The sequence below is a fragment of the Paenibacillus wynnii genome, from assembly GCF_030812855.1.
Taxonomy (GTDB): domain Bacteria; phylum Bacillota; class Bacilli; order Paenibacillales; family Paenibacillaceae; genus Paenibacillus_AQ; species Paenibacillus_AQ wynnii_A.
Window position 1 is genome coordinate 1 of record NZ_JAUSTK010000024.1, and the last position, 81,672, is coordinate 81,672.

General features: G+C 43.2%; 90 protein-coding genes, 3 pseudogenes and 2 riboswitches. Of the genes and pseudogenes, 62 read left to right on the forward strand and 31 right to left on the reverse strand.

The window, feature by feature from the left end:
- Positions 1 to 102 precede the first annotated feature (102 nt).
- From J2T20_RS19080 to J2T20_RS19170, 20 genes and pseudogenes are all read left to right on the forward strand, one after another.
- The gene (locus J2T20_RS19080; protein WP_307590926.1) at positions 103 to 618 is read left to right on the forward strand and encodes a DinB family protein; all 516 of its coding nucleotides are present in this window, start codon (positions 103 to 105) and stop codon (positions 616 to 618) included.
- A gap of 30 nt (positions 619 to 648) precedes the next feature.
- Entirely contained in the window at positions 649 to 1,113 is a 465-nt protein-coding gene (locus tag J2T20_RS19085; RefSeq protein ID WP_307590927.1) for a GNAT family N-acetyltransferase, read from the forward strand.
- Between the two features lie 24 nt (positions 1,114 to 1,137).
- Entirely contained in the window at positions 1,138 to 1,659 is a 522-nt protein-coding gene (locus J2T20_RS19090) for a GNAT family N-acetyltransferase (RefSeq protein WP_307590928.1), read from the forward strand.
- Positions 1,660 to 2,007: 348 nt separating this feature from the next.
- Positions 2,008 to 2,172 carry a hypothetical protein gene (locus tag J2T20_RS19095; protein ID WP_307590929.1) on the forward strand — a complete coding sequence of 55 codons (165 nt, stop codon included), beginning with the start codon at positions 2,008 to 2,010 and terminating at the stop codon, positions 2,170 to 2,172.
- A gap of 50 nt (positions 2,173 to 2,222) precedes the next feature.
- Positions 2,223 to 2,741 (forward strand): hypothetical protein, encoded by a 519-nt coding sequence (locus J2T20_RS19100; RefSeq protein ID WP_307590930.1) that lies wholly within the window; start codon positions 2,223 to 2,225, stop codon positions 2,739 to 2,741.
- Positions 2,742 to 2,849: 108 nt separating this feature from the next.
- Positions 2,850 to 2,954, forward strand: a pseudogene (locus J2T20_RS25835) (methyltransferase domain-containing protein); the annotation flags it as partial.
- Positions 2,955 to 3,068: 114 nt separating this feature from the next.
- Complete coding sequence (locus J2T20_RS19105; RefSeq protein WP_307590931.1) at positions 3,069 to 3,311, forward strand: hypothetical protein; 243 nt, start codon at positions 3,069 to 3,071, stop codon at positions 3,309 to 3,311.
- Between the two features lie 233 nt (positions 3,312 to 3,544).
- Positions 3,545 to 4,045, forward strand: coding sequence for a hypothetical protein (locus J2T20_RS19110; RefSeq protein WP_307590932.1), 501 nt, complete (start codon positions 3,545 to 3,547; stop codon positions 4,043 to 4,045).
- A 32-nt stretch (positions 4,046 to 4,077) separates the two neighbouring features.
- Positions 4,078 to 4,704 carry a chloramphenicol phosphotransferase CPT family protein gene (locus J2T20_RS19115; protein WP_307590933.1) on the forward strand — a complete coding sequence of 209 codons (627 nt, stop codon included), beginning with the start codon at positions 4,078 to 4,080 and terminating at the stop codon, positions 4,702 to 4,704.
- Positions 4,701 to 5,231, forward strand: a complete 531-nt coding sequence (locus J2T20_RS19120; protein WP_307590934.1) for a DNA topology modulation protein — start codon at positions 4,701 to 4,703, stop codon at positions 5,229 to 5,231. The genes J2T20_RS19115 and J2T20_RS19120 overlap by 4 nt, the downstream gene beginning before the upstream one ends.
- Positions 5,228 to 5,731 (forward strand): GNAT family N-acetyltransferase, encoded by a 504-nt coding sequence (locus J2T20_RS19125; RefSeq protein WP_307590935.1) that lies wholly within the window; start codon positions 5,228 to 5,230, stop codon positions 5,729 to 5,731. Before J2T20_RS19120 ends, J2T20_RS19125 begins: the two co-directional genes overlap by 4 nt.
- 39 nt (positions 5,732 to 5,770) lie before the next feature.
- Positions 5,771 to 6,664 (forward strand): alpha/beta fold hydrolase, encoded by an 894-nt coding sequence (locus J2T20_RS19130; protein WP_307590936.1) that lies wholly within the window; start codon positions 5,771 to 5,773, stop codon positions 6,662 to 6,664.
- Between the two features lie 42 nt (positions 6,665 to 6,706).
- Positions 6,707 to 6,928, forward strand: a complete 222-nt coding sequence (locus tag J2T20_RS19135) for an NUDIX domain-containing protein (RefSeq protein WP_307590937.1) — start codon at positions 6,707 to 6,709, stop codon at positions 6,926 to 6,928.
- A gap of 778 nt (positions 6,929 to 7,706) precedes the next feature.
- A complete protein-coding gene (locus J2T20_RS19140) occupies positions 7,707 to 8,279 on the forward strand; it encodes a histidine phosphatase family protein (protein ID WP_307590938.1) in 573 nt (190 codons plus the stop codon).
- Between the two features lie 136 nt (positions 8,280 to 8,415).
- On the forward strand, positions 8,416 to 8,622 hold the full coding sequence (locus tag J2T20_RS19145; protein WP_307590939.1) for a hypothetical protein: 207 nt from the start codon (positions 8,416 to 8,418) through the stop codon (positions 8,620 to 8,622).
- A 32-nt stretch (positions 8,623 to 8,654) separates the two neighbouring features.
- Positions 8,655 to 8,912, forward strand: a complete 258-nt coding sequence (locus J2T20_RS19150) for a DUF2164 domain-containing protein (protein WP_307590940.1) — start codon at positions 8,655 to 8,657, stop codon at positions 8,910 to 8,912.
- Between the two features lie 4 nt (positions 8,913 to 8,916).
- On the forward strand, positions 8,917 to 9,366 hold the full coding sequence (locus J2T20_RS19155; RefSeq protein ID WP_307590941.1) for a hypothetical protein: 450 nt from the start codon (positions 8,917 to 8,919) through the stop codon (positions 9,364 to 9,366).
- Complete coding sequence (locus J2T20_RS19160; RefSeq protein WP_307590942.1) at positions 9,363 to 9,749, forward strand: DUF2500 domain-containing protein; 387 nt, start codon at positions 9,363 to 9,365, stop codon at positions 9,747 to 9,749. The genes J2T20_RS19155 and J2T20_RS19160 overlap by 4 nt, the downstream gene beginning before the upstream one ends.
- 33 nt (positions 9,750 to 9,782) lie before the next feature.
- Positions 9,783 to 10,280: a signal peptidase I gene (lepB, locus tag J2T20_RS19165; RefSeq protein ID WP_307590943.1), complete on the forward strand. Its 498-nt coding sequence runs from the start codon at positions 9,783 to 9,785 to the stop codon at positions 10,278 to 10,280.
- 299 nt (positions 10,281 to 10,579) lie between these two features.
- The gene (locus J2T20_RS19170) at positions 10,580 to 11,377 is read left to right on the forward strand and encodes a class I SAM-dependent methyltransferase (RefSeq protein WP_307590944.1); all 798 of its coding nucleotides are present in this window, start codon (positions 10,580 to 10,582) and stop codon (positions 11,375 to 11,377) included.
- A gap of 83 nt (positions 11,378 to 11,460) precedes the next feature.
- Here the strand turns inward: J2T20_RS19170 and thiE are convergent, their stop codons facing one another.
- Genes thiE through J2T20_RS19200 form a run of 6 tightly spaced genes read right to left on the reverse strand, consistent with a single transcriptional unit; the run spans position 11,461 to position 16,341 of the window.
- Positions 11,461 to 12,147: a thiamine phosphate synthase gene (thiE, locus tag J2T20_RS19175; protein WP_307590945.1), complete on the reverse strand. Its 687-nt coding sequence runs from the start codon at positions 12,145 to 12,147 to the stop codon at positions 11,461 to 11,463.
- Positions 12,134 to 12,958: a bifunctional hydroxymethylpyrimidine kinase/phosphomethylpyrimidine kinase gene (gene thiD / locus J2T20_RS19180; protein WP_307590946.1), complete on the reverse strand. Its 825-nt coding sequence runs from the start codon at positions 12,956 to 12,958 to the stop codon at positions 12,134 to 12,136. Before thiD ends, thiE begins: the two co-directional genes overlap by 14 nt.
- A gap of 25 nt (positions 12,959 to 12,983) precedes the next feature.
- Positions 12,984 to 13,784 carry a hydroxyethylthiazole kinase gene (gene thiM / locus J2T20_RS19185; RefSeq protein ID WP_307591012.1) on the reverse strand — a complete coding sequence of 267 codons (801 nt, stop codon included), beginning with the start codon at positions 13,782 to 13,784 and terminating at the stop codon, positions 12,984 to 12,986.
- A 19-nt stretch (positions 13,785 to 13,803) separates the two neighbouring features.
- On the reverse strand, positions 13,804 to 14,802 hold the full coding sequence (locus tag J2T20_RS19190; RefSeq protein ID WP_307590947.1) for an ABC transporter substrate-binding protein: 999 nt from the start codon (positions 14,800 to 14,802) through the stop codon (positions 13,804 to 13,806).
- Entirely contained in the window at positions 14,799 to 15,578 is a 780-nt protein-coding gene (locus tag J2T20_RS19195) for an ABC transporter permease (RefSeq protein ID WP_307590948.1), read from the reverse strand. The genes J2T20_RS19190 and J2T20_RS19195 overlap by 4 nt, the downstream gene beginning before the upstream one ends.
- The gene (locus tag J2T20_RS19200) at positions 15,559 to 16,341 is read right to left on the reverse strand and encodes an ABC transporter ATP-binding protein (RefSeq protein WP_307590949.1); all 783 of its coding nucleotides are present in this window, start codon (positions 16,339 to 16,341) and stop codon (positions 15,559 to 15,561) included. The genes J2T20_RS19195 and J2T20_RS19200 overlap by 20 nt, the downstream gene beginning before the upstream one ends.
- 86 nt (positions 16,342 to 16,427) lie before the next feature.
- Positions 16,428 to 16,531: riboswitch (TPP riboswitch) on the reverse strand.
- 373 nt (positions 16,532 to 16,904) lie between these two features.
- Here J2T20_RS19200 and J2T20_RS19205 point away from each other — a divergent pair.
- Genes J2T20_RS19205 through J2T20_RS19215 form a run of 3 tightly spaced genes read left to right on the forward strand, consistent with a single transcriptional unit; the run spans position 16,905 to position 19,207 of the window.
- A complete protein-coding gene (locus tag J2T20_RS19205) occupies positions 16,905 to 17,744 on the forward strand; it encodes an amino acid ABC transporter substrate-binding protein (RefSeq protein WP_307590950.1) in 840 nt (279 codons plus the stop codon).
- Positions 17,745 to 17,771: 27 nt separating this feature from the next.
- Complete coding sequence (locus tag J2T20_RS19210; RefSeq protein WP_307590951.1) at positions 17,772 to 18,440, forward strand: amino acid ABC transporter permease; 669 nt, start codon at positions 17,772 to 17,774, stop codon at positions 18,438 to 18,440.
- 14 nt (positions 18,441 to 18,454) lie between these two features.
- A complete protein-coding gene (locus J2T20_RS19215; RefSeq protein WP_307590952.1) occupies positions 18,455 to 19,207 on the forward strand; it encodes an amino acid ABC transporter ATP-binding protein in 753 nt (250 codons plus the stop codon).
- Positions 19,208 to 19,297: 90 nt separating this feature from the next.
- On the opposite strand, the gene J2T20_RS19220 is transcribed toward J2T20_RS19215, so the two are convergent.
- Positions 19,298 to 19,966, reverse strand: coding sequence for an S-layer homology domain-containing protein (locus J2T20_RS19220; protein WP_307590953.1), 669 nt, complete (start codon positions 19,964 to 19,966; stop codon positions 19,298 to 19,300).
- A gap of 180 nt (positions 19,967 to 20,146) precedes the next feature.
- Between J2T20_RS19220 and J2T20_RS19225 the strand changes: the two genes are divergently transcribed.
- On the forward strand, positions 20,147 to 20,620 hold the full coding sequence (locus tag J2T20_RS19225) for a Fur family transcriptional regulator (RefSeq protein ID WP_307590954.1): 474 nt from the start codon (positions 20,147 to 20,149) through the stop codon (positions 20,618 to 20,620).
- A gap of 86 nt (positions 20,621 to 20,706) precedes the next feature.
- Here the strand turns inward: J2T20_RS19225 and J2T20_RS19230 are convergent, their stop codons facing one another.
- Together J2T20_RS19230 and J2T20_RS19235 are read right to left on the reverse strand one after the other, a co-directional pair.
- Positions 20,707 to 21,387, reverse strand: a complete 681-nt coding sequence (locus tag J2T20_RS19230) for a TIGR00266 family protein (protein ID WP_307590955.1) — start codon at positions 21,385 to 21,387, stop codon at positions 20,707 to 20,709.
- A 433-nt stretch (positions 21,388 to 21,820) separates the two neighbouring features.
- Positions 21,821 to 22,639 carry a helix-turn-helix domain-containing protein gene (locus J2T20_RS19235; RefSeq protein ID WP_307590956.1) on the reverse strand — a complete coding sequence of 273 codons (819 nt, stop codon included), beginning with the start codon at positions 22,637 to 22,639 and terminating at the stop codon, positions 21,821 to 21,823.
- 196 nt (positions 22,640 to 22,835) lie between these two features.
- On the opposite strand from J2T20_RS19235, the gene J2T20_RS19240 reads away from it, so the two are divergent.
- The 4 genes from J2T20_RS19240 (at position 22,836) to J2T20_RS19255 (ending at position 26,969) form a co-directional block, all read left to right on the forward strand.
- A complete protein-coding gene (locus J2T20_RS19240; RefSeq protein ID WP_307590957.1) occupies positions 22,836 to 23,942 on the forward strand; it encodes a Gfo/Idh/MocA family protein in 1,107 nt (368 codons plus the stop codon).
- A 176-nt stretch (positions 23,943 to 24,118) separates the two neighbouring features.
- Positions 24,119 to 24,886: a sugar phosphate isomerase/epimerase family protein gene (locus tag J2T20_RS19245; protein WP_307590958.1), complete on the forward strand. Its 768-nt coding sequence runs from the start codon at positions 24,119 to 24,121 to the stop codon at positions 24,884 to 24,886.
- On the forward strand, positions 24,879 to 25,976 hold the full coding sequence (locus J2T20_RS19250) for a Gfo/Idh/MocA family protein (RefSeq protein ID WP_307590959.1): 1,098 nt from the start codon (positions 24,879 to 24,881) through the stop codon (positions 25,974 to 25,976). The genes J2T20_RS19245 and J2T20_RS19250 overlap by 8 nt, the downstream gene beginning before the upstream one ends.
- 24 nt (positions 25,977 to 26,000) lie before the next feature.
- On the forward strand, positions 26,001 to 26,969 hold the full coding sequence (locus J2T20_RS19255; protein WP_307590960.1) for a sugar phosphate isomerase/epimerase family protein: 969 nt from the start codon (positions 26,001 to 26,003) through the stop codon (positions 26,967 to 26,969).
- Between the two features lie 83 nt (positions 26,970 to 27,052).
- Here the strand turns inward: J2T20_RS19255 and fabV are convergent, their stop codons facing one another.
- Positions 27,053 to 28,243, reverse strand: coding sequence for an enoyl-ACP reductase FabV (fabV, locus tag J2T20_RS19260; RefSeq protein ID WP_307591013.1), 1,191 nt, complete (start codon positions 28,241 to 28,243; stop codon positions 27,053 to 27,055).
- A 139-nt stretch (positions 28,244 to 28,382) separates the two neighbouring features.
- Here fabV and J2T20_RS19265 point away from each other — a divergent pair, with 139 nt between their 5' ends.
- The 3 genes from J2T20_RS19265 (at position 28,383) to J2T20_RS19275 (ending at position 32,135) form a co-directional block, all read left to right on the forward strand.
- A complete protein-coding gene (locus J2T20_RS19265; protein WP_307590961.1) occupies positions 28,383 to 29,345 on the forward strand; it encodes a phosphotransferase family protein in 963 nt (320 codons plus the stop codon).
- A gap of 109 nt (positions 29,346 to 29,454) precedes the next feature.
- Complete coding sequence (locus tag J2T20_RS19270) at positions 29,455 to 30,519, forward strand: ABC transporter ATP-binding protein (protein WP_307590962.1); 1,065 nt, start codon at positions 29,455 to 29,457, stop codon at positions 30,517 to 30,519.
- 170 nt (positions 30,520 to 30,689) lie between these two features.
- Positions 30,690 to 32,135 carry a glycoside hydrolase family 43 protein gene (locus J2T20_RS19275; RefSeq protein WP_307590963.1) on the forward strand — a complete coding sequence of 482 codons (1,446 nt, stop codon included), beginning with the start codon at positions 30,690 to 30,692 and terminating at the stop codon, positions 32,133 to 32,135.
- 516 nt (positions 32,136 to 32,651) lie between these two features.
- Here the strand turns inward: J2T20_RS19275 and fabF are convergent.
- On the reverse strand, positions 32,652 to 33,890 hold the full coding sequence (gene fabF / locus J2T20_RS19280; protein WP_307590964.1) for a beta-ketoacyl-ACP synthase II: 1,239 nt from the start codon (positions 33,888 to 33,890) through the stop codon (positions 32,652 to 32,654).
- A 142-nt stretch (positions 33,891 to 34,032) separates the two neighbouring features.
- Here fabF and J2T20_RS19285 point away from each other — a divergent pair, with 142 nt between their 5' ends.
- A complete protein-coding gene (locus J2T20_RS19285) occupies positions 34,033 to 34,878 on the forward strand; it encodes a helix-turn-helix transcriptional regulator (RefSeq protein ID WP_307590965.1) in 846 nt (281 codons plus the stop codon).
- A 102-nt stretch (positions 34,879 to 34,980) separates the two neighbouring features.
- Entirely contained in the window at positions 34,981 to 35,406 is a 426-nt protein-coding gene (locus J2T20_RS19290; RefSeq protein WP_307590966.1) for a hypothetical protein, read from the forward strand.
- Positions 35,407 to 35,566: 160 nt separating this feature from the next.
- Here the strand turns inward: J2T20_RS19290 and J2T20_RS19295 are convergent, their stop codons facing one another.
- Both J2T20_RS19295 and J2T20_RS19300 read right to left on the reverse strand, forming a co-directional pair.
- Entirely contained in the window at positions 35,567 to 36,226 is a 660-nt protein-coding gene (locus J2T20_RS19295; RefSeq protein ID WP_307590967.1) for a DNA alkylation repair protein, read from the reverse strand.
- A 50-nt stretch (positions 36,227 to 36,276) separates the two neighbouring features.
- The gene (locus J2T20_RS19300) at positions 36,277 to 37,416 is read right to left on the reverse strand and encodes an MFS transporter (RefSeq protein WP_307590968.1); all 1,140 of its coding nucleotides are present in this window, start codon (positions 37,414 to 37,416) and stop codon (positions 36,277 to 36,279) included.
- A 138-nt stretch (positions 37,417 to 37,554) separates the two neighbouring features.
- Between J2T20_RS19300 and J2T20_RS19305 the strand changes: the two genes are divergently transcribed.
- Positions 37,555 to 38,313, forward strand: a complete 759-nt coding sequence (locus tag J2T20_RS19305; protein ID WP_307590969.1) for an exodeoxyribonuclease III — start codon at positions 37,555 to 37,557, stop codon at positions 38,311 to 38,313.
- Here the strand turns inward: J2T20_RS19305 and J2T20_RS19310 are convergent.
- Positions 38,310 to 39,344 (reverse strand): alpha/beta fold hydrolase, encoded by a 1,035-nt coding sequence (locus tag J2T20_RS19310; protein WP_307590970.1) that lies wholly within the window; start codon positions 39,342 to 39,344, stop codon positions 38,310 to 38,312. The genes J2T20_RS19305 and J2T20_RS19310 overlap by 4 nt on opposite strands.
- Positions 39,345 to 39,440: 96 nt before the next feature.
- Here J2T20_RS19310 and J2T20_RS19315 point away from each other — a divergent pair, with 96 nt between their 5' ends.
- On the forward strand, positions 39,441 to 39,809 hold the full coding sequence (locus J2T20_RS19315) for an iron chaperone (RefSeq protein ID WP_307590971.1): 369 nt from the start codon (positions 39,441 to 39,443) through the stop codon (positions 39,807 to 39,809).
- A 52-nt stretch (positions 39,810 to 39,861) separates the two neighbouring features.
- On the opposite strand, the gene J2T20_RS19320 is transcribed toward J2T20_RS19315, so the two are convergent.
- A complete protein-coding gene (locus J2T20_RS19320; protein WP_307590972.1) occupies positions 39,862 to 41,316 on the reverse strand; it encodes a serine hydrolase domain-containing protein in 1,455 nt (484 codons plus the stop codon).
- Positions 41,317 to 41,504: 188 nt separating this feature from the next.
- On the opposite strand from J2T20_RS19320, the gene J2T20_RS19325 reads away from it, so the two are divergent.
- From J2T20_RS19325 to J2T20_RS19340, 4 genes are all read left to right on the forward strand, one after another.
- Complete coding sequence (locus J2T20_RS19325) at positions 41,505 to 41,852, forward strand: hypothetical protein (RefSeq protein ID WP_307590973.1); 348 nt, start codon at positions 41,505 to 41,507, stop codon at positions 41,850 to 41,852.
- Between the two features lie 234 nt (positions 41,853 to 42,086).
- Positions 42,087 to 43,319 carry an aminopeptidase gene (locus J2T20_RS19330; protein ID WP_307590974.1) on the forward strand — a complete coding sequence of 411 codons (1,233 nt, stop codon included), beginning with the start codon at positions 42,087 to 42,089 and terminating at the stop codon, positions 43,317 to 43,319.
- 123 nt (positions 43,320 to 43,442) lie between these two features.
- Positions 43,443 to 44,408, forward strand: coding sequence for an alpha/beta fold hydrolase (locus tag J2T20_RS19335; RefSeq protein ID WP_307590975.1), 966 nt, complete (start codon positions 43,443 to 43,445; stop codon positions 44,406 to 44,408).
- Between the two features lie 66 nt (positions 44,409 to 44,474).
- On the forward strand, positions 44,475 to 46,046 hold the full coding sequence (locus J2T20_RS19340; protein WP_307590976.1) for an ABC-F family ATP-binding cassette domain-containing protein: 1,572 nt from the start codon (positions 44,475 to 44,477) through the stop codon (positions 46,044 to 46,046).
- A gap of 41 nt (positions 46,047 to 46,087) precedes the next feature.
- On the opposite strand, the gene J2T20_RS19345 is transcribed toward J2T20_RS19340, so the two are convergent.
- A complete protein-coding gene (locus J2T20_RS19345; RefSeq protein WP_307590977.1) occupies positions 46,088 to 46,279 on the reverse strand; it encodes a hypothetical protein in 192 nt (63 codons plus the stop codon).
- Positions 46,280 to 46,295: 16 nt separating this feature from the next.
- The gene (locus tag J2T20_RS19350) at positions 46,296 to 46,664 is read right to left on the reverse strand and encodes a hypothetical protein (RefSeq protein ID WP_307590978.1); all 369 of its coding nucleotides are present in this window, start codon (positions 46,662 to 46,664) and stop codon (positions 46,296 to 46,298) included.
- 148 nt (positions 46,665 to 46,812) lie between these two features.
- On the opposite strand from J2T20_RS19350, the gene J2T20_RS19355 reads away from it, so the two are divergent.
- The 8 genes and pseudogenes from J2T20_RS19355 to J2T20_RS19390 all read left to right on the forward strand — a co-directional run bounded on the left by J2T20_RS19355 (position 46,813) and on the right by J2T20_RS19390 (position 52,434).
- Positions 46,813 to 46,980, forward strand: coding sequence for a hypothetical protein (locus J2T20_RS19355; protein WP_307590979.1), 168 nt, complete (start codon positions 46,813 to 46,815; stop codon positions 46,978 to 46,980).
- 89 nt (positions 46,981 to 47,069) lie between these two features.
- Positions 47,070 to 47,810, forward strand: a complete 741-nt coding sequence (locus tag J2T20_RS19360) for a response regulator transcription factor (protein WP_307590980.1) — start codon at positions 47,070 to 47,072, stop codon at positions 47,808 to 47,810.
- Positions 47,807 to 48,880, forward strand: a complete 1,074-nt coding sequence (locus J2T20_RS19365; RefSeq protein ID WP_307590981.1) for a sensor histidine kinase — start codon at positions 47,807 to 47,809, stop codon at positions 48,878 to 48,880. Before J2T20_RS19360 ends, J2T20_RS19365 begins: the two co-directional genes overlap by 4 nt.
- A 47-nt stretch (positions 48,881 to 48,927) precedes the next feature.
- Positions 48,928 to 50,159 (forward strand): annotated as a pseudogene (locus J2T20_RS19370) (molybdopterin-dependent oxidoreductase).
- Positions 50,160 to 50,396: 237 nt separating this feature from the next.
- The gene (locus J2T20_RS19375; RefSeq protein ID WP_307590983.1) at positions 50,397 to 50,843 is read left to right on the forward strand and encodes a hypothetical protein; all 447 of its coding nucleotides are present in this window, start codon (positions 50,397 to 50,399) and stop codon (positions 50,841 to 50,843) included.
- A gap of 1 nt (position 50,844) precedes the next feature.
- Positions 50,845 to 51,066, forward strand: coding sequence for a helix-turn-helix transcriptional regulator (locus tag J2T20_RS19380; protein WP_036655193.1), 222 nt, complete (start codon positions 50,845 to 50,847; stop codon positions 51,064 to 51,066).
- Between the two features lies 1 nt (position 51,067).
- Positions 51,068 to 52,045, forward strand: a complete 978-nt coding sequence (locus J2T20_RS19385; protein ID WP_307590984.1) for an NAD(P)-dependent alcohol dehydrogenase — start codon at positions 51,068 to 51,070, stop codon at positions 52,043 to 52,045.
- A gap of 206 nt (positions 52,046 to 52,251) precedes the next feature.
- Positions 52,252 to 52,434 carry a hypothetical protein gene (locus J2T20_RS19390; RefSeq protein WP_307590985.1) on the forward strand — a complete coding sequence of 61 codons (183 nt, stop codon included), beginning with the start codon at positions 52,252 to 52,254 and terminating at the stop codon, positions 52,432 to 52,434.
- Positions 52,435 to 52,469: 35 nt separating this feature from the next.
- Here J2T20_RS19390 and J2T20_RS19395 read toward each other — a convergent pair whose 3' ends face one another.
- Both J2T20_RS19395 and J2T20_RS19400 read right to left on the reverse strand, forming a co-directional pair.
- Positions 52,470 to 53,288 (reverse strand): CPBP family intramembrane glutamic endopeptidase, encoded by an 819-nt coding sequence (locus tag J2T20_RS19395; RefSeq protein WP_307590986.1) that lies wholly within the window; start codon positions 53,286 to 53,288, stop codon positions 52,470 to 52,472.
- Positions 53,285 to 53,839 carry a PadR family transcriptional regulator gene (locus J2T20_RS19400; protein WP_307590987.1) on the reverse strand — a complete coding sequence of 185 codons (555 nt, stop codon included), beginning with the start codon at positions 53,837 to 53,839 and terminating at the stop codon, positions 53,285 to 53,287. The genes J2T20_RS19395 and J2T20_RS19400 overlap by 4 nt, the downstream gene beginning before the upstream one ends.
- Before the next feature lie 212 nt (positions 53,840 to 54,051).
- On the opposite strand from J2T20_RS19400, the gene J2T20_RS19405 reads away from it, so the two are divergent.
- A complete protein-coding gene (locus J2T20_RS19405) occupies positions 54,052 to 55,581 on the forward strand; it encodes a flavocytochrome c (RefSeq protein ID WP_307590988.1) in 1,530 nt (509 codons plus the stop codon).
- Between the two features lie 50 nt (positions 55,582 to 55,631).
- Here J2T20_RS19405 and J2T20_RS19410 read toward each other — a convergent pair whose 3' ends face one another.
- A complete protein-coding gene (locus J2T20_RS19410) occupies positions 55,632 to 56,006 on the reverse strand; it encodes a PilZ domain-containing protein (protein WP_307590989.1) in 375 nt (124 codons plus the stop codon).
- Between the two features lie 230 nt (positions 56,007 to 56,236).
- On the opposite strand from J2T20_RS19410, the gene J2T20_RS19415 reads away from it, so the two are divergent.
- Positions 56,237 to 57,823: an ABC transporter substrate-binding protein gene (locus tag J2T20_RS19415; RefSeq protein ID WP_307590990.1), complete on the forward strand. Its 1,587-nt coding sequence runs from the start codon at positions 56,237 to 56,239 to the stop codon at positions 57,821 to 57,823.
- Positions 57,824 to 58,175: 352 nt separating this feature from the next.
- On the opposite strand, the gene J2T20_RS19420 is transcribed toward J2T20_RS19415, so the two are convergent.
- Genes J2T20_RS19420 through nikA form a run of 6 tightly spaced genes read right to left on the reverse strand, consistent with a single transcriptional unit; the run spans position 58,176 to position 64,459 of the window.
- Positions 58,176 to 59,504 carry an MATE family efflux transporter gene (locus J2T20_RS19420; RefSeq protein WP_307590991.1) on the reverse strand — a complete coding sequence of 443 codons (1,329 nt, stop codon included), beginning with the start codon at positions 59,502 to 59,504 and terminating at the stop codon, positions 58,176 to 58,178.
- Entirely contained in the window at positions 59,501 to 60,292 is a 792-nt protein-coding gene (locus J2T20_RS19425; protein WP_307590992.1) for an ABC transporter ATP-binding protein, read from the reverse strand. The genes J2T20_RS19420 and J2T20_RS19425 overlap by 4 nt, the downstream gene beginning before the upstream one ends.
- Positions 60,293 to 60,297: 5 nt before the next feature.
- Positions 60,298 to 61,122 carry an ABC transporter ATP-binding protein gene (locus J2T20_RS19430; protein ID WP_307590993.1) on the reverse strand — a complete coding sequence of 275 codons (825 nt, stop codon included), beginning with the start codon at positions 61,120 to 61,122 and terminating at the stop codon, positions 60,298 to 60,300.
- Between the two features lie 4 nt (positions 61,123 to 61,126).
- A complete protein-coding gene (gene nikC, locus J2T20_RS19435) occupies positions 61,127 to 61,981 on the reverse strand; it encodes a nickel transporter permease (protein WP_307590994.1) in 855 nt (284 codons plus the stop codon).
- A gap of 2 nt (positions 61,982 to 61,983) precedes the next feature.
- Positions 61,984 to 62,922 carry a nickel ABC transporter permease gene (gene nikB, locus J2T20_RS19440; RefSeq protein WP_307590995.1) on the reverse strand — a complete coding sequence of 313 codons (939 nt, stop codon included), beginning with the start codon at positions 62,920 to 62,922 and terminating at the stop codon, positions 61,984 to 61,986.
- A gap of 1 nt (position 62,923) precedes the next feature.
- Positions 62,924 to 64,459, reverse strand: coding sequence for a nickel ABC transporter substrate-binding protein (nikA, locus tag J2T20_RS19445; protein WP_307590996.1), 1,536 nt, complete (start codon positions 64,457 to 64,459; stop codon positions 62,924 to 62,926).
- Positions 64,460 to 64,926: 467 nt separating this feature from the next.
- Positions 64,927 to 65,037: riboswitch (purine riboswitch) on the forward strand.
- 83 nt (positions 65,038 to 65,120) lie between these two features.
- Here nikA and J2T20_RS19450 point away from each other — a divergent pair.
- Both J2T20_RS19450 and J2T20_RS19455 read left to right on the forward strand, forming a co-directional pair.
- The gene (locus J2T20_RS19450) at positions 65,121 to 66,068 is read left to right on the forward strand and encodes an EamA family transporter (RefSeq protein WP_307591014.1); all 948 of its coding nucleotides are present in this window, start codon (positions 65,121 to 65,123) and stop codon (positions 66,066 to 66,068) included.
- 554 nt (positions 66,069 to 66,622) lie between these two features.
- The gene (locus tag J2T20_RS19455) at positions 66,623 to 67,396 is read left to right on the forward strand and encodes a hypothetical protein (RefSeq protein WP_307590997.1); all 774 of its coding nucleotides are present in this window, start codon (positions 66,623 to 66,625) and stop codon (positions 67,394 to 67,396) included.
- A 740-nt stretch (positions 67,397 to 68,136) separates the two neighbouring features.
- On the opposite strand, the pseudogene J2T20_RS19460 reads toward J2T20_RS19455, so the two are convergent.
- Positions 68,137 to 68,325, reverse strand: a pseudogene (locus J2T20_RS19460) (preprotein translocase subunit SecA); the annotation flags it as partial.
- A 519-nt stretch (positions 68,326 to 68,844) separates the two neighbouring features.
- Between J2T20_RS19460 and J2T20_RS19465 the strand changes: the two are divergent.
- The 3 genes from J2T20_RS19465 to J2T20_RS19475 all read left to right on the forward strand — a co-directional run bounded on the left by J2T20_RS19465 (position 68,845) and on the right by J2T20_RS19475 (position 71,491).
- Positions 68,845 to 69,993: an alpha/beta hydrolase gene (locus J2T20_RS19465; protein WP_307590998.1), complete on the forward strand. Its 1,149-nt coding sequence runs from the start codon at positions 68,845 to 68,847 to the stop codon at positions 69,991 to 69,993.
- A 543-nt stretch (positions 69,994 to 70,536) separates the two neighbouring features.
- Positions 70,537 to 71,253, forward strand: coding sequence for a sensor domain-containing protein (locus J2T20_RS19470; protein WP_307590999.1), 717 nt, complete (start codon positions 70,537 to 70,539; stop codon positions 71,251 to 71,253).
- Positions 71,234 to 71,491 (forward strand): nucleotidyltransferase domain-containing protein, encoded by a 258-nt coding sequence (locus tag J2T20_RS19475; RefSeq protein ID WP_373457833.1) that lies wholly within the window; start codon positions 71,234 to 71,236, stop codon positions 71,489 to 71,491. The genes J2T20_RS19470 and J2T20_RS19475 overlap by 20 nt, the downstream gene beginning before the upstream one ends.
- Positions 71,492 to 72,108: 617 nt before the next feature.
- Here the strand turns inward: J2T20_RS19475 and J2T20_RS19480 are convergent.
- Positions 72,109 to 72,792: a DinB family protein gene (locus J2T20_RS19480; RefSeq protein WP_307591000.1), complete on the reverse strand. Its 684-nt coding sequence runs from the start codon at positions 72,790 to 72,792 to the stop codon at positions 72,109 to 72,111.
- A gap of 189 nt (positions 72,793 to 72,981) precedes the next feature.
- Here J2T20_RS19480 and J2T20_RS19485 point away from each other — a divergent pair, with 189 nt between their 5' ends.
- On the forward strand, positions 72,982 to 73,227 hold the full coding sequence (locus J2T20_RS19485) for a hypothetical protein (protein ID WP_307591001.1): 246 nt from the start codon (positions 72,982 to 72,984) through the stop codon (positions 73,225 to 73,227).
- Positions 73,228 to 73,502: 275 nt separating this feature from the next.
- Here the strand turns inward: J2T20_RS19485 and J2T20_RS19490 are convergent, their stop codons facing one another.
- Positions 73,503 to 74,339, reverse strand: coding sequence for a sulfurtransferase (locus tag J2T20_RS19490; RefSeq protein WP_307591002.1), 837 nt, complete (start codon positions 74,337 to 74,339; stop codon positions 73,503 to 73,505).
- Positions 74,340 to 74,540: 201 nt separating this feature from the next.
- Here J2T20_RS19490 and J2T20_RS19495 point away from each other — a divergent pair, with 201 nt between their 5' ends.
- Genes J2T20_RS19495 through J2T20_RS19515 form a run of 5 tightly spaced genes read left to right on the forward strand, consistent with a single transcriptional unit; the run spans position 74,541 to position 78,062 of the window.
- Complete coding sequence (locus J2T20_RS19495) at positions 74,541 to 75,497, forward strand: ABC transporter ATP-binding protein (protein ID WP_307591003.1); 957 nt, start codon at positions 74,541 to 74,543, stop codon at positions 75,495 to 75,497.
- Positions 75,490 to 76,236: an ABC transporter permease gene (locus J2T20_RS19500; protein ID WP_307591004.1), complete on the forward strand. Its 747-nt coding sequence runs from the start codon at positions 75,490 to 75,492 to the stop codon at positions 76,234 to 76,236. Before J2T20_RS19495 ends, J2T20_RS19500 begins: the two co-directional genes overlap by 8 nt.
- A 2-nt stretch (positions 76,237 to 76,238) precedes the next feature.
- Positions 76,239 to 76,613: a GntR family transcriptional regulator gene (locus J2T20_RS19505; RefSeq protein WP_307591005.1), complete on the forward strand. Its 375-nt coding sequence runs from the start codon at positions 76,239 to 76,241 to the stop codon at positions 76,611 to 76,613.
- 13 nt (positions 76,614 to 76,626) lie between these two features.
- A complete protein-coding gene (locus J2T20_RS19510; RefSeq protein WP_307591006.1) occupies positions 76,627 to 77,328 on the forward strand; it encodes an ABC transporter ATP-binding protein in 702 nt (233 codons plus the stop codon).
- Positions 77,322 to 78,062, forward strand: coding sequence for a hypothetical protein (locus J2T20_RS19515; RefSeq protein WP_307591007.1), 741 nt, complete (start codon positions 77,322 to 77,324; stop codon positions 78,060 to 78,062). Before J2T20_RS19510 ends, J2T20_RS19515 begins: the two co-directional genes overlap by 7 nt.
- A gap of 70 nt (positions 78,063 to 78,132) precedes the next feature.
- Here the strand turns inward: J2T20_RS19515 and J2T20_RS19520 are convergent, their stop codons facing one another.
- A complete protein-coding gene (locus tag J2T20_RS19520; RefSeq protein WP_307591008.1) occupies positions 78,133 to 78,501 on the reverse strand; it encodes a PilZ domain-containing protein in 369 nt (122 codons plus the stop codon).
- A 123-nt stretch (positions 78,502 to 78,624) separates the two neighbouring features.
- On the opposite strand from J2T20_RS19520, the gene J2T20_RS19525 reads away from it, so the two are divergent.
- Positions 78,625 to 79,230, forward strand: coding sequence for a pentapeptide repeat-containing protein (locus J2T20_RS19525; RefSeq protein ID WP_307591009.1), 606 nt, complete (start codon positions 78,625 to 78,627; stop codon positions 79,228 to 79,230).
- Between the two features lie 84 nt (positions 79,231 to 79,314).
- Here J2T20_RS19525 and J2T20_RS19530 read toward each other — a convergent pair whose 3' ends face one another.
- Entirely contained in the window at positions 79,315 to 79,599 is a 285-nt protein-coding gene (locus J2T20_RS19530) for a hypothetical protein (protein ID WP_307591010.1), read from the reverse strand.
- A gap of 184 nt (positions 79,600 to 79,783) precedes the next feature.
- Here J2T20_RS19530 and J2T20_RS19535 point away from each other — a divergent pair, with 184 nt between their 5' ends.
- A complete protein-coding gene (locus J2T20_RS19535; RefSeq protein WP_307591011.1) occupies positions 79,784 to 81,415 on the forward strand; it encodes a sensor domain-containing diguanylate cyclase in 1,632 nt (543 codons plus the stop codon).
- Positions 81,416 to 81,672: the final 257 nt, after the last annotated feature.

Below are 81,672 nucleotides of genomic sequence, written 5' to 3' on the forward strand. Positions count from 1 at the left end.
ACATCGTCATTACCACCTATTAAAGTTATTTACTAGGCAGTATCGACAACTCCTCTAGTAAACAGACATCGGGCATTCACTACAGCGAGGAAGCTGATAAACATGGAAAAGATATATCTCATTACTGATATTCCAGGATATACACCACAAATCAGCCGTTTGATATCTATGATGAATTATGCTAGATATACAACAATAGAATCCACTAAAGATTTAACCATAGATCAACTGGATTTCTTGTTAGATCCTCAGTGCAATTCGATTGGTTCATTATTATTACACTTTGCAGCAGTAGAATACGCTTATCAAATACAGACATTTGAAAGAAGAGAATTATCTGAAGATGAATTGCTTGAATGGGGACCCGCATTAAAATTAGGAGATGAAGGACGAGAAATCATTAAAGGAAATGATTTGAATTATTACATAGATCGAATGAATAGTGTAAGACTTAGAACTTTAGAATTATTCAAAGAAGTGGATGATGATTGGTTAAATAAAGAAGAGGAATTTTGGTATAACAAACCAGCAAATTATTATTTTATGTGGTATCACGTATTTGAAGATGAAATTAACCATAGAGGGCAAATCAGAATGATTAGAAAGAGATTAGGCTGAAAATATGGAAATAAATAGAGGTGAAATCAAATGCCAGTAAATTATTATCATATCGATCACACTGGACTTGAGGTAGTTGAACCGCTATGGAATGAACTAGTAGATCATCATGGGAATATTTCGAGAAATATGAATCACCCATTCAGTAGAATTACTTTTCATGAACGATCAAAAGAATTGTTATCTAAAGTAGAACATGGGCAACTACAAATCATATTAGCAATTGATGATACTACAAATAAACACATAGGATACTGTATCAGTTCTATAACAAAAAAGGGAGAAGCTGAAATTGATTCGATTTATGTTTCAGAAGATTATCGTAGTAATGGAATAGGTGCTTCATTAATTAACCAGTCAATCGAATGGATAGAGAATCAAAAAGCCGAAAGTATATCCATATCGGTTATATATGGGAATGAAAGAGCTATACGGTTCTATGAGAAGTATGGGTTTTATCTAAGATCATATATATTGAAGAACAGAATGAGATAATTTCGAAGAGAGGTGAGTTTCATCTTGTACTTTGAGTCGGAAAGATTAATTATCAGAGAATTTGTAACTGAAGATATTGAGAGTGTTCATCTGTATACTTCTGATCCTTTAGTGGTAGAACACATGTTTTGGGGACCGAGTTCGGAAGAAGAAACTAGAGACTTTATTAACTTAACGATGGAAATGCAAAGACAAGATCCTCGTCGAGGCTTTGAATTTGCAGTGGTTCTGAAAGCCACGAATCAATTAATAGGTGGTTGTGGAATTCACATGAGCGGAGTGGGCCAGGGAGAACTGGGTTATTGTTATAATCGGCTCTATTGGGGACAAGGATTTGCTACTGAAGCTGCTCGTGTTTTGCTTGAATTTGGTTTTCAGAACCTTGGTCTTCACAGAATATATGCTACCTGTCGCCCGTATAACATTGGATCCGCTAAAGTTATGCAAAAGATTGGTATGGAGTATGAGGGACATTTCAGGGAACATATGTGGCATAAGGGGAAATGGAAGGACTCATACCAGTATTCGATAATTAGAGCTGAGTAAAACCGCTAGATACAAACATAAAGTTATATGTAACACAATATTATATATCCTAATTATGGAATTTGTTGTAGAATGGTGGAGGATTCTAATCAGCCCTAAGGCATAGGGCACAAACAGGGTGAGTATATGAAAAAGATCTTCATGGTACTGATTGCTCTCGTTGTATTTGTTGGAACTTCATCTTCGGCTATGGCTCATTCTTAAACACGCACTTATCATAAAACACCAATCCAACTTATAAACCCAGCTTGAGATCATTCGAAGGCTGGGTTTATTGATATTAAATACTCCAAGGAGGAGTGCAGAGATGCAGTTAGGTTGTACTTAACATGGATAGGTGGGCCCAATTTGGATGTGGAAATAAGAGATCTTAGAGGTGATTATGAACGCATTAAATCATTAAATATCGGAAAAGTTTCTGATGTGTTGTACATAAATATTGTCCAGCCCTACTATTGTTTTATGCTTGAGGATCCTGATGGCAACCTACTAGAGATTACAGGAGAGTATTGAGCGTAAGCTATAAATCAATGAGTAGTTTTTTTAAAAGGAGATGGATTCAGATGAACGCAGACACTACACTGGAATATTTCCGTACGGTTTCGATGCATCGAATGGTCGATCATTATCTTCCTAAGTTCATAACATGTCTGGAAAGCTTAGATACCCGGATCATTTGGGCCTGTAGGGATGATGAGGTGGGTATGAACAGTATTGGTGGGATTACTTTTCATGTTATCGAACAAGTTAAAAGACACTCATTAAGATTATCTAATCCGGCTTTGACGTACGCTAAGGGAATTGAAGATTATTTCCCTAGTATGAATGAGGAGAAAGATCAACTCATTTCAGAACTTAAATTAACCTTTAGTCACTTTCAGGCTACGTTGGAGTCGGTCGAGCAAGATCACATCGATTTATATAATCTGTATCATTTGGTTGAACACACGAGCTACCACTTAGGTCAGATCATAGACAGGGCTCAGAGACTGACAGGTGTTAAATATCAATTTGTACAGAATGGAATTAATGAGAAAGAATTAAGATCCTTAGTTGAAAGTAAAGGAGCTCCTACTAAATGATGAATCCAATGACTCGTGATAAAGCTCTGAAATATGCAAAATATCGATTGCCCTACTCAACAGAGACAAGATATAGAATACATAGCTGGGGTAGCTTAGGACACAAAATTGCTTGATTATTCGGTTGATTTAATTGTAGCAGCAAATGCATATCATAGGTTTCCCCCTGAGAGTACTATTGAAGAATTTAAAAGAATACTAAAACCGAGCGGTAGTTTAGCTATTTTCTCTTATCATGATGACTTTAATTTTCTGCGAGATACAATTCAACTATTTAATAACGAACAATACAAGAACCGATTAGCTGCGACAAGGCATTTGGAGCCCGTGAATTATTTTTATGGAGATTCTACACCCAGTAGGTTTCTATTTAATCAAGAGCATCACGAGAGTTGGGATGAATACTGGGGAGCGGTGATCTCCAATATGGAATCACCAGATGAAAGTGAAGATTGGTTCGTTGCCTTTCAGGATGCACATAAACAACGGTTTAATGATATCGCTAAAGACGGTGTAATCTCGATAAAATACAGTACAGAGGTTTGGTTAGGTCAACCCAAATACAAGTAAGGAGGCTAAATGAATGATTTATGTTTGATTATGTATATTCTTCTCCACAAGAAAGAGCTGTTCAAACAACTGAAATAGTGACAGGTATCCAAGGCGTTGAAGAGATCCATAGCATTATTAAAAGGGTATCAGAATTTATGCATGAGCTTGAGGATAAAACTGTTAAGAGGGATGTAAATATTTTAGTATCGGGGCATAGATGTACCACAGGACCTATAGAAAGGAAGGATTGAATGCGGATTCCTATTAATCAAGAGGATCTACTTAAAGATAACCTTAGTTGGTTATGCATTGAACCCGTATTAATTTCAGTCCGCGGTAAGACGTTAACCACTAAATCTGAGGTATATAATCAATTAAATGAGGGCCAAAGAGCATTATATTTGTTCTATGCTTTTCATAACCATGTTCAATCGAATGTTGAATTGTATTGGTTCGCTGCTTACTTTATGAATGAACTCAAGGCTTGGAAAGGTTTGAAAGATGGAATCGCTTTTTTCAAGGATAACGAAATGTTGATGCTTATGGAGCAATTGGAAACTATCATCGAGAATAAAAACAAAGACGTTAACGGCATATGGAGAGAGGCATTCCCATCTGATTTAGAAAAGGATATGAACTTATCCGATTCAATAAATCAGATATACAGTGAATACCAAGTTAGTGTGCTGCTAACCATTCAAGCGATGAACTCGTACATTAGAAACAACAAAGATGACTTTATTAAGTTGTAAAATGAACACAACTTTCAAAGGTAGGTGTATTTATGTTCACCCATGAGCCAAAAGGCTATAAAGTGCGTAAAGGAACCGTTATTTTTATTAATGGCACATCAAGTTCAGGGAAAACCAGCATTTCAAAGGAATTAATAAAAATACTTAAAGAAGATTTCATGTATCTTTCAGTGGATCATGCTATATCTGGCGTGAATGATATGTTGATGAATATGTTTGGTGAGCACATCACAAGAGAAGATATTAGAAGGATTGAAGATGAAGAAATCATAGAAAAACCAGTAATTTCGCTATTTCATCATTACATTTTAGCGTTTGCAATGGCCGGCAAAAATATAATAGTTGATCATGTATTAGTTGATCCTAAATGGTTGGAAGAATGTGTTCAGTTATTATCCGATACCCGTACATTCTTGATCGGGGTTCACTGTCCAATTAATGAATTGGAACGTCGGGAACAGGAAAGAGGAGACAGGCCTATAGGTTTAGCTAGCGCACAATATACAATTGTACATGAGAATATCCAGTATGACCTAGAAGTAAATACGCATATGAATTCAGTATCGGAATGTGCAAATACCATTAGAGATTTTATTAAAACTAACGAACCAAGAGTTCTCCAAACTTTCTATACAGAAGCAAAGGAGCCCAGTCAATGAATCGAGTACTTGTTCTAGGTTCAGCAGGGTCGGGGAAATCAACACTTTCTCAGCAACTGGGTGGGATATTTAAGCTCCCGGTTATTCATTTAGACAAGTATTACTGGAAGCCTAATTGGGAACCTACCCCGAATGAAGAGTGGGACAAACGGGTCGAATATTTTACGATGCAAGAGCATTGGATCATTGATGGTAATTACTCAAGAACTTTAGATAAAAGACTTGAGAGGGCTGATTTGATCATTTTTTTAGATATGTCGAGATGGCTTTGTCTCTATCGAATACTAAAAAGAAGAATTATGTATCATAAGAAAACTAGACCCGACATGAATGAGGAATGCCCCGAAAAATTTGATTTTGAGTTCATAAAATGGGTTTGGAATTATAGGAAACGAAGTAGAGTGAATACACTAAATAAGCTTGCAAAAGTGAAAGATGAAAAAGAAATAATCATCGTAAAAAACCGAAAACAGGCAGCAGAATTGATCCTTAGACTAGATCGAAGCAAGGGAGAGTTGATTATATGATTAGATTATGTGTAAGTGACGATACCGAAGTGATAAATCAAATTATTAATGATGCAGCAAGGGCCTATGAAGGTGTTATTCCTGAAGATCGGTATCATGAACCTTATATGAGTATGGACGAATTAGAACGTGAAATTAATGCAGGTGTAGTATTTTGGGGATATACGGATGCTATGAATCAGCTTATAGGTGTCATGGGTACTCAGCCCAAGGGAGAGGTCTCCCTAATAAGACATGCTTATGTGCGTACGAATGAAAGAAATAGTGGGATTGGAAGTAAATTGCTAAATCATATCGTCACTATAACTGAGAAACCAATTTTAATCGGAACGTGGCAATCAGCAGTGTGGGCCATAAAATTTTATGAGAAGAATGGCTTTACACTTACAACGGTAGCAGAAAAAGAGCGACTACTACAAAAATATTGGAGCATACCTGAAAGACAGATTGAGACTTCAGTGGTATTAGGTGATCGTAAATGGGCTGCTAATAAGCTATAGCTAGTTACTGATAGATCGGTAGAATGGAGCGTTGCTATTTTGAAACAATCAAAAGAAAAGTGTTATCAAGATTATTGCGATACTTACGATGCATGTCTTTCTTTATGGCCTGTTCCACTTAAAACGATTAATGTATCAACAACTTATGGGGAAACACATGTAATCATTAGTGGTTCTGAAAATAAGCCCCCATTAATTCTCTTACATGGTCTGGGTTTTAGTTCAACTATGTGGTATCCCAATATTGAAGGACTGAGTGCAGAATTTTGTACCTATTGTATTGATATAATTGGGGATGCCAACAAAAGTCTTTCCAGTAGAAAGCCCACGGATAGAAGTGAATATTCGGAATGGTTACTAGAAGTTATCCAAGGGCTTCATTTAGAGAAACCCAATATTGCAGGATTGTCATATGGAGGTTTTATATCCCTTAATTTCGCGCACCATTTTCCTGAATATGTTAACAAGGTTATTTTACTTTGTCCTGCTGCAACTTTTAAACCCTTTAGGTTGCAATTTTTTCTAAGAATCTTCTCCCTATTGTTATTTTCGAAAGGAAAGGTCCTGCAGAAATTTATGAATTGGATGTTTGGGGGTAGGTATCATTTAGACCCTTTATTTATTCAACAATTTGAAGCAGGGATAAATCTAAGACGCGCATTGAGAATAAAAAGAAAAAAGGAGAAATCGAGGTCATCATGGCCAAGTGTTCTACCTAATGATGAATTACAAGGAATAAAGACTAGTGTTTTATTACTTGTTGGAGATAAAGAAGCGATATATGATCCGAGAAAAGTACTCGCAAGGGCAACGAAATATATCCCAAGAATTCAGGCTGAATTAATACCGAATGTAGGACATGGAATGTCAATGGAACAACCTGAAATAATAAACACTTACATAATTAATTTTTTAATACCTAACTTGAAATAAATCATCAAGAAATCAAGAGGACCCCATAAAGGCAAATGGGATTTGCCAGGTGGAACTATAGAATTTTGGGAAGAGCCTTATGAAACACTTCAAAGAGAGTTTTTAGAAGAAACAGGGATAGCTGATATTGAAGGAACTCTCAAAATCGCAAAATCTTATACCATCATATACCCCTACAAAGAGGATCAGTTAGAGGAAATGCATCATATCAGAATTATATATAATGTGAGGTCACTTCATAAGAATTATGAGCTCGATGGATAAGCTTAGATGAACTGCACAAGTTCGAGGTAACACATTTTGTTGAGAAAATATTTAATTATATAAGATGAGATCGGGTTAAGAACGCTATGCGGACTCCAGATCCCTTATTGTCTATAAATTGCTCTATAAGTAAGTTATGCGGACACAGATGCCGTTATTTATGAATACGGGGCTATTTATAGCCGAATTCTTGTAAATAAGGCCTTCTGAGTCCGCATAGATAAGGAATGTAGGTAAATGGAGTAAATAGCGTCCGCTGAGTCCGTAAGGCTTACGCATTCATCTTGAGCAGGTATCTACGCGTGTTCGTACATCTAGAGGGAGGGTGTTAGGAATACTGATTCTGAATCTCTCCAGCGTGTTCGTATATCTTGAGAGGAGTGAGTGGCTATTATGCGGAAAAGGCAATGGGTGACGAAGGGGGATTTAAAGTCTTACGAAGATAGCGGCCGGAAGTCCAAACATTCACCACAGTGCGACGAATCCCTTATTCTAAAAATCTTAAGTTCAACCTATATAGATAATAACGAGGTGTAGCTTTGAAAATACGGGAAATTGTTACGGGCATCATCATTTCTTTATTAATGCCTTTTGTTCTGTTCGTGATTCAAAAGCTCGTAAATGCTAGTCATAGTGAACCAAATGATTTTCAATATAATACTAACTATTTTGTAGTACTTCACTTGAATGGGTTGGGATATTTTTTGTGTTTCTTAGTTTCACTTCTCATTTATTTCTTAGGTCTACTTTTATATAAAACCTGGGGGCGGAAGACTCTATGAAAACCTATATCTATTTTATCAGGCATGCTATTTCTCCATTTACTTTGGATAACGAGCAGTATCGGGGATTATCCGAACAGGGAAAGTTGGATTCACGCCAGGTTGCTGATCTACTGAAGAACGAAGGGATTGATGTTATTGTTTCGAGTACATTTGCTCGTGCAATCGACACGGTTAGACCTTTAGCTGATATTTTAGGTAAAGAGATTGTTCAATATGAAGAATTAGCGGAAAGGGCAATTGCGAGTATAAAGAACGAAATAGCAGAAGTCGATTTATTGAGGGGAATAGAAAGGTCGTTTGTAGATATTGATTATTGTATGTTAGAAGGAGAAACAACAAGACAAGCCCAGCAAAGATCAATACCCATCATTAACAAACTTATCATTGAGAATAAAGGGAAAAAGATTGCGATCGGAACTCATGGGAATATTATGACGATCATATTGAATTATTTTGAGAAAAACTATGGATATGAATTTTGGGCTCAGACCTCAAAGCCGGATATTTATAAGTTGGAATTTGAAGAGATGGATTTGAAGCATGTTGAAAGACTATGGAAATCTTAACTGTGGCTGTTACTAACACACTCCCAAAGAAACGAACGTGGTAAAGATATCAAATGTTCCGCAGTAAATAAAGGATATCCCTTATTATGGGATAAGTGGTATATTTGTTGTAAGGCATTTTAACACAGGGGGGACCATGAAGAAGAAAACGCAATTCTTTTTGATCATAGCCGGTTTGTTTCTTTTCTATGTGTTGTTTTTCCCGATGCCGTCTCCTGAAATAGCTGTTAGAAAATATCTGATAATCACATACCCAGTGGTTGCATTTACCGGTAAAGTGGACGAAGGCAAAGTGAAGAATGACCCTAAGTATGGGGATTTATACATTGTAGATGAAGTGTGACTTGGTTTCCGAAATCAAGGAGGAGATGAATAATGATTTTATTAAAACTGCCTAAAGAGATTAAGGATGAGATGATTAACAACGTGAAGAATTATTTTGAAGAAGAAAGATCCGAAACGATAGGTGATTTAGGTGCTGAACAATTTATTGATTTTATGATAAAAGAGCTCGGACCTCACATTTACAACAAGGCAATAACAGATGCCCGCTTGCTGATTCAAGAAAAAACCAATCAAATCGAAGACGAACTTTATTCCTTGGAAAAACCGGTTTTTAACCGCAAAGGGTAACTCGATGGGAAAGCTAAAAATCAAATCTCTAAATAATAGGAAATTAGTATTTTTACTAATCATTGGATTTCTAATTTTAATATTCACAGGATTAATTAAATGGCTACCAACCCAATCTGAACGAACACCTGATCAGGTAATCCATGATTTTATGACAGCTATTATAGAGAGAGATATAAATACAGGGGTCTCATTAATGTTTCAAGGCTGTACTAAAACAGCAGATGAAAAAATAAAAGATTTTAAAAATAACTTAACGGAACACCCTATTCACTCTTACCAAATCCTATCTAGTAAAAAAATAAAGAATGATAATGTTCAGTATTTAGTTAGGCTAAATGGCGAAACAAATCTTGAATATAATGTATTTAGAGTTAAAGGAAAGTGGTTATTATCCTATGAGCGGCTTGGAGAGAATCCTAACCAATTCATTCGCAAAGGCTGTGAAAAATGATTAATCCCAATCAAAATAATGGTTTTTTTGATTTTATTAGTGAGCTGCCGTTATTCTTCATCTTATTTGGAGGAATAATATTTACCTTAGTCTTTGGAACGTTCGCGTATGTCATCATAAAGGGATTGAGTAGCTACTTCTCCAATAATGCTGCTGAAATTACAAGACAGAGAAGTAAAATTGTAGACAAGAGATCTGAAGTTTGGGGAGGGTCCGGGGATTCGAGTGCTAATACTAGCCACTTTATTACTTTTGAGTTCGAAGATCATACCCGTAAAGAGTTGCAAGTACGTTCTGACCAATATGGGTTGATTACTGTTGGTGACCAAGGAGAACTGATCTATCAAGGCACCAGATTCAAAGAATTTATAAGACAGTATTAACAAGAATCCCATGTGAAATGGAGCTTTATTTTAATGAAGAATACACTGAAACAATATTTACCCAGCATAATCATTGCCGTGATATTATCACTTTTCATCAGAACCTATGTGGCAGAAGCCATGAAAGTACCCACAGGGTCCATGATACCCACTATTGAAATCAATGATCGCCTATTTGTAGAAAAGTTAATGTGGATGACTAAGCTTAAGCATAGCGATATTGTTGTTTTTCATTCTCCGGTGGAACCTAAAAAATATGTGAAGAGATTAATAGGTCTCCCTGGGGATGTTGTAGAGGTTAAGGACGGGCTATTATATCGAAATCAAGAGCTTGTAGATGAACCCTATATCAAAGACAAAATGAATTATAACTATGGGCCCGTAACCGTTCCTGATGACCAGTACTTCTTTTTAGGTGACAATCGTAACGAAAGCTTCGACTCTCACTTATGGCCCAATCCTTTTGTAAAAAAAGATAAAATAATCGGCAAAGTATGGTTTGAAATTCCTACACATTTATTTGCAAAATAGATTACTTGAAGAAATATATAAGTTGAACAAAAGAAAATAACAAAAAGCGAAAAGGAACGAAAGGGAAATTTGGAACTGTAGGAGCGATAGCGACCGCCCGAAAGCTTTCCGTAGGAAAGCTAGCTTCGAAAGCATAAGCTGTATCCGGATTTCAACCGCTAAATAGCGAGTTAAATCAAAGAAATCTGGATACAACAGCGGCCGGAAGTCCAAATCTTCACGGTAGTGACGCCTGAGCCTTAAGTTAATATCTTAAGTTCATCTCTTATATAGAACCTTTTTTGAGAGGAAACTTACCCATGAGCAATATTGTTGATTTCTACAGTACATACGATGAAGATTCCCGATTGCAATCCAATAATGCTAGAAGATTAGAGTTCATTACTACGACAACCATTCTAAATGAGTATATGAAGCCGTCGGATCGAGTGCTCGAAGTAGGTGCAGGGACAGGAGTATATTCCATGTATTATGCCGAACGAGGGTATGAAGTCACAGCTACTGATTTAACCCCGAAGCATATTCAAATCATTGAATCCAAGCTTAAAAATAGTGCTCCTCTTCGGATGAATGCAAAAGTTGCAGATGCTACTAATTTGTCCGAATTTACAAGTGAAACCTTTGATGTGGTTCTGTGCCTCGGTCCTATGTATCACTTGATTGATCGTGAGGCCCAAGAAAAATGCATTTCCGAATGTTTGCGCGTTTTGAAGCCCGGTGGCATACTTGCGATTGCCTATATAACCAAGTATTCGGTATTTCCTTACCTCGTAAAAGGTGATCGAAAGTTCTTGGATGAAAGTTGGGTGGACCGAATTCTGGATAAAGGATTTACGTCATCTAATGAAGAGGATTGCTTTTGGACGGATGCTTATTTCCATGCCCCTGAGGAGCTAGAGCAAATGATGTTCAGTACGCCTACAGAAAAACTTACGCATGCAGCTTCAGATGGAATAAGCCCATTAATCAGTCCTATTGTGGATGGATTATCACCTGAAGAATTCGAGGTTTGGACTAAATATCATCTTAGAACATGCAAAGAGCCTTCTATATTGGGAACGAGTAGTCATGCTTTATATGTGTGTACAAAAAAATAGCCACACGTTTATTACCCGGGTAAGCGCATAGAATGCTAAGAATTGTATTTTCTCGACAACATAGCTTGACTCGGAGGAAGACCTTATGCTTCCAGTCGACGAAGTTCGAGAATATGTTCTCGAACAACCCGCACAAAATTTCCCACCGTCCCGCTTATATCATCTGCCGCTGCAATAGCAGAAATCACTGAAATGCCATCCGCACCAGCAGTAATGACAGGGATGGCATTCGTCAGTGTAATCCCCCCAATCCCGACCAACGGAATCGTCAATCCATTTTCACGCAGTTCTTCAATGATCTTAGTCCCTTGAACCTCTTTGGCATCATCCTTCGATGTAGTTGGATATATTGGTCCGATCCCGAGGTAATCAGCTCCGTCAGCAATAGCTTGTTGCGCTTCCTTCAATGTATGGGCAGAGACGCCTACAATCTTATTCTCACCGATTTGCTCCCGAATAGAACGAGCCGGCTGATCGTCCTGTCCCACATGAATGCCGTCAGCGTCCAGGGCAATGGCTAAGTCGATATCATCATTGACGATAAAAGGGACGCTGTTCAATCGGCAAATTTGCTGCAGCCTTTTAGCCAGATCAAATCGGGCTTCGCCTATCAGCGACTCGGGGCCTTTTTCACGGAACTGAAACATCGTTATCCCCCCGGCAATCGCCTCAGATAATACCTCTTCAGGTGTCTTGCGACAATTCATGCTGCCCATAATGAAATACACCTTCAACGATTCGCTTAGGATAGTGCTGTTATATCGTGTCATGACGCTCACCCCGTACTCGATTTTGATAGGAAAAATGGTTTGTTGGCCCGTGCCCGGCTCCAATGCCCAGTTCATCTTCAATAGCTGCTTGAATGAAGGCTTTGGCCGTACGAACCGCCTCTAGTACCGTTTTTCCCCGGGCAAGCTCAGCTGTAACTGCTGCCGAGAAGGTACACCCAGTACCATGCGTATGACGAGTCTCAACCCGCTTGCTCTCCAAGTAATGGAACTCTTGCCCATCGAATAATATATCGATTACGCCTTCACTGCTGGAATCATGCCCCCCTTTCATTACCACGTAACGTGATCCCATTGCTGAGATTCTCCGGGCTGCTTCTTCGCGGTCATTTAAATTAGAAATGGTTAACCCTGTTAATATTTCTGCTTCAGGTATATTTGGTGTGGTTACTAAAGCCAGTGGCAGGAGGGATGTGATCAAGGATTGTACAGCTTCCTGCTGTAACAGCTTGGAACCTCCTTTGGCGACCATGACCGGGTCTACTACAAGATTTGTCCACCCGTAACCTTTTACTTTTTCCGCTACGACACGAATGATATCAGCACTAAACAGCATCCCTGTCTTAACCGCAGCCGGTTGCAGATCTTCACCGATTGAAGTAAGCTGTTGGGCCACAGCTTCCTTCTCTATAGGAAAGACACCCTGTACACCTAACGTATTCTGAGCCGTTACTGCTGTTAGAGCTGACATTCCATATACGCCTAGTTCCTGAAAGGTCTTGAGATCCGCTTGAATGCCTGCACCTCCGCCGCTGTCAGAGCCCGCTATAGTTAAGGCTTTAAATATCTTCATGGTTCGTTCTCCTTATTGAGTGAAATTAAGCGAGCTTCTTAATCTGGGACATTTCCTTGAATATCTCAGGCGAGACAAGCGCCAATTGATTCAGGAACTCCACCTGGAAGCTACCGGGTCCTTGATGGGCCGTCATTCGTGCAGCTATTTCAGCGGCAATTCCGTAGAAAGAAACCGCCTCGACCGAAGCTTCTAGGAAGTTCCCATTACTTACAGCCAGAAAAGCGCCGACCACTGACGTGAGTAAGCAGCCTGTGCCCGTAACCTTTGTTAGTATGGGATGTCCATTGCTAACGATATATGTACTATTTCCATCAGAAATGACGTCTTCTTTTCCCGTAATAATGACTGTGCAATCGAGCTTTCGTGCAGCTTTTTCAGCCAAAGCTACTACGTCGCCTTCACCTTCACCGGCATCTACACCTTTACTGGACCAGCTCTCGCCAACTACGTTCGCAACTTCAGCTACATTCCCCCGAAGGGCAGCAAGTTGAATTTGACTAGTCAACGCTTGGGTAACGTCTGTGCGGTAAGCCGTTGCACCTGCGCCTACGGGGTCAAGTACCACAGGAACTCCGTGTGCATTGGCTGATTGTCCGGCCAGCAGCATAGATTGAATCGTATGGTCATTAAGAGTGCCGATGTTAAGGACAACAGCACCGGACATTTTAGCTACATCCTGTACTTCCTCATGCGCATCAGCCATAAATGGGGATGCCCCCAGAGCAAGCAGGCCGTTAGCCGTAAAGTTGGTTACTACAATGTTAGTAATGTTGTGAACAAGCGGATTTTGCAGGCGTACCTTGGCTAGATAAGTCATTTTAATTCCTCCCTGGGTTATGTTGTTATAAGTTAATAAAAGCTTCTTCGGTTTTCACATCTGTATTGAGAAGCTGGTTCTCATAAAGCCATTGGTGAACATTCTCCCAAGATTCCGGGTCCTGATAACCAAAAGTCTGATCACCCGCATCCATAAGCGGCAATAGGATTTGCAAGCTTTGTTGCTCAATGTCCTTATCCAGTGGTGAGGTTGCATCCTCATGCTTGAGCAGGATCGAGAGGGCTTCATCCGGGTGGTCTTGCACATACTGCTGGCCTTTGGTGATGGCTGTCATGAATTTTTTCAAATACGTTTTGTTGTTCTGCAGCCCTTGTTCACTGGCGACAAGCACCAGTTCATAATAATCCGGGACTCCATAATCAGTCAGATGGATCGAAGTCACCGGATGACCCTCTTTGGCCAAGATCAGCGCCTCGTGATTAATAAACCCGCCCATAATTGCCTCTACTTTACCTGTGGAAATGGCCGGGATTAGATCAAATCCAACATCGATCAAATTTGTACTCTTGGGATCTCCGCCATCATTCTTTATCATTGTCTTCACCATTGCTTCATATAAAGGGATGGAGGAATAGCCTATATTTTTACCCGATAAATCTTGAGGACGCTGTACTGCACCATCGGCAGGAACCAACAGATGATTAAGAGGATGTCTGACAATGGCAGCGATGGATTGCACCGGGATCTGCTCAGCGCGGGCCATAAGTACCTGAGGTTGATAGCTGAGTGCCAGATCGATTTGATTGGCCGCGACTAGCTTCAGACCGTCATTGCCGTCCGCAGGCATACGGATTTCTACATCCAACCCTTCTTCAGCAAAAAATCCTTGGCTCTCCGCTGCATAAAATAAGGAATGTACGGCATTAGGATACCAGTCGAGCATAAGTGTAAGTTGGTGCAAAGGCTGCTCGGATTTCCCCGTTGAACAACCGCTTAGAATTAGAAAGACACAGAGTAGTAAAAGGGAGACAGAAACTCTTAATTTGGTATAGGTGTACTTCATGATCTGGAGGAACCTCTTTTCATAAATAGAATTTTCTCAAGCAGGACTAGAATTAAAAAAAGGACAAGGCCAAGTGCAGACAGTAAGAACACGGCAGCGAACATCTCATCACTTTGCAGGTTCCCGGCCATACGGCGGCTGAAATAACCAAGGCCCTTGCTGCCCCCGAGCCATTCGCCAATCGTTGCTCCGATCACACAATATACGATGGATAGTTTCAAGCCGGAAAAAAAGGAAGGCAGCGCCAGTGGGATCTGGATCTTTGTAAGCAGGTGCCGTCGGCTTGCGCCCATCGTTAATAATAGTTCTCTGTAGCCTTCGGCCCCCTTGCGTAATCCATCAAAGCTACCCACCACTACTGGAAAGAATGCAGTTAAGAAGACAACGGCAACCTTGCCTGCCAGCGAGTAACCGAACCAAAATATGAAGATGGGCGAGAGTGCGATTAACGGGATCGTCTGACTGATGATAATGAAAGGATATAGTGCTTTTTCCAGCCTGCGGGACAAATGCATTCCAGTACCTAACAACGAGCCTAAGACAACAGAAAGGATGAATCCTATGAATACTTCCTGAAGAGTAGCCGGCAGATGCTGCCCAAATAACAACCGCTGATTCTCTACAAGAGCAATCCAAATGGACGTAGGAGCTGGAAGGATAAACGATGGAATCCATTCCAGACGCACAACGGTCTCCCAACACACCAGTAGGAAGAGGAGAAGGAGGAGGGCAAGACCATAATCTCTAAGATAACGTTTAAGAAGAGTGAGTATCATAAAGTCGTTTCTCCAAATCCTCCCGCAGCTTCAGAAACCGCGGATCATAATTCATAGCAGAGTGTCTGGGTCTCGGTAAATCAACGATAAATTCCTGCATTGGAGCTTTTGATTGACTGCCGGACATTAGGTAGATTCGATCGCTAAGCAGAATCGCTTCCTCCAGATCATGCGTAATGAATAGAACCGTCTTCGCAAGTCCATCCCATAACCCGGTAAGCCACTTGTGCATTTCCCGTTTAGTTATAGCGTCAAGAGCGCCAAAGGGTTCATCCAACAGCATAAGATCCGCTCCGGTTACAAGCGTTCTTAGAAAAGCGATCCGCTGCCTCATACCACCCGATAATTCATTCGGGTAAGCTTGTTCCACTTCTGCAAGACCAAAGCGCTCCAGCATCTCGCGTATCAGTGAGATCGTTTCCGCTTTTGAGCGGTTCTGAGTTACTTCCCACGGCAGAAGACAGTTGTCCAATACCGACCTCCAGGGCAGTAAAAGGTCTTGTTGAGGCATGTAGGCAATGTTCCCTAGTCGGGTATTTGCAGAGGAGGTAGCATCTTGCCAGATGATATCACCGCTAGTGGGTTCCGACAGTCCTGCAATAATCTTGAAAAGAGTGCTTTTTCCACAACCGCTGGCACCGATGACGGAGACAAACTCTCCATGCTTAACGTTCATAGACAATCCTGATAGAACCGGGTACTTCTGCTGAGGATCAAAAGAGTAGGACAAATCATTGATTGAGATCATTGTGTTCGTAGACAAACCCCCTTCCAAACAAATAAGGCCCATCCATCTCCAAAGGAAATGAATGGGCCCAAAATTCTCGTCTGCATAGGTATGCATCACTTGAAAGTCCGGTTCCACTTCCCTCCGCTGGTATGATCCAGATCAGGTTCCAAGGGTCCGGAGGTTTAACTCCATCTCAGTCAAGTAGACTCCCCTAGTGAAATAAATAGGTCAATATTGAATTCTTAAGTGCTTTTAAATATACCATATCTTATCGATATGTAAAGAGTTGGGAGAGACTTAAGCCTTAACTATATTAAGATTTGCGGAGTCCTGTGACAAACAGCGTAATTATCCCTTTTAAAATCTGTTCTTTGGTATCTCCGTGAAAACTCTAACTTCCAAGAGGACAATTCGCCAATTTGGGGTAAGATAAACAGGGTTGATAAATGGTGACTAAAAGCATAGAACTCTCTATCATCATAATTCCGATGATTATTATCGGAAAAAGTATTGACGGAGATAACATGACAGTGTACTATTCAATTTACCGGGTTGTACAACACACATACAGAGAAGGATTAGAGAGGGGATTTACAATGAAAAAGATTAGTATAATGATTCTATTGGCACTGACCGTGGTATTTGTAGCGGCATGCGGGAATAATGCCAATAACAATACGGCTGCTGAACCAACAGCGGCAACGAATGAGGGTACTGCACCTGCTGCTGATCAGAATAGTCTTGAGGCTGTTAAAGCCAGCGGCAAGCTGCGTATCGGTACAGAAGGTACATATGCTCCATTTACCTTCCATGATGCAGCTGGTAAACTTACAGGCTTTGACGTTGAAATTGCTGAGGAAGTTTCCAAGCGTTTGGGTGTGGAACCTGAGTTTTTCGAAACTCAATGGGACGGAATCTTCGCCGGGATGGATGCTAAACGTTTCGATGTTATCTTTAATGAAGTTTCTATTACGGATGAACGCAAAGCTAAATATGACTTCTCCGAATCTTACATCGTTTCCAAAGCCGTGCTGATTGTTAGCGAAGATAATGAAGACATTAAGTCCTTTGCGGACCTGAAGGGTAAGAAGGCTGGCCAATCACTAACCAGTAACCTTTCCAAGATTGCAACTGACAATGGTGCTGAGATCGTAGGTACTGAAGGTTTCAATCAGGCAATTGACCTACTGACCTCTGGACGTATTGATGCAACAGTAAACGACGGATTGTCTTACCTGGACTTGAAAAAGCAAAAGCCGGATGTAAAAATTAAAGTGGTAGATGAAATCGCTGAAGGTTCACAAAGTGCAGCTGTCTTCTTGAAGGGTAATGACGAATTAGTCAAAGCCGTGAGTGATGCCATCACTGAAATGAAGAGCGACGGAACATACCTGAAAATTTCCGAGAAATATTTTGGAGCTGACGTTTCCAAATAATTCATGCCAAAAAAGGATGTCTGAATAATGGATGACCGTAAAATACAGATATTAATCGATACATTGCTACCCCTGCTAAAAGCCGGGGTGGCTTTTACAATTCCACTCACTCTCGTTTCATTTGCAATTGGATTATTGCTAGCTGTATTAACTGCACTGGTTCGCCTTTCCTCTTGGAGAATTCCGAAACTGATTGCCGGTTTCTATGTATGGGTCATTCGAGGAACCCCCTTATTGGTTCAGCTATTTATTATTTTTTATGGTTTACCTGCCGTTGGAATAATACTGCAACCATTTACTGCGGCCGTAATTGGATTCTCGCTTAGTGTAGGAGCCTATTCATCAGAAATAGTACGTGCTGCTATAATTTCCATACATAAAGGCCAATGGGAAGCTGCCTTTTCGGTTGGCATGACCCGTGGACAGGCATTGCGTCGCGTTATCCTGCCACAAGCTACGCGAGTATCCATTCCGCCTCTCGCCAACTCCTTTATTAGTCTGGTTAAGGACACCTCGCTTGCAGCAACCATCACTTATGTAGAAATGTTCAGAACTTCACAGCAGGTTGTCGCAACGACCTATGAACCACTTCTGATATACAGTGAAGTGGGAGTAATCTACCTGCTATTCAGCACCGTTCTGTCCACTCTGCAAAACTACCTGGAGAAGCGGTTTGACCGATACTCTGCGAGTTAAAGGAGAAGATAAACTTGATTGAGATACATGATTTGCATAAATCATTTGGATCCCTTGAGGTATTGAAAGGTATTAATCTGAAGCTTGAGCATGGCAAGGTACTTGTTATTATTGGTCCTTCTGGTTCCGGTAAAACCACTTTGCTGCGCTGTTTCAACTTGCTGGAGGTTCCCAACCGGGGGAGTATTGTCCTCGGGGATACGAAGCTCGATTTTACAAATGTTAAAAAGGTTCCACAAAAAAGTGTTTTGGAGCTGCGCAGAAAAACAGGGATGGTCTTTCAATCCTACAACCTATTCCCACATATGACCGTACTCGGCAACGTTATGGAGGGACAGATCACAGTCCAGAAGTTGCCTAAAGAGGATGCACGGAAACGCGCTCTGGCATTGCTGGAGAAGGTAGGGCTTTCTGAAAAAGCAGATTCATATCCGCATCAGTTGTCAGGCGGACAGCAGCAGCGGGTAGGTATTGCCCGAGCGATGGCTGTTGAACCGGAGGTACTGCTGTTCGATGAGCCTACATCAGCCCTTGATCCTGAATTGGTCGGTGAAGTGCTGAAGGTTATTAAGCAGCTGGCTGCTGAAGGGATGACTATGGTTATCGTCACCCATGAGATGAAGTTTGCTGCGGATGTCGCCGATACGATTATCCTGATGGATAATGGTCATATCTTGGAGCAAGGAACTCCTCAGGAAGTATTGGTACATCCAAAAAGCCCTCGCGCTCTGCAGTTTCTAAACAGACTAAGCGGTGAAGCTGAATAAACTTTATCTTTTAGTTAATAATGAAAAAACTCCGAGAGCCACTTTTACCCGTGGTCTTCGGAGTTTTTACTATCTGTAGTACTACGGCTATTATTGCACCGGAGCGGGATGAGCTTTTAAATATTCAAGGGCGTTGTACAACATTATAGCAGCTTCGGCACGGGTAAGCTCACTTTTCGGGTTAAACTTCCTGTTGGCATCCAAGGTACTAATATTGTATTTCAAAGAACGCTGAACACTTCCTTGATACGAAGGATCTAATTGACTATCGTCTGAGATTTCAACTGGCACGATATTGATCATAGGCAGATTTCCAGCTTTTTCAACACCTTGTACTAATAATGCAGTGAAAAGCTCCTTGGTCATGGTCTTGGACGGATCAATATCTTTAGGAATGTCTACACCATTGTAGTGAGCATTAATGAAAGCCTCGGCATACCACGCATTGTCTTTTACTTTTTTGAAGATCTCGCTCGCTATCGGGGCTTTGTTGAAATCTATGGCTGCCAGGCTTAATTGAAGTCCGCCTGAGATGAATTGAATTCCTTGGCCTGCGGTCATTAGATTCTTGGGTAGAAACTGTGTATTCGTTACCCCCTTGATTAATCCCTGATCCTTCAGAGAAATGATTTTTTCGGTTCCAGTAACATTACCGAGATCGTTGAAGCTGCCACCAGCGGCGGAGATTTGGCCTCCAAGTGTGAAGGAGAGAATCGATAAGGTTGTTATCGCTGTTACTGCACTTTTTTTAATGTTCATATCTTATTCACCTCATAGTAGGATTGGGCACGTTAAGATGGCCTCTATTTTCTTCTTTAACGAAGTTGTAAGGACTAATGTTGCAGGTAGGCAGCCTCTTTTCATTTGGGTGTTATTTTGTTATGCTTATTTCGTAACGATTACTAATTATCACTGGATACAAGAAGGCAGGAGATGCTTATGAATCCCATAGAACATATAGCTCAACAGTTTGCAGCACAAAACTATAAATTAACATCACAACGAGAAGCTATTGTTCAGGTATTGCTGGACAATGAGAAGGACCATTTAAGTGTGGAAGAAGTCTATATGATCGTCAAACATAGCTATCCTCATCTTGGATTGGCAACAGTGTATCGAACATTGGAACTGTTAACGGAGCTTCATATCGTTGAGAAAATGAACTTTGGCGACGGAGTTGCGCGATATGACTTGCGTGGTGATGAGCAGGCTCATATGCATCATCATTTGATTTGTAATGTATGCGGGAAGCTGGAAGAGATTAAAGATGATTGGTTGGTGGATTTGGAGAGCCGTCTGGAGCGGGAATACGGGTTCACGGTGACGGATCACCGTTTGGATTTCAAAGGCTCGTATAACTCCTGTAAATCAACGGGCTGTAAAAAGGATAAGGAATGCAAGGCAGTATCTTAAGCAGCGGAGTTGTAACCTAGAGTCGTATATAAAAAGGGTGACACGTGAATTCCGTGTCACCCTTTTTAGCCTTATGTTACAGTAACTTAGCTTCGAGTAGGCACAAATGATCTGATCCATGTTCCGAAGTTGCCTGGGTTACGGCTTTGTACCAGTACAACACCTTCACCGCGGAAGCGGCAGACAATGGCCTCACCGCTAGTTAAACTGTTCAGCCAGCCTGAGGCTGCCTTTTCAATTTTGTAATCCATATAATCCGGCCACGCTACAAGATGTCCATTATCAATAATCATTTCTTCTCCAGCTTCCAGGTTGATCGCATGAATGGCTCCGAAGGAGGAGAGGAAGACTGTGCCGCTGCCGCTGATCTCCACGATGAAGAATCCTTCGCCGGATAGGAAACCTCTGGCCAAATTCTGCATCTTGGTATTTACCTGAATCCCCTGAGTACCCGCGAGAAATCCATCTTTTTGAACATAAAGCTTATAAGATCCGTCTAATTCAACTGCCTGAACATCCCCCAATGATCCCGGCGACAGCAGCACTTCACTTGATCCTCGCGTAGCCGTAAGTTCCTGGAAGAAAAACTTTTCTCCACTGAGCATTCTGCCAAGTCCCCGCATTAAACCGCCATCCACTGTACCCCTTAATTCAACATTAGGTGACATAGCCACCATAGCGCCCATTTCGGCTTTGATGCTTTCACCAGAGTTCAATTTCACCTTCAGCATGGCAAAGGCACCTTCATACAAAACTTCATATTGCATGTTTTTTCCTCCGAATCTATTTTTAGAAAGATAGGATTATCATTTAATGTAAGTATACTGGATTCATAGCCTAGCAGATAGTATGTCTAGTTTCAGATGTTTGGGGAGTAAATGGTGTCTTTTTACTGGCTGTGGGAACCTCTTTTTTATGTTAAGATGAGAGTAGATCGACTGAAAGAAAAACCTACATTTGAATAGGAGAGTGAAATTAATGGCACGTACAAAAACAAAGAAAGTTCTACTAAAAGCCGAGCGGTCCGGAACTTGGTGCTCAGCGAACAATCGAAGATCCAATGGAGATTATGGTGCGATATCACAGCATGTCCGTATTACACCGAGTAAGAAGCAGCAACTGAATAAGATTAAACACAAGGAGCGAATCACGTATGATGGCGCTCCTTTTTTGTGGGGATTTTTTGACTTGCGTTGCTATTTATATCCTCTCTCTGCTGAATACTCGAAATTCCTTGGGTGACATGCCAAATCGATTCCGGAATATCCGGTGAAAATAGGTGTAATTGGCAAAACCGCAAGTCTCTGCTACATGCTCGAGGGGCATTGGGCTGAAAGTAATTCGTTCTCTGGCCATTTCAAGCCGTACATCATTTACGTATTTGACAATACTGGTTCCGAAGGAATCTTTAAAAAGGTGAACCGCTCTCGAGACGGAAATATCCACATGGGCAGCCACATCCTCCAAACGGAATGGAAAAGCAGCGTGCTCCTCAACATATTGCTTCATCCGCGATGCCAAATAGCTTTTGGGAGATATCGCCGGTTTATCGGATATGATTCGATCAATTTCCATACATAGTATTTGCAGGTAACATCCTGAAATTTCGGGAGAGAAGTCGGATAATCTCCGCTGCTCAAGCACAAGCTGACGGAATAGGCCTAAAAACCCGTCACTCAGAGGTATGCTAATGCGAGATGGGCGTGAGGTACGGCTCCACCACTCTTCCACCCATTCACCTCCGCAAAAGATGTGATAATCACCACTTTCGATACGGGGTTTGCCTACAGGGTAGCTTTCCTTATCAATAATTAAATAATACGGATCGTTAGGGGCAAACAGCATAAGATCTCCGCTTTCAACGGGAGAAATAACTCCATCAATCAAAGCTCTGCTTCGCCCTTCCGTCTGAAGACGGAGGAGATAGTTTTTAATTCCTTCACTCTGTGACATATGAAATGGCTTGCGGTGAAAGGAAAATCCGGCAGACAAAACATGACAGGCAGCTGCTTGTGACATGGTTCCTCCTAGGTTTTTAAAATAATAGCCAAATTGTTCATGTATGTATCATATTATTCATTTTATTATATGTTCATTAAGATTACCATGTAAATAGCTTCTAAAGTAGCACTTCAGCCAAATTGGTCTATTCGGAAGCATTCTCTCCATAAATTGTAACCTTTAAAATAAACCAGAAAAAGGATGAGTCGACTCCATGAAAACTACAAAAAAATCGGTAGTCATTATTGGATATGGCGGTATGGGAAGTTATCACGGTAAGTTGATCCAAGGCAATGAAAGACTGGAAGTAGTGGGTGCGTATGACGTTATTTCGGAACGCCAAGCGGCTGCTACGGAGGACGGTTACCACGCTTATGAGAGTTATGAGGCTGTGTTGAATGATCCTAAAGTTGATGTGCTAGTCATTGCCACACCAAATGATATCCACAAAGATCTTGCTATTCGTGCAATGAGAGCTGGAAAGCACATCGTTTGCGAGAAGCCGGTGACCCTATGCAGAGCGGATTTCGAAGAAATGATGTCTGTAGCTGATGAGACGGGTCGCGTATTAATGGTCCATCAGAACAGACGTTGGGATGAGGATTTCCTAATTATCAAAAGCTTGTACGATCAACACACAATCGGTGATCTGTTCCAGATCGAATCCCGAGTACACGGAGCTAATGGTATTCCGGGTGACTGGCGTCGTATAGAGGCCTACGGGGGAGGTATGCTTTTGGACTGGGGTGTACATTTATTAGATCAGTTAATCGTCATGATCGATAGCAAAATCACCAGTGTAACCGGTCGTTTAAGCTTTATTTTAGGCGATGAGGTTGATGATGGGTTCGAGGCATTTCTGCAATTTGAGAACGGTGTAACGGCTGTTGTTGAGGTGGGAACCACGAATTTCATTACGCTTCCACGATGGTATGTTAAAGGTCTTGAGGGTTCTGCTATCATTGAAGATTGGTCTTTAAAAGGTAGAATGGTGATGAGAAACAATGAGGTCGAGAGAATCGAGCCGAAACCTATTCAAGCAGGTGTAGGATTAACCAAAACGATGGCTCCTCCTTCTGAAGGGTCGACAATCACGGAAGCATTGCCTGCAGCTTATGAACACCCATCCAGTTTCTATGATAACTTCGCTGCAGTCATACAAGGATCAGCAGAACCTATTGTCAAGAATGCAGAAGTGTTACGGGTATTAAACCTAATTGAGGCTGTATTTGAAGCCGGCCGAACTCGTGAAGTCGTAAAAGATTTTGATATTTATGAATCAAAACCCGAAAGTGCGGTTCCTTCATTTCCTGTATGTTAATGTAAATTAAAAGTGAGTACTCTGAAAAGATGATCAGATTGTTCATGTTAAAATCATATTATTCATTTTATTTTATACGCTTTCATATTACCATGTAAATTAGGTTAATTTTTTAGTATTTTTAGCTGACAGCTCTTTTGTTCAGGAACCATTACACTAATTGGAGTGATTGAGTAATGTTGAAGATTGGTTTGCAATTATACACACTTAGAGCAGAGCTTGAGCAGGACTTTGAAGGAACGCTGCGTAAGGTAGCCGATATGGGTTACAGTGGCGTGGAATTTTATCATTTCTTCGGACGTAGTGCAGAGGAAGTTAAGCAGTTGTTGGAAGAAACCGGAATGGTTGCTATCGGAGCACATCGCCCTTATGATGCCTTGCTGAATGATACGGAGCAAGAAATTTCATTTAACCTTGCTATCGGCAATACGAACTTGATCGTTCCTTACTTGACAGAGGAACAACGCAATTGGGCGCAGGTCGCTGCCGATTTGAGAACCATTGGGGAAAAAGTAAAAGCACGCGGTGCGGTATTGTCCTACCATAACCATGATTTTGAATTCACGGAGCACTACGGGGAGGTTACCGCCTTTGATGGTATCTTTGAAGAAGTACCGGCAGATCTGCTACAAGTAGAGATGGATACCTGTTGGGTTTATTATGCCGGATTTGACCCGATACAATATATCAACAAATATGCTGGACGGTTACCGATCATTCACTTGAAGGATATGAAGAAGCGTGAGGATGGTTCAGCAGAAACGGTAGTGTTGGGAGAAGGGGAAGTTAATCTTCCCGATATCTTGGAAGCCGCTGCAGCCGCAGGCGTGGAATGGGCGATCGTTGAACAGGATTATTGCAGCCGTTCGCCGCTAGAGAGTGTTGCAGACAGCTTGAAATGGGTTAAACAGTACGCACAACAAGGAGGAAAAGTTCATGTCTAAAACATTGAAAATAGCTATTATCGGTTGCGGTGGTATCGCAACCGGGAAACATATGCCAAGCTTATCGCGTCAAACGGATGCTGAAATGGTTGCTTTTTGCGATATCGAATTAGAGCGTGCACAAGAAGCTGCTGACAAGTACGGTTCAGAGGGCTCTAAGGTGTATAGTGATTACAACGAAATGCTTAAAGAAGGCGGATTCGATATCGTTCATGTATGTACGCCTAATGATAGCCATGCGCCAATTACAGTTGCTTCATTGGAAGCGGGTTGCCATGTTATGTGTGAGAAGCCAATGGCGAAGACAACGGCTCAAGCACAAGAAATGTTGGACGCAGCACGCCGTACCGGCAAAAAACTAACGATTGGTTATCAGAACCGTTTCCGCACGGATAGTCAATATTTGAAAGGTCTTTGCGATAGCGGAGATCTTGGTGATATTTATTATGCCAGAGCCATCGCGCTTCGCCGTCGTGCCGTTCCTACTTGGGGCGTATTCCTGGATGAAGAGAAGCAAGGTGGAGGCCCGCTTATCGATATTGGTACACACGCACTGGATATGACATTATGGATGATGGATAACTACAAGCCTCGCAGTGTAACAGGTTCTGTCTTCCATAAGCTTGGACATAAAGAAAATGCAGCGAATGCCTTTGGACCGTGGGATCCGGAGAAATTCAAGGTTGAGGATTCAGCTTTTGGTTTCATCACCATGGAAAACGGAGCAACCATTGTTCTTGAGTCCAGCTGGGCGCTGAACGTTTCGGAGTTTGGTGAAGCAAAGACCCTTCTTGCCGGTACTGAAGGCGGAGCGGATATGAAAGACGGACTTCGTTTGAACGGAGAGCGTGCCGGACATCTTTATGAGACTAAAGTTGATCTTTCTGCAGGCGGTGTAGCTTTCTACTCAGGTGGAGAAGAAACAGATGCTGACCGTGAAGCACGCTTATGGTTGGAAGCAGTTAGAGAAGATAAGGAACCCGTTGTGAAACCTGAGCAGGCTTTTGTTGTTACACAAATATTGGAAGCTGTATATGAATCAGCGCGGACTGGCCGTGCCGTTTATTTCGATGGAACTTCCGATAATTAAGACGAAAATGAGAGGAGACACACCATGAAACTTGGAGTATTTATGGTATTGTTTGGCGGACGCAAGCTGGAGGATGCATTGGATTATGTAGCTTCCAAAGGACTTAAAGCAGTTGAAATCGGCACTGGGGCGTATCCCGGTAATAGCCATTGCAATCCCCAGCTGCTGCTGGAGAATGAGACAGCACTGAAGGAATTCAAACATGCGGTTGAATCCCGTGGACTGATGATCAGTGCGTTAAGCTGTCACGGCAATCCGTTGCATCCGCAAAAGGAGCTTGCCCGCAAGGATCACGAGGATTTCGTGAATACAGTTAAATTAGCGCAGAAACTTGGGGTACCTGTAGTAAATACGTTCTCCGGCTGCCCGGGTGATCACGAGAATGCTAAGTATCCGAACTGGCCTGTGGCTCCTTGGCCAAATGATTATCAAGAAATTCTTACTTGGCAGTGGGAGAATAAAGTTATTCCTTACTGGACCGAATGGGGAGCATTTGCGGCCCAGCATGATGTGAAGATTGGACTGGAGCTGCATGGCGGGTTCTCCGTTCACTCTCCGGCAACCTTGCTCCGTCTTAGAGAAGCAGCAGGCGAAGTCATTGGTGCCAATCTGGATCCAAGTCACATGTGGTGGCAAGGGATTGATCCTGTACAAGCAATTCATCTATTAGGTCGTAAAGGGGCAATTCACCACTTCCACGCGAAGGATACAGTCATTGATCCAATCAACGTGAATATGCATGGATTAACGGATATGCAGTCGTATGGAAAAATGCTTGATCGCGCTTGGCAGTTCCGTACTGTAGGTTATGGTCATGATATGAAGACTTGGGCTGACATCATGAGTGCTCTTCGTCTTGTAGGGTATGACTATGTAGTTAGTATTGAGCATGAAGACGGATTGATGTCGGTAGAAGAAGGATTCTCCAAAGCCGTAGACAATCTTAGTCAAATTTTGATTGAAGAGCCGCTTGGCGAGATGTGGTGGGTTTAATTCTATAAAGGTGTAAAGGGTTAAAAAACTAGCCAGTCTCAGAATTACTGAAGACTGGCTAGTTTTTGTTTTCATTCCGATCTCTAACGCAAATGTGGAATACTCACTTTCGGATCTATGTCCGCGTCATAATCGATATCTTCGATCTCAAAGCCAAAGAGCTGGAAAAATTCGCGGCGGTAGCCTGAAAGATCGGTAAGCTCATTAATATTGTCAGTAGACAACTCAGCCCACAGTCTTGTGACTTCCTCCTGTACATCGGGGCGCAATTCCCAATCATCTATCCGTATTCGCCCTTTGCTGTCTACCTTCGTTCCACCCGCAGTATATAAGTGCTCGGAGAACAGTCGATAGGCTTGTTCAATACAGCCTTCGTGAAGATCCTTTTGCTTCATCACCTTGTATAAAGCGGAAATATACAGCGGAACTACGGGGATTGCTGAGCTGGATTGGGTCACTAGAGCCTTTGTTACCGCCACATATGCCCGGCCTCCGCGTGAAGCCAGCTGTTTGTTAATATGGTGGGCAGTTTTTTCAAGATGGTCTTTTGCCCGTCCAATGGTACCCTCACGATAAACGGGTTGAGTTATCTCTGAACCCATGTAAGAATAGGCTATGGTCACTGCATGATCGGCGAGCACGCCGGCTTGCTGAAGTTCATCGATCCACATTTGCCAGTCTTCTCCACCCATCACAGCTACAGTACCTGTAATTTCTTCTTCCTTAGCAGGATCAATCGACACCATGCTTACTTCTCCGGTATGAAAATTGACCGTTTTATTGGTATAAGTACTGTCTAGCGGTTTAAGTACTGAAGAAAAGGTTTCACCCGTCACAGGATGGATACGCCGACCGGATGCGACACTGTACACCACCAGATCAACCTGACCCAGTTCCTGACGTATCAGTTCGATGGTTCTTTGCTTCGTCTCGTTAGAGAAGGCATCCCCCGTTACACTGAACGACAGCAAACCGGCGTCTTGCGCCAGCTTCTCGAATGCGGCAGAATTGTACCAACCGGCAGATGCCGTTCGATTCTCGCTGCTGGCGCTTTGGCGATATACACCTACAGTACTGGCACCTGCACCAAAGGCAGCCGTAATTCTGGAAGCCAAACCGTATCCTGCAGAGGCGCCAATCACGAGAACCTTAGTAGGTCCCTTAATCTCAGGTTGGGCCTGTACATATACCACCTGCTGCTGTACCTGACGGGCACAGCCCACAGGATGTGCGGTTGTACATATAAATCCGCGTGTTCTTGGCTTGATAATCATGGAGTTAGATTCCTCGCTTCCTAATGAATAATCCGTACAGCCAATAACAGTGACTCCTCCTATTCTAACCATTCTCGGCTCCAAGGAGAAGTATTGTTTAAAATTATTAATAAATTTCGAATGGGGTGTTAGTTTATTTATGGAAAGTCAGACAAAAACCAAAATTTCAGATCAGCAGCAGGAACTGTTAGTCAGAACTACTTTTGGAGATCAGATAGGGATTAAGGAAAGTAAGGAATTAACAGGGGGTTATTTTAATGCAGCATACAAGCTCCTTTTGTCGGATGGAAGGTCAACGATTCTGAAGGTAGCTCCAACGCAAGAAATTCAAACATTAAGCTATGAGCATAATATTATGGTTTCAGAAGTCGATGCACTGCGGTTAATGAAGTCTAAAGGAACCGTACCCGTTCCTGAAGTATATGCCTTTGACAATAGCCGCAAAGTGTTTCCTTGTGACTATTTTTTCATGGAGGTTATTGATGGTCAGCCTTACGATGAAGTGAAAGCTGCACTAACACCTGAGGAAAAAGGAATGATTGAATTCGAGCTTGGACAGTATAATCGTATGATTAACGAGATCCAAGGATCGGAATTCGGTTTATTTAACGGCTTCGTGCACAGTTCGCAAGGTTCGTGGAGAGAGGTATTCATGACCTTAATGAATAACCTGCTGAATGATGCCCGACATTTTGGAGCGCCAATGCCGATTTCCTATGAAACTCTAGAATCAAAATTAGCGGAACAATTTCATGTATTGGATGAGGTCACAGAACCTCGGCTTGTTCATTGGGATCTTTGGGATGGGAATGTATTTGTACGTGAGGGTAGAATTGTAGCGTTAATTGATTGGGAGCGGACGTTGTGGGGCGATCCTTTAATGGAATATTATTTCCGGTATATTGAGAATTCAGAATCTTTCTACAAGGGGTATGGCAGCAGATTTGACAGTCCTAACGAACGTGCCCGGAAAAAGCTGTATGACCTCTATATCGATCTTATATATTTCATTGAGTGTTTTTCCCGCAAGTATGAGAGTGAAGGGCATATCCAATGGGCGCATGATAATTTACTGCAAGGTTGGGCAAGATTTACAGAATAATTCAGAAACATCTTGACTCCACCCTAATAATCTAGCTAAAATTAACCCTGTGGTTATTAATAATGATAATCATTATCATAAATACAGTGAGAATTGAGAGGGTGAAGGGATGGAGCACCTTTTAGAGGTAAAGGATTTAGCAATTTCTTTCAAAATACGTGGCGGGGAAGTTCAAGCCATCCGCGGGGTCAGCTTTCATGTAGATAAGGGTGAGACCTTAGCTATTGTAGGCGAATCCGGCTCTGGTAAAAGTGTAACCTCGCAGGCGATCATGAAGTTGATTCCAACGCCGCAAGGTCAATATAAACGTGGGCAAATTCTTTTTGACGGACAGGATTTGATTAGTAAGACGGATAAACAAATGCAAAAGATTCGCGGTAAAGAGATCGGTATGATTTTTCAGGATCCCATGACATCACTAAATCCGATGATGAAGGTCGGTAGACAGATTACGGAGGTTCTTTTCAAACACGAGAAAATTTCTAATGACGACGCGGTCAAACGGGGGATTGAATTATTGAACCTGGTAGGCATTCCTTCTCCGGAAAAAAGGTTCCACCAATATCCACATGAGTTCAGTGGAGGGATGCGCCAACGGGTGGTTATCGCCATGGCCTTGGCTGCCAATCCTAAGCTGCTGATTGCAGATGAACCGACTACTGCACTAGATGTAACCATACAGGCGCAAATTCTGGATTTAATGAAGGAACTACAGAAAAAAATAGATACGGCGATTATTTTTATCACTCATGATCTGGGTGTTGTGGCACGAATGGCGGATCGGGTAGCGGTTATGTATGCCGGGCAGATTGTTGAAATGGGTACTGCGGAAGAGATTTTCTATGATCCAAGGCATCCTTACACTTGGGGGCTACTAGCTTCAATGCCCAGCTTGGAGAGCAAAGGAACTTTGCTGACTGCTATACCAGGTACACCGCCGGACTTAATCAGACCGCCGGTTGGAGATGCTTTTGCGATACGGAGCACCTACGCTTTGGAGATAGATCACAAGCAGGAGCCTCCTGTGTACAAGGTTTCCAATACACATCTAGTAAAGTCATGGTTGCTGCATCCGTATGCACCAGCTGTAGAACCGCCTGAAGTAGTTATGAACAAGCGGAGGGTTCTGAAAGGTGTATATGATGAGCCGATATTAGTAGAGAACGGGGAGTAGTAAAAAGTAAGAAGCTTATTAGGCGTCAGGTTGCTTCATGCAGCTTGGCGTTTTTTTGGTCATTATAGTTTATATAAACGTAAATAGAATCATATATATTTAAATAAAACCATTGACTATTTCCAGCTTACGCACCAAAATGTAAGGGTATACATATAGGGGGTAGAGCGATGAGAAGACGAACATTGACCTTATTCATTTCCGTATCTTTATTAGCAGCCTGCAGCAGCACTGACAATAATGTTTCAGCACCACCGGTTTATGAGAATGTTTCGGTTCATGATCCTTCCGTAATCAAAGTGGACGATACCTATTATGTTTTCGGTTCCCACCTGGCCTCCGCCAAATCACAGGATCTAATGTCTTGGACACAAATATCTGCAGGAGTGACTGATAGTAATCCGCTGATCCCTAATGTAACTGAAGAATTAAGGGAGACGTTAACTTGGGCGAAGTCAAAGACACTTTGGGCGCCGGACGTCATACAGCTGGCAGACGGCAAGTACTACATGTATTATGATGCCTGTAAAGGCGATTCTCCGCTCTCAGCACTGGGAATTGCCGTGTCGGATCAGATCGAGGGACCTTATAAGAATTTAGGTGTTATTCTAAAGTCAGGGATGACCAGTGCGGGAAGCGACGGTGAAATCTATGATTCTACCCAGAAGCCCAATGTGGTGGATCCCGATGTTTTCTTCGATAAGGACGGTAAGTTATGGATGGTCTATGGTTCTTATTCTGGAGGCATCTTTATTCTGGAAATGGATACGAAGACAGGCTTCCCACTACCCGACCAAGGTTACGGTAAAAAACTTCTGGGTGCTAATCATGCTCGGATTGAAGGTCCATATATGTTGTATAGTCCTGAAACGAATTACTATTATCTATTTCTCTCCTATGGCGGTCTTACCGCAAATGGCGGTTATAACATCCGTGTGGCACGTTCCAAATCACCGGACGGACCGTTTACCGATTCTCAAGATCAAAATATGATAGAGGCGCAGGGAACTGCTGGTGTTCTTTTTGATGATCCAGCTTACTCTCCATATGGGGTAAAGTTAATGGGTAACTTCGAATTCCAGAATTCGGAGGGGGAACCCGTAGGTAGCGGGGTTGCAGGGGGTTATGTCTCACCAGGTCATAATTCGGCTTACTATGATAAAAAAACAGGCAAGTATTATCTTATTTTTCATACCCGTTTCCCGAAACAAGGAGAGGCGTATGAAGTAAGAGTGCATCAGATGTTTATGAACGCAGACGGTTGGCCGGTAGTTGCCCCACACCGCTATGGCGGAGAATCTATTGGCAAATATAGCAGCAAGGATGTAATCGGTGAATACAAATACATCAACCATAATAAAGACATCTCAGCTGATATTGTCCAATCGGAACTGATTGAGCTGGCTGAAGATGGTACGATATCAGGAGCGGTAACAGGAACTTGGGAGCTTACAGAGAAACATAATGTGTTGTTAACCATTGACGGAGCGGCGTATAAAGGTGTGTTTCTGAAAGAGTGGAATGAAGGAACGGGTACTCAGGTGATGACATTCACCGCAACCTCCAGGGAAGGCATTTCAATCTGGGGAAGCCATGTTTCCGGCGAAAAGAAATAGACAACACCAAAATCAGTACTTGATGTAACATCGTGTGTGAGAAAAAAGTGATTTAAGCGATACGGACTACAGAGCCCTTATTGTCGTGAAAATGACTAAAATAAAAGCAGAAACGGACTGTGACGGGAAGGACAGAAAGCCGTTATATCCTAATAGAGGGATTTTCCCCCTCTATTTCTGTACCCGGCACCCCGTTTGGGTAATTAGAAGGGATTTCGCCCGCTAATTTTGAGGATTTACCTCGTTGGGGCGGCATGGCTAAGATTAGAGGGATATTTTCCCTTTCACCTCAAAATAAAGTCGTTTCGGTCGGTATTAGCGGGCATTTTCCCCTCTAATTCGCCGAAGGACTGGTTCGCAACCCCAAATCGGCTACTGTAAGGCGTAATTCCCCAAACCCGGTGAGCATCAGGCGAAGTTAGATCGAAATCGTCCCCGGTACAGTGAAGCAAACGGAAAGTCTAGCACTGATTTTGAGAAAGAGCCGTTTTAAGTATAAACTATTTATATTTCTTCTTAACCCACATACTTTCGTATCACTATAACCGCATTGTGCCCGCCAAATCCAAAGGAATTAGACATCCCTATGTTGAGCACAGCTTTACGTGCGGTATTGGGTACATAATCTAAATCACAGATGGGGTCGGGTTCTTCCTGATTAATGGTCGGAGGGATGATGCCTTCCTGTAGGCTTTTGACCAATGCTATAGCTTCCAACCCCCCGGCTGCACCAAGGGCGTGGCCCGTCATGGATTTATTAGCAGTAATGGGTACCTTATATGCATCTTCCCCGAATAACCTCTTTATAGCCTTAGTCTCAGAGTGGTCACCCACTACGGTGCTTGTAGCATGTGCGCTAATGACATCTACATCCTTAGGTTCGATTCTGGCCTCGCGAACAGCCAGCTTCATGGCTTGGTAGGCTCCTAGGCCTTCCGGGTGAGTTGCGACCATATGATAAGCATCGGAGCTGGCTCCATAGCCAATCACTTCCCCTTGAATGTGAGCATTTCTTCGCTGCGCATGGGAAAGGGATTCCAATATCACGATTCCCCCGCCTTCACCAATCACAAAACCATCACGATTCCCGTCAAAAGGACGGCTGGCTCTACCCGGTTCATCATTTCGGGTGGATAAGGAGGTCGCATTGCCGAAGCTGGCTAATGAGATTTCAGTAACTGCCGCTTCAGATCCTCCGGCAATTACGATATCCGCTCCACCGTAACGAATCAGTCGATAGGCTTCACCAATTGAGGTATTGCCGATAGAGCAAGCTGTTACCGGAGACATTGTCGGCCCTAGTGCCCCAAGCTTGATACTGATCATAGCCGCAGCCATATTGGAGATCATCATCGGAATTAAGGTCGGACTTACTCTATCCGGTCCCCGTTCTTTTAGAATTGTTCCTTGATCCATCAAGGTTTGGATTCCCCCGACACCGGAGCCCACATATACACCCAACCGTTCCCGGTCAATCTTGTCCAGATTAAGCCCGGAATCCTTCCATGCGTCCTCAGCGGCTGCAAGTGCAAACTGGCTGAACCGATCCATACGCCGTGCTTCCTTGCGGCCAAATCTGGCTTCAGGATCAAAGTCGTGAACGACACCGGCAATTTTGGTCTTAAAGCCTGAGGTATCAAAGGAAGTGATGGGAGAAATCCCAGATTCACCTTTACGCAGACGATCCCAGAATTGTTCAACTGAATTCCCTAAGGGTGATATTAAGCCCATCCCAGTGATGACTACCCGTTCCATATAAGTGCCTCCTCAAACGATCTAAATATGTGTTAATACCTGTATTTTTCCACTTTATTTATCCTATTACAAGTTGTAGTTTATCCTAGTATAATTAATACTACAGTAAGACAACACACTGAAAGTCACGGGGGATTACGATATGTCTAATCAGACAAGACTTCAAGCGTTATCGAATTTCTTAAAAGCACGCCGTGCGGCTATATCACCAGCATCCGTGGGACTGCCGGAAGGTACGCGCAGACGAACTCCAGGCTTAAGAAGGGAAGAGGTAGCCCAGCTCGCGGGGGTCAGCAGTACTTGGTATACATGGCTGGAGCAGGGACGGGATATTAAAGTATCTTCATCGGTTCTCGATTGTATCGCTGCAGCCTTGCAACTCACAAAGGATGAGCGGAAGTATCTTTTTGCATTGGCGCTGGAAACCGGACCTGAGAATGAACCGTTTCGACAGGAGCAATTCTCTGAGATTAGTCCTTCACTGCAAAAAATATTAAAAGAGCTTAAATATTGTCCCACTCTTATATCGGACCGACGCTGCGGCATTGTGGGGTGGAATGAGGCAGCGGCCCATGTCTTCCTCGATTTTGCTCAACTGCCCGCAGAGGAACGCAATATGATCCGCTTATTGTTTGTACGTAAGGAATTTCAACGCCTGGCTGTAAACTGGGAGCAATTCGTCAGAGGCTATTTATCTATTTTCCGGGCATATTACGGGCAATATGTAGAGGATCGCTGGTACGACGATTTTATTGCGGAAATGAAAGAGGTACATCCATCTTTTAATGACCTGTGGGAGCAAAGCCGGGTCAGCTCTGCTCCGGATGTGGTGCTGGAATTCAGACATTCAAAAGCGGGGAAAATGCTGTTCCACCTAACCTCATTACAGGTTCAAGGCAGTTCGGATTTACGCTGCAGTATTTATACTCCAGCCGGTGATTCGAACACTGAATCTAAGCTAAAACTGCTTATGGAGCAGAATACGTAAGTCTAGCATTCAATAATTGTGTGTCTTCATTAATCCCTATGTCCAAGCATCTGTTCTAACGTCTCATAGAATAGAGTATCAACACAAAAGGAGATGAAACATATGTCTAAAGTTATAATTGATTACAATTCCACTGTAGTGACACCCATTGCAAACGGAGTGAATATCCTGATACCAAATACCCCGGTAGGTGTTTCCATTGCAACGACATCGGTATATATTGACCCTGCAAACCCTGCTTCGGCCACAAATAGGGTAGAATTGACAGCAACATTTGGTTATCGTTCAATTGTAGGAGAACCGGAAGTTATTGTACGTCTTTGGCGTGCAGGCACCGAAATCTACTACGCATTGGCAGGAGATGCTTTTAATGGGGTCGATGAATATTCTCTTGTATCCTTGCAAATGATTGAACACGCTCCATTAGGAACACAAAACTATCAATTAATAGTGGAAAACCGTAACCCAGCATCTACTGCAAGAGTTATTGGTCCAATTACTTTTACTGCAATAGCTATAGGCGGTTAAGCTATTATTAGCTCTTTTTTATCCAAATGGCAGCATACACGACAAGCAAAAAAGGCAAGTCTCTATATTCCTGAGACATGCCTTTTTTGAATTATAATATATTCAATGATATAGCTTGCCGCAGTTGTCCTCGAATTCTAACTCATTACAAGTTCGAAAGTTAGCTTTTCCCAATCCACTTCAGGCCTTCACGCTTACTGAGCGGCTTTAAATCTTCCTTTTCGATGAAGGCTTTAACAGAGACGGGGTTCGTTTTTGAATATTCACGCAGCGCCCAGCCTATTGCTTTTTGCAGAAAGAATTCAGAGGAATCCGCATGTGTAAGGATATAGCGGTATAGCAGGGCTTCGTCTGTGTCCATCTTGTAATGTAGCTGAAAGAGAATAGCGGTTCGATTAAGCCACATGTTGTCGGAATGAAGCCACTTTTCTCCATAATCTGCTTGCAAATGCGGTGATTTATGTAGTAGATAGCCGGCAGCATTAGTAGCCAATAGATCAACGGTATCCCACCAAGATCGGCATAGGATGAAGCTTTCAATTAACGGGAGATCTTCGGGTTCCAATGTTTTTCTAACTTTAAGTAAAATGTCTAGTGCGGAGTATTGGTACTCCCGCTCTGGAAGATCCCATAGAATAGACAGCCACTCTTTCTTAGCAGGATAATGCTTCAGGAATTCCTTGACTATTTCTCTGCGTTCTGGAGATTTGATTCCGAGAAAAGAGAATTGGTCACGCATATAGGCGGACATGGATTTTGCTGTTTCTAGATCTTTCCGATCCTCTAGACGCTGAATGAGTATATGGATGTTATCTACCACGATTAAGTCATCCTCCGAGTTTTATTTAGATCTTATCACTAAAAGAAAGACTAATTTCTTCCATAAATCTGATATAGAATGAATCCAAACAACATCCCCAAGAACGACATGGCGGATACGGACAAGTATAAAATCTGGCCCCCAAAGGATTCATATAGAGCACCGCCAACGTAAGAGGCAAGAATGCCTGATACCCCAAAGAATAGCAATGCCAGTACCGTTTGTCCCGTGGCCCGCCATTCTTCTGGCACAATTCGGTAAAGGTATTGTATTGCGGCAGAGTAGAACACCGGAAAGGTAAGCAATTGCAGAATTTGCAGGTAGACCAGCAAATGTGGATCTGTAATCCAGGCCGAGAGAAAGAAGCGGATAAAATAAAAGGCACCTGAGAATGAAATGATAATCAATTCTTTTCCTTTACGCAGCCACCAGAAGCTTAAGGCGAATACAATGATTTCGCTGCCTGCCGCCAGGAACCAGGCTTGTCCCACCAGCTCAGGACTTCCTCCTAGCTCACGGATATAAACTCCAAGAAAGGTGTCATTCATCCTTGCTGGAACAGAGCTAATAAATACGAGCACAAGGAATAACAAGGTCTCCTTATTGCTCAGAAAAATTTTCAGACTACTTAGTGTAACGGGTTTCCCTGTAACGGGTGCATCCGGCATTATCCAACTGACGATAAAGCTGATTACAGAGATTCCAGCAAAAAGAAGAGCCAGACTGTGTGCGCCATAATAGGTCATCATATATCCGGTTAACAGCGCCATTACACCGTAACCAAGTGCACCATACGTGCGAATGGAACCATAACTGATCCCGGAAGCCTCGGCAATGCGGAAGTTCAAGCTTTCGGTCAGGGGATCAATAGGCATCAGGAAAAAATATAGCAGCATTGCGAATAATATAAGCTGGACATAGCTGCTGGAATCGTACAATAGGTAACCGAAGACGGCAGAGCACAGCAGCAGTACCAATAAGACCTTGCGAATGGTCTTGGTTTTATCACTGATCATACCCCATAAGGGTTGGGCAATAAGGGTTACAAAGCCGCCGGTTCCTATAATAAAGCCGATTTGTGCCGGGTTTAAGCCTTGTTCACCTAGATAGACCGGAAGAAAAGGAATAAACATCGCCAACAGCGCAAAATATAAAAAGTTAAAGCCTCGTAGTAATCTGGGTGCTCTCATAAGATTCTGATCCTCGTTCATTTCATTAGAATTTGGTTGTAGTCAACCTTGTTATTTTAACACGCTTAGGCAAGGGAAACAGCTTTACTTATGTTACACTTAAGGTAATCATAGTGACTGGTTAGGAGATTGAGGAACTTGAAGATGATATCCTGGAATGTGAATGGTCTAAGAGCATGTGTAACAAAAGGGTTTTATGATTATTTTGAAGAAAGTGCGGCAGATATATTCTGTGTACAGGAAACCAAACTTCAGGAAGGGCAAATTTCACTGGAGCTCGGTGAGGAGTATCATCAATATTGGAATTATGCACTAAAGAAGGGATACTCGGGAACGGCTGTATTTACCAAAGTTAAACCGCTCTCCGTAAGATACGGAATAGAGGATAATGAGGAACCCGAGGGTCGTATTTTAACACTTGAATTCGAGCAGTTCTATTTGATCAATGTCTACACACCTAATGCCAAACGTGACCTCTCCAGACTTGAGGACAGGGTGGAATGGGAGGACCGCTTCCGCAGCTATATTCAGGAACTGGACAAGCTTAAGCCTGTCATTGTATGTGGGGATTTGAATGTGGCCCATGAGGAAATTGATCTGAAGAATCCGAAATCTAACCGTGAGAATTCAGGATTTACGATGGAAGAGAGAGGGAAGATGACCACGCTGCTAGACTCCGGATTTATAGATTCCTACAGACACTTCTACCCTGAAAAAGAAGGAGCTTACACCTGGTGGTCTTACATGCCGAAGGTGAGAGAGCGGAACGTGGGCTGGCGGATTGATTATTTTCTGGCTTCTTCACGGCTTGCACCTCAATTGGTGAATGCGCAAATAGATTGTGATGTAATGGGCAGTGATCATTGTCCGATTGTTCTTGAAATTGCAAACGTTTAATAAGGCGTATTATCCTGTAAATGTTGAATAAGTCTTTGCTCATTTTCTCTTGCATCATCAAGATGAAAAGCATGTGAAGATTTATCCGACCAATACAACTTTTTGCCTTTTGGAGCATCGAGGGCTTCATAATAACAAGTGATTAGTTCGGGCATGAAATGTTTATCTTTGCTTCCGTGTATAAACATGACAGGCATTTGTAACGATGGGATCTCCGTAAAAAAGTCAAATGTATTGATGTCGAGCAACATTTCTTCTGTATAAGAGAGTTTGAAGCCTCGAACAAGAGAATTATAAATGTCCATAAAAGAATAATCTAGCGAACGTAACATGATTTTAAGACCTGTAAAGAACGTAGCAGACTTACTATCACCTGCGTCGTGAAACATAGATTTATATTTAAACTGCCATTTCCGAATAACACCCCATTGCTTTAAGCTTTTCATATAAGGTGGTTCGCCTACGGCAGAGAGTTCCTGTAATGCTTTTTGATTATTGGTCTCTCTTGCTCTTTCTAGCAGCCACTTGTAACTTAGTTTATCATTTTCAACCCAGTTCGTGATTTGTGAAAATCCAGTATAGGAGTAGTATCTTTCTGGATATGTATAGGCGAGGGACAAGGCGATAACACTACCCCAAGAATGGGAAACTAGATGTAGTTTTCCTTGATTGAATCGATTTCTTAAATAATCAGTGACATCTCGGGCGTCATTGATGAATTGTTTTAAGTGCATGGTTTCTTTCGGAATAGCTTTGGAATAGGATTTTCCTGTGCCGCGTTGATCCCAAAAAACAACGGTAAAATATTTTATCAATTCCTTGGTAGTCGTCACCAATGCATAATCGGATCCACGGTTTGAAACTCCAGGAAACGGCATACTAGGACCTCCATGAATAAAAAGCAAGACGGGACTGCCTGGTTTTTCCGTTTGTATTAAAATGCTCTGTTTAACGCCACCAATGATAATCTTTTCGACGGAACTGATACCTTGTTCCGAAATCGAAAAATCGACATTTTTAAATAATTTCATAAGTCACCTCTAATTTATTACAATCGTCTATTCATAACCATATTCTAATTTTTGGGGAAAAGAAGAATGATCACTTATATTTTAGGAGGGAGCAACATGGAAGTTTTTGCAGAGTACTTAGCGAATATGGATAACCCGCAACATCGGGCCCGTACGGAAGAAGTTTTAGCTTGGGTAACTAAGAAGTTTCCAGATTTAATGCCAAAAATCGCGTGGAATCAGCCTATGTTTACCGATCACGGCACATTTATTATTGGATTTAGCGTAGCCAAACAACATTTGGCTATTGCCCCTGAAAGGGCAGGGATTCTTCATTTTTCTGATGAAATTGTGCAGGCTGGCTATGATCACACCAAACAGTTGATACGTATCAAATGGGATAGTCCGGTTGATTTCTCATTGCTTGAGAAAGTGATCGAGTATAATATTTTGGATAAGGCAGACTGTTCAACTTTTTGGCGGTAGTAAAAATAAAATGACCGGAAACTCTCTGAAAAGAGTTTTTCCGGTCTTTCTGCTATATAGCTCTGCCGATAGTCGTTTCCGGATCACTCTGATCGGATATGTTGATCCGCTGATTAAGCACTATCGTATGGTCCTCCACTTTCACTTCAATGGTAATACGGAAAGGGGCTTCAATAAACAGCAGAGTTAGCTGGAGCGTATCTTCAGATATCCAGGTGAAGCTGGCCATAATAGCATTATCGGTCTGAGCGCCCTGAAGAATCCTGGCATAGCTCTCCGCCCACACACCTCTTCCGCAGTGAATGACTTGTGCATCGAGTTTATGATTCTGAAGAATGATTTCGGCTCCCTTTGCAGTGAAAGTCAGGGAGAAGGTATCCAATTTCTCTTCATTGTCCTCCAGTCTATAAACTTTGCCGCTAATCATTTCTTCATAGGATGAAGCTGCCTGCAGCTGTGGCGGGTCAATCGTCAGAAGGTTTATTTGCTCAGTTAAACGGGCTGCTGCTGAAGGATCTTCTATAGTAATCGACTCTTCGTTCATAGCAGGTAGCAAAGTATCCCAGATCGCATTTAACACACCCTGAGTATTGTTCGTTCCACTTGTTATTGCTATAACCGCATCCTGTTCCGGCATTACGATGCAAAATTGTCCAAATGCTCCATCTGCTCGATAAGCACCATGGCGGCATTTCCAGAACTGATAGCCGTATCCTTGTGTCCAATCACTATCTCCACTGTCCCCAGTAGTGATTTGCTTAGAAGTCGCTTCATGAATCCACTCTTCAGACAGAATCCGTTGCTTATCCAAAGTTCCTTTTTGCAAATAGAATTGGCCGAATCTTGCGATATCTTCAGTTGTAATGCTTAGACCATACCCCCCAGTGTTGATACCCCTTGGACAGGATTCCCAGGTTGGATCTTTAATGCCCAAAGGAGAAAATAGCCGCGGCTTCAGAAAATCCAATAGAGTGTTTCCAGTTATCTTCTGAATAATTGCAGACAATATGTAGGTAGCTCCGTTGTTGTAGAGGAAATGTGTACCGGGTTCTTTCTCTACAGGCTCACTCAGGAATGCTTTCACCCAATTCCCATCTTCGCTTTTACGGATAGCCTCCATTGTATCCACGACGTGACCGGTTCCCATCATTAATAAATGTCGTACACTCAATTTAGCTAAATGGTCCGAAATGACGTCCGGTGCTTCCTCCGGGAAGAAGGAAACCACTGCATCATCGAGAGACAACAAGTTTTCAGAGACAGCGATACCAATGGCGGTTGAGGTAAAGCTTTTGCTAAGCGAAAATAACATATGTGGAAGTGTTGCCTTGTAAGGAGACCACCAGCCTTCTGCCACAACCTGACCGTGCCTTAGTATCATGAAGCTGTGCAGCTCCAGCTTGTTGTTATGTATTGTTGTAAGGAAATTAGATATTGCTTCTGATGAAATACCTTGTGCTTCTGGACAGCTTCTTGGTAGTTGAAGACTTGTACTGGGGGTTCCCATAATCTCATCCTCTCAAGAGTAATAGCATTCACACATTTTCGATAGAATTCCACAATATCTATTTTATACCAAATAGACTTCAATATGCTGTAAATAATTACGGTTTCAATACCATTTATCTTCTGCTTAATAAGGGGGTTACTTCATATTTTGCTGCATAGATATGTAAATAAAGGAGCGTGAAGAGGTTGGAGAAAAAGGTGCAGCAATACTACAAGCTTAAGCAGAAACACAAAGAAATAGAAAAGGAATTAGCGGAGTTACGTCAGGAGATCGTGACTTATTGCAATGAGCAGGAGAAAAATGATGTGGATATTGGAAGCTATAAGGTCAAGCTGGTTACGCAAAATCGAAAGGAATATGATGACATTAAGCTCTATGAAACCCTATCAGACCCAGAGGTATGGAGAATGCTCTCCAAATCAGATTCGGCGAAGATCGCAAGCTTGACTAAGCTTAATGTAATCTCAGAAGATAAAATATCACATACTTATACATTGAAGACTATTACTTTGCTCCAAGTGGATAAGAAATAGCGTGAGGTTTTTTCTATTTTAAAAGGGCGGTTCCCTTAGGGGGACCGTTTTTTTTGTAAATATAAGAAAGTATAAGTTTTCAGTATACTTAGCTTATATTTCTACGAGAAACGGATACCGTCCTAGTAAGGACGGCAAAGCCGTTTCTTCTTGCGAGAATCGCAACCCAGCTGATTTTGCGTTAAAATAAATAGAGAAGGTTGGCTAATAAAAGATATGGAGGAAGAGAATGTTATGAAGGATTTCGATCTAATGCTGGATAAATACGCAAATTTGGTTGTTAAGGTTGGTGTGAATGTACAGCCTGGACAAGTGTTGATGATACATGCACCATTGGAAACCGTGGATCTTACACGTCTTATTGTGGGGAAGGCATACGAAGCCGGGGCTAAATATGTAATGGTTGAATGGGAGGATGAGGTTACTACACGTATCCGTTACGAAAAGGGACCTGAGGATTCCTTCAATTATTATCCGCAGTGGCAGGCAGATATGCTGGAGCAATTTGCTGAAGGCAACGGAGCAGTATTACATATCAAAGTGCCGGACCCGGAGTTGTTCCGCGGCATTGATTCCTCAAAAGTATCGGCAGCGGTTAAAGCTGCGGCAGTAGCCCGCAAGAATTACCAGAATTATACCCGCAACAATAAAATTAGCTGGTCCCTCGTCAAAGCACCTACACGAGCATGGGCTAATAAAGTGTTTGCCGATCTACCGGAAGAAGAGCGGGTCGAAGCTATGTGGGAGGCCGTGTTCCAAATGAACCGGGTAGGTAGTGTTGATCCGGTTACGGCTTGGCGTGAGCATATCAACAACTTGAAGGAAAGCCAGGAGCGAATGAACGCGAAACGATATAAAAGCCTGCACTACCGCGCACCGGGAACGGATTTGCGTGTCGAGATGCCGGAAGGTCATCTGTGGCGTGGAGGCGGCGGTGAGAATGCAAGCGGGGTTTATTTTGTGGCAAACATGCCTACAGAAGAAATCTATACCATGCCTCATCGCACCGGAGTAAACGGAACAGTCTCCAGTACTCTTCCGTTAAACCTGAACGGACGACTGGTGGACGGGATTACCTTTACTTTTAAAGACGGTAAAGTGGTTGCCTATGATGCGAAGTCCGGACGTGAGCATTTGACTTCCTTATTGGAGACGGATGAAGGTGCTTCCTACCTCGGTGAGATGGCCTTAGTTCCGCATAATTCTCCGATCTCTAACCTAAACCGAGTATTCTATAATACCGGAATCGATGAGAATGCCTCCTGTCACTTTGCGCTTGGAAGCGCCTATCCCGTAAATATTGTAGGCGGGACCAAGCTTACCAGTGAAGAACTGTTGGAACGAGGTGCTAATGTCAGCTTAACGCATGTCGATTTCATGATTGGCTCAGCAGAGTTGGATATAGACGGGGAATTGGCAGATGGAACGATAGAACCTGTATTCCGTAAAGGGAATTGGGTGCTCTAGGTAAAACCAGACTAAAGTCGGGGGGATCCCACTACCATTGACTGTTCCTCCTTCCACCTTATTCCTTTACATTGGTAGATGTGGATAGATACTCAGTGAAGAAACCAGGAGGGATAATAGATCATGTGGAGAAGGATACGGAGAGTAGCGTTGATGGTGCTTGCTGTTCTTATTGTATTATTGAGTGTTGGAACAGCTTATCAATGGAACGGTGCTAGAAAGGATGTTAAATCCTATGAACCCGTCGGCAAGTTGTATCAGGTGGCAGGTCATAAGATGCATTTGTACACTGCGGGTGAAGGGGACACTACCGTCGTATTCGCATCCGGTTGGGGGACAGCAAATCCATACGCAGATTTTTCACCTTTGTATGAAGGACTGGAATCTCATGTCAAAGTTGCAGTATATGATCGGTTTGGCTATGGATACAGCGATACAACGGGTAGACAACGAGATATTGATACGATCACGGATGAGATTCATGAACTGCTTAGCGTTTCGGGACAGACCCCGCCGTATATACTCGTTGGACATTCACTAGGCTCATTGGAGACGATTCGTTACGCGCAGCGTTTTCCAACCGAAGTTAAGGCCATTCTATTCATTGATGGTGGAAGTCCAGAATATTACGCCTCCCGTCCAGGACTTACGTTCATCCCGATAGCCTATCGTACGCTTCGAACAACAGGGATACTACGGGCTTTGTATCATACAAGTGGTTTTGCAGAATGGGCAACGGATCAGAGCAACGGAGAGAAACTGCTGACTGAGGATTTGAAAAAGTTGAACCGTACAGCCCTTCTCTTAAAGTCCGGGAATCGAGACATGACGAATGAAATACGACAAAGTCAAAAAAATGCAGAGGTCATTCTTGCAGGTAAAAAACCGCTCAACATTCCCATTACGGTTCTAACCGCTGATTATTTCGGAAAGTTAAGTGAAGACAAGGCATGGATGGACAGCGAAGCGGCGCTTCCTTCTTGGTCCACAACAGGAAAGCAAATGATCGTACCTAATAGCTCACATTACATTCATAGCTACCAACCTGAGACGGTTATTAATGAGTTGCTTAGGTTGTCTGGAAACTGATTCTAAGTGGATATGATATAATCACGCTTGAGTAGCTGAGTTAGGGAAATAGAGGAGTGAACAGGCTTGAGCGTAATTCGAATGGAAAATGTAACAAAGAAATACGAGGATACACTGATTTTCCGCGATATTTATTTTCGTGTAAGCAAAGGGGAACGTATTGGACTTATTGGGCGCAATGGCGCAGGTAAATCAACGGTTTTTAAGCTGATCATGGGCAAAGAGGAGCCCACAGCTGGAAAAGTAGAGATAGATCCGCAGGTTAAAATAAGCTATTTCTCTCAATTCTCGGAGATGAGCGGCAGCTTGTCTGTTCAACAGGAATTGGAGTTATGCTTCGAACAGGTAAGGCTGATTGAACAGGAGTTGGAGAATTTAGGTGAACAGCTGGGCCAAGTAACCGATGAGTCGGAAATGAATCGCCTCTTGGAGCGTCAAGCGGAGCTTTTTGACCAAATGGAGCATTTGGACGGCTGGAATGTAGCAGTGGAAATTAACACGGTGCTAACGAAGCTGGGTTTCGATGACCGCTCCCGCAATCAGCCTGTTGATGAACTTTCCGGAGGTTGGAGAAACCGCGCGGCACTTGCCAAAATATTAATTGAACTGCCTGATGTCGTATTGCTTGATGAGCCGACTAACTTTTTGGATTTGGAAGGATTAGTGTGGTTAGAGCAGTGGTTGAACCGCTTCGGCGGCGCGATGATTCTGGTGTCGCATGACCGACAATTTATAGACAGGGTTGTTACACGGACGATTGAAATCGAGAACTATCATTTTCAGGAATATGACGGCAATTATACGGATTACATCCGCAAAAAGAAGATGCGCAAAAAGGTTCTGGACCGCCAGTTCGAATGGGAAGAGGAACTTCTCATCATGGAGTCGGAAGCCATTGATACACGTACGCAAAAAAAATCTTCCAAGGATCGTTTATCCCGCAAACTCTCGGATATGAAAAAAAGGGTCGAGCCTCATCCGGTAAACGTTCTAATCACCGATATTTACGAGAATTTGCGTTTCCCGGACAAGCTGTGTGAAGTTAAAGGGATTGGCCAGACGTATGACGGACGGGCCATTATTGAGAATATCAGCTTCGACATTCAGAAAGAAGATCGATTGGTAATCGTGGGGCCGAACGGAAGCGGGAAATCCACTCTTATTAAAGTACTAACCGGCCAAGAACAACCGGAAACCGGAGAGGTCATCTGGGAGAGAGGCGTCAGCTATGCTTATTTCAATAGAATGTGGGATGAGCTGGATCTGAAGGACACGGTTAGCCATGCCGTGAACATCTCCGGACTGGGTCTAAATGCCACGCGGAAAAAAGTGAATAAATTCCTATCCATGCTTCAATTCTCGGAAATGGATCTCGGAAAGTTTATCGGCAATCTATCCGGCGGGCAACAGGCCAGAGTAGCTTTAGCTAAATGTCTACTTTCAGGAGCGGCAGTCATTATATTGGATGAGCCCACCAATCACTTGGATCTGACGAGTATACAGGTTATGGAGCAGGCGCTGATTCATTTTCCAGGGGCTGTCATTACAGTAAGTCATGATCGATTCTTCATAGATAAAATAGCGACAAAGATGCTTACCTTTGACCCGGAATTGGGAATAAGTGAGCAGAATTTATAGAAAAGGAGCCCTCGGGCTCCTTTTTGCATGTTCACAAAATGTTATTGTTTCTTCACAGCGGGCAGCTTGATATCGTCAAAATATAACGTCGTAAGCCCCTCGTAACTTGAATCAGTACCGATCAGCAGATATAATTCGCCCTTAACGTTTGTTTTTACTGTTGCGCTGTAACTGAAATTAATACGCTGAAAACCTTCTTTGTCAGAGTCAGGTTTCGTAATATTCCCCAACATCTTCGCGTCAACGCCTTCATTGAACTGATCGCCTTTGTCTATTTACATAAACGGATTCACTAGGAGAGCCCCCGATGCCCAACATGCCGCCGGATTCTTTGGTGTACATCCCTATATCGAGTTTAACTTGATAGGTTGTATTGGGAGTGAGGTTTTCAACTTTTTTGGTAAGGAACATGAACAGATCATCACTTCGATTAGCTCCTACGAGCTTAAGACCATAATTAGTTGTATTCTTGCCACCGATGGGCAGGAGCGCTCTGGCATAGTTCAGTGCGTATATTTCCTTGTTGTAATCCACTGGCAGGTCGGCAAAAGAACCCTTCCAACCTTCATTACTTGTATTGAAGTGATAGCTGATGTTTACGTTGTCGCGAACAGTCACACAGTCTCTTTCTTAGTCCGTTGAAATCGTAATACTTTTGTAATGTTATTCTAATGCTTTCGCAAGAAGTTCGTTCTTATATGGTTAGCTTTAATCGTTAAGATGATTGGCAGGTAGAGAAAACTTAAATTCCAAGGAGGAGATTTTCGTGAGAAAAGGAATCTTAGTTGTACTATTATTAGGGGTTACGCTGGTACTTAACGCTTGTAATGCCAATGAAAAAGACATGAACAAAGAAAACATGAATAAATCGAACACGCAATCTGAAATGGGAAATGCGGATATGAAGGACGACACAATGGAGACAAATAAATAAATGGGGGAACTGTTCTGTCGAATCTGCTAGGCAATAAAGCTATAATATACGAATAGAATGCCAGCAGGCCAAAACAGGAGGAACCCGTCATGAGCGCCAAAATAATTGTAGCCGATGATGAACGGAATATTACGGATGTATGCCGCCGATATCTGGAGCGCGAGGGATGGACGGTATGGGTGGCGGCCGATGGTGAGGAAGCACTGCGGCTGTGGAGTGAGCATCGTCCGGATATGCTCATTCTCGACTTGATGATGCCGAAGCTTGGCGGGATTGAGGTATGTGATCGAGTTAGACAAGTGGAAGAAACTCCAATCATTATGCTAACGGCTCGGGGAGAGGAAGCTGACCGATTAGTAGGTCTAACAATGGGTGCTGATGATTATATCACAAAGCCATTCAGTCCAAGAGAACTCGTGCTGCGTATTAAAAATATTTTGAGAAGAACGGGTATTCATGCACATACTGCGGCAAAGGATCAGCACCTATTTCCTAATGCTGAGGAGACCGATCAGCCCCCTATTTTTTTTGACGGATTGTCGATATATCCTCTGGAAAGACGGGTAACCGTAAGGGGGGATGAGGCGGAACTGACGGCCACGGAATTTGATCTGCTGCATCTTTTGGCTATATATCCGGGTAAAGTGTTCTCGCGAAGTCAACTGTTGAATCAAATATGGGATGTCGCTTATGACGGAGATACCACAACCGTTACGGTGCATATGCGCCGCCTTCGTGAGAAAATTGAGGAGAATCCGTCCGAACCGTCCTGGATTAAGACCGTTTGGGGAATTGGCTATAAGCTGGAAGTCAAGGATGTGAGCGAATGAAGCTTCGAACCTATCTTTTGCTCGCTAACATGATTAGTATAGCATTTATTATTATTTTGCTGGTGGCTTTCTATCGTTACATGCTGCTTTCTATGGATCAATTTATTTGGCTGACCTCTGCGACAGTTGGAGCGGCAATTGTATCGGCTCTACTGCATTTTTTACTCCTACGTCCAATAGAAGCTTCGGTGCGACGGGTGGGAGAAGGAGCTGGGCGGATAGCAGCGGGAGATTTGGAAGCGCGAATTGAACATACGGGATTTAAAGAGTTCAGACAGCTCGCAGATCAGTTCAATCATATGGGAAGCAGCCTGGAGACAAGCTTCCGTCAGGTAAAAGCGGCGGAAGCCTCACAAAGAGAGCTTGTCGCAAATATGGCACATGATCTACGCACCCCGCTTGCTTCGGTGCAATCTTATGTGGAGGCCTTGCAGGATGACATTATTCAGGATGAGGAGACATTCCGCAATTATCTGTCGACAATTCGTTCAGAGACAGTCAGACTCGGTAATTTAATTCAGGATTTATTCGAATTATCAACGCTTGATGGAACAAAGCAGGAACCTGATGAACTGAAGCTATCGATTGTCGAGGATGTACTTGTTGAATTGCTGCCACGGTTTACAAAGCCAATTGCACTGAAGTCATTGCAGTTAATAGTGAGGCTCCCAGATCGTCGAGTGAGTATAATAATAGCTCCAAGGCATCTGCAGCGAATACTACAAAATCTACTTGAAAATGCAATAAGGTATTCCCCAAAAGACGGACTGCTCTCTCTACTGGCGGAGGAAATTGAAGATCCGTCCGGAAAACTCGTCAGATTTGAAGTTTCCGATGAGGGAGAGGGTGTTCCCGTAGAAGAAAGAGAGCGGATATTCGAGCGTTTCTATCGTTCTGAACAGTCACGGAGCCGTGAAGGTGGCGGTGCCGGACTTGGTTTATCCATTGCAAAGCTTTTGGTAGAGCATTCTGGAGGGCAAATCGGTATCCAACCAGCGGGCAACCACGGGAGTGTGTTTTGGTTCACCCTTAGAGAAGCCGTTGATGCTAAAAAAACTACAGAGATATGAATGCTTCTGGAAGGATAAGCAAGAGGTTAAGAGGGAGGCGGAATTAAATGGGCGGATTCCTGGAGCGTGCGCGCAAGGGCTATGGGAAAAAGCTGGTATCTCTTCATGCGTGGAACGGATCGTCTTAATTTTGGCTTTATCCGGTCTTATTTTAATCAGCGGTTTCTGGCGGGGTTTCCTGGGGGAGGGGCGAGTATGGATTAAATGGCTGCATATTGCTGTGGGTGTAGCTTCCATCCTTCCGGTTGTTTACTATTTATTGCTTGCTGCAAAACATTGGAAGCAGCTTAAGAAGAAACCCTGGCAGCGGTTCAATGTACTTGTTGTGCTGGGATTGCTGTTGGGTTGGTTTGGCACTGGTGTTTTGTTATGGCAGTTCAGAGTAGTGGGTCCTAGAATATCGAATATCGCTTTGGTCTCACATGATTTACTTACTTGGATAGGTCTCCCGTACATCATATATCACTCCATAACGAGGTTGAAATGGCTCAAGGAACCGAATCGTCGTACAATTGAGGACACCCATGTGGTTGAGGTGCTTCACCCCGCAGCACCGCAGCCCGTTTATACGAGAAGGGCCTTCATTCGAGGCGCAATCGGGATGGGGCTTGCGGTTACGCTCGGGCCCTCTTTTGTTAAGTGGTTGGGCAATTCGATTGGAAGCATGGGCGGAAGTAAAACGATTGATAAATTGATTGAGGATAATGCTAATTCACTAGTCCCTGATCCGGTGCCTTTACCGGCATCAACACTTCCGCTCGGCGGTGGTGCGGAGGGGCATTTCCGTGTATATACGGTGACGCCAATTCCTTCTTTTACGAATGAGAATTGGTCGTTCACAATAGATGGACTAGTCGACAAGCCCTACAAATGGAACTGGGAGCAGTTTCTGGAGCAGAAACGGATGGTGCAGGTCAGTGATTTTCACTGCGTGACGGGCTGGTCCGTTTATAAAAATACATGGGAAGGCATCCCGCTTAAGACACTACTTAAACAAGCAGGTGTCAAGGCAAAGGCCAGGACGGTTAAATTTTATTCTGGAGATGGCGTTTATACCGATTCGTTGTCGCTGGAGCAAGCTGATTTGGATGATGTCATGGTAGCAGTTATGCACGACGGCAAGCCCATTCCCAGTGATCTTGGCGGGCCTGTCCGGCTTATCGTTCCGAAAATGTATGCGTACAAGTCTGTTAAATGGTTGAACCGAATTGAGCTGATTGAAAATGATCATGTCGGATATTGGGAAGTACGAGGTTATGCAAAGGATGCTTGGGTATGAACCGCTTGGAAGAAGTTATGATGTGAATCAAATATATGGTCGTGTACACACAAAAAAAACAACCAAGAGTCTTCTTATAGAGCTTCTCGGTTGTTTTTGTGTGCACGTAATTGGCGGAAGGTAGAAAAGTATTTTGTACTTGGTGTAATGTTTTGTTGACAATATGTATAGTTTAGCATACATTATGTATATAATACTTGACTGGTTTTATTAGGTATTTATAAAGGAGGAACAGAAATGTCCTATCAAGAAAAAAAGAACATCGTATCCTTATTGGGCTCTTTTCTGGTATTTGTATGGTATGGTTTGTATGTTTTTCAGAAGCATCCTTTAGGGAGCATTGATTCCGCGAATACCTTCAGTTTTTGGGGAGGCGTAATTTTAATCTTAATCCCGGTGTCTATAGTAGTCAAAATCATCATTACCATTGTTTTCAATATCATCTATAGAATAACGACTAATGAAACAGAGCCTTCATTCTCTGATGAACTAGACAAATTAATTGAACTGAAAGCCACAAGGAATTCTCATTATGTCTTTACTCTTGGTTTTCTTGTATCGATGGGATCACTGGTTATGGATATGCAGCCCACTGTGATGTTTATTATCCTAATGGTCTCAGGGTTCTTATCAGAGATGGTTGGTGGTATTACACAGCTCTATCTTTATCGGAGGGGAGTCTAAGATGGGTAAAATGCTTATTCGCAACAATGTTCGAAAATTACGTTTTAACCATGATGAAATGACCCAGCAGCAATTGGCTGAAAAAGTAAGTGTGACGCGGCAAACCATCGTAGCTATTGAAAAAGAAAAATACTCTCCTTCTCTGGAATTGGCTTTTCGTATCGCTCTCGTGTTCAACTCACCGTTAGAGGAAGTTTTCTTTATAGAAAAAGAGGAGGAATAGTATGAAAGCGATCGTATGCGAAAAGTACGGAACCCCGGATGTGCTTCAATTTAAAGAGGTAGCTAAGCCAACTCCCAAAGATAATGAAATACTGATTCGAGTATATGCGGCAGTAGTAACCCCGTCGGACTGTTCTTTTAGAAAGGCAGATCCCTTTATGATCCGACTTTTTTACGGACTTACGAAACCCAAAAACCCCAAAACAGGCGTTGAGTTTGCCGGGGAGATTGAAGCCGTAGGCAAGGATGTAAAGTTATTCAAGAAAGCAGATCAGGTGTATGGCCTAAGTCCAAATACTTTTGGCGCACATGCCGAATACATGTGTCTGCCTGAAGATAAAGCAGTAACCCTAAAACCGGTGAATTCAACATATGATGATGCAGCCGCCGTTAGTGATGGAGCACCCACTGCATTGATATTTCTTAGAGATAAGGCGAAAATTCAGAGCGGACAAAAAATCCTTATCAACGGTGCATCTGGAGCGGTAGGGGCTTATACTGTACAGCTTGCTAAATACTACGGAGCAGAAGTTACTGGAGTATGCAGTTCTGCGAATTCAGAAATGGTGAAATCTCTGGGAGCTGATCATGTTATTGATTATACCCAAGCGGACTTCACCAAAGGCGGTCAGACCTATGACATTATTTTCGACGCAGTAGGAAAAAGTTCATTTTCACGTTGCAAAAACTCGCTTAAGCAAAAAGGGGTCTATCTTACAACTGTCCCTACCCTTAGGACTATGCTTCAAATGTTATGGACATCGAAGATTGGCAGCAAAAAGGTGATTTTTACGACTGCGGGCTTACTCCAGAACAAAGGAAATCTAGTTTTCCTTAAAGAACTTTTCGAGGCAGGGAAAATAAAATCGGTCATCGATAGACGTTATCCGTTAGAACAGACGGCTGAGGCACACAGGTATGTTGAAAAAGGGCACAAGCGGGGAAATGTGGTCATCAATTATATGCCATTCTCGAATTAGGGATTAAACAACGGGACATACTTTTTATGGCAGCTAATGAGTTGCTAGTTTCAGAACGAACAGAAGGGAGCACACTATATGCCTCGCCAACCAAAAAATGAAAAGGGCAAAAAGAGTCCGGGAAATAATCACGATTCAGCAGTTCCAGGTTCGACCAAAAAAAAATAAGTTAAGAAATTCCGAAAAAAGTTGAAGGAGTTGCAACTATGCCATCAAGCCGAAATCATCAAGAGGCGCATGGAATCGGACAGATTGAAGAACAATTGCAACAGCAGGCAGACGCAGCAAAAGCTATTCAAGGCAGTAGTGAAACTGATCGCGAAATTGCTGAGGCTGCGAAAAGCGATAAACATACCGCATTAGACGAAATTGTCGGTAGAAAAGAATAAACACATGATACAAAGTTAAAACCCACCTAGGTTTCTTATCGCAGGTGGGTTTTAGCTAGTCTTCTTTTATATATCCACAAACCAGTGAGTCCAGTTAAAGCAATAGTGAGGATTCCTTCGGGGCTGGGTATGGCTACAACCTTGAAACTCTCATGAACCAGAATGAATTTTTTCAAAATTAATGTATCTATGAAGGCATTTCCCATCGTGTGCATAAGGACGGCTGGCCATACGCTTTTGGTCATTAACAGAATTTCACCATATAGTATCGCCATGGCGATCACACCAATCATCATACGAGGGATATAGGTGATCATGCTTTCCGTAGTGTCGAGGAACAGGGATAAATAAGGGAAATGCCACGCCCCCCAAACCACTCCAACGGTAATATGGACGAGGAAGCGGTTGATTCCTATCGTGAACAGTTTTGGCGCCAAATAACCTCTCCACGCAAATTCCTCGAATATATTCTTGATGAAGCCCGGTAGGAGAGCCATACCAAATGCTGCTAAATAGGTAGAAGACGAAGGAGATATTTCAATCCACCCCAGTCCCAAACCCATGCCTACAATCACCACGGTCATTAAGGGATAGAAAAGGATACTGAACATATACAAAAATAGGTTTCCTTTGAATAGGGGGTTGATGCCGAAATCTTTCCATCCGTCACCCATCCAACTACGCATAATCACCATAGTCAAGAGGGGCGACACAATCCAAATCAGCTGACCGAGGCTGCCGTTCTTATCCGTTCCTACTTGCAGATCCACCAACCGCCCGATCCATCCACAGCTTAACGCAATGATCGAGAAAATAATAACGTGTTTAAGCGTCTTGTCTCCATTTTCCCTCAAGATTCCATCTCCTCTTTTAACTTCTGTAAGTACTTCGTGTACCACTCCTGTAAGAAAGCATAATAATCCATGCCAAATTCCAATGTATCCAACCGTGTTTTAACTTTAGGGTTGTTCAGAAGTTCTTTGTTTTCCCCGATCTTTTCCCGGTTCATTTGTTGAATCTTCCTCATGGTTGCTCCGACATTTTCAATTTCATGTAAATACGCTTCGACAAGTTCGAGTTTTCTGGAGTTTTCGACGTAGTTGAAGAAAAACATTTTGACGAGTGCAGGATCCCTGGGTTTATCTAACGCGATAGATTTACCGGCCCAGCGGAGGAATTCTTCTTCACCTTCCTCGGTTATCGAGTAGACTTTCTTACTCCTTGCTCCCTGAAACTCCTCTGTTACATGGACATGTCTATTCTGAATCAGCTTCTTCAGGGCCGGTTGTATGCTGCCTTGGCTGGAATTGTAAAAGAATCCGGTGCTTGATTCCATCGTTTTCTTCAGATCATAGGACGATTTCTCACCGTCTAACAGCAATCCTAAAATGATTTTATCCTGCATGAATATGAACGCCTCATTTCTATAGGATATGTCTACTAGACATATTTGATTTGATCTTAATTCCTTTTTTTGGTTTTGTCAATTTAAAATCCGATCTAAAGTGCCAGTTACTTTAATTACTAAACGCTTTTTTAAGTTACTTAAGCTTCCCTAGGCAGCAGCTTTGCCGCTATGATAATTGTGAAAATATGCACAAGGGGGCAAGGTTTTAGATGAAAAAGACAACAACAGCGGCCCTTATTCTCATTCTCTCTGTCATGCTCGTTATCGCAGGATGCGGAAACAGCAACAGCAACAGCAAAAACACCGAGAACAAGAGTAAGGACAATGAGACCCAAAAAGTTGAAGCAGTATCAGGAGCATCCGAAGCAAGCTATACACCGTACGATCAATTAAAAGATAAATATGATATCATCATTGTCGGTGCGGGTGGTGCGGGTATGTCTGCTGCACTTGAGGCTAAAGCAAAAGGCTTGAACCCGGTTATTTTAGAAAAAATGCCGGTTGCCGGCGGAAATACAACAAAATCATCTTCGGGAATGAACGCTTCAGCAACAAAATTTCAAAAAGAGCAAGGTATTGAAGACAGCAATGATCTATTTTATGATCAGACTTTAAAAGGCGGTCATGATACTAACGATAAAGAGATGCTTCGTTTCTTTGTTGATAATTCCGCAAGTGCTATCGATTGGCTGGATTCCATCGGGATTCGATTGAACAATATCACCATTACAGGCGGTATGAAGGAAAAACGCACACACCGTCCTGAAGACGGCTCGGCGGTAGGGCAATACCTTGTCAAAGGTCTTGTGAAGAATCTGCAAGAGAAAGGCATTCCGCTTTTTGTGAACGCTGATGTCAAAGAAATTACCCAAAAAGACGGCAAGGTAAATGGCGTTAAAGTTATTTTTAACCAAGCTGACGAGAAAGTGATTACAGCAGCGGCTGTCGTTGTGACAACCGGTGGTTTCGGATCCAATAAGGAGATGATTTCCGAAGTCAGACCTGATTTGGAAGGATATGTGACTACAAACCAGATTGGCAGCACCGGCGACGGCATCAAGATGATTGAGAAAGTTGGCGGTACTACGGTCGATATGGATCAAATCCAAGTTCACCCGACGGTACAGCAAGAAAAGTCTTACCTCATTGGGGAAGCTGTTCGCGGAGAGGGTGCTCTCCTTATTTCAAGTAAAGGCACACGGTTCACCAACGAACTGGATACTCGTGATAAGGTCACAGCAGCAATCAATACGCTTCCTGAGAAAACAGCATTTCTAGTATTTGATTCCGGTGTAAAATCCCGCGTTAAAGCCATTGAACAATATGAAAAAATGGGCTTCGTTATCCAAGGGGACTCGATCGAGGCTTTGGCAAAAGAAATGAATGTCCCTGCTGATAAGTTGAAAGCAACACTGGATTCATGGAACAGTGCTGTGAAAGCTAAATCGGATACTGAATTCGGTAGAACAACAGGGATGGACAATGACTTGTCCGGCGCACCATACTATGCGATTAAAATAGGCCCTGGCGTTCACTACACCATGGGTGGTGTGAAAATCAACACCAATACAGAAGTTTTAAATAAAGACGGCAAGCCTATTACAGGTCTGTTTGCGGCAGGAGAAGTTACAGGCGGATTGCACGGTGAAAACCGCATCGGCGGTAACTCTGTTGCAGAAATTATTATTTTCGGACGCCAAGCAGGTATCAAATCTGCTGAATTTGTAAAAGCACAATAGAATGATAAAATGCAAAGGGCCCGCGTCTAAGCGTGGGCTCTTTGTATATCTCAACGAACCAATATTTTACCTTCACCAGCCAAACTACGCAGTATTTTTGGTAGACGATCACGATCCCCTTCAGGAATCTCTAATTGTAAACCGTAATGGAAACTGCCTTCTAGTTCCTTGCTCCATTTCAAAGTTCCTTCTATATACATAGATTCTTCGGTTAGGTCCATCTCCATGCCAATGCGAACCATGTTATTTTCTGGATCGACATTCAAGGGTAGCGACAAGTGGCAACCGGAACGACTGATGTCAAACATCATAGCTCTTACAGGCTTAGAGGGAACCGGGATCCCGTTGATACTAAGGATATGAAGATCAAATGAAGCGGGTTCTTTAAGGGTATAACGAAAAGGTTCGGTTCTGCGATTAGTCATATGCTCCTCCATACTATTCCATTTGTTGACTATTTTATATTATCGACAGGAAAGCTGGATAAGTAAATAGCTGAATTTTTTTGGATTCGAATTTCATGATTGACAGCCTCCACCGTGAAAGTCGTTGCAAAAGTATGTATAATCGTTGACGGCCTATATTAGAAGATAAGCAAATTTTTATTATACTTTACTTGTAAGCGATTACATATATCGACGGGGGGAATAATCGAATGAATAAGAAAAGAGGGTTGACACTGCTGTCCGGTATTCTAATGCTGTCGCTGCTCGGTGCGTGCGGCAACAACAATGGTAACGCCGGGGGCCAGACGGAGCCGCAGGCTTCGGCAGCCGCGACGCAGGAAGCGGGAGGCAATAATCAGGCAGCCGGAGATTCCGGCACAGTGGATACATCCCAGCCTGTTACACTAAAGATGATCTTTGTGGGACCAAAGCCGATCGACTACGATACGGTGTTTGGGGAGATCAACAAGAAGCTTAAGGAGAAAATTAACGCGACCCTGGAAGGCGAGTTCTTGGACTGGTCGGACTGGGCGCAGAAATATCCGCTCAAACTCGCGGCCAACGAGGATTTTGATCTCATTTACGCAGCCAACTGGGCAGGATACAACGATCAGGCAATCAAAGGCGGCTTCCTGGAACTGACTGACGACATGCTGCAGAAGTACGCTCCGATGACCTGGAAAGAGATGACGCCGGTGAGTTGGGGTCAGGCGAAGGTGAACGGTAAGCTCTATATGGTACCTCAGAACCGCGGTGAAACGGTCGAGAAGCTGATTTTATACCGGGAGGATCTTCGCAAGAAATACAACCTGCCGGAGATTAACAGCCCGGAAGCTTACGCTACCTATCTCAAGACCATTACCGAGAAGGAAAAGGGCGTCCTTCCGTTCACTCCGGAGACCGGAGACTGGAAGCTCCACAATCTGGACCGGGTATTGCTGAAGCAGCAGAACGAATGGAACATGCTCGACTTTGATCTGCCGTTAGGCTTCAAGCTGACTGATCCCGCAGGTAAAATATTCAATGTATACGAAACGCCGGAATTTAAGGAACTCGTCTACTATTATAAAGATCTGGCCGATCACAACGCTTGGTCGAAGAGTGCGCTAAACAGTAAGCTGGATCACCAACAGGAGTTCAAGGAAGGCAAGACGGCGTCAATTACGCATAACTTGGGTACGCTTGGCTCTATGGTGACCGACATGCGGGAGAAGAAATCGCCGTATGAATTGGCGCTGGCTGACGTTACACCGGACAAGAAGAAGTCAGTGGCTGTCTCCACGCAGAACGGGGTCGCCATCCACGCCACCTCCAAAAATCCTGAGCGGGCCCTGATGATGGTCGATCTGCTGCAGAACGACAAGGAACTGCACGATCTGATCATGAACGGCATCTCCGCTGTGCATTACAATCCGGTCGGAGACGACAAGTTCACGAACGCGGAAAAGAATGCTAATTACACCGGCTTCTCCAACTGGTGCTTTAACTCGCCACTGAACCGGGACAACGATTCGTTCCCAGATGAAGCGAATGCGTTGACCGACAAATGGGAGGGGGAGGTTTACCACTATGATCTGGAAACCTTCGTGTTCGATAACAGCAAGGTGAAGACAGAAGTCGCGAACGTAGGTAATGTGATGCTCCAATACGGCATTCCATTGGAATATGGCAAGGTGAATGATGTAGACAACGGACTGGCCAAGCTTCAGAAGCAGGTAAAGGCCGCCGGTATAGACACAATAATCGCGGAAGTTCAGCGTCAGATTGATGAATTCCTTGCCAAATCGGCCCAGTAATACAGTAAGAAGCATTCCGTTTTTGTCTGTTACTATACTTAAATACCAAGAAAGCCCGCGTTGAGACGCGGGCTTTCTTCATGCAATCATCTCTCGTTGCCGCCTGCGGGTCGGCAGAGGGTAAACCGGCCCGGAATTTTTAATCCCTTGATCGGGAACGTTTCTATAGTTATATATAAATATGGCGTATATTAAGGATCAACTGCAAATTCAGTGCTTGACTATAGCAATCTACTTTTAATCAGGGTTACTGTGCTTCTGCCGTTTGAAATATTAAGTAAGCTTAATATTGTGGAAAAAATGCTCGATTTGGAATTCCGTCTGGAGCGGGTAATATCGTAATTGAACGAAGCTACTCCAGGTCACCCAACTTTTTAGTTAAACCGGGAACATAGAGAAGCAGATAAATGGATCTTCCGAGCCCGAATATAATGAAGGAAAACCACAAGCCGTGATTTCCGTATTCAGGAACAAAGAGCCACAGACTCAATAAAAAAGAGGAGAGTGACAGGATCATAGAATTACGTACGGGTTCTGTATTTGTCATACCTGTAAATACTCCATAAAATACAAGTCCTATGCCAGTTACCAAAGGGAATAGGTACAGCCATGTATTATAGGCTAGGGCAATATTCCGAATATCATGGTTCTCTGTGAACATCGAGATAAGCGGTACTTTAGTGATATGATACACTCCAGCCAATGCTAACGAGGTAAGGGTAGCCCAGACCCACGATAGATGAAGGGTTCTCTTTAGCAACAATCGATTACCGGAGCCACGTGCCTGTCCAGCATAAATACTGCTGGCATTCGCCAAGCCGTCAAAGAAATAAGCCATAATATAATGAATTTGCAGTAAAATAGAATTAGCAGCCAGAGTATTGGTTCCGAAGGAAGTGCTGTTTGCTGTGAATAAATTGAACATAGCCAATAAACAAATGGTGCGAACCAAGAGGTCTCCGTTGGCTCGGAACATCCTTTTTAGATCATTCAGCTTAAACTGTCCTCTCCAATCAAGAAAGGACACATCCATATAAGGTGAGCGAAGAACAAAGATGCACCCGAGCAAAAAAGCAACACCTTCCGCTAACAGTGTTGCCGCCGCGACTCCAGCTACTCCCCATTGAAACCCCTGTACGAATAATAAAGCCAATATTATATTTACTACATTCATAGAGATTTGCATGTATAGCGTATATTTGATATGCGACATCCCCATCAACCAGCCGAGAAGCACATAATTCAGCAGTGTTAAGGGGGCTCCCCAGATACGAATGTTGAAATAGACAGCAGCCCATTTAGCTACATCAGGTTCTGGATTCATGAATAGAAGAGAGCTGTTTAGGATCGGTCTTTGCAAGGCGATTAATGATATGCCGAGTAGACAAGCTACTGCGAGTGGACGAATAAGCTCAGATATTCCCTCAGCCAGATTCTGTCGGCCTTGAGCCTGGGCAGCGAAACCGGAGGTGCTTACTCGCAGGAAGCCGAACAGCCAATAGATCGTGTTGATGATTAGAGTGGCAATCGCCGTTCCACCCAGAAAGGCAGGATCGAACAGATGTCCTACTACGGCTGTGTCTACTGCTCCAAGTAAAGGAGTGGTAATGGTAGAAATGATTAAAGGGATGCAGAGCATTAAATACATGCGATGGGTAGGGTAGTTCGGATTCTTGTTCATCCTGAGAATACATCCAGCAGCAGCTTTGTATACTTGTGCCTGTTGGTATCAAATGTCTGGGCTTTAGGGAAGCTGTCCAGAATATGACCGTTCTTCATGACAATAATACGTTGGCTCATAAAATGCACAGCCGCCAAATCATGAGATATAAAAAGATACGACAAACCGTAGTTTTCCTGCAAATCTTTAAGTAGATTCAGAATAACCGACTGAGTGGTCACATCGAGGCTTGCTGTAGGCTCATCCAATACAATGAAAGATGGCTCAGTGCTAATCGCGCGTGCGATCGTCACCCGTTGTTTCTCACCGCCGCTTAGCTCATGAGGATATTTGGATAAATACTCCGAGGGCAGACCGACAATTTGTAGAAGCTCTGCTGCAATATCCTTTCGGTCTGTGCCATTATTCTTCTTAATGAAAGTAGGGAGAAAGCCTTTACGTTGTTCAAGAGGCTCCATTAAGGAATCTATGATCCGAATACGAGAGTTCAGAGCAGCTGTGGGATTCTGAAATACCGCACCCATGCGCAATCTTGCCTCACGCAATTTTTTTTTGCCTAGACTTTTCAAGTGTTGATTATGAAAATATATGGCTCCGCTGTCCCAATCGCTTAGTGTCAATAGACAACGTGCCAAGGTACTTTTACCGCTGCCGCTTTCTCCTACAATACCTAGACATTCCCCTTGTGTTAAATTTAGTGAAATGCTGTGGAGAACAGGAATGTCCTTCAGATAAGATTTAGACAGCTCATGGACACGGATAATGTCAGTTGGTATAGTCTCAGTCATTTCTTTCAATGTCTCCTTTCTTGTGGTTGTGATTCTTGAAGTACTTGTCCAAGCCGGTTTGGAGCATTAGGGGACAAGGGAGGAATGGCTGCAATCAAACGTCGGGTGTAGGGATGAGAAGGTGTATTTAGGACATCATAGGTTGTTCCTTGCTCTACGAGCTCTCCATTACACATTACTGCGACTCTGTCTGCATATTTCCGAACATGCCTTAAATCATGTGTAATCCATAACACAGAGATATTTGCTTCTTTTTTAGCCTCTGCAATAAGCTTAAGCACCTTTTGTGCGGTTAAGCTGTCCAGCGCGGTGGTAGGTTCATCGGCAATGATTAGGCTCGGATTCATAATAAGTGCAGCGGCTATGGCCGCCCTTTGCAGCTGTCCTCCGCTAAGTTGAAAGGGGTAGCTGGAATAGACCTTATCTCCAGGCAGATTGACATTGTCCAAGGCCTGAATGCAAAGCGTGCGTCGGGAGCCCTGCTTCAAATCCGCATGAGTGGCGACTAGCTCATCAAGCTGCTTGCCCACTGTTATAAAGGGAGTAAATGCGCCTTGATAATCCTGAAAGATATAGCTGATCTCTTTCCCGAGCGACATTCTTCTTCGGGCAGTGGACATGGCCGACAGCTCGGTTCCTTTCCAGCTTATACTACCCGTTTGAGTGAGGCTCTTAGGAATCAACCCGCCTATAGAAGCCGCTGTTAAGCTCTTGCCGCTCCCGCTTTCACCAGCCAGTGCAAGCCATTCGCCAGGCGCAATTTCTAAGCTGATGTTATGGACAAGGGTCCTATTTACCGAAATGATGCTAAGATTTTGAATAGATAACATATCTTCAATCTCTCTCCTTGGTTTTAATATCATATCTGTCACGTAGACGGTCACCCAGAATATTCGCTAGCAGCACAGTGAGCATAATTGCTAAACCGGGTGCCAGCATCAGATGGGGAGCTGTATTGAAATACACTCTTCCTTCATTAAGCATAGAGCCCCATTCAGCTGCAGGAGGCTGAGGTCCGAGGCCAATATAAGAGAGGGAGGCGATCATAAGAATGATTTTACCAAGATCAAGGGAAGCCAGTACTAACACGTTGCCAATGGTATGCGGCAGGATATGCTTGAATACAATCCGAACAGAAGATAAGCCGCTAAGTGTCGCTAAAGCTACATATTCCTTCTCTTTTTCAAGCAGCACAACACTTCTCACCAATCTTGCGTAACCCACCCATTTGATCGAAATTATGGCAAATAACAAATTGATTAAACCGGGACCCAGCAATCCGCTCAGTACTATCGCAAAAATATAATCAGGCAATGTCATAAAGGCATCGACGGTTCTCTTAAAGACCAGGTCATAGAATCCGCCTAGAAATCCAGATAACAAGCCGAGCGAAACGCCAATTAAGAGAGAAATCGCCAGAATAAGCAAGCTGTTCCCTACAGTTGTGCGAATACCTGCTATAATCCTGGACAAGAGGTCCCGGCCCAAATGGTCTGTCCCTAGCCAATGTTCGAGGCTTGGGGCCTGTAAACGGTCAGCGATGATAAGCTTATAAGGGTCTTGCGGTGCAAGGTTAGGTGATATAAGGACGAGGACAAGAGTTGCAAGAATAAAGAGTGCCTTCAAGACTCCTTTGGAGACATGGAAGGCACCCTTGGGTTGAAGCCGAGAAGCTGAACTGAATCTCATGATTATCTTTTTCCCTTCAAAGCGATTTCCGGATTAATCCATCGATACGACACTTCCACACACATATTAATGCCAACTATAAAAAGACTCATAAACAGAGTATAAGCTTGAATAATCGGGTAATCACGAGCAGCAATGGCATCTACAATCCATTTACCCAATCCAGGGTAAGCGAACAAGACTTCAACCACAACGGTACCGCCTAGCAGGCTGCCCAGACTTTCGCTGAAGAGGGTAAGCAAGGGTACGAGACTATGTCTAAAGGTATGAAGCACATAAATTCGAAGAGGGTGAATCCCTCTAGCTTTGGCAGAGGTAATGAAATCTTGACCCGCACTTTCAATCAGGCTGGAGCGGATCAGACGCACATAAACAGCCGACATAGCAAGCCCCAGAGTGATGGACGGAAGAATGAGATGAGCAACTCCGCCTTCACCCATAGGGGGAAGCCAACCAAGCTTTACTGCTAGAAATTCGATTAACAGCAGTCCAAGCCAAAAGCTTGGGATTGAGGAGCCAATAAGAGAAAAAATGCGGCTGAAACGGTCAATCCAACGGTTTCGGTAGATCGCTGAGATTGTACCAAGCGGAACTGCAATTAACAGCATAACCGTCAAGGAACCGCCAGTGAGAAGCAGAGTGTAAGGGAGCTTTTGTGAAAACTCGCTAATGACCGATCTATTCGTTAAATAAGAGTTGCCTAAATCAAAATGTGCAAGCTTCATCAGCCATTGTCCATATTGGGTCAGCAGGGGGAGATCTAGTCCTAGCTCTGAGCGCATGGCTTCAATCTGCTCATTTGTGACAGCTACATCATCTATTCTAAGAATGCTCCGGACGGGATCGCCCGGAACCATTTTAAGGAGACAGAAGCTGACAAAGGACAGGAGTAGGAAGAACAATAGCAGCTCCAGCAGTCTTTTGCCAAATAACCTCAGCATATTATTCGATGTCCAAATCTTTAGTGAGCATGTAATATTCACTCTTGCTGGTTACCCAGTTTTTCACTTGATTATTGTATACGACAAAGTTGTTAGGATGAATGATATAAGAGTTCAGCATATGCTGATCAATATAAGCAACAGCTTCTTTAGCAAGCTCATTTCGTTCAGCTTCAGGAACTGTCGCATTCAGTTTGCCAATTAAGCTCTCTAGCTCAGGCTGCTTCACACGACCGTAGTTTAGCGCTCCTTCGGTTGTATAAGCAGCATTTAAGAAATAACTCGCATCTCCGCGGGGAGCAGTAATACTGCTATACGTCGCTAAATCCCAATCATCGTTCGCTGCCAAATATTCATCGGCATTATCTACTTGGCGAATATCTATTGTAATTCCCAGTTCCTTGGCACTCGCTTGAATCATTTGGGAAATGAGCGGAAGCTCTGCCCTGGACTGATAAGTCAGCAGCCGGAAGGATAAAGGTTTCCCATTTGACGTAACCAATCCATTCTCTACCTCGTATCCCGCTTCGGTAAAGGACTGGCGTGCTTTTTCCAAGTCAAAGCTCTTAGTCAAATACTCCGGAGAGAATGGAGCCTCACTTAAAAAAGGTCCTTGGGCAGCTGTGGCTTGGCCTGACATAATGCTCTCAACGATGGATTCACGATCAATAAGAGCATCAAAAGCACGGCGGACCTCTTCGTTCTTCAAATCTGTGTTGTTAGTGTTATAAATTAACTGGTGTGTCCGCAGTCCAGTCAATGATTCCAGAGTCAGAGAAGAATCTGAGCGCAGCTGGTCAAAGCTTTCAATCGGTGGACGATATACAATATCAGCACTCTTGGCTTGAATAGCTAGCAGGCGTGCGCTCGCATCTTCATTGAAGGCCATCTTGGCCTTTGCCAGCTTGACTTCGCCACCCCAATAGCTGTTGTTGCGTTCTACATTAAGTTCACTTCCCGGTCTAAAGGAAGTTAGGATGAACGGGCCTGTGCCAATGGGTGAATCCTCTGTCGACTCGCTGGCAAGAATAGCCGTATTCGGATGTACCAGATCGGATGGGAGCTGCGGAAATATAGTATCCGTTATAAGAGTCAGAATTTGGCCTTCTGCCTTTAGCTCTTTAATATGAAGAGAGTTTTTCACAGAAGGGTTCAACTCTTGCGCTCTTTCGAGTGAAGCCTTTACTGCGGCAGCATCCAATGTCTCACCGTTGTGGAATGTAACACCCTCTCTAATGTGGAAGGTCCAATTCTGTCCATCTTCACTGTCCCAAGATTCGGCTAAGGCAGGCTGAAGCGTAAGAGCGTTATCAATAGAGATAAGAGTTTCAGCGATTCCTGCACGTAAGGCTGTATAGCTCAGATCGGTATGCGGATCTATGGTATTACTCTGGACATTGAACAGCAGAGTAATACTTTTGTTACTCGGTTCTGCGACTGTTGTAGAGTTTGGTGCTTTGCTTTCCTGAGAAGAGCATGCGGTAAGTGCCAGCAAGAGCAGCAACGGCACTAGCTTGATTTTTGAGATGAATAACACAAGAAGATCCTCCTATAACACTTATGAGAAAGTGATAATCGTATTCATTACGTATTACGCAATGTTTTATTATTATAGCGGACTCCTACATATATGTAAACATTACGATTAAGAGCGCAGCAATGAATGAGACTTAATGAGGGAGCTTGCTGTACAGTTACTTTTGCAGTTCTAAGATGAACATGCGGGTTAAATAGCTGCGTTGACCAGACAAACTTCCACTAAACCAACGATAGTAACAGACAGTGGCAGAAAATATCGTGTCTATAATAGTTGTAATCCTCCATACTTTTCCTTGTATAGATTATTTTATATTTATCGACACGGAGAATGGAGTGAAGAGTTGAAGTCCTCTTTGGTCAAGTCTGGCGCTATACGTCGCATAGGTTAAATTAACTTTAATTTTAAGAAATTAAAGTTGACATCAAATTACTTTCCGTGTAGCATTTGAAAAGTCGTCATTAATGTATTTAAATAAATACCGTTCTCGTATAACTCCGCATTCAGCAGATGCCTTAAGGGCGGAGGTTTCTACAGGAAGCCTACTCTTCCTAACTACGATGATAAGGAAATTGATCCATTTCCCTTATCCCGGAGTTAGGTTTATTTGCGTCATGCGAACTATTCAGAATGTTTTGGAGGTATTAAAATTATGAAAGATATGAAGTATTTGATATCCGTCCTAGCGGGGGCTATGAGCTATGGGATATTATCAACAATTGTTGTACTGGCTTATGCTGAGGGTTATCAGTTGGGAGAAGTGGTTGGCACGCAACTGCTGACGGGATGCATACTAGCCTGGTTGCTGGCACTATATACTAAGGTTAGAGAAAAGCGTGAACAGCGCACGCAAAGTACAACGTGTGATCATTCGACTGTGAGTAGGGATCGACTAACCTGGAGGAACAGAATACTGCTTATGTTGGCCGGAACGCCTACGGTGGTAACGGGTCTGATGTATTATCAATCTCTGCGTTACATTCCGGCTTCACTCGCGATCATTCTGCTGTTTCAGTTCACTTGGATCAGCGTGATGATTCAAGCTGTCAGTAAACGCCAGCGACCCGATAAGGTTACGCTGCTGACTTTGCTGCTGCTGTTCGGGGGGACAGTGCTTGCAGCAGGAATTATGGGTCATGGCGCAGCTCATTTCAATGTCCTGGGTCTTACTTTGGGCCTTCTGTCGGCAGTAAGTTATTCCATGTTCATTATTTTCAGTGGCAAAGCTGTTCCTGCCGTGCATCCCGTGTACCGGAGCGCTTGGATGATTACCGGAGGCATGCTGCTGCTGTTCATTTTATTTCCACCATACTTCCTGTTTAACGGTTTGCTGTGGGGACAGCTGCTGCTGTTTGGATTCTTGCTTGGTTTGTTTGGCGCGTTTATTCCACCTGTGCTATTTGCAATTGGCGTCCCTCATATTGGAGGTGGCATGGCGGGAATCCTCGGTGCTGCCGAGCTGCCGGTTGCCGTATTGCTATCCTCATTCGTGCTTCATGAGCAGGTGAGCGGACTGCAGTGGGTTGGGGTTGTCCTGGTGTTGTTGGGAGTCGTGATTCCTGAGTTGTATAAGCTTCGCTGGAGAAAAGAGTACACAATAACTTCATAATCCTTTATAAAGTCCTGGTTAACTTCAACTATTTATAAAAAGTACTGAGCACGGTTATCCACCATGCTCGGTACTTACCCAATACATATTGTTATTCGCTCTTCGGATTTTCTTCATTCCGCAGTAGCCACCGGATTCTCTTCATAACTTTTCTGAGATCACACCGTTTGCGCCTCAGGTTCCCGAGCTATTTCGGTGTCTTTTTTTTCCGTAGACTCGGTGTCCTGACGCTTGACTGCTTCCTCGTCTCGCACCCCATCATCGAGTGCTTTGAACAGCAAGGGCGCATATGAGAGGGATTTGATAAAAATAGCTTCGATGAAAATAATTATGCAATAGGTTATTGAGGTACGGTATTAGAACATAATCCTCAGATCGTAGAAAAATTTATTGATCAGTAACAAATGAGACTTTCGTAGTAGCTTTATCTTGACGACAATTAGTCGGATATGCTAATATCCGTTGTATATTAAAGGCAATGTAGCCATAGGGCTCAACCTCGCTTACCAGCGTGGTTGAGCCCTTCTTGCGTTATAACAGAGAGGAGCATGTTGATGAAAAAAACATTATTGTTGCAAAGACTGGATGAAATAGGAAAGGTGCTTGAGAAAAGAGGTGATGTATTAGCTTTATTTGGCCTTGGTTCTGTGGGAATAGAAACCGATCGCATAGACGAATATTCGGATCTCGATTTCTTTGTTATTGTAACTCCGGGCAACAAACAGAGATATATCGACCATCTGGATTGGCTGGAGGAAACATATCCTTTAGCGTACCATTTTAAGAATAGCGATCTTGGACATAAGATTTTATTCGAAGATGGGATTTATGGAGAGTTTGCGATATTTGAAGAGTCAGAATTAGAAAGTGCTCTTTATACAGGCGGCAGAATGGTTTGGAAGCAACCATCGTATACGAATGAAGACATTCTTACAGGGAAAGCAGTCATCCCTTCCTTAAAATCATCTTCGATCGACTATGTCATCGGTGAAGCACTGACCAACATTTATGTAGGGCTTGGCAGATACGCCAGAGGTGAAAAATTATCTGCTTTAAGGTTTATAGAGAGTTATCCGATAGACGGGTTACTGTCTGTGATGCATATATTAGAACCTGAGGTAGATTACTTTCCTGATGCATTTGGAAATGAAAGAAGAGTTGAAAAAAGATTCCCTGAATTTTCAAGTGTTCTAAGTGGCATGCTTCAAGGGTATGATAAAATCCCAGAATCTGCTATTCATCTTCTAAATTACTTGGAAGAAATTTATCCTATTAATCCAAGAATGAGCTCGGAAATACGTGCGTTAGCCGAACATTGCAGAAAATGAGTACAGTATATACCGAGCAATTGAACAAACTAGCAAGAACCACTGTTGTCATCATGAACCAACCACCGAAAAATGGTGTTAAGCTCTTAAAACGACAGGTACACGCCTCCGGGCATCTTTGGCGCGTAACCTGATGGCTCCCTATTGACTTCGAGTATCTCCAGACACTCTGTACGAACCCTACATCGGTATAGCTCCAGCACAAAGAGCCAGCGTCCGACGCGGGCTCTTTGTCTTTACTCTTCTCCAGTGGCGATAGGATTTTCCGGAAAAGAAATCCAGTCACTCCAGCTTCTTATCCCCCCACGAACCTCTATATTCAGTGGGTTCCAACTCCAAAAGGTAGGGGTTCGGAGCAGCACGATGGGAATTCCTTGGAAGATATCCCAGCGCCCATGTTGAACCGCTACCCTTGGCTACGCTTCTCACTAGCAGAGTCACTTCTGCTCTTTGGAGTGACTTCTTCATTGGTCAATTAAGTTTTTCCTTTATATGAATGCATTTTTTCAAGTGTATAAAGATATGTTCTGTTGCAGGCATCATTACTAGCCAAGCTATATTTCTTTTACTCCAGTAATCGGCTAGACTACTTGCCTTTTGAGTAACAGCATTTTCATCGAACAATCGTTTGATTCTGCTTTGTTCAACCTTGTCTACAAACTGTCCTGGCTTCAACATCGATATGATTTGTCTTGTTTGCTTACCAACGACAGTTTTGTAAGCCAATAATGATTCGAAAATTCCGCGTCGTTTTTCGCATTCAGAAAATGACAAGGTACGCCGGCAGCCGCTAGCGCCTCTGCCAGCATTGCAGACTCCTCGACGCTTGACGTACCAATGAGAATTGGACGTCCCGCCCTATGGATGGACGTGATTTCTTGTACAAGGCCCTTGAGTTTGGCTTTTTTATGGGTGTAAATCCGGTGCGGACCCGGCAAAGACTGCAAGCTTGATCAAGCTGAACGTAATATCGGATGACAAAAACAGGCATACCTGTTCTTAAAGACCATCAAATTGCTGCAAGTAGATAAACAATAGGCAGATGAAATCGTTTGCGCTAAAATAAGAGATATGAAATTGGTTTGAGAGAAGTCATCCCAGGATGTAGAGGAAGAGGAGCTATGAAAGATTTTTGAACAATTGCTGGACAAGTACGCGGAACTGGTCGTAAAGGTTGGCGCAAATGTACAGCCCGGACCATACCCCAAAAAAGATATTACCTCTTATCTGGGCGCAACGCCTGAAACCATCAGCAAGGAAACTGGCAGAATTCCAGGAGAGGGGTGGGATCGAACAATCAGGGCAAAGGAATATCAGGTTCATCGATGCGGAAGCGTTGCGGGAGGTATAGCAATAACCTCTTGAATAAGGGACAAGGCGCGGATACTGTGGATTTGAAGACTCTGTTATTGATGAAAGCGTTTAAACTATTTAAAGGAGGAGATTAGATGATCAAGAATTGGATTTACAAGTGCAGTTGCTGGGGACTTATAGCATTATTAATGATAGCGCTCACAGGTTGTATGAAAGAACAGGAGCTAACCGCTGTTCAGCCTTCGCCAACCCTGGAGGGAAATGCTGCTCCAGATGAAACCAAAGGTACAGTGAGCATAGAGAAGCTCGGGGAACGGAGAATCTTTGTTTACCTGCCGCCTGGTTATGAAACCGGCGAAGACCGTTATCCTGTAGTGTATATGAACGACGGGCGGAGTGTGTTTAATACCGGCACCAGTTCTTTTAATAAAGAGTGGCTGGTTGACAAGAAGGTAGACCAGCTTGTTAAAGACGGCAAGATGGAGAAGGTCATTGTAATTGCAGTCGATGCAGGCGAAGGCTCAGACCGGGGGAATGAGTATGTCCCTTTCCCTAATGATTCTATTTCTACGGATGGGACCGGGGCGGAGGAATTTACCCGCTATTTTATTGAAACCGTCATTCCCTTTGCGGATTCAACATACAAAACGATCCCAGACAGGGACCACCGGATGATCATGGGATCGTCATTTGGCGGAGTGCAGGCGTTCTGGATGGGCTATCACCATCCCGAGACTTTCTCGATGATCGGTGCGCTGTCCGCCTCCACATGGGTAGCTAACGGACAAGCGTATGAAGATTGGGCGCAAGAAACCGGAAAGCCGGATGTGAAGATTTGGCTGGACATGGGAGCTAAGGAAGAAATGGTAATCGATCCACTGGTAGATTTACTTTTGTCGAAGGGATTTAAATATGGGCAGGATTTATTTTTTCAGATGGATCCTATTGGTGAGCATAACGAGATTTCCTGGTCCAGACGAGTACATAGTCCGCTGATCATGTTCGCCGGGAAAGCACCCGGTCAAGCGGTAAAGCTGGAAGTAAGCGACTATTTGTCAATTTCAGGGATGGGAGAATCTTATCTCCGCATCAATCCGGTAGCAACCATGGACAATGGAATGGATTATTCTGTCTCCTCCGAAGCCTCATACAAGGTGCTGAATCCCGAGATTGGACAGGTGGATCCATCAGGGAAAGTGACCTTTTTGAAACAGGAAGATTTGCGTGTTGAAGTTACATATCAAGGGATGACCCAATTGTATGATATAGATAAAGATCGTTAGGCAATAAAATATGATAGCGTGACTTTTTAAATAAACAAAGGAATTTACAAGAGCCATTGGATTGATTGAGCCCCACAAAAGTTCGCTTATAGGCCACCTTAGGGTGGCTTTTTTCTGGAACAAAATACCTGAATTTCTGTATTGTAGATTTACAACGTGAAGCATCTGCATTGATAGGAACTGTACAGCATGTTAGAGGTGTATTATCCGTCAGCATAAGGTTTTTTTGGAGGAAGCAGAAGGGAAGCAGCTCTGACAATGACTTAACAGGCCGAAGTGAAAGTTGAGAAAACAGAACGTTTTTAGCCTACGTTTATATTCTATTCGTGCTTCTCGCAGATGAAGGCAAAGTTCATAGAGCTTGCAGATAGCGAAGAATAGCAGATCATGCATCTGGAGAAAGGAAATCAGTTGAGGTGTAGCTGCCCCAAGTAACAAATCCTAGCCTTTGGTCTGGTATGGCTCCAGTCCGAAGACTGTTTTGAACCTTCTTTTTACCACGTATAATGATGATTAAGTGAAAAACGTGAGAGGAAGGACAATATGAACAATAAAGTGTATACTATGCCGATTGGAGCGCAAGAATCGGTGCAGATTCCAGCACAATCACAATCTAAACCTCGCAAAGGTGGAACAAATCCCAAGGTATTCCGGAGCATTATGTATTTTATAATATCTTTGCCGCTAACCATAGTATATTTCGTATTTATGGTGACAGGGCTGGCGTTGTCCATTGGGTTAACACCTGTTTTCATCGGTATCCCCTTATTTTTTGCAGTAGCTAAGGGAATCGATTACATCGTACAATTTGAGCAAGAGCTAGTAAGATCGTTGCTGGATATTCCTGGACCAAGTGAAGAACACCGATCAAATATGCAGGTGGAGGGAGCGGGCTTCCTGCAACGAATGAAGTTAGGTTTTCATGCCGGGAAGTTTGCACGTAACATCATGCTTATAATGGCCCGGTTCGTATCCAGCATTGTTTTCTTTTCAATTACAATAACTGTGGTAGCGACTGCACTCGGCCTGATTACACTGCCTGTGCTCCATCAGATTTTTCTGCAAACAATGGATTTGAATATTCTGGAGAATAGTGTGTTTGCCTTGTTCCAAATCGACTGGACATTATCTCAACAATATATTTCTTATGTCGTAGCAGGATTTGTAGTTGCCTTAATTGCAAATTGGGTAATTCGCAAGCTTATGGATATACAACGTAGAATGCTGTTCGTATCCTACGATGAAGGACAGCAGTATTAAATTTAATGAAAGGTATTGCTGGATTAGTAGGTTAAAAGAACTTAGTGGAAATTTGTTAGGTATTTATTTACATGGATCACTAGCAATGGGGTGCTTTAATCCCTTAAAAAGTGACATCGATTTTTTAATTGTTGTAAAAGATAAGCTAACACCAGTAAATAATTCAAGGATTGCAAAAATAGCTTTATCTTTGCATGATGAAATGTCTAATGAGCGTGGAATAGAATTCACAGGGTAAAGGTTAGTGGAATGGCGGCATAATTGAATATAATTACCTTAAAATCCAATTTGCATCTTGTTTGCGAAAAATCCCAAAGAGGACTGAATCGGGATATTACTCATCCCCGGTTCAGTCCACAAAACTACTTATCTAAATCCCTCGCAGATTTTACTCTTCCCCTGTCGCCACCGGATTCTCCTCATAACTGATCCAATCACTCCAGCTGCTTATCCCCCCCACGGACCCTATGTTCAGAGAGTTCTAAAACAAGAAAATGGGGGTTCCGAGCAAAGGAATGGGAATGCCTCGGAGGACATGCAAGTACCTATGTTGAACCGTCCCCCTTGTCTACGCTTGGGAGCACTTAGGGAGCAAGAAGCCTGTGGACGACAGGGCTGGCGAAACAAAGGATTCAAAGCTAGGGCTGTCTGACCCAAGGTATTAGTGAGAGGTAAAAGGAACGCCAACGAAAGGTAAGGAAAGTAAGGTAGCACCCGAAAGGTGTGGATGGGACAAGAACAGGCCGCAACGTTGTTGTTTGCAGCCTGTTGAATGTTGTTTGCAAGTCTTCACATTGATTTATCGTTTCTCACTAGCAATGTCACTTCTGCTCTTTGGAGTGACTTCTTCATTGGTCAATTAAGTTTTTCCTTTATATGAATGCATTTTTTTAAGTGTATAAAGATATGTTCTGTTGCAGGCATCAGTACTAGCCAAGCTATATTTCTTTTACTCCAGTAATCGGCTAGACTACTTGCCTTTTGAGTAACAGCATTTTCATCGAACAATCGTTTGATTCTGCTTTGTTCGACCTTGTCTATAAACTGTCCTGGCTTCAAGATCGATATGATTTGTCTTGTTTGCTTACCAACGACAGTTTTGTAAGCCAATAATGATTCGAAATTTATACTTGAACTTAACTCGGCAATTTCTTCTTCACTCATCTCATTACCAGAGTGAGTAAATCTAGTATTTATTTTTTCGAACCAATTTCCAGAATAAAGAGCTTGTTGATCATCAGCAACTAGGATACTCATGGTCATATCCTCAAGTCGGGCACTATGCCAAAGATGCCATGCAATCGAGTTTTTCGTATCCGAAAGGTTCACTGGGTACTTTCTGAAGGTTTGTTCGTCCAAATTTTTTATTACTGCATCATGTAATGTTAGTTCGGATAAATTCCCAACGGATGAAGAATGTAACCAAGCATGCAGAGAAAGAAATGATTGAACGGCTTGGGCATGTTCTTGGGGATTTAACATCATTTCATTTAAAGCCTTAAGATTCTCACTCCAAACCCTTTGTTCTTCTAAGTCCATGGAATCAACACCTCCTCTTGTGACGTTTGTTGAAGATTGCTGCCCTTAGCGCAGCGTGGATTACTGAATAAATTATGTATGGCTTGTCCGTTTGGATTTCCAGATTTTATAATTATTATATATGAACTAGTACGTTGCCGCCATAGCTTTGGCGGCTTTTTTTCACCCATTTTGAGAGGAGCAATTCATATGACACAATCGACAGCAACACGCGAACGGCTAACTTCCACTGCGGTTACCTTGCATCATCCGCTCGATTATTACTTCAACGTGTTCCTTCGCGCCAAGGAAACCGAAGGTTTGAAGCCTCGGACGCTGAACGACCACAAGAGCCACTACCGCTACCTGCAACGCTGGCTGATGGAGCAATACCCGACACTAAAACTAGACGAACTCACCGCCGACAACGTCGCCAGTACGTCCAACACATGTTGACGGAACAGCACCTATACGACAGCCACCCGACATTGCAAGACCACAACACGACCAAAGGCTTGTCACCGGCAACCGTGCAACAAGATGGACGAGCATTCAACAACAACCTGTCCCGACTGTTGGACTGTGGGCTGGTTCTGGGGTTCTTGGAACTGCTTTCTTCCAGTTCTTGTTTGCAAGCTGTTTGCAAGAAGGCACAAAAAAGGCTGCAACAGGTCACTTGCTCATAACCTGTCACAGCCCCCAAACCCGCGTCACAAAAGGCTTCGCGGCTCTTACTCTTCCCCCGCAGCCACCGGATTCTCCCCATAACTAATCCAATCACTCCAGCTCCCGGCATACAACTTCACATTCTTGTACCCCGCTCGCGTAAGTGCCAGCACATTCGGGCAGGCCGTTACGCCTGAACCGCAGTACACGATCACTTCCTGATCTTGCTCGATATCCGCAAACTGCTCCTTCAGCGGATCGGCTTTCTTCCAACGCCCTTGCTCATCCAGTACGTCCTTCCAGAACTTATTAACCGCGCCAGGAATGTGTCCTGCTTTAGCATCAATCGGTTCTTCTAATCCAAGATACCTGCGGTGTTCACGCGAGTCTATGATCAACGGCCCACCATTACGAACCACCTCTTGAACATCCTCCACACCAACAACCATTTCATACTGTATGTCAGCAACAAATTGACTCGGAATCCGTACCGCTTGATGATCACTCACCGGAAACTTAGCATTTTTCCAAGCCGAGTAGCCCTCATCCATTACATAGATACGTTCATGTCCGAGATAACGCATCAACCACCACAGCCGGGAAGCGTAGGCGCCACCTTGATCGTCATAGGCTACAACGATGCTGTCCTTGTTCATGCCTACTTTGCTAAATACCTGTGCAAGTTCAGTAACATCGGGCAGCGGGTGACGTCCGCCATGACTTCCAACAGGAGCGGAGAGCTGTTCTTCCAGATGCAAATAGATAGCGCCTGGAATATGGTCCGCTGTATATGCGATTCGTCCGGCTTCTGGATCAGAGAGCACAAAGCGACAATCGACAATTACGAGTTCAGATTCATACATTCGTGCCAACAGCCAACGGGTGGAGACTATAGATTCCATGAAATATCCCTTCCTTTTCATAATATGTATGGGGATATTATAGCGGATTAGGCCGGAAAAGGCTCGTTGAGAAATGGATGTATAAAATGGGCTTTACAGAGCTATAATGTTAGTGTACTATTTAACTATAACACTGACACGATGAAACAAAGAGATTAGCGTACCCTTATAAAAGTAGATATGAGAACAGGGAGGATTACCATGAATCAGCAAAGGATGGAACACGGAAAATATCCCATAGTGCTGCAAATGAACGGTGTAAGCAAGATTATCAAAGGAAATTCCATAGTCGAGAAGCTTTCTTTTGATATCCGAAAAGGAGAAATTGTAGGGCTTCTGGGTCCGAACGGTGCAGGCAAGACGACAACGATAAGGATGATGACAGGGCTGATTCGAATGACAGAGGGGGATATAATCGTTCAGGGTCATAGTATCCGAAATGACTTCCAGGCGGCTATTGCCCATATCGGGGCCATTATTGAGAACCCGGAGTTTTATCCGTATATGACGGGGCTTGATAATCTGCTGCAATATCAACGAATGTCTGAAGGTGTGGATCAGGCACGAATTGATGAGGTTGTAAGCTTGGTTGGATTGCAGGAAGCTATGGGCAAGAGGGTGAAGGCCTATTCGCTAGGAATGCGTCAACGGCTAGGGATTGCTCAAGCGCTGTTACATCGGCCCAAGCTGTTAATTCTGGATGAACCTACGAACGGTCTGGATCCGGCGGGGATTAGGGAAATGCGGGATTACATGCGTACGATCGCAGAGGTTGAAGGGATCTCCATACTGATTTCCAGTCATATGTTAGCCGAGATTGAACAGATTTGTCATCGCGCAGTTGTGATTCAGAACGGGAAACTGGTGACGGTCACTAAGCTTGGGGTAGAGATGGATCGAAACGAAGAGGTTACCTTAACGATGCGGGTGGATTCTACGGAAAAAGCCGAAGCAATCCTCAAAGGTATGGCAGAAGTCACAATCCTCAACATAGATAACAATCGCAGTGAATTGACCGTAACCCTAAGTGATGATGACGTACCAAATCTGGTATCTGCACTTGCAGCAGGCGGAATTGGCATCTACCGGATTACAGAGAACAAACAAAGCTTGGAAGAAGATTTCCTTAAATGGACAGGAGGCAACCGCATTGCGTAACTTTAACCGATTAGTGCTGAACGAATGGTTAAAAATATCCAAGAAACGTACTTTTTTCGTAGCCTATTTGCTCGTGATCCTGCTGCCGCTGTTAATTGGCTATATCATACATTCGGTGAGCGGAGATATGTTCAAATCAGCACTCGATTTCTCAAAGGAGATGCTGCTGCCAAATGGCCTAGGCCAGGCGCTTACAATTCTTGCGGTTATCGGTACTGCCGGTGTGGTGGCTAAGGAACACAGTCAAGGAACGATCAAATTCTTACTGATTCGTGCCCGTAGCCGAACAGCAATTCTGGCCTCGAAATATGTAGCGGTTCTTCTGTATGCCTTAAGTTTGACTCTAGTTGTTATTGCCGCGACCTACGCTTCGGGTGCTCTCTGGTTCGGTATTAGTGGAGGAGAAGCAGGCATTAATGATATTCTCCAGTCCGTCATGTATAGCTTCGTATATGCAACTATGTATTTGACGCTTGCGTTTATGATCGGCATATTGACAACCTCGACAGGGGTAACTATTGGGATTACGATGTTCGCCATCACCATAGATAATATTGTAATCCATAAAGATTTCTATAAATATTTCCTATTTCCGAATATGAGCCTCGTGGCCTATGAGAATGGCGGAGCGCCAATGCCGGGTATGACACTCACCTTTTCGATAGTGATGCTTTCCCTATATATGCTCTTATTCCTTCTTGTCGGGTTTACGGTGTTCAGAAGAAGGGACGTTGCCTGATCATGACGATCGAATTCGATAACAACCTGCCCATTTACATCCAGATTATGAATTATATCAAAGGGGAGATCGTTACGGGGAAGCTTAAGCCGGGAGACAAGGTTCTTTCGGTTCGTGAGCTGGCTAGTGAACTGCAGATCAATCCGAATACGGTACAACGAACCTTTCAGGAGCTGGAGCGTGAAGAAATTGTGGAGACGCGGCGAGGTATGGGAAGATACGTTACAAGTGAGGAATCTAAAATTATGAAGATAAAAAAAGAAATGGCAAGTGATGTGCTGGATCGTTTTATCCGCGGAATGAAAGAGCTTGGTTTCGAGGGTGAAGAGATTGTAGCGGTTGTAGCAGAGAGTATCCGGACAACGGGTAAGGAATAGGGGGATTTACAGAGTGCTTAATATACTTCAAGTAAATGAGGTTACCAAAAAATTTAATTCCAAGCAAGCGCTGCGCGGCGTGTCCTTCGAACTGGGTGCTGGTAAAATCACGGGACTTCTCGGCAGTAACGGCAGCGGTAAAAGCACGATAATGAAAATAATAGCCGGCCTGATTCAGCCTACTTCCGGTTCCGTTTCTGTTTTGGGTACTCCCGTTGGCTTAGAGAGTAAAGCTGTAGTCTCGTTCATGCCTGACTGTCCCCTTACGGAATCGTGGATGAAAGTCTCTGATGCGATAGAATTTTATCGTGATTTCTATGCTGATTTCGATAACGATAAAGCACGCCGAATGCTGGAATTCATGAAGCTTAAAGAAAGCGAAGCTGTCAAAACCTTATCCAAGGGGATGAATGAGCGTCTGCAGCTGACACTGACTTTATCGCGTAGGGCTAGATTATATTTGCTGGATGAGCCCATTGGCGGGGTGGATCCGGTGGCCCGGACGAGAATTCTCGATGCGCTTGTAGAGTTCTATGAAGAGGACAGCACCATTCTGATATCCACCCATCTAGTTACGGATATTGAGCGGATTTTTGATGATGTAATCTTTATAAAAGAGGGCGAAATCGTTATGCACCGTGAAGTGGAAGATATTCGCCTTCAGCAAGGAAAAAGTATTATTGAATTGTTCAGAGAGGTGTATGCAGAATGTTAAGGCTGGTTAAGTATGATCTTAGGAGAAACAGAGATCAAATTTGGATCGCTTTTGTAGTGTTAATCCTTGCTCAGCTGGGGATATGGATTTCTGCAGGAGTGTCAAATTGGGATAATGAGGCCATGTTTATTCTATATATTCTCTCCTACTTCATTATGGGAACTATATTAACGGTTCAGGCTTGCCGCACATTCAATTACAATTTGAAAGCTTACCATCGTCGTCTACTTCCATTGAAGTCTGTGTTTACTGTTCTTTCACCTCTACTGATGTATTTGATATTGATACTTGGTGTTACAGCTCTGGCAGCTATCCACCTTGGGTTATACATGGTGCTAGATCCTGAGGTCATTCCTACTTATACCTGGCTTGCTCTGATTGTGGGGTTGTTTCAATTGCTCTGGACGGCTAGCTTCATGTTAATTATGCTGATGTTGGGAATAACGGTTGCCCGCAGTTTACGATTCAAAGGGAGAGTGTGGATTGGAATAGCAGTGTTCATTCTGGCTCTGAATGGTTTTTCTCTGATGGAGAATTGGCTAATCGGTGAAGGAAACAACTCATTTAGTAATGCTCTACAGTTCCAGATGACCGAACAAGGAACGGTCTCGGAAGGTGGGATCGGGGTCACCCTAGATATATACATGTTAAGCTCAGTTTTAGTAGAAGTATGTATTGCACTTATTGTAATCTACATTATCACACGGTTGATTAATCGGAGAGTTGAATCTTAACACAAGTAAGGGTGTCCCACTTCCATGTTCATGGATTGGAACACCCTATTTTGATATAAATGGTTATTATTTAATGCTGTGAAAGAGTCCAAGTCTCTATTTCTCGCAAGAGCAATTCTTCTTCGGCTTCTTCTAAATCTAGTCTTATACCATATTGGAACTGGCCGAGACCGAACATCCATCCCCAACGGACACTGCCCTCGAGCTGAAGCTTTATCTCATTTAGTTGAAAATGAATAATCAGCTTAGTATTCCCTGATGTGAAGCGGAGGTTCAGAGAAGAGCGTATTTTACAGCCCGAGCGGCTTAAATCAAGCATCACACCTTCAGTTAGCTTACCTGCACCTGGTCCCGTATTACTGGCTGGAACTTCAAGCCAACAATCAATCGGCTGGTTCATCACATACCGGAATGGTTCTTTTCTGCTGACGCCCTCCATAGTTTACCACCGCCTGTTTATTTGCTATTATATCGAAATGCAACTTACACGACAATCTCCTAAAGTAGTATATTTAATAGAATAGATGAAATACATAAAAGAAAATATAAAGAGGTCGATAAAATGTACCAATATACCAATCAAACCTTCCACACACATAACTTCGATCAGGCCAATCTTCAGGATGGTGAACTGAATAACTGTACCTTTGAGAAATGCTCTTTTCGGGGGAGCTCTATGGAAGAGATGACATCAACAGGCTGCCAATTTATAGATTGTGATTTTACGGGAGCATTGCTGAATGCTTCTTTACACAAGGGATCTGCCTTTACGAATTGCAAATTCACGGGAGCTAATTTATTTGTTTCCAGGTTTGAGCATTGCAAAATGGTGGGCTCAGATTTCTCAAATGCTTATATGGACGGCATAACCTTAACTGGAGGAGACTGGTCGTACACGAATCTAAGACATACCAATCTTAGCCGTCAGGATCTTAGAGGGATTAAATGGACTGAGGCTGATTTATTTGGCTGCAATTTGGAGAAAAGCGATATTCGAGGAGCCGATTTAAGTCACGTACAAATGGGGCAATGCAAGCTGAAGGGTGCCGATCTGCGGGATGCGAAACTGGAAGGAATCGATTTGAAAAGTCTGGATTTGAAGGGTGTTAAGCTGGATGTAGAACAGGCGGTTCTGCTGGCTCGTTCTTTTGGCGCAAAGGTATGTTAACTCAAAAAGCAGTCTTTCCAGCAAGCTATACGGATATAGCTGAGGAGAGACTGCTATTAGGTAGCCTATGTAAACTTGATTAGCTTACAGGCTGTAAAGTGAAGCCATACAATCAACGAACATTTTGTTATACTCTGAGCGGCTCAAATCATGGGATGAGGAGATATCTCTGCCCAGGAATTCAAACCAGGTAATTTCAGTGCCATCTTTTTTGTATACGAATTTTTGATGCTGAATAGAGAACACATCATTCTCATAAGAAGAAACATTTTCATACTTCAATTCGACGCCCTGCTTTTCGGAAATAAGAGTAGCAAGCAGGATTAACATTTTAAACGGATCATCGTACATTTCAAATTGTTCAGACATTGACGTCACTCCTTATTTTAGCATGCAATTCTTAGCAGATTATACTACAAAGAAGCCGAGTAAGCACTGTCGCAGGAATAACTCAGTACAATATTGATACATTTCGTTAGCTTTATTAAGAAAGTTATTTATTTACCGATATATATAGCAGTAGGAAACAGAGAAGGGGAAGGTCGACGTGCCAATGAATATGAATTTGCGCACTTTTTTTTCAAGCGCTTTAGCAGTTGTCATTATTTTACTGACTGTACTTCTAAGTTATGTCATTGGAAATGAATCGACTAAATCTTTAGAAATGAGAACCGGCAGTTCGTTAGGGGAGGTTGCCTATCAAATGTCTGAAAATCTGGATCAATTCATATGGTCGCGATCCGGAGAAATAGAGGTTCTAAGTAAACTTAACGCTTTCCAAGAGCCAGTTCATAAAGAAGAGATAGACGGAGTGTTAGATGAATTAAAAAAGAGCATGCCAGTTTTCTCATGGGTAGGTTATTTGGACACAAAAGGCAATGTGATTTCTTCAACTGATGATGTTTGGTTAGGCGAAAATGTATCAGAGCGACCTGTATTTAAAGAGGGAATCAAGGGGCCGTTCGTAGGTGACGTTCATGATGCTGAAGATCTGGCCAAGCTGATGCCCAGCTCTTCAGAAGAGCCTTTACAATTCGTCGATTACAGTACTCCTGTATACAATGATCAAGGAAACAAAATTGGCGTTTTGGCAGCGCATTTTAGCTGGGAATGGTCACGTCAGGTTGAGAAGTCCCTTATTGCGCCGCTGCAGGAACGTCTGAAGGGTGTAGAAGTCTTCATCGTTAGTAAGAAGGATAACACGATCCTGCTCGGTCCCCCAAATGTAATGGGTCAAAGTTTCGACAGTCAAGCGCTTAACCAAGCCCGTTCTGGGAAGAATTCATGGATATTGGATTCGAATAGTAACAATAGTTCTTATCTTACGGGATACTCCTATAGTGACGGGTATCTAAATTATCCTGGATTAGGTTGGACGGTTATTATTCGGCAGCCTGCTGATGTTGCCTTTGCTTCCGTAGATCAACTTGAAAAGTTAATCATTCTGGCAGGGATGGCGACAGCAGTTCTATTCGGTATCCTTGGTTGGCTTATGGCGGGATGGATTGTTCGTTCGCTTAATCAGGTTGTTGGTACAGTAGATCTACTGAGTTCAGGGGTGGATGTGGAGATTTCAACCTCAAGCAGGTTCAAGGATATTGCGATATTATCGGCATCACTGCGTAATCTAGTCAGTAATTTGACCAAAACAGAGACGGCACTAACTTATATATCAGATATGGCCCGCCATGATGCATTAACAGGGCTCCCTAACCGACTGGCTCTTGATGACTTTCTCGCTCATGCAGTAAGCCGAGCCAAACAGAATTACACCACGCTTAGTTTCCTTTATCTTGATCTTGATGGTTTTAAAAGGGTGAATGATGACTTGGGACATGACTTTGGTGATAGACTGCTTCAAGAGGTTTCCTTCCGTTTACTGGATTGTACACGAGATAATGAAATTGTTACACGGATTGGCGGAGATGAATTTGTAGTTATTTTGCATACCTCGGCAAAAAAAGCCATGCAAGAGGCAGAAGTAGTTGCCAAACGCATTATAAATAAGATCAATGAACCCTTCCATATTGATGGAGAGAGGATCATTGTCGGCTGTAATGTAGGCGCTGCTGTATGGAGTCCGGAATCTCAAGATACAAGTGAGACGCTTCGTCTGGCCGATGAAGCACTGTATATTTCAAAACGGAGCGGCAAAAATCGAATCACCTTCGAAACAGCCGTTTAAGAATGGTCATACACCCACTCCACTACAGAACCTTCGCATAGAATGACTGTGTACGTTAAACGAAGGAGGAATTATGATGGGTGGAGTAGCTGGCGGTTATGGAACCTCTACGATAACTATTTTGGTTCTTTATATATTGTTATATAGACTGAACTTTTGATATACAGGTGAATTCAAAGCCCATCATTAACTTCCAACAGGTTCGTATTGATGCTTCTCATAAACGTAGTAACGTTAATTCGGATACAAGGCGCTTG

Coding starts and splice junctions, on each gene's coding strand:
- J2T20_RS19080 (WP_307590926.1), top strand. CDS start 103: ATGGAAAAGATATATCTCATTACTGATATTCCAGGATATACACCACAA.
- J2T20_RS19085 (WP_307590927.1), top strand. CDS start 649: ATGCCAGTAAATTATTATCATATCGATCACACTGGACTTGAGGTAGTT.
- J2T20_RS19100 (WP_307590930.1), top strand. CDS start 2,223: ATGAACGCAGACACTACACTGGAATATTTCCGTACGGTTTCGATGCAT.
- J2T20_RS19110 (WP_307590932.1), top strand. CDS start 3,545: ATGCGGATTCCTATTAATCAAGAGGATCTACTTAAAGATAACCTTAGT.
- J2T20_RS19115 (WP_307590933.1), top strand. CDS start 4,078: ATGTTCACCCATGAGCCAAAAGGCTATAAAGTGCGTAAAGGAACCGTT.
- J2T20_RS19120 (WP_307590934.1), top strand. CDS start 4,701: ATGAATCGAGTACTTGTTCTAGGTTCAGCAGGGTCGGGGAAATCAACA.
- J2T20_RS19125 (WP_307590935.1), top strand. CDS start 5,228: ATGATTAGATTATGTGTAAGTGACGATACCGAAGTGATAAATCAAATT.
- J2T20_RS19140 (WP_307590938.1), top strand. CDS start 7,707: ATGAAAACCTATATCTATTTTATCAGGCATGCTATTTCTCCATTTACT.
- J2T20_RS19145 (WP_307590939.1), top strand. CDS start 8,416: ATGAAGAAGAAAACGCAATTCTTTTTGATCATAGCCGGTTTGTTTCTT.
- J2T20_RS19150 (WP_307590940.1), top strand. CDS start 8,655: ATGATTTTATTAAAACTGCCTAAAGAGATTAAGGATGAGATGATTAAC.
- J2T20_RS19155 (WP_307590941.1), top strand. CDS start 8,917: ATGGGAAAGCTAAAAATCAAATCTCTAAATAATAGGAAATTAGTATTT.
- J2T20_RS19160 (WP_307590942.1), top strand. CDS start 9,363: ATGATTAATCCCAATCAAAATAATGGTTTTTTTGATTTTATTAGTGAG.
- lepB (WP_307590943.1), top strand. CDS start 9,783: ATGAAGAATACACTGAAACAATATTTACCCAGCATAATCATTGCCGTG.
- J2T20_RS19170 (WP_307590944.1), top strand. CDS start 10,580: ATGAGCAATATTGTTGATTTCTACAGTACATACGATGAAGATTCCCGA.
- thiE (WP_307590945.1), bottom strand. CDS start 12,147: ATGACACGATATAACAGCACTATCCTAAGCGAATCGTTGAAGGTGTAT.
- thiD (WP_307590946.1), bottom strand. CDS start 12,958: ATGAAGATATTTAAAGCCTTAACTATAGCGGGCTCTGACAGCGGCGGA.
- J2T20_RS19190 (WP_307590947.1), bottom strand. CDS start 14,802: ATGAAGTACACCTATACCAAATTAAGAGTTTCTGTCTCCCTTTTACTA.
- J2T20_RS19195 (WP_307590948.1), bottom strand. CDS start 15,578: ATGATACTCACTCTTCTTAAACGTTATCTTAGAGATTATGGTCTTGCC.
- J2T20_RS19205 (WP_307590950.1), top strand. CDS start 16,905: ATGAAAAAGATTAGTATAATGATTCTATTGGCACTGACCGTGGTATTT.
- J2T20_RS19210 (WP_307590951.1), top strand. CDS start 17,772: ATGGATGACCGTAAAATACAGATATTAATCGATACATTGCTACCCCTG.
- J2T20_RS19220 (WP_307590953.1), bottom strand. CDS start 19,966: ATGAACATTAAAAAAAGTGCAGTAACAGCGATAACAACCTTATCGATT.
- J2T20_RS19225 (WP_307590954.1), top strand. CDS start 20,147: ATGAATCCCATAGAACATATAGCTCAACAGTTTGCAGCACAAAACTAT.
- J2T20_RS19230 (WP_307590955.1), bottom strand. CDS start 21,387: ATGCAATATGAAGTTTTGTATGAAGGTGCCTTTGCCATGCTGAAGGTG.
- J2T20_RS19235 (WP_307590956.1), bottom strand. CDS start 22,639: ATGTCACAAGCAGCTGCCTGTCATGTTTTGTCTGCCGGATTTTCCTTT.
- J2T20_RS19240 (WP_307590957.1), top strand. CDS start 22,836: ATGAAAACTACAAAAAAATCGGTAGTCATTATTGGATATGGCGGTATG.
- J2T20_RS19245 (WP_307590958.1), top strand. CDS start 24,119: ATGTTGAAGATTGGTTTGCAATTATACACACTTAGAGCAGAGCTTGAG.
- J2T20_RS19250 (WP_307590959.1), top strand. CDS start 24,879: ATGTCTAAAACATTGAAAATAGCTATTATCGGTTGCGGTGGTATCGCA.
- J2T20_RS19255 (WP_307590960.1), top strand. CDS start 26,001: ATGAAACTTGGAGTATTTATGGTATTGTTTGGCGGACGCAAGCTGGAG.
- fabV (WP_307591013.1), bottom strand. CDS start 28,243: ATGATTATCAAGCCAAGAACACGCGGATTTATATGTACAACCGCACAT.
- J2T20_RS19265 (WP_307590961.1), top strand. CDS start 28,383: ATGGAAAGTCAGACAAAAACCAAAATTTCAGATCAGCAGCAGGAACTG.
- J2T20_RS19270 (WP_307590962.1), top strand. CDS start 29,455: ATGGAGCACCTTTTAGAGGTAAAGGATTTAGCAATTTCTTTCAAAATA.
- J2T20_RS19275 (WP_307590963.1), top strand. CDS start 30,690: ATGAGAAGACGAACATTGACCTTATTCATTTCCGTATCTTTATTAGCA.
- fabF (WP_307590964.1), bottom strand. CDS start 33,890: ATGGAACGGGTAGTCATCACTGGGATGGGCTTAATATCACCCTTAGGG.
- J2T20_RS19285 (WP_307590965.1), top strand. CDS start 34,033: ATGTCTAATCAGACAAGACTTCAAGCGTTATCGAATTTCTTAAAAGCA.
- J2T20_RS19290 (WP_307590966.1), top strand. CDS start 34,981: ATGTCTAAAGTTATAATTGATTACAATTCCACTGTAGTGACACCCATT.
- J2T20_RS19300 (WP_307590968.1), bottom strand. CDS start 37,416: ATGAGAGCACCCAGATTACTACGAGGCTTTAACTTTTTATATTTTGCG.
- J2T20_RS19310 (WP_307590970.1), bottom strand. CDS start 39,344: ATGAAATTATTTAAAAATGTCGATTTTTCGATTTCGGAACAAGGTATC.
- J2T20_RS19315 (WP_307590971.1), top strand. CDS start 39,441: ATGGAAGTTTTTGCAGAGTACTTAGCGAATATGGATAACCCGCAACAT.
- J2T20_RS19320 (WP_307590972.1), bottom strand. CDS start 41,316: ATGGGAACCCCCAGTACAAGTCTTCAACTACCAAGAAGCTGTCCAGAA.
- J2T20_RS19330 (WP_307590974.1), top strand. CDS start 42,087: ATGAAGGATTTCGATCTAATGCTGGATAAATACGCAAATTTGGTTGTT.
- J2T20_RS19335 (WP_307590975.1), top strand. CDS start 43,443: ATGTGGAGAAGGATACGGAGAGTAGCGTTGATGGTGCTTGCTGTTCTT.
- J2T20_RS19345 (WP_307590977.1), bottom strand. CDS start 46,279: ATGTTGGGGAATATTACGAAACCTGACTCTGACAAAGAAGGTTTTCAG.
- J2T20_RS19360 (WP_307590980.1), top strand. CDS start 47,070: ATGAGCGCCAAAATAATTGTAGCCGATGATGAACGGAATATTACGGAT.
- J2T20_RS19365 (WP_307590981.1), top strand. CDS start 47,807: ATGAAGCTTCGAACCTATCTTTTGCTCGCTAACATGATTAGTATAGCA.
- J2T20_RS19375 (WP_307590983.1), top strand. CDS start 50,397: ATGTCCTATCAAGAAAAAAAGAACATCGTATCCTTATTGGGCTCTTTT.
- J2T20_RS19380 (WP_036655193.1), top strand. CDS start 50,845: ATGGGTAAAATGCTTATTCGCAACAATGTTCGAAAATTACGTTTTAAC.
- J2T20_RS19385 (WP_307590984.1), top strand. CDS start 51,068: ATGAAAGCGATCGTATGCGAAAAGTACGGAACCCCGGATGTGCTTCAA.
- J2T20_RS19390 (WP_307590985.1), top strand. CDS start 52,252: ATGCCATCAAGCCGAAATCATCAAGAGGCGCATGGAATCGGACAGATT.
- J2T20_RS19400 (WP_307590987.1), bottom strand. CDS start 53,839: ATGCAGGATAAAATCATTTTAGGATTGCTGTTAGACGGTGAGAAATCG.
- J2T20_RS19405 (WP_307590988.1), top strand. CDS start 54,052: ATGAAAAAGACAACAACAGCGGCCCTTATTCTCATTCTCTCTGTCATG.
- J2T20_RS19410 (WP_307590989.1), bottom strand. CDS start 56,006: ATGACTAATCGCAGAACCGAACCTTTTCGTTATACCCTTAAAGAACCC.
- J2T20_RS19415 (WP_307590990.1), top strand. CDS start 56,237: ATGAATAAGAAAAGAGGGTTGACACTGCTGTCCGGTATTCTAATGCTG.
- J2T20_RS19420 (WP_307590991.1), bottom strand. CDS start 59,504: ATGAACAAGAATCCGAACTACCCTACCCATCGCATGTATTTAATGCTC.
- J2T20_RS19425 (WP_307590992.1), bottom strand. CDS start 60,292: ATGACTGAGACTATACCAACTGACATTATCCGTGTCCATGAGCTGTCT.
- J2T20_RS19430 (WP_307590993.1), bottom strand. CDS start 61,122: ATGTTATCTATTCAAAATCTTAGCATCATTTCGGTAAATAGGACCCTT.
- nikC (WP_307590994.1), bottom strand. CDS start 61,981: ATGAGATTCAGTTCAGCTTCTCGGCTTCAACCCAAGGGTGCCTTCCAT.
- nikB (WP_307590995.1), bottom strand. CDS start 62,922: ATGCTGAGGTTATTTGGCAAAAGACTGCTGGAGCTGCTATTGTTCTTC.
- J2T20_RS19450 (WP_307591014.1), top strand. CDS start 65,121: ATGAAGTATTTGATATCCGTCCTAGCGGGGGCTATGAGCTATGGGATA.
- J2T20_RS19455 (WP_307590997.1), top strand. CDS start 66,623: ATGAAAAAAACATTATTGTTGCAAAGACTGGATGAAATAGGAAAGGTG.
- J2T20_RS19465 (WP_307590998.1), top strand. CDS start 68,845: ATGATCAAGAATTGGATTTACAAGTGCAGTTGCTGGGGACTTATAGCA.
- J2T20_RS19470 (WP_307590999.1), top strand. CDS start 70,537: ATGAACAATAAAGTGTATACTATGCCGATTGGAGCGCAAGAATCGGTG.
- J2T20_RS19475 (WP_373457833.1), top strand. CDS start 71,234: ATGAAGGACAGCAGTATTAAATTTAATGAAAGGTATTGCTGGATTAGT.
- J2T20_RS19480 (WP_307591000.1), bottom strand. CDS start 72,792: ATGGACTTAGAAGAACAAAGGGTTTGGAGTGAGAATCTTAAGGCTTTA.
- J2T20_RS19485 (WP_307591001.1), top strand. CDS start 72,982: ATGACACAATCGACAGCAACACGCGAACGGCTAACTTCCACTGCGGTT.
- J2T20_RS19490 (WP_307591002.1), bottom strand. CDS start 74,339: ATGGAATCTATAGTCTCCACCCGTTGGCTGTTGGCACGAATGTATGAA.
- J2T20_RS19495 (WP_307591003.1), top strand. CDS start 74,541: ATGAATCAGCAAAGGATGGAACACGGAAAATATCCCATAGTGCTGCAA.
- J2T20_RS19505 (WP_307591005.1), top strand. CDS start 76,239: ATGACGATCGAATTCGATAACAACCTGCCCATTTACATCCAGATTATG.
- J2T20_RS19515 (WP_307591007.1), top strand. CDS start 77,322: ATGTTAAGGCTGGTTAAGTATGATCTTAGGAGAAACAGAGATCAAATT.
- J2T20_RS19520 (WP_307591008.1), bottom strand. CDS start 78,501: ATGGAGGGCGTCAGCAGAAAAGAACCATTCCGGTATGTGATGAACCAG.
- J2T20_RS19525 (WP_307591009.1), top strand. CDS start 78,625: ATGTACCAATATACCAATCAAACCTTCCACACACATAACTTCGATCAG.
- J2T20_RS19530 (WP_307591010.1), bottom strand. CDS start 79,599: ATGTCTGAACAATTTGAAATGTACGATGATCCGTTTAAAATGTTAATC.
- J2T20_RS19535 (WP_307591011.1), top strand. CDS start 79,784: ATGAATATGAATTTGCGCACTTTTTTTTCAAGCGCTTTAGCAGTTGTC.